Source organism: Pseudarthrobacter sp. AL07 (genome assembly GCF_029960665.1).
Taxonomy (GTDB): domain Bacteria; phylum Actinomycetota; class Actinomycetes; order Actinomycetales; family Micrococcaceae; genus Arthrobacter.
In genome coordinates, this window is record NZ_JASBRB010000007.1 from 55,960 (window position 1) to 141,734 (window position 85,775).

75 protein-coding genes, 2 pseudogenes and 1 riboswitch (1 of these 78 running past the window's edge) are annotated in these 85,775 nt (G+C 64.1%); of the genes and pseudogenes, 29 read left to right on the forward strand and 48 right to left on the reverse strand.

Translation table 11 applies throughout. From position 1 onward, the window contains the following. The 4 genes in view from QK290_RS08745 to QK290_RS08760 are tightly spaced (at most 10 nt apart) and all read left to right on the forward strand, a layout consistent with a single transcriptional unit that may run on beyond the window. A protein-coding gene (locus QK290_RS08745; protein ID WP_282330295.1) for a GntR family transcriptional regulator crosses the window boundary here: on the forward strand, positions 1–114 show its 3' portion. 570 nt of this gene lie to the left of the window's left edge; 114 of the gene's 684 nt are visible here — the last part of the coding sequence; its start codon lies beyond the left edge, outside the window; it ends in the stop codon at positions 112–114. Next, positions 111–926, forward strand: a complete 816-nt coding sequence (locus QK290_RS08750) for an aspartate/glutamate racemase family protein (RefSeq protein ID WP_282330296.1) — start codon at positions 111–113, stop codon at positions 924–926. The genes QK290_RS08745 and QK290_RS08750 overlap by 4 nt, the downstream gene beginning before the upstream one ends. 10 nt (positions 927–936) lie before the next feature. Next, complete coding sequence (locus tag QK290_RS08755; RefSeq protein ID WP_282330297.1) at positions 937–2,382, forward strand: amidohydrolase family protein; 1,446 nt, start codon at positions 937–939, stop codon at positions 2,380–2,382. Between the two features lie 8 nt (positions 2,383–2,390). Continuing rightward, a complete protein-coding gene (locus QK290_RS08760) occupies positions 2,391–3,119 on the forward strand; it encodes an aspartate/glutamate racemase family protein (protein WP_282330298.1) in 729 nt (242 codons plus the stop codon). A 48-nt stretch (positions 3,120–3,167) separates the two neighbouring features. On the opposite strand, the gene QK290_RS08765 is transcribed toward QK290_RS08760, so the two are convergent. The 4 genes from QK290_RS08765 to QK290_RS08780 are packed head-to-tail and all read right to left on the reverse strand — an operon-like array spanning position 3,168 to position 7,093. Further along, on the reverse strand, positions 3,168–4,085 hold the full coding sequence (locus QK290_RS08765) for a diacylglycerol kinase family protein (protein WP_282330299.1): 918 nt from the start codon (positions 4,083–4,085) through the stop codon (positions 3,168–3,170). Between the two features lie 49 nt (positions 4,086–4,134). Continuing rightward, positions 4,135–5,508: an NAD(P)(+) transhydrogenase (Re/Si-specific) subunit beta gene (locus tag QK290_RS08770; RefSeq protein WP_282330300.1), complete on the reverse strand. Its 1,374-nt coding sequence runs from the start codon at positions 5,506–5,508 to the stop codon at positions 4,135–4,137. Further along, positions 5,505–5,855, reverse strand: coding sequence for an NAD(P) transhydrogenase subunit alpha (locus tag QK290_RS08775; protein WP_282330301.1), 351 nt, complete (start codon positions 5,853–5,855; stop codon positions 5,505–5,507). Before QK290_RS08775 ends, QK290_RS08770 begins: the two co-directional genes overlap by 4 nt. After that, entirely contained in the window at positions 5,855–7,093 is a 1,239-nt protein-coding gene (locus QK290_RS08780) for a Re/Si-specific NAD(P)(+) transhydrogenase subunit alpha (protein ID WP_282330302.1), read from the reverse strand. The genes QK290_RS08775 and QK290_RS08780 overlap by 1 nt, the downstream gene beginning before the upstream one ends. Before the next feature lie 38 nt (positions 7,094–7,131). Here QK290_RS08780 and QK290_RS08785 point away from each other — a divergent pair, with 38 nt between their 5' ends. Continuing rightward, positions 7,132–7,413, forward strand: a complete 282-nt coding sequence (locus QK290_RS08785) for a hypothetical protein (RefSeq protein WP_282330367.1) — start codon at positions 7,132–7,134, stop codon at positions 7,411–7,413. 156 nt (positions 7,414–7,569) lie between these two features. Here QK290_RS08785 and QK290_RS08790 read toward each other — a convergent pair whose 3' ends face one another. Next, positions 7,570–8,646 (reverse strand): ATP-dependent DNA ligase, encoded by a 1,077-nt coding sequence (locus QK290_RS08790; RefSeq protein WP_282330303.1) that lies wholly within the window; start codon positions 8,644–8,646, stop codon positions 7,570–7,572. Between the two features lie 239 nt (positions 8,647–8,885). Here QK290_RS08790 and QK290_RS08795 point away from each other — a divergent pair, with 239 nt between their 5' ends. Then, a complete protein-coding gene (locus tag QK290_RS08795; protein ID WP_282330304.1) occupies positions 8,886–9,122 on the forward strand; it encodes a hypothetical protein in 237 nt (78 codons plus the stop codon). A gap of 87 nt (positions 9,123–9,209) precedes the next feature. Here QK290_RS08795 and QK290_RS08800 read toward each other — a convergent pair whose 3' ends face one another. The 3 genes from QK290_RS08800 to QK290_RS08810 all read right to left on the reverse strand — a co-directional run bounded on the left by QK290_RS08800 (position 9,210) and on the right by QK290_RS08810 (position 10,944). Next, complete coding sequence (locus QK290_RS08800) at positions 9,210–9,497, reverse strand: MoaD/ThiS family protein (protein WP_282330305.1); 288 nt, start codon at positions 9,495–9,497, stop codon at positions 9,210–9,212. Further along, complete coding sequence (locus tag QK290_RS08805) at positions 9,490–10,626, reverse strand: sialidase family protein (RefSeq protein WP_282330306.1); 1,137 nt, start codon at positions 10,624–10,626, stop codon at positions 9,490–9,492. The genes QK290_RS08800 and QK290_RS08805 overlap by 8 nt, the downstream gene beginning before the upstream one ends. A gap of 117 nt (positions 10,627–10,743) precedes the next feature. Then, the gene (locus QK290_RS08810; RefSeq protein WP_282330364.1) at positions 10,744–10,944 is read right to left on the reverse strand and encodes a hypothetical protein; all 201 of its coding nucleotides are present in this window, start codon (positions 10,942–10,944) and stop codon (positions 10,744–10,746) included. A 274-nt stretch (positions 10,945–11,218) separates the two neighbouring features. Between QK290_RS08810 and QK290_RS08815 the strand changes: the two genes are divergently transcribed. From QK290_RS08815 to QK290_RS08845, 7 genes are all read left to right on the forward strand, one after another. After that, complete coding sequence (locus QK290_RS08815; protein ID WP_282330307.1) at positions 11,219–11,950, forward strand: hypothetical protein; 732 nt, start codon at positions 11,219–11,221, stop codon at positions 11,948–11,950. A 103-nt stretch (positions 11,951–12,053) separates the two neighbouring features. Then, entirely contained in the window at positions 12,054–12,779 is a 726-nt protein-coding gene (locus tag QK290_RS08820) for a class F sortase (RefSeq protein WP_282330308.1), read from the forward strand. Positions 12,780–12,835: 56 nt separating this feature from the next. After that, positions 12,836–13,354 (forward strand): universal stress protein, encoded by a 519-nt coding sequence (locus QK290_RS08825; RefSeq protein ID WP_282330309.1) that lies wholly within the window; start codon positions 12,836–12,838, stop codon positions 13,352–13,354. Positions 13,355–13,477: 123 nt separating this feature from the next. After that, the gene (locus QK290_RS08830) at positions 13,478–14,872 is read left to right on the forward strand and encodes an IS1380 family transposase (protein WP_282330310.1); all 1,395 of its coding nucleotides are present in this window, start codon (positions 13,478–13,480) and stop codon (positions 14,870–14,872) included. A 485-nt stretch (positions 14,873–15,357) separates the two neighbouring features. Then, positions 15,358–15,705, forward strand: coding sequence for a metal-sensitive transcriptional regulator (locus tag QK290_RS08835; RefSeq protein WP_282330311.1), 348 nt, complete (start codon positions 15,358–15,360; stop codon positions 15,703–15,705). A gap of 62 nt (positions 15,706–15,767) precedes the next feature. Next, positions 15,768–16,001: a heavy-metal-associated domain-containing protein gene (locus tag QK290_RS08840; protein ID WP_282330312.1), complete on the forward strand. Its 234-nt coding sequence runs from the start codon at positions 15,768–15,770 to the stop codon at positions 15,999–16,001. A gap of 24 nt (positions 16,002–16,025) precedes the next feature. After that, complete coding sequence (locus QK290_RS08845) at positions 16,026–18,437, forward strand: heavy metal translocating P-type ATPase (RefSeq protein WP_282330313.1); 2,412 nt, start codon at positions 16,026–16,028, stop codon at positions 18,435–18,437. A 20-nt stretch (positions 18,438–18,457) separates the two neighbouring features. Here the strand turns inward: QK290_RS08845 and QK290_RS08850 are convergent, their stop codons facing one another. After that, complete coding sequence (locus tag QK290_RS08850) at positions 18,458–18,730, reverse strand: DUF2277 domain-containing protein (RefSeq protein ID WP_282330314.1); 273 nt, start codon at positions 18,728–18,730, stop codon at positions 18,458–18,460. Between the two features lie 177 nt (positions 18,731–18,907). Between QK290_RS08850 and QK290_RS08855 the strand changes: the two genes are divergently transcribed. Continuing rightward, the gene (locus QK290_RS08855; protein WP_111908407.1) at positions 18,908–19,171 is read left to right on the forward strand and encodes a WXG100 family type VII secretion target; all 264 of its coding nucleotides are present in this window, start codon (positions 18,908–18,910) and stop codon (positions 19,169–19,171) included. Positions 19,172–19,250: 79 nt separating this feature from the next. Here the strand turns inward: QK290_RS08855 and QK290_RS08860 are convergent, their stop codons facing one another. After that, positions 19,251–20,255, reverse strand: a complete 1,005-nt coding sequence (locus QK290_RS08860) for an EamA family transporter (RefSeq protein ID WP_282330315.1) — start codon at positions 20,253–20,255, stop codon at positions 19,251–19,253. Positions 20,256–20,326: 71 nt separating this feature from the next. On the opposite strand from QK290_RS08860, the gene QK290_RS08865 reads away from it, so the two are divergent. After that, positions 20,327–20,872, forward strand: a complete 546-nt coding sequence (locus QK290_RS08865; RefSeq protein ID WP_282330316.1) for a CGNR zinc finger domain-containing protein — start codon at positions 20,327–20,329, stop codon at positions 20,870–20,872. A gap of 84 nt (positions 20,873–20,956) precedes the next feature. Here the strand turns inward: QK290_RS08865 and QK290_RS08870 are convergent, their stop codons facing one another. The 3 genes from QK290_RS08870 to QK290_RS08880 all read right to left on the reverse strand — a co-directional run bounded on the left by QK290_RS08870 (position 20,957) and on the right by QK290_RS08880 (position 23,402). Further along, on the reverse strand, positions 20,957–21,328 hold the full coding sequence (locus QK290_RS08870; RefSeq protein WP_282330317.1) for a hypothetical protein: 372 nt from the start codon (positions 21,326–21,328) through the stop codon (positions 20,957–20,959). 105 nt (positions 21,329–21,433) lie between these two features. Beyond that, positions 21,434–22,024, reverse strand: a complete 591-nt coding sequence (locus QK290_RS08875) for a hypothetical protein (protein ID WP_282330318.1) — start codon at positions 22,022–22,024, stop codon at positions 21,434–21,436. 25 nt (positions 22,025–22,049) lie between these two features. After that, positions 22,050–23,402, reverse strand: a complete 1,353-nt coding sequence (locus QK290_RS08880) for an MATE family efflux transporter (RefSeq protein ID WP_282330319.1) — start codon at positions 23,400–23,402, stop codon at positions 22,050–22,052. A gap of 279 nt (positions 23,403–23,681) precedes the next feature. On the opposite strand from QK290_RS08880, the gene QK290_RS08885 reads away from it, so the two are divergent. Next, positions 23,682–24,650, forward strand: coding sequence for an acyl-CoA thioesterase (locus QK290_RS08885; protein ID WP_282330320.1), 969 nt, complete (start codon positions 23,682–23,684; stop codon positions 24,648–24,650). A 26-nt stretch (positions 24,651–24,676) separates the two neighbouring features. Here QK290_RS08885 and dnaB read toward each other — a convergent pair whose 3' ends face one another. Further along, complete coding sequence (gene dnaB / locus QK290_RS08890) at positions 24,677–26,059, reverse strand: replicative DNA helicase (RefSeq protein WP_058930676.1); 1,383 nt, start codon at positions 26,057–26,059, stop codon at positions 24,677–24,679. Between the two features lie 689 nt (positions 26,060–26,748). On the opposite strand from dnaB, the gene QK290_RS08895 reads away from it, so the two are divergent. Continuing rightward, positions 26,749–27,204, forward strand: a complete 456-nt coding sequence (locus QK290_RS08895) for a hypothetical protein (protein WP_282330321.1) — start codon at positions 26,749–26,751, stop codon at positions 27,202–27,204. A gap of 2 nt (positions 27,205–27,206) precedes the next feature. Continuing rightward, positions 27,207–27,776, forward strand: coding sequence for a hypothetical protein (locus QK290_RS08900; protein ID WP_282330322.1), 570 nt, complete (start codon positions 27,207–27,209; stop codon positions 27,774–27,776). Between the two features lie 144 nt (positions 27,777–27,920). On the opposite strand, the gene QK290_RS08905 is transcribed toward QK290_RS08900, so the two are convergent. From QK290_RS08905 to rpsF, 5 genes are all read right to left on the reverse strand, one after another. Continuing rightward, entirely contained in the window at positions 27,921–28,547 is a 627-nt protein-coding gene (locus QK290_RS08905) for an FMN reductase (RefSeq protein ID WP_282330323.1), read from the reverse strand. Positions 28,548–29,088: 541 nt separating this feature from the next. Continuing rightward, the gene (gene rplI / locus QK290_RS08910; protein ID WP_282330324.1) at positions 29,089–29,541 is read right to left on the reverse strand and encodes a 50S ribosomal protein L9; all 453 of its coding nucleotides are present in this window, start codon (positions 29,539–29,541) and stop codon (positions 29,089–29,091) included. Between the two features lie 17 nt (positions 29,542–29,558). Then, positions 29,559–29,798: a 30S ribosomal protein S18 gene (gene rpsR / locus QK290_RS08915; protein WP_003800144.1), complete on the reverse strand. Its 240-nt coding sequence runs from the start codon at positions 29,796–29,798 to the stop codon at positions 29,559–29,561. Between the two features lie 128 nt (positions 29,799–29,926). After that, a complete protein-coding gene (locus tag QK290_RS08920; RefSeq protein WP_282330325.1) occupies positions 29,927–30,520 on the reverse strand; it encodes a single-stranded DNA-binding protein in 594 nt (197 codons plus the stop codon). Between the two features lie 73 nt (positions 30,521–30,593). Further along, positions 30,594–30,899 (reverse strand): 30S ribosomal protein S6, encoded by a 306-nt coding sequence (gene rpsF, locus QK290_RS08925; RefSeq protein ID WP_011693941.1) that lies wholly within the window; start codon positions 30,897–30,899, stop codon positions 30,594–30,596. 444 nt (positions 30,900–31,343) lie between these two features. Between rpsF and QK290_RS08930 the strand changes: the two genes are divergently transcribed. The 5 genes from QK290_RS08930 (at position 31,344) to QK290_RS08950 (ending at position 39,729) form a co-directional block, all read left to right on the forward strand. Continuing rightward, the gene (locus QK290_RS08930; protein WP_282330326.1) at positions 31,344–34,034 is read left to right on the forward strand and encodes a LuxR family transcriptional regulator; all 2,691 of its coding nucleotides are present in this window, start codon (positions 31,344–31,346) and stop codon (positions 34,032–34,034) included. A gap of 197 nt (positions 34,035–34,231) precedes the next feature. Then, complete coding sequence (locus QK290_RS08935; RefSeq protein ID WP_282330327.1) at positions 34,232–35,395, forward strand: DegT/DnrJ/EryC1/StrS family aminotransferase; 1,164 nt, start codon at positions 34,232–34,234, stop codon at positions 35,393–35,395. Between the two features lie 286 nt (positions 35,396–35,681). After that, positions 35,682–35,846, forward strand: a riboswitch (cyclic di-AMP (ydaO/yuaA leader). A 5-nt stretch (positions 35,847–35,851) separates the two neighbouring features. Continuing rightward, positions 35,852–36,964, forward strand: coding sequence for a glycoside hydrolase family 16 protein (locus QK290_RS08940; protein WP_282330328.1), 1,113 nt, complete (start codon positions 35,852–35,854; stop codon positions 36,962–36,964). A 150-nt stretch (positions 36,965–37,114) separates the two neighbouring features. Further along, entirely contained in the window at positions 37,115–38,281 is a 1,167-nt protein-coding gene (locus tag QK290_RS08945) for a glycosyltransferase (protein WP_282330329.1), read from the forward strand. Next, positions 38,278–39,729: a lipopolysaccharide biosynthesis protein gene (locus tag QK290_RS08950; RefSeq protein ID WP_282330330.1), complete on the forward strand. Its 1,452-nt coding sequence runs from the start codon at positions 38,278–38,280 to the stop codon at positions 39,727–39,729. Before QK290_RS08945 ends, QK290_RS08950 begins: the two co-directional genes overlap by 4 nt. Positions 39,730–39,743: 14 nt before the next feature. Here QK290_RS08950 and QK290_RS08955 read toward each other — a convergent pair whose 3' ends face one another. The 7 genes from QK290_RS08955 to QK290_RS08985 all read right to left on the reverse strand — a co-directional run bounded on the left by QK290_RS08955 (position 39,744) and on the right by QK290_RS08985 (position 48,936). Continuing rightward, entirely contained in the window at positions 39,744–40,757 is a 1,014-nt protein-coding gene (locus QK290_RS08955) for an aminoglycoside phosphotransferase family protein (RefSeq protein WP_282330331.1), read from the reverse strand. Beyond that, on the reverse strand, positions 40,754–42,682 hold the full coding sequence (locus tag QK290_RS08960) for a hypothetical protein (RefSeq protein ID WP_282330332.1): 1,929 nt from the start codon (positions 42,680–42,682) through the stop codon (positions 40,754–40,756). Before QK290_RS08960 ends, QK290_RS08955 begins: the two co-directional genes overlap by 4 nt. After that, positions 42,666–43,376: a glycoside hydrolase family 16 protein gene (locus QK290_RS08965; RefSeq protein ID WP_282330333.1), complete on the reverse strand. Its 711-nt coding sequence runs from the start codon at positions 43,374–43,376 to the stop codon at positions 42,666–42,668. The genes QK290_RS08960 and QK290_RS08965 overlap by 17 nt, the downstream gene beginning before the upstream one ends. A 106-nt stretch (positions 43,377–43,482) precedes the next feature. Next, entirely contained in the window at positions 43,483–45,750 is a 2,268-nt protein-coding gene (locus tag QK290_RS08970; RefSeq protein ID WP_282330334.1) for a hypothetical protein, read from the reverse strand. A 66-nt stretch (positions 45,751–45,816) separates the two neighbouring features. Beyond that, positions 45,817–47,124 carry a glycosyltransferase gene (locus tag QK290_RS08975; RefSeq protein ID WP_282330335.1) on the reverse strand — a complete coding sequence of 436 codons (1,308 nt, stop codon included), beginning with the start codon at positions 47,122–47,124 and terminating at the stop codon, positions 45,817–45,819. Next, entirely contained in the window at positions 47,121–48,092 is a 972-nt protein-coding gene (locus tag QK290_RS08980; protein WP_282330336.1) for a glycosyltransferase family 2 protein, read from the reverse strand. Before QK290_RS08980 ends, QK290_RS08975 begins: the two co-directional genes overlap by 4 nt. Positions 48,093–48,120: 28 nt before the next feature. After that, entirely contained in the window at positions 48,121–48,936 is an 816-nt protein-coding gene (locus QK290_RS08985; RefSeq protein WP_282330337.1) for a glycosyltransferase family 2 protein, read from the reverse strand. Between the two features lie 459 nt (positions 48,937–49,395). Here QK290_RS08985 and QK290_RS08990 point away from each other — a divergent pair, with 459 nt between their 5' ends. Continuing rightward, positions 49,396–51,630: a PKD domain-containing protein gene (locus tag QK290_RS08990; protein WP_282330338.1), complete on the forward strand. Its 2,235-nt coding sequence runs from the start codon at positions 49,396–49,398 to the stop codon at positions 51,628–51,630. A gap of 37 nt (positions 51,631–51,667) precedes the next feature. Here the strand turns inward: QK290_RS08990 and QK290_RS08995 are convergent, their stop codons facing one another. The 14 genes and pseudogenes from QK290_RS08995 to QK290_RS09060 form a co-directional block, all read right to left on the reverse strand. Then, the gene (locus QK290_RS08995; protein ID WP_282330339.1) at positions 51,668–52,981 is read right to left on the reverse strand and encodes a M18 family aminopeptidase; all 1,314 of its coding nucleotides are present in this window, start codon (positions 52,979–52,981) and stop codon (positions 51,668–51,670) included. Positions 52,982–52,991: 10 nt separating this feature from the next. Next, positions 52,992–53,797, reverse strand: a pseudogene (locus QK290_RS09000) (3,4-dioxygenase subunit beta). An 81-nt stretch (positions 53,798–53,878) separates the two neighbouring features. After that, positions 53,879–53,953: pseudogene (locus tag QK290_RS09005) on the reverse strand (DNA-binding response regulator); the annotation flags it as partial. Positions 53,954–53,991: 38 nt separating this feature from the next. Continuing rightward, the gene (locus QK290_RS09010; protein WP_282330340.1) at positions 53,992–54,879 is read right to left on the reverse strand and encodes an ABC transporter permease; all 888 of its coding nucleotides are present in this window, start codon (positions 54,877–54,879) and stop codon (positions 53,992–53,994) included. Positions 54,880–54,884: 5 nt separating this feature from the next. After that, positions 54,885–55,856 carry an ABC transporter ATP-binding protein gene (locus QK290_RS09015; RefSeq protein WP_282330341.1) on the reverse strand — a complete coding sequence of 324 codons (972 nt, stop codon included), beginning with the start codon at positions 55,854–55,856 and terminating at the stop codon, positions 54,885–54,887. A gap of 173 nt (positions 55,857–56,029) precedes the next feature. Continuing rightward, positions 56,030–57,526 carry a bifunctional phosphatase PAP2/diacylglycerol kinase family protein gene (locus QK290_RS09020; RefSeq protein WP_282330343.1) on the reverse strand — a complete coding sequence of 499 codons (1,497 nt, stop codon included), beginning with the start codon at positions 57,524–57,526 and terminating at the stop codon, positions 56,030–56,032. Between the two features lie 43 nt (positions 57,527–57,569). Beyond that, the gene (locus QK290_RS09025; RefSeq protein WP_282330344.1) at positions 57,570–58,766 is read right to left on the reverse strand and encodes an MFS transporter; all 1,197 of its coding nucleotides are present in this window, start codon (positions 58,764–58,766) and stop codon (positions 57,570–57,572) included. After that, complete coding sequence (locus QK290_RS09030) at positions 58,763–59,536, reverse strand: DeoR/GlpR family DNA-binding transcription regulator (RefSeq protein ID WP_282330365.1); 774 nt, start codon at positions 59,534–59,536, stop codon at positions 58,763–58,765. The genes QK290_RS09025 and QK290_RS09030 overlap by 4 nt, the downstream gene beginning before the upstream one ends. A 45-nt stretch (positions 59,537–59,581) precedes the next feature. After that, positions 59,582–61,264: an ATP-binding cassette domain-containing protein gene (locus QK290_RS09035; RefSeq protein ID WP_282330345.1), complete on the reverse strand. Its 1,683-nt coding sequence runs from the start codon at positions 61,262–61,264 to the stop codon at positions 59,582–59,584. A 98-nt stretch (positions 61,265–61,362) separates the two neighbouring features. Then, positions 61,363–63,351: a penicillin-binding transpeptidase domain-containing protein gene (locus QK290_RS09040; protein ID WP_282330346.1), complete on the reverse strand. Its 1,989-nt coding sequence runs from the start codon at positions 63,349–63,351 to the stop codon at positions 61,363–61,365. A gap of 55 nt (positions 63,352–63,406) precedes the next feature. Continuing rightward, on the reverse strand, positions 63,407–64,846 hold the full coding sequence (locus tag QK290_RS09045) for an NAD(P)/FAD-dependent oxidoreductase (protein ID WP_282330347.1): 1,440 nt from the start codon (positions 64,844–64,846) through the stop codon (positions 63,407–63,409). Next, positions 64,839–66,305 carry a glycosyltransferase 87 family protein gene (locus tag QK290_RS09050; RefSeq protein ID WP_282330348.1) on the reverse strand — a complete coding sequence of 489 codons (1,467 nt, stop codon included), beginning with the start codon at positions 66,303–66,305 and terminating at the stop codon, positions 64,839–64,841. Before QK290_RS09050 ends, QK290_RS09045 begins: the two co-directional genes overlap by 8 nt. A gap of 104 nt (positions 66,306–66,409) precedes the next feature. Beyond that, entirely contained in the window at positions 66,410–66,994 is a 585-nt protein-coding gene (locus QK290_RS09055; RefSeq protein WP_185262037.1) for a histidine phosphatase family protein, read from the reverse strand. Then, positions 66,991–68,499 (reverse strand): CCA tRNA nucleotidyltransferase, encoded by a 1,509-nt coding sequence (locus tag QK290_RS09060; protein ID WP_282330350.1) that lies wholly within the window; start codon positions 68,497–68,499, stop codon positions 66,991–66,993. The genes QK290_RS09055 and QK290_RS09060 overlap by 4 nt, the downstream gene beginning before the upstream one ends. Positions 68,500–68,706: 207 nt before the next feature. On the opposite strand from QK290_RS09060, the gene QK290_RS09065 reads away from it, so the two are divergent. The 5 genes from QK290_RS09065 (at position 68,707) to trxA (ending at position 74,750) form a co-directional block, all read left to right on the forward strand. Continuing rightward, complete coding sequence (locus QK290_RS09065; protein ID WP_282330366.1) at positions 68,707–69,207, forward strand: NUDIX hydrolase; 501 nt, start codon at positions 68,707–68,709, stop codon at positions 69,205–69,207. Positions 69,208–69,299: 92 nt separating this feature from the next. Beyond that, entirely contained in the window at positions 69,300–71,435 is a 2,136-nt protein-coding gene (gene murJ / locus QK290_RS09070) for a murein biosynthesis integral membrane protein MurJ (protein WP_282330351.1), read from the forward strand. A 181-nt stretch (positions 71,436–71,616) separates the two neighbouring features. After that, the gene (locus QK290_RS09075) at positions 71,617–73,182 is read left to right on the forward strand and encodes an ABC transporter substrate-binding protein (protein WP_282330353.1); all 1,566 of its coding nucleotides are present in this window, start codon (positions 71,617–71,619) and stop codon (positions 73,180–73,182) included. 247 nt (positions 73,183–73,429) lie between these two features. Beyond that, entirely contained in the window at positions 73,430–74,386 is a 957-nt protein-coding gene (gene trxB, locus QK290_RS09080) for a thioredoxin-disulfide reductase (RefSeq protein WP_282330354.1), read from the forward strand. 37 nt (positions 74,387–74,423) lie between these two features. Next, the gene (gene trxA, locus QK290_RS09085; RefSeq protein ID WP_058930642.1) at positions 74,424–74,750 is read left to right on the forward strand and encodes a thioredoxin; all 327 of its coding nucleotides are present in this window, start codon (positions 74,424–74,426) and stop codon (positions 74,748–74,750) included. 4,998 nt (positions 74,751–79,748) lie between these two features. Here the strand turns inward: trxA and QK290_RS09090 are convergent. The 8 genes from QK290_RS09090 to rpmH all read right to left on the reverse strand — a co-directional run bounded on the left by QK290_RS09090 (position 79,749) and on the right by rpmH (position 85,486). After that, on the reverse strand, positions 79,749–81,062 hold the full coding sequence (locus QK290_RS09090; RefSeq protein ID WP_282330355.1) for a ParB/RepB/Spo0J family partition protein: 1,314 nt from the start codon (positions 81,060–81,062) through the stop codon (positions 79,749–79,751). Positions 81,063–81,127: 65 nt separating this feature from the next. Continuing rightward, the gene (locus QK290_RS09095; RefSeq protein WP_282330356.1) at positions 81,128–82,195 is read right to left on the reverse strand and encodes a ParA family protein; all 1,068 of its coding nucleotides are present in this window, start codon (positions 82,193–82,195) and stop codon (positions 81,128–81,130) included. A gap of 86 nt (positions 82,196–82,281) precedes the next feature. Continuing rightward, positions 82,282–82,932 carry a 16S rRNA (guanine(527)-N(7))-methyltransferase RsmG gene (gene rsmG, locus QK290_RS09100; RefSeq protein WP_282330357.1) on the reverse strand — a complete coding sequence of 217 codons (651 nt, stop codon included), beginning with the start codon at positions 82,930–82,932 and terminating at the stop codon, positions 82,282–82,284. Positions 82,933–82,952: 20 nt separating this feature from the next. Continuing rightward, on the reverse strand, positions 82,953–83,519 hold the full coding sequence (locus QK290_RS09105; RefSeq protein WP_282330358.1) for a R3H domain-containing nucleic acid-binding protein: 567 nt from the start codon (positions 83,517–83,519) through the stop codon (positions 82,953–82,955). Further along, entirely contained in the window at positions 83,519–84,493 is a 975-nt protein-coding gene (yidC, locus tag QK290_RS09110) for a membrane protein insertase YidC (RefSeq protein WP_282330359.1), read from the reverse strand. The genes QK290_RS09105 and yidC overlap by 1 nt, the downstream gene beginning before the upstream one ends. Positions 84,494–84,509: 16 nt before the next feature. Further along, positions 84,510–84,905: a membrane protein insertion efficiency factor YidD gene (gene yidD, locus QK290_RS09115; protein ID WP_282330360.1), complete on the reverse strand. Its 396-nt coding sequence runs from the start codon at positions 84,903–84,905 to the stop codon at positions 84,510–84,512. Then, positions 84,898–85,308 carry a ribonuclease P protein component gene (gene rnpA, locus QK290_RS09120; protein ID WP_282330361.1) on the reverse strand — a complete coding sequence of 137 codons (411 nt, stop codon included), beginning with the start codon at positions 85,306–85,308 and terminating at the stop codon, positions 84,898–84,900. The genes yidD and rnpA overlap by 8 nt, the downstream gene beginning before the upstream one ends. A 40-nt stretch (positions 85,309–85,348) precedes the next feature. Further along, positions 85,349–85,486, reverse strand: a complete 138-nt coding sequence (rpmH, locus tag QK290_RS09125; RefSeq protein WP_003800212.1) for a 50S ribosomal protein L34 — start codon at positions 85,484–85,486, stop codon at positions 85,349–85,351. Positions 85,487–85,775: the final 289 nt, after the last annotated feature.

Sequence of the window (85,775 nt, forward strand, 5' to 3'; positions counted from 1 at the left end):
GGCGATCCGGACCGTGCCGCGGCCCAGTCTGCGTCGCACATCGGCAAGTACCGCGAGCAGTTCCCCGACGACTTCCAGAAAACAGAACCCGCTCTTCACCGGAAGAAAATATGAAACTCCTTATCATCAACCCCAATATCAGCCACGACGTTACGGCCCTGATTGAATCCGAAGCCCTCCGCTCGGCCGCACCGGACACCGAACTCGTGGTCCGCACGGCAGGGCACGGCGTCGAATACATCGAAACCCGCTTTGAGTCCCTGATCGCCGCCGGCGCCGTAGCAGAAGTCATCGCCGAATACACCGCAGACGCTGCCAGCAGCACCATCTCTGACGGCGCCTCACGCGGGGACCGTATCGACGGTGTTGTCGTGGCGGCCTTCGGCGATCCGGGTATGCCTGCCCTGAAGGAGCTCACTGACGTGCCCGTCATCGGCATCACGGAAGCCGCCCTGTGCGCCGCTGCACTGCAGGGCCACCGTTTCTCCATCATCGCCATCTCGGACCGGATCAAACCCTGGTACCTGGACTGCGTGGAACGCTTCGGCCTCGGCGGCCGGTTGGCCTCCATCCGCTCCATCAACGAAAGCCTTAACGGCATCGGGTCCGTGCAGCACGACTTCAAGGAAACACTGCTGGCACTCAGCCGGCAGGCCGTGACCGAGGACGACGCCGACGTCGTGATCCTCGCAGGGGCGCCTCTTGCCGGGCTGGCCCGCGAACTTCGGGGCCAGATCCCGGTTCCGGTGGTGGACGGCATCTCAGCCGGCATCCGCATGGCGGAGGCCGTCGTCGGGCTTCAGTCCGGCCCGCACCGGGCCGGGGCCTTCGCGCCGCCGCCGGTGAAGGCCCGCAACGGCCTCTCCGAAAACCTCGACGCCGCCATGGCCGCCGCCCAGTCCGCACACGCCGCTTCACAGCTTTAGGAGGACCACGATGTCCCGCCAGCCCGACCTTGTCATCGCCAACGCCACAGTAGTTAACAGCTTCGGGCGCCAGAACGCCCACATCGTGATCCAGAACGGCCTGATCACCCAACTCGTGGAAGCCTCGGAAGCAATACCCGCAGCCGAACGCACCATCGACGCCGCCGGACGGCTGGTGATTCCCGGCGGCGTGGACGGCCACTGCCATGTGGCCCAGGTGACCGGACGCTTCCGCACCCTCGACGACTACCGCACCACTTCGACCGCGGCACTGTGGGGCGGCACCACCACGATCATCGACTTTGGCATCCCCCGGGACGCCCAGGAAACCCCACTGGCCGCCGTCCTGCACAAGAAGGAACTCGCCGTTGAGTCCCGCTGCGACGTTGCCCTACACGGTGCGGTAGTGAGCTGGGACGAAACCGTGCCGTGGCAGCTGGAGCAGCTCGCCGCCGAGGGCGTCCGGTCCGTCAAGATGTACACCACCAACCGCGGCAGCACCATGGCAGACGGGGACACCATCCTGAAGGTCATGCGCGAGATGGTCCGACTCGACGGCCTCACCTACATCCACGCCGAACACGACCCCATCATCAGCGACTGCACGCAGCAGCACGCCGACGACGGCAGGATCGGTATCGAACACCTGCACCGCACGCGGCCGGAACTCGCCGAGGAAATCTCGGTCAAGGAAACCCTGGCCATGGCCGAGTACACCCAGGCCCCCGTGTACTTCGTACACCAGTCCACGCCGGGCGCCGTGGATCTGGTCACCGAGGCACGTACCCGCGGACAGGAAGCCTATTCCGAGACGTGCCCGCACTACCTCACCCTCGATGACACGGTCTACGGGTCAGCGTTCCCGGAGTGGTACGCCTGCTGCCCGCCGATGCGCAGCCCCGAAACCGTGGCCGCACTCAAGGAACGGCTGGCCGGCGGCGCCATCCACACCGTCTCCTCGGACCACTCCTGCTACGACCTTTCCCAGAAGCGCGAGCGCACGGACGACGTCCGCGCCATGCCGCACGGTTTGCCCGGTGTGGAAACCCGGATGCCCGTCACCTTCACGGCCATGGCTTCCGCCGGCAGCTCGGTGGAAGAATTCGTAGAAGTCTTCGCCGCGGGTCCGGCCCGCATCAACGCGGTCCCCGGCAAGGGGACCATCGCCGAAGGTTTCGACGCCGACCTGGTGATCTTCGACCCCGCCAACGAACGGACGGTCGACGGCGGCGCGCTGCACATGGGCACCGATTTCTCGCCGTTCGACGGCCGGACGCTCACCGGCTGGCCCGCCGTCGTGGTGTCCGCCGGGCGGGTGGTGCTCGACGGTGCCGGCTTCCACGATCCCGGCGCCGTGGGGCGTTTCGTGGCCCGCAACGGCTTCCGCGAACACCTCGCGTCCGCCGCGGAGTCCGCCCGCGCCACCACACCCGCAACCCTCTCCGCAGCAAAGTAGGAGCAGCCATGCCTTCCGCAGCACGCAAGACCCGCATCGGCATGATCGTGCCGTCCTCCAACACCTGCCTGGAGCCGCAGAGCTACCGCATCCTGGGCGACCGGGACGACGTCACCATCCATTTCACCCGGATCCCCGTCATCCGGATCGCCCTGGATGACTCCTCGGACAAGCAGTTCGACCCCGCCGTTATGCGCACCGCCGCCGAGCTGCTGGCAACGGCCGATGTGGATGTCATCGCCTGGAACGGCACGTCCGGCTCCTGGCTTGGCGCGGACCACGACCGGGAGCTGGCCGGCGAAATCACGGACGCTACGGGCATCCCGGCCACCACGTCCACGCTGGCCTATCTGGAGGCTTTCGAGTCCTTCGGCACGGAGCGGATAGGGCTTTTCACGCCGTACACGGAGGACGTCAACCTCGCGGTCATGGACTCCTACCAGCGGCACGGGATCAAAACCATCGGCCACCGCGCCCTGGGGCTGAGCGACAACGAGTCGTTCGCCCGGGTCACCGACGACGAGATGCGGCCGGGGTCGCTGGAGCTGGCCGCAGCCCGTCCGGACGCCCTGGTCTACCTCTGCACCAACCTGTACGGCGCCAACATCGCGGCGGAAGTGGAGGCAGAAACCGGAGTTCCGGTGCTGGACTCCGTGGCCGTGACGCTGTGGCACTGCCTCAAACTTGCCGGGTCACCCTTGCTCGCACCGAGGTGGGGCAGGCTGCTGGCCGGCTAACGGCCAGGCAGCGGGTCAGTGGCCTGCTGTTCCAGCAGCCTGGTTGGGCTACATCCGGATGGTCAGCGCGCCGGGCTCAATGGTCATCAGGACGTGCTTTCCGTCGCCTTCGTGGTCGCCGTCGATCTGGTAGTCATCGTTGTGTTCGAGGGTGATCTCCACGGATTTGCCCTGGTAGTACTCCACGGATGTGTCCTTTCCGCGGCCCTTGCCGATCATGCCGGCGATCACGGAGAACCATCCGAGCTTCCCCCTCGGGGCCAGCACCGCCACGTCCAGCAGGCCGTCATCCATCTTGGCGTCCGGGAAGATCTCGAGTCCGCCCTGGACCTTGCCGCAGTTGCCCACCATCACGCTGCGGACCCCGCGGTGCACCACGTCCTTGCCGTCGATCACGATGGTTGCCTTCACCGGCTTGCCCGGCAGGTTCCGGATCCCGGCGTCAACGTAGGCCAGCCAGCCCACCTTGTCCTTGAGCTCCTCGTTGGTGTCGGCCATGATGGTCGCGTCATAGCCCACGCCCGCCATCACCAGGAAGACCTGCTCCTTGTCCGGGTCATTGCGGACGGCCCGGACAATGTCGATCTTCCGCTCGGTGCCCGCCAGCGCACCGGCCATGGCACCGTCAAAGTCCGTGACGTCCATGCCGAGGTTGCGGGCCAGCAGGTTTCCCGTGCCGAACGGAAGCAACCCCATGGGCACATCGCCACCGGCCAGGACCTCGGCCACACACCGCACAGTACCGTCGCCGCCGGCAGCAATAACGACGTCGGCCCCTTGCGTGAGTGCCTCCCTCGCCTGGCCGACGCCAGGGTCCTCCTTGGTGGTCTCCAGCCAGATGGGCTCGCCCCAGCCGTTCTCCGAGCAGTGCTTCGCCGCCAGGGCACGCACGTCGATGTCCACCGGTTTGGCAGGGTTGATGATGATGGCCGGGCGTTTGAGGGAAGTGGAGCTGTTGGCTGTCATGGTGTCCTTCGCTGACATGGGTATGTGGGCCTGGGGACAGCGTACTTCGTTACAGCGCCTTCACCGCGCCCAGCACCTTGGCGAGTGAATCCTTGGCGTCGCCAAAGAGCAGCGAGGTCTGCGGCTCGTACAGGAGCTCGTTCTCGATTCCGGCGAAACCGGGCCGCATGGAGCGTTTCAGGAAAATCACCTGGCGGGCGTCGGCCACTTCCAGGATGGGCATGCCGTAGATCGGCGAGCCTGAGGACGTCTTCGCTGCCGGGTTCACCACATCATTGGCGCCCACCACCAAAGCGACGTCGGCCATCCGGAATTCGGAGTTGATCTCGCCCATCTCCTTGAGTGATTCGTACGGCACGTTAGCCTCGGCCAGGAGCACGTTCATGTGCCCCGGCATCCGGCCGGCCACGGGGTGAATGGCGAAGTCCACCTCGATACCGCGGGCTTCGAGGGCCAGGGCCAGCTCGGCCGCGGTGTGCTGGCCCTGGGCCACGGCCAGGCCGTAGCCGGGGACGATGATCACCCGCTGCGCGTAGCCCAGAAGCACCGCGACGTCCTCCGCGCTGGAGGACCTGACGGGACGTTCGCTCACGGCGGTGGATCCCGCCGTCGAACCTCCCTTGAACGCACCGAACAGGATGCCGGCCACGCTGCGGCCCATCGCGGCCGCCATGGCCCGGGTGAGGATGCTACCGGAGGCGCCCACAAGCGTGCCGGCCACCACCAGCAGCACGTTGCCCAGCACCACGCCCGACGCCGCCACGGCCAGGCCGGTGAACGCGTTCAGGAGCGAGATGACAATGGGCACGTCCGCACCGCCCACCGGCAGCACCAGCAGCGCGCCGGCAGCCAGGCCCAGCACCATCAGCAGCACCGCAAGCGCCGGGGAACCGGTCAGGACGACTGCGCCGGCGGTGCCCACCGCTGCAAGCAGCACCGCGGCCATCACGACGGGGAGGCCCGGAAAAACGACGGGGCGGGTGGTCATCAGCTCCTGGAGTTTGGCGAAAGTGACCCCGGAGCCTGCAAAGGAAACGGCCCCCACCAGGAGGGTGAACACGATTGCGACGCGAACCCAGGGGTCGGCCGTATGGCTGAGTTCCAGCAGCGCCACCAGGGCTGCGGCGCCGCCGCCCACCCCGTTGAACAGCGCGACGAGCTGGGGCATCTGGGTCATCTGCACGCGCCGGGCCACCGGCGCGGCCACTGCGGTCCCCACCGCGATGGCACCGATGATCCAAGGGATGTTGTCCAGCCGGGCGGAAAGGAAGACCGTGACCACGGCGAGCAGCGCACCGAATGCACCGATGAGGTTGCCGCGGCGGGCTGTCCGGGGCGAGCTGAGCCCGCGAAGCGCCAAGATAAAGAACACCGCGGCGGCGAGGTAGAGAAGCGAGGTCCAGACCGGATCGAGGCGAGTCACTTCGGGTCCTCCTTACCGGTGGATTGGTTGAGCGGGGCGCCCTGGACCGGGGCGCCACCGCTGGCGACGTCCTTCCGGGCACGGAACATATGCAGCATCCGGTCCGTCACCACAAAGCCGCCCACCAGGTTGGCGGTGGCCAGCACCACGGCGAGCAGTGCCACGGCCAGGATCCACGGTTCCGCGGCCTGCCCGGCCACAATGATGGCGCCCACCAGGATGATGCCGTGGATGGCGTTGGCGCCGGACATCAGCGGGGTATGCAGGGTGCTGGAGACCTTGGAGACCACTTCGAAGCCCACAAACACCGCCAGCACGGTGACCGTCAGCAGGCTCATACCGTCCATCAGATTCCCCCGTCGTTCTGGACCCTGTCGCTATGGTCCCCGTCGTTCTGGATCCCGCCGTTCTGGACCCGGGGTGCGTGGTCCGGCAGGGTGGGGACAAGCGCCGCCAAAACCTCGGCCGTGGGCGGGTGTCGCACCGCGCCGTCGTGCGTCAGGCACGCGCCAGCTACCACCTCGTCCTCGAAATCGGGGGCAACGGTGCCGTCCCGGATCATCAGGGCGAGCAGGTTGGTAACATTCTTGGCATACAGCCGGGATGCGTCCTGCGCCATCGCGGACGGCGCATCCTTCAGCCCCACCAGCGTGACGTGGCCCTGACCGTCAGCGGTGGGGATCAGGATGTCCGCACCGGGAACGGCACCCTCAACGTTGCCGCCGGATTCAGCGGCGAGGTCGACCACGACGGAACCGGGGCGCATGCCCTGCACCATTTGGCGGCTGACGAGGAGCGGTGCGCGCCTGCCCGGGACGGCCGCCGTCGTGATCAGGACATCCGCCATGGCGACGTGCGGGGCGAGGAGTTCACGCTGCAGGGCGCCGCGGTCGGCGCTTAGTTCGCGGGCGTATCCGCCCGATGCCTCCGCCGTTTCCAGATCAAGTTTGATGAACGTACCGCCCATCGACGCGACCTCGTCGGCGGAGGCGGGCCGAATGTCGTTGGCAGAGACCCTGGCCCCCAGCCGTTTCGCTGTGCCGATGGCCTGCAGCCCGGCAACCCCGGCGCCGAGCACCAGCACCCGGGCCGGCGGGACGGTGCCGGCAGCGGTCATGTACAGCGGGAAGAAGCGCGGGAGCCGGATGGCGGCTTCCAAAACGCAGCGGTAGCCGGCCACCAGGGCCTGGGAGCTGAGCGCGTCCATGGACTGGGCGCGCGAGATGCGGGGCACCAGTTCCAGGGCGAAGGCGGTGACGCCGGCTTCCACGAGGGCCTGCACCGTGGCGAGCTCGGACGACGGCGACGCCAGGCCAACGGTGACGGCGCCCCTTTTCAGAGCTGCCGCCGTCGGGGGTTCCAGCGGGCGGACGTGGACCAGGACGTTCAGTTCGCCGGGATCCAGGTCCTGGACTATGCGGGCGCCGGCGTCCGCGTAATCGAGGTCTGAGTGGCCGGCGGCGGCCCCTGCTCCTGCCTCGATCAGGACGTCCAGGCCAAGCCCCGCCAGCTGCTTGACCGTTTCCGGCGTGGCGGCCACACGCCGCTCACCCTCATGCCGTTCCCGCGGTATGCCCAGTTTCAAACCGCCAACTCCCTTACGGACGTAGTTGGCTCGAGTCTATGACCCCTTGCGCGAACTGGCAGCTAATTCGCTCAGATTCGCGTTTTGGGGGCTTTTGCTGCCCGTTCGCGCGGCTGCCTGCCGCGGTCAGCCCCGGGCGTTTAGCGCCGCGCGGTCAGATCCGCCGAGACGAGCTTCGCGGTAGCCACGATTTCGCGGGCCACGGTGGCTGGGTCCAGATTAGCGTCTTCACCGCCATCATCTGCGGCATCTCGGCCATCTCCGCCCTGACAGCCAAGGCGACCTTCAACGTCCCCACCAGGCAGCTCGGCCTGAAGTAGGGCTCCTCGGCGAGCTGGCGTTCCTGCCCAGTTGCTTGCTGAAGAGCCCGGCGCGTCCCCAAGACACGCCGGTCTTTCCCGTGTCCTCGGGGAGGCAATCGGGCAGGAGCGTACGACGGCGGGCGGCGGCTTGGGTGCCTTCTGGGAACCGGGCGCCTACGGCCGGCCGGTGTCCAGGACCGAGGCAAGGTCGAAGCTGACTGGTTCCTCCAGCTGTCCGTAGGTGCATGACGCGGGATCCCGGTCCGGCCGCCAGCGGTTGAACTGGGCAGTGTGGCGGAAACGCTCACCTTCCATATGGTCGTACCGGACCTCCACCACCAGTTCAGGCCGGAGCGGCACAAAGGACAGGTCCTTGCCGGCGCTCCACCGGCTGCCTTCGGCGTTGCGTGGGGTCCGTTCGCCTTCCCCCTGCTTGGCCCACGCCCACGGGTGCCCGTCAAAGTCGGAGACCAGTTGCTGCAGTTCGGCAAAAAGCTCCTGGCGGCGCTTCATGGGGAAGGCGCCGATCACTCCCACGCTGGCCAGGCCGCCGTCGTCCTTGTACAGGCCCAGCAGCAGCGAGCCGATCACGTCCGGCCCGCTCTTGTGCACGCGGTAGCCGGCCACCACACAATCGGCCGTACGTTCGTGCTTGACCTTGAACATCACGCGTTTGTCCGGCTGATAGCTACCGTCCAGCGGCTTGGCCACAATCCCGTCCAGGCCTGCGCCTTCGAACTGATGGAACCATTGTTCAGCGACCGCTTTGTCCTGGGTTGCCGCCGTGAGGTGGACGGGAGCCTTGCTGCCCGCAAGCGCCTTTTCCAGCGCTGCCCGACGCTCGGCGAAGGGCCGGCCGGTGTAGTCGTCGCCGCCGAGGGCCAGCAGGTCAAAGGCCACGAACTTGGCCGGGGTCCGTTCGGCGAGAAGTTTCACGCGGCTGGCGGCGGGATGGATGCGCTGCTGCAGGGCGTCAAAATCCAGCCGGTCACCAGCTGCCCCCACCAGGACAATCTCGCCGTCCAGCACACAGCGGGGCGGCAGGTTCTCCTTCAGGGCCTCCACGAGTTCAGGAAAATACCTGGTCATGGGCTTTTCGTTGCGGCTGCCGATCTCCAGCTCATCGCCGTCACGGAAGATGATGGACCGGAACCCGTCCCACTTGGGCTCATAGCTGAGGGCCCCGTCCGGTATCCCGCTGACGGCTTTGGCGAGCATGGGCGGAACGGGAGGCATCACGGGAAGTTGCATAGTGCCCATTGTTGTCCGGGAGACCGGCCGGCGGTAGGCCTGAACTGGCACGATGTCCATCTGAAGGCCCCGGCAGGGTCTCGAGCGTGGCGTCCTCCGAATCCATTGGTGCCGGCGGAAACGAGCGGATCGCGGAGAACTAACCGGCTCCTAACGTTGAGGAAACGCGGGCGCAACATTGCGCGGCCACACTGGAAGTGCCGGCAAGCGCAGGCACCAGCTCCAGCCAGGAGGCCCCCATGTTGAAGGAAGCCAAAGCCCATGTAACAAGAGTCCGCGCCCTGGACCAGCTCCACCGCGGCGATGAAATCGAGGCACGCCTCTCTGTAGGCCCCAGCTATGACGACGTGGTGGTCCGCCGAGGCAGCGTCCAAGAGACCGCCCCGGGCATCGGCGTTGTCTGGATCATGGACCATCACACAGGCTCGCGGAAAGCGATCAATACGGACGAATGCAGCGTCTGGCGGATTGTCTGACCGGGCGCCGCCATTCCACACACCATCAGCACCACGACGCCGGGCCGTAGTCAGTTAGGACTGCCCGCCGTTAGGGAGCCGCCTGGCTTAACCTCCGGCCACCGACTGGATGACCAGCACCTCCTGGCCTGGCGACACCTCGGTTTCCAAGCCTTGGAGCCGGCGCACTTCGTCACCGGCAACGTAAATATTCACGCAGCGGCGAAGTGCGCCGGTTTCGTCCCGCAGCCGCCTGGCCAGCACCGGGTAACCCCCGGTCACCGAATCCAGCAGGCTTCGCACCGTCACCGTCCCTTCGGCGGGCGCAGTCAGGATGGACTGCCCGCCGGCGAGGGGCTGCAGAATGCTGGGAAGTACCACGCTGATGTCAGGCACCGCGGGCAGCCGCCGTTTCCGGAACCGGCAGTCCAGCCACGGCGAGCACGGCGGCGCGGACACACAGGACATCGGGGAGATGGCTGACCACTTCAGCAAACGTCTCCCCTTCATCCGCGCTGGCGTACACCGTGCCGCCGCGCGTTCCGAAGTAGACGCCGGCCGGCTCGGATGAATCCACGCCAGCGGCGTCACGAAGCACACTGTTGTACTCACCCTCGGGCAGGCCCGTGTCCAGGCGCTTCCAGCTGGCCCCGGCATCGTCCGTCCGGTGCACGGCAAGCTTCCCTTCGGGCGGGGTCCGCTCGCCGTCGGCCTTGAGCGGCACAACCCAGGCGGTTCCTTCCCGGCGCGGGTGCGTCAGCATCACAAAACCGAAGTCGGCCGGAAGTCCCTCGGCGATGGAGTTCCAGTTTTCGCCGTTGTCATCCGTGCGGTAGACGCCGTGATGATTCTGCGCGTACAGCCGCCCTACCACCGCAGCATCGGCCGCGATCTTGTGGATGCACTGGCCGAACTCAGGATTGGGGTCCGGCATGAAGTAGGCCGAAATACCCTTGTTGCGGGGCTCCCAGGACTCACCGCCGTCGAGCGAGCGGTACACACCGCCGGTGCTCATGGCGACGTGGACGTTGTCACCCTCCGGATTCACCACGATGGAGTGGGCGGCGGCGCCGCCGTAGCCCGCACCCCAGTCGCTGCGGTGAGGATGGTCCCATAACCCGCGGTTGAGTTCGAAATGCTCGCCGCCATCTGTGGATTTCCAGACCGAAATCGGTTCGGCACCTGCCCATACCACCCCTGGCCGCGACTCTGCGTCCGGGTAGATCTGCCAGATGCGCTCCACTGCCGCGCCGGTGTGTTCGGGAAACGTGATGGCACCCTGTTCAGGTTCGGTCCAGGTGGCGCCCAGGTCATCGGAATGGGCCACAGTGGGGCCCCAGTGCTCGGACCTGACGCCCACCATGATCCGGGTCCGGCCGTCCCGTGTGTCGATCCCGATGCTGGGGATTTCGCTCATCAGAAAATGCGGGCCGGAGAAGGACCAATGTTTCCGGTCCTGGCTGGTGGCCAGCCAGAGGCCTTTTTTGGTCCCGATTGCTAAGACAAAGTTCTCTGCGGTTGCCATGCACCCATGCAACCACCCCGACCGGAGGCCCGCAACGCTTTTCATCGCTATGTGGACTGGTCCGCGGGGACTGCTGCGGGTGTTAGGGCCCGGAGTGGCCGCGCCGGCGCCGGTGCGTCAGTCGACGAATTCGGACTGCGTCTCGATGAAATCCCAGTCGGCTTCGGTGAGCACAGCCACCGGGGTATCCGGGTGCGGTCCGCCGGCTTCGGCGATGCCCTGCAGCACCGGTAACGGCAGTTCCAGCGCACGGAGGTTTTCCCGCAGCCATTCCTTGGTTTGCAGATTCAGATCCAGCCACCACATGTAGATTTCCATGCCGGTCACGCACCTTTCGTATGCTCCAACGTTAGGCGCCGCCCTGTCCACGTTCAAGGGTGGCTGCACCCAGTAGCGGGCTCCCGTTTCCGCGTACCTACAGGTAACGCCGCAGGTCAAAGGAACAAAAAGACGAGTACCCGCTACCCGCGACCACACCCGTTCGCCGCCCTAGCCTGAATTTACAAGCAAGCTGACCGTGCTGCTGGGGCACTCAGAGTCACCGCTAGTCCCCCTCATCATGGTCCGTTTCAGACAACCTGGGGAGAAAACAATGAAACGTACCTTAGCAACACTGGGGGTTATGGGGCTGGGGCTGATCAGTCTGACAGCACCAGCCGTGGCTGCTCCTAATCTGGTCATCGTCTGCCACGACGGCGCACAAACCGGAACGGGCTGGGAAGCAATTCAATTCAATGTGAACGGCCTCAACGGCCACGGTGGGCATCCCTCCGACATCATTCCGCCGAACACGTCCATACCAGGGGGGCTGAACTGGACGAACGCGGGAAAGATAACCTACATCGCCAACTGTGCCCCGCTGCCTCCGGGTGAGGAACCGCCGGTCTATCCGCCCGTGGACCCGCCCGTCGTCGTGGTCGATCCACCCGTCGTCGTAGTCGATCCACCCGTCGTCGTAGTCGATCCACCCGTCGTCGTAGTCGACCCGCCCGTCGTCGTGGTCGACCCACCCGTGGTGGTCCCGCCTGCCGTGGTGGAGACGCCGGTGGTGGAGACGCCGGCGGAGCCGGCAGCCGTTGTCCAGACGCCGGTCACAACAGTCACCCCCACCGTGCAGACCCCAGCCGCAGCGGCGACCGTCCAGACGCCTGCCGGCACCGGGGCAGCAACTGTCAGCCAGGGCACCAACCAGGGCTTCAACGCGCAGACCTCAGTGGGCGGAGCTGAAAGTGTTCCTACCTGGCTCATGGGACTGGGCGTGATGCTCGGCGCCGGCGCACTGGTGGCCGTTCGCCGCAGGTCCCTGGAACCAAAGGCAGACTAGGCCGCAGCTCGGACTGGGCCGAGCTGACACGCAGGGCGCCCCGCCAACTCAAGGCGGGGCGCCCTTCCTGTAAGCACACTTTCCAAACGGCGTTAGGAGCATCGTGGCAAAGCAAACCGGACGGCACGAAGTGCCGAAACGGCCCCGCGGCTTGACCCGTGGAGACATCGCCATCCTCGCCTGCGGTGTCCTGGGCTTCCTGTCCTTCACGTTCGGTGGACCGCTGCAGGACCAGCATGGGGCCGCATCACCGGGAACCAGCACTGCCGGCTACTCTTCCGGAACCTCGTCGATCCAGCTGCCGTTGCCCTTGGCTGTTTCGGGCCCGGCCGCACCGACCGCATCCGTGCCGGCCGCAGCAACACCCGTGGCCAGCGGGCCGGTCCTCCCACAGGCGTCGGCCCCGCAGCGGATCGTCTATCCGAAGGCTGCGATGGACACGGCCGTGCATCCGCTGGCTCCGGACAGCACCGCCGTCGAAAGCCAGACGATCGTGCCGCCCACCACCATGGACGGGTATTGGCTGACACCGTTCGGGACTCCCGGCAACGGGTCGGGCAACACCACGTACATCATCGGGCACAGCTGGGAGGGCCGGGACGCCCCGTTCAACCACCTCAGCTCCGCTGCCGCCGTCGGCGACACGTTCGCCGTCGTCACCGAAACCGGCACCATCCCTTACCGCGTGGACAGCGTCACCACTTACGTGAAGGACAGCCTCAAAGACAGCCCCATCTGGGACATGGTGCCCAGCCGCGTGGTCCTGATCAGCTGTTACACGGAAGACCCGTGGGGCAAGAACGTGGTGGTCTCGGCGTCGCCCGCCTGAGGCGTCCGCTTCCGTCGGCCCTGTTCAAGCGCTCCGCGCAGGCACAGAATGGTCCTATGAGTCCCGAACGGTTCAGTGACCCGCCGCCGTTGCTGGTGGGCGTGCTGCCCCAACAGCATCCGGAGGTGCTGAAGGCGGCCGCATCCCTCGCGGCCAAACTGGCAGCGCCGTTGCTGTGTGCTTATGTTGACGAGGCCAGCTACCTGGTGGAATGGGATCCGACCAGATCCGCGCACCGGCTGTCGCTGCACCCGGACAAGGACGACGACGATATCCGCTCTGTTACTACGGAACTCAGGGGGGTGATTGCCAAAGCCGTGGCCGATGCCGCCGCGTCGGGCGGCCCCGTGGACTGGACATTGCGGACCCTCGCCGGGGATCCGGGCCGCGCCCTGGCCCGGCTCGCCGCTGAAAGCAACTCCCCTATGATCATCGTTGGAACGTCGGAGCGGGGCCTGACCCACCGCATCTCCGAACTGCTCAACGGATCAGTGGGTCTCTGGCTGACGCATCATCAAAGCCGGCCCGTACTGGTAGTTCCCTATCGGAGGCCGGCTCATCAGGACGACGCCTAAGCCTTGATCCACCGATGTTGCTCGGGGCGCCGACGGCGGTTTAAACCGAGAATGCCCGTCTTTTCAAGGAAAATGGAGCTTGTCTAGAACCCATTGACCACCGAAAAGAGAGGCATCTCGTAAGTGCAAGTTTCGCATAAGCCGTCCGCTGTGTCAGTTTCCTTTGATGAGCCGAACCTCGTGTCGGCTGCCGGGCTGCTCCCGGTGATGACGCTGGCCCGAGACGCCGGCCTGCATGGGCTCGCCGATGAGTGGCTGTCGGTCCCGACGGACAAGGGCGCGAACGCCGGGCTGAAGGTCGCGTCCCTGGTCGCCGGGATGGTCGCCGGCGCCGATTCGATCGAGGACATGGCCTTGCTGCGCCACGGCGGGATGAAGCGGCTCTTCAGCGCCTGTTACGCGCCCTCGACGCTGGGTTCGTTCCTGCGGTCCTTCACTTTCGGGCACGTGCGGCAGCTGGACGCGGTCGCGTCCCGCTTCCTGGCCAATCTGGGGACCCGGGCCCCGGTGCTGGGAGCACCTGCCACCAGTGACTTCGTGTTCGTGGATGTCGACGACACGATCATCGAGGTCCACGGCTATTCCAAGCAGGGCTCCGGCTACGGGTACTCCGGGGTCCGCGGCCTGAACGCGCTGCTGGCCATAGCCTCGACGAAGGACACCGCCCCGGTGATCGCCGCCCAGCGGCTGCGCAAGGGTGCGGCGAACTCGGCCCGCGGCGCCAACCGTCTGATCACCGACGCCCTGTCCACCCTCAAGCGCGTCCACGTCGGCGGGCGGGTGCTCTGCCGTTTCGATTCGGCCTTCTACGGCCATGCCGCGGTTTCCGCGGCCCTGGCCGGCGGGGCGGAGGTCTCGGTGACCGCGCGCATGGACCCGGCCGTCAAACGCGCCATCGCCGGGATCCCGGACACTGCGTGGGAAACGATCGAATACACCGACGCGGTCTTCGACGAGGCCGCCAGCACCTGGGTCTCGAAGGCCGAGGTCGCCGAGACCGTGTTCACCGCGTTCTCCTCCCGTAAAAAGGCCGAGCAGATCACCGGTCGGATGGTCGTGCGCCGCATCCCGGAACTGAACCCGAAAACCGCCGACGGGCAGGAAACCCTGTTCGACACGCACCGGCACCACGCGTTCTTCACCACCGTGGACGCCGAAGTTCTGGACACCGTCGCGGCCGACAAAACCCACCGGAAACACGCCATTATCGAACAGGTCAACGCCGACCTTAAGGACAGCTCCCTGGCGCACCTGCCTTCAGGTGTTTTCGCGGCGAACTCAGCCTGGCTCGTCGCCGCGGTCATGGCCTACAACCTCACCCGCGCCGCCGGGATCCTCGCGGCCGGGCCCTTCGGCAAGGCCCGCACCGGAACGATCCGCCGCAAACTCATCCACGTCCCGGCCAGGATCGCCACCAGCGCCCGACGGATCCGTCTTCACCTGCCCGAAGCCTGGCCCTGGAAAACACCATGGCAGGCCTTGTCCGACCACCTCTACCCGCCGCCGCGACCTGCCTGACCCCCGTCAACCCAGCCGCACGGCGCGACCAGAACAACCAGTGGAACACTCAAGGGGCAGCGAGGCCCGGCACCCCAGCACGCCCTTCGCCCGCACAACGAGCCGAAACCGAATTCAGCTCATCCGCCCAGGCGGATCGGTGGATCAAGGCTAAGCCGGGAGCCCGAACAGCCTCCTGAAGCCGTTGCCCGACCCTCCGGGGAAGATTTCGGGGGACCGCAATAATAAAGCGAAAGTAGTTATTCGAGGTGGTAGCGGACGCCGGTATTGGCACGTAAGCTAGTTGAAGCAGAGGGGTCTGGCCGCAGCGGCTGGTGCCTCTGCCCAAATGCTGCTCCGGAGTGCGTATCCCCCAATAACGCACTCCGGAGCTTTTTTGTGCCCTCACACGGCCACGGAGACCCCGCACTCGTGTCGCACGCCTCCGACGCTGATACCCCCAGGGGGTACTTGCAATATACCCCCACCGGGTATAAGTTGGCACTATGGAACCTTCGCAGGAAACCTTGAGCCCACCTTCCGGCACTGACCCGACGCCTCCGCATGGTTACACCGCGAACAAAGACGCCTACCTTCGCCGGCTCAAGCGGATCGAGGGCCAGATCCGCGGCATCGCCCGGATGGTGGATGAGGACAAGTACTGCATCGACATCCTGACCCAGGTCGCCGCGGTCACCAAGGCCCTGCACGCCGTGAGCCTTGGACTCGTGGAAGAGCACATCGGCCACTGCGTGGTGGGCGCCGCCGGGGAACCCGATCCTGCCCTTCGCGCTGAAGCCATCGACATCAAAGTCAAGGAGGCTGCAGAGGCTATCGGCCGCCTTCTCCGCTGAGCACCGCCACTGACCACCCACTCAGGGCCGGCCACCGCCGGCCCTCTTTCAAGGAGCCAGCCATGAGCACCACCTCCACCACCACCGTCAACGTGTCCGGAATGACCTGCGGCCATTGCGTTTCGTCCGTCAGCGAGGAGCTTGAATCGCTCGCCGGGGTTGAAACGGTCGACGTCGAACTCAACGCCGGCGGCATTTCCACCGTCACTATCACCTCAAGCCAGCAGCTGTCGCCGTCCGAGATCGGCGAAGCGGTTGCCGAAGCCGGCTACCTGGTTGTAGCCAACAACGCGTAACGCTGACCGATCGGGGGATCCATCATGAGTACAGACCATCTCCATCACCACCCACAAAGCCGGGTGGTTGAACTGGACATTGAGGGCATGACCTGCGCCTCCTGCGTGAACCGCGTGGAAAAGAAACTGGGCAAGCTCGACGGCGTCGAAGCCTCCGTCAACCTCCCACTGGAATCCGCCCACGTCACCGTCCCGGCCGGCATCACGGACCAGCAAATAGTGGACACCGTCAACGCCACAGGCTACAAGGCCACAGTCCGCCCCCCGCGCTACCCCAGCCAAAGTGCCGGCAACGAGCACCACGATCACGAAACGGAACACGACCACAGCGGCGACACGAGAGACATGCGGCAGCGTGCGTCTAAGCGAGGCACGAGCGAGCACGCCGAGCATGTGTCTCATGGCGCCGCGTCAGGCGACCACACAGACCACATGTCCCACGGCCCGGCCTCCTCGCAGCTACGGCCGCGCCTGATCCTCGCCGCGGTGCTCACAGTCCCCGTTCTCGCGATTTCGATGGTTCCGGCACTGCAGTTTCCCAACTGGGGCTGGGTAGCCGGGGCCCTGACGCTTCCGGTGGTCAGCTGGGCGGCCTGGCCCTTCCACCGCGCTGCGGCCATCAATGCGCGCCACCTGGCGTCCACCATGGACACGCTTGTCTCGATTGGCATCGCAGCCGCCTACCTGTTCAGCGTGTGGCAACTCGCTGTGGATCCCGCTATGACTGAACATCCAGCCATGGCCGGAATGGAGTCCGCAGGCCTCTACTTCGAAGTGGCCGCCGTGGTCACCACCTTCCTGCTCCTTGGCAGGTTCCTCGAAGCCAACGCCAAGCAGAAGGCCGGAGACGCCCTCAAGGCGTTGCTGAACCTCGGCGCCAAGGACGCCACCATCCTTCACGAGGGCTCCGAGCATAAAGTCCCCGCCGATCAGCTCCGTGTGGGAGACGTCGTGGTGGTCCGCCCCGGCGAAAAGATCGCCACGGACGGAGAGGTGATCGACGGCATTTCAGCTGTTGACGCGTCCCTGCTAACCGGCGAATCCGTCCCGGTGGAGGTGGAGCCAGGCAGCAAAGTCACGGGCGCCACCATCAACACTTCCGGCCGGCTGCTCGTCCGGGCCACCCGTGTGGGCTCCGAAACCACGCTGGCACAGATGGCCCGGTTGGTCTCGCAGGCACAAACCGGCAAGGCTCCCATTGCACGCCTCGCCGACCGGATCAGCGCCGTCTTTGTCCCCATAGTCCTTGCCCTCGCGGTGCTCACCTTTGCGCTGTGGCTCGCGTTCAACGGACCGGTGATTGAACCTGCCGAGCTCAGTGCAGCTTTTACCGCCGCAGTCACCGTGTTGGTCATCGCTTGCCCGTGCGCGCTGGGACTGGCCACTCCCGTGGGGCTGCTCACCGGAACCGGCCGGGCCGCCCAATTGGGCATCCTGATCAAAGGCCCGCAGGTCCTGGAAGACACCCGCACGGTGGACACCATCCTGCTCGACAAGACCGGCACCGTCACCACCGGAAAACTCGCCGGGGGCAATACCCTCGCCTTTGACGGCCACCAGGGCAGGGACGTGCTGCGGCTAGCCGGCGCCGTCGAAGCGGCATCCGAGCACCCGATCGCACACGCCATCGCGGCCGCGGCCCTTGAGGCGCAAACCGGGAACGACGACGGCGGGCGGCTCCCCGCCGTCGAACACTTCCGTTCTGCACCCGGCGGCGGAGTGGTGGGAACCGTGGATGGGCGCGTGATTCTGGCGGGCCGCACCGGCTGGCTTACCGAGAACGGCGTCCGCCCTTCCGGCGCGCAGCTGGACGCGCTGGCCGCAGCGGAAGCCACCGGGGCCACGGCCATCTGGGTAACGGTGGACGGTAGCCCTGCCGGCATCATCAGCCTCCGTGACACCGTGAAGCCGGGATCTGCGGAGGCTGTGGCACAGCTGAAGAGGCTCGGGCTGCGCCCCATCCTGCTGACCGGGGACAACGCCGCGGTGGCCGCGCAGGTCGCTGCCGCCGTCGGGATTTCCCCTGACGATGTTTATGCCGGCGTCCTGCCTGCCGGGAAGGTCGAGGCCGTCCGGCGGCTTCAGGCGGGCGGGGCCATCGTGGCGATGGCCGGCGACGGCGTGAATGACGCCGCCGCGCTGGCGCAGGCGGACCTGGGCATCGCCATGGGATCCGGTACCGATGTGGCCATCGAGGCGGCGGACCTCACCGTCATGGGCAATGACCTGGGACAGGTGGCACAGGCTATCGAATTGTCCCGGCGGACGCTGGCCATCATCAAGACCAACCTGTTCTGGGCGTTCTTCTATAACGCCATCGGCATTCCTGTGGCCGCCCTGGGCCTATTGAACCCGATGCTCGCCGGTGCAGCGATGGCGGCGAGTTCCGTCCTGGTGGTGGCCAACTCGCTCCGGTTGCGCAGCTTCGGCAGGTAGGTCCTCAGGATGATATGTCCTCAGACGGTGCCGAAACGCACGGCCGCACGGGCCCGCGCTTTGGCGGCCTCCTCGTCCCGGCGCTTGGCAGGCGCGTGGGTGACCAGCGAATCCAGCAAGTGTTGGGTGATGTGGGCGATCTCGTGTACCGCCGCTTCGAAGGCGTCTTCGTTGGCCTTGGATGGCTTGGTGCTGCCACTGACCTTGCGCACATACTGCAGCGCGGCGGCATTCACCTCCTCAGAGGTGGCGTGCGGTTCGTAGTTGTGGAGGGTTCGTATATTCCGGCACATATGCCCATGCTAGGCTCTGGAACGCCTCGGATCGACCCCCAGCCCTGCATGGGCAGCGGTGCCCATCGACAGTGTTTTGGGGCCGGGATAGGTTCTAGGTAATGGATCTTCCGGATCAGCCGGAGGCCACTGGGGATGCCGATCTGGATCGGATCCAAGACAACGAGGAGAAAACTGATGGCTATTTGGGGCGCAGATGTAGAACAGCTCAGGACCCTTGGCAGCAAGCTGCAGGCCGGTGCCGGCGAGATCGAGCAGCAGCGGTCCAACCTTTCCCGCGTGCTGGACAGCACCAACTGGGAAGGCCCGGACGCCACCCACTTCCGTGGCGAATGGTCAGGCACGCACACCGCGGCGCTGAACCAGGTCATCCAGGCGCTGAAGGATGCCGGCCAGAAAGCCACCAAGAACGCCAACGAGCAGGACCAGGCTTCACGCTAACCACAGAAGCTCTGACGAGGGGGCCCGGACACAACACAGTGTCCGGGCCCCACGGCATTTAACACCGGGGCACCAGCACTCAGGGCACAGGTTCGACGTCGTTCGCGTGGTCCAGCGGGGCGGGCGCCCCGGCGACAGCTGCCGCCGTTCCGGAGCGCAGCTCGTCCAGCCGGACCAGCACCACCCCGCCCACGATGAGGGCGCCCCCCAGGAGTTGGATGGCACCGGGAAGCTCGCCCAGGAGCAGCCAGGCCCAGACCACCGCGAACAGCACCTCCGTCAGCGAAACGAAGGACGCTACCTTGGAGCCAAGCGCGCGGGCAGCGACAATGCCGGACACGTACGCCAGGACTGTTGCCATGATGATCAGGCCGCCCAGGGAGACCCACCAGGGCGTGATCCAGGGGCCCAGCCTGGTATCGGCGGTGCTGAATGTCATGGGAAGCAGTCCCGTGGCGGCCGCCAGCCACATAACGGCCGCCCCCACCAGCAGCCCTGCGGACGCCAGAACGATGGGCGGCAGGGAATCATTTTCCTTGGCCGTGATGAAGAAGTAGATGGCAAGGCACACGGCAGCGGCCATCCCCCACAGGACTCCGACGATGTCGATCTTGACCGTTCCGGTGAAGTCCAGCACCAGGATCAGGCCGCCGAGCGAGAGCACTGTTCCGCCGAAGGTCAACGCCCGTGGACGCTTCTTGCTCGCTCCCCACAGCCAAAGCACGATGAGGACGGGAGCCAGGTATTCAAGCAACAGCGCTACGCCCACGGAGAGGCGGGCGACGGCATTGAAGTAAAACAGCTGGCACGCGGCCACACCTATCAGGCCGAAAAGACCGATGGTGACCCAGTTGTCACGCAGCTGGTACCACCGGCCACGCAAGGCCAGAATCGCAGGAATTGCGAGAATCAGCGCAGCACCGGTCAGGCGGGCTGCCACGGCAGCGCCCGGGGACCATCCGGTTTCCAGGAGCGCTTTGGCGAAGGAGCCAGAGAGCCCGAAGACGGCAGAAGAGAACAACGCGATTCCAAGACCGGAGCCAAGGAATCCGCCCGCGGGTGCGGGGTTAGGGGCGGCAGTCACCGACGCCTCCTGTCAGGAGTAAAGTGGGGTAATGGTCCTGACATTACGCCCGCTCCCAGTAAGGAGTCAAGATGGTCTTTGCCCCTGACACCGAGCTAGCCCTGCGCACCGTGGTCAACCTGATCAACACGGCCGCCAACGGACGCGAATTACTCGACACGGGAGCGGAGCTGGATGGCTTCCTACGCTCCGAAGGGTTTAGCGGATCCCGCGCCGGCGATGCGGCGGAGCTGTCGAGTGTCCACGAACTGCGCGGGCAGCTAGCCGCGCTCTGGACTGCAGACGAAGACTCGGCGGTGGCGGGCGTCAACCGCCTTCTCCGCGAGGCCAACGCACTCCCCCAGCTGATGAAGCACGATGAGTGGGACTGGCATCTGCACGCCACCGCCAGGGATGCACCGCTGGCAGAGCGAATGGGCACCGAAGCCGCCATGGCCCTGGCGGACGTCATCCGGAGCAAGGAAATGGACCGCATGCTGGTGTGCGAGGCCGAGGACTGCGATGCCGTGGTCCTGGACCTGAGCCGCAACCGGTCAAAACGGTATTGCGACACCGGGAACTGTGCCAACCGAGCGCACGTGGCAGCGTACCGGGCGCGGCAGGCGACGGTTCACTGAGCCAGCGGCGGGACCGGGACCTGGGGCAGGACTGGCGCGCGAGGAGCCCGTGCGCGGACAGCCAGCCTACGAGCGGACGGTGCGCTAGGAGTGGCTGGAGCCGGGGCTCTCGGCGTCCGGAGCCTCAGAGGCTCCGCCGGCCTGGCTTGAGTCGTGTCCCCCGAATCCATGCAACGGTTTCCGCGCTGAACTCAGGTTGATGCCCGATCCCTTGCCCAGGTGTTCGGAGTTCTCTTTGTGGCTCATGGCCAGCATGGCCGCGACCACCAGCGTGACGATGAACGCAATGCCGGCGCCGGTGAAGGCGAGGTCGAACCGCGGGGTCTTCGAGCTGCCGCCGGAGGCGAAGATCAGCACCGTAACGAAGGCGAGGACGGCCCAGAACGCAGAGAACATCAGCGGCCCCTTCACCGAGGTCCGCAGATTGCGCGGTTTTCCTGGTTTCTGGTCTGCCAAGGTAGTTCCTCTCCTACAGCCATGCCGAAGGGCTTGCTGGTTCGAATGTCTGCGGGGTTGTTCCGGGCGCGTTTTCTACGCCGGGTAGAACCTTTCACTTCTAGTTTACGGCTTCCCGGAGGCGTGCCGGGAATCGTGCCTTAGCGTCAGCCCGGACAGGACCCAGAGCACACCGGAGATGATGGCTCCGCCGCCGGTGACGCCAAGCAGGGCATGGGCTCCGAGACTGATGAAGAGAGGCAGGATCGCCGCGGTACCAAGCCCGACGATGCCCGAGGCCAGCCAGTCACGGGCCAGCACGTGCCGGCCGCGATATCGGAGGCCGCAGTACAGCTCCACCGCTCCGGCCAGGCCAAGTCCCGCCGCGGCGACAACGCCGAAGACGCGGTCCCCGGGCAGCAGCGCCAAGGCAACACCTGCGCCGGCCAGGGACGCCCCGGCGGCGGAGAGGATTTTGCCAGGCATGCCGTCCCGCGCGTAGCCGGTCTTCGGGATGGCCCAGAGGACCAGCAGTCCCGTGACCAGCAGATAGAACCCGCCTGACCAGCCCATGACCTGCACCGATGGTCCGGCCCAGAAAATAGTCACGGCCCCGAAGACAAGTGCGGCCAAGGCCCGGAGCAATACCGGCTTCCACAGGTCTGCCTGCTGCGCGGTGCCGGCGGGAGCATCTGTGGGTGTCAGTGGTTGGTTCACCGGTCCAGTTTAGTGGCCGCCGGCCCTATGGCGAACCCAGCACCATCCAGCGGTCCGAGCGGGCACGCAGGCCCAGCGTCAGCGCCCGGGCGGCCATGTAGCCCAGCGCAAAAGCGGCCCAGAGCCAACCCAGGGCTGCAGCGGCGGACATGCCGGAGACAGCAACGGCCACCAGCATAGGCACGTAGACGGCAAGGTTGGCCACGCCTGCCAGTGCCAGATACTTGGCGTCGCCGGCGCCGATCAGCACGCCATCCAGGACAAAGACAAAACCCGCAATCGGCTGGCCGGCGGCAAGGATCCACAGGGCGTACGTCAGGACGGCCTGGACGCCGGCGTCTGATGTGAACAGCGCCCCGGCCCATGGCGCAGCGACGGCCAGCAGGGCACCTGTGACCACGCCGAATCCGGCACCCCAGCGGATCATTGTCCGGGTCAGCTGCCGCGCCCTGACGGGATTGGACGCACCCAGTTCCTTGCCGATCAGGGCCTGGGCGGCGATAGCGAGGGCATCCAAGGCAAAAGCGAGGAAGGAGAAAATGGTCATGGCCAGCTGGTGCGCAGCAAGGTTGACGGCACCTTGCCCCGTGACCACAAAAACCGTGGCCAGGATGGCTACGCGCAGGCTCAGGGTGCGGAGCATGAGCCACGAACCGACGCGGGTCATCGCGCGGATACCGCTCCAGTCGGGCCACAGGCTGATGCCATGCCGGGCAGCATTTCGCTGGACCATCAGCAGATAGACGGCCGCCATGGCCCATTGCGCCACACTGGTGCCTGCCGCCGAGCCCGCAACGGACCAGTCCAGCCCGTAGACCAGCCATAGGTTAAGGACAATATTCAAGGCAAAGCCTGCGGTGGCCACGAGCAGCGGTGTCCTCGTGTCCTGCAATCCACGGAGGACACCGGTGCCCGCGAAGATGAGCAGCATGGCCACCAGGCCAGGCATCGACCAGCGGAGATAGTCAACAGCGAATGAGCGCACATCACCCTCTGCCCCCATCAGGGACACCAGCGGTTCAGCGGCCCAAAAGCCGGCCACCGCCAGGACTATGCCCAGCAGAAGAGCCAGCCAGACGCCGTCGCGCCCTGCCGCAAGCGCCTTGCCCAACTGGCCGTGTCCCATCGCGCGGGCCACCGCCGGGGTGGTGGAGTAAGCGAGGAATACCATCAGTCCGACGGCGGTGTGCAACACCGCGGAGGCAAGCCCCACGCCGGCCAGCTGGGCCACGCCGAGATGGCCCACAATGGCCGAATCCGCGAGAAGGAACAGCGGTTCGGCGATCAGTGCGCCGAACGCCGGCACGGCGAGCCGCAGGATTTCCCGGGCATGGCTGGCAGGACGCTGCACGGCGGCGGGGGCGGATTGATTGGGCACAGCTTCAGCCTAACGGCCGGCATCGACCACCTGGCGGCCCTGCTTCCGCGATGCCGGCTGTCATGACAAAGGACACAATGCGGCGGCGCTTCCGGTCCGGTTGCCCATGCGCCCATAGGGTCAGGGCTTGCAATCTTGGTGAAGGCCCCGTCGCAGTAGGCCAACATGCCGTCTTCACATCCCACCACCGCGGTTTCCTCACCGGCAACCGCCTCGCAATGCACGCCGGGGTGCTCCTCGCTGCGGATCCTGAACACTGCGGCTCAGTATGATCGCAGCATGACTGACACCGCAGCCAACACCGTAACCCTCCGCTTCCTGGCCGCCCCCACGGATGTGGGCCACAGCGGTTCGGTGGATGCGGGGACCGTCCTCGAATGGGTGGACAAGGCCGCGTACGCTGCCGCCGTGGGCTGGGCCAAGTCCTACTGCGTCACCGCTTACGTGGGCAACATCCACTTCGCGGACCCGGTGAACAGCGGCGACATGGTAGAGGTGGAAGCCACCATCGTCTACACCGGACGCTCCTCCATGCACATCCGGACCGTCGTCTCCTCAAGCGATCCCAAGGGCGGGCCGGCCACAATGCGCAGCCAGTGCATGGTGATCTTTGTGGCTGTCGGCGACGACGGCAAGCCGGTCCCGGTCAAGCAGTTCGAGCCGGCCAAGGCAGCGGAGATTGAACAGCGGGACCACGCCCTGGCGCGGATCAAAGTCCGTGAACGCATCGTCGAAGCCATGAACGCCCAGGAATATACCGACGCCGGGACCGCCGAACGCGTGACGCTGCGGTTCATGGCGGCCCCCACGGACGTGAACTGGGGCGGGAAGGTGCACGGCGGAATCGTAATGAAGTGGATCGACGAAGCCGCCTACGTCTGCGCGTCCCGCTACTGCGCTTTGGACACCGTGGCGGTCTTCTCCGGTGGCGTGCGCTTCTACCGGCCCCTGCTGATCGGCCACGTAGTAGAGGTCGAGGCCAGGCTGGTTTACACCGGGACCAAAGGCATGCACATCGCCGTACATGTGCGCTCCGGAGATCCGAAGGGCAAGGAACTGAACCTCACCACATATTGCCTTACGGTGATGGTGGCACGCGACGCGGCCGGCAACTCGGTCCCCGTCCCCAGCTGGGTGCCCGTCTCGGCAGAAGATACACGGCTGCATGCCCACGCCCGCGAACTGCTCGAAATCCGTGGTACTGCACCGGGGAACCGGCTGCCCAACCACCTGCTGGGGCAGGGCTGAGCCAGCCAGCCCTGCCAGGAAGGGTCCTAGAAGCCGCTGCCGCCGGCGTCGGCCGCCATGTTGGCAAAGCGCGAGTAGTGACCCTGGAATGCCACCACGATGTCCTTGGTGGGGCCGTTACGGTGCTTGGCAATCAGGATGTCCGCCTCGCCCGCACGCGGGGATTCCTTGTCATAGACGTCTTCACGGTGCAGCAGGATAACCATGTCCGCATCCTGCTCGATGGAGCCGGATTCACGGAGGTCAGAGACCATGGGCCGCTTATCCTGGCGCTGTTCGGAGCCACGGTTGAGCTGCGAGAGGGCGATGACGGGGACCTGGAGTTCCTTGGCCAGGAGCTTGAGCGCACGCGAGAACTCGGAGACTTCCTGCTGGCGTGACTCCACTTTCTTGCCGGAGCTCATGAGCTGCAGGTAGTCCAGGATCACGAGCTTCAGGTCATGCTGCTGCTTGAGGCGGCGGCACTTGGCCCTGATCTCCATCAGCGACATGTTCGGGCTGTCATCGATGAACAGCGGGGCATCATTCATCCGGCCCATGGTGGTGGCGATCTTGGACCACTGTTCGTCCTTGATAGTGCCCTTGCGAAGATCCTGCAGACCGATGGTTGCTTCGGCGGACAACAGGCGCATGGCAATTTCGTTCCGGCCCATTTCGAGCGAAAACATCACCGTGGCCAGGTTGTTCTTGATGGCCGCCGAGCGGGCGAAGTCCAGGGCGAACGTGGATTTGCCAACCGCCGGGCGTGCGGCGATGACGATCATCTGTCCGGGGTGCAACCCGTGGGTGAGTTCGTCGAGTTCGTAGAACCCGGTGGGCACGCCGGTCATGCCTTCCCCGCGGTGTCCGGACGCTTCGATCTCGTCCACCGTGGCTTCCATGACGTCCTTGAGGACCACGTAGTCCTCTGCCGTGCGCCGCTCTGCCACAGCGTAAACCTCGGCCTGTGCCTGGTTGACCAGGTCCTCCACCTCGCCGTCGGAGCCGTATCCGAGCTGGACGATCTTGGTGCCCGCGTTGACCAGCCGCCGCAGGATGGCGCGCTCTGCCACGATCTCGGCATAGTAGCCGGCATTGGCGGCCGTGGGGACGGTCTGGATGAGCTCATGCAGATAGGCGGGCCCGCCGATCCTGTTGATCTCCGCGCGCTTGGTCAGTTCGTCCGAGACGGTAACGGCATCTGCAGGCTCGCCGCGGCCGTAGAGGTCGATGATCGCCTCGTAGATGGTCTCGTGCGCAGGCCGGTAAAAGTCCTGGCCTCGGAGGATTTCCACAACATCCGCGATGGCATCCTTGGACAGCATCATGCCGCCGAGGACGGACTGCTCGGCGGGGATGTCTTGTGGCGGTTTACGGCTGCCTTCTGATCCGCGGGTACCCTCGATCGAGTCCAGGTGCGTTACTGACAAAGCTGCCGTCCTCCATAGTGTGCCGCGTCATAGTGCGGCGAGTAAGTCATTTACCTGCCGGGCGCCATCCTGCGGGACCCCCCACGGGACGGCATGCGTTCAGGTCTATCAGCGGCCACCGACAATGAATCCCGGCGGCCCCATAGAAGTCTGTACAAAGCGGAGTCTGCGCAGCGCGCGGGAGAGTTATCCCCATGTTCCGCAAGTTATCCACAGAATGTGCTGCAGCGGCCGGGCCGACGGCCTCCACTGCGACGACAGCATAGGTCCGCGACGGCGACACAGCGCCCCAAAAGCAGGTATCCCGCAACGGTAGCCGCCCCCGCCCCAGCGTCCAAGCCCACAAGCCCGGGGGCCTGTGGATAACCTGTGCACTAACAGGCATAGCTTGTGCACAGCCTGTGGGTGAACCTGTGGAAACAAAAGAATTTCCGCTGGATATATGCGTCTGACATGGGAAAACGTCTTTTGAGGATGTGGACGACATTCTTTTTTTCCCAACCTTCATCCACAGCTTTCAGCGCGGCGCTGTTGAAAGTTCCGCCCTTCCGGGCGCCTCGGCCGCCGATTCATGCCCTATTGGTGATGCTGCACACGCCTCCCGGCATATTTTGACGCCGTAGCGAATCGGCTGTATGCAACGGCAGGAATGTGCTGTGGATAACGGGCATCTGGCATAAGCTCTGACTATGGGCGACGTACTGATGGTTTTTCTGCCGGCCGGCGTGTTGGCGGCAGTAATCTGGGCATTTACGACGGCCCTCAGACCGCGTGATTCCGGGACCTCTGACGCCGAGAAGTACCAGCAGGACCTCGCGAGGCGCTCTGCGGAGCACTATGCCGAGCAGGTGCGCGTGGCAACAGCCGTGCGTGCCCGCCTCGAAGCCAACACCCGGCCCAGTCAAAACGAACAGCAGCAATCGCAGCAGGAAGACCACGCCCGGGCGGCCCGGAGCGGGCTCTCCGGCGCGGGCGCCGGACAGTATGGCTATGCGGCGCTGCCCGGCGGGATTCTGGACCCGCAGCTGGCAATGCAGTTGCAGACGATGGCGCACGACGGGCACAAGATCCAGGCCATCAAACTCCTTCGCCAGGCAACCCGCACCGACCTGGCGACAGCCAAAAAGTATGTAGATCGGCTTTAGAAATGGAATCCCTCGTGATCCCCGTTATCATCCTTGCGGTCGTAGCCGCCGGAGTCGCACTGGCAGCCCGGGCGGTCAGCGGGCGGCAGGCGGCCGTCAGGCCGGCCGAGACCGCCTCCGCACCGGATCCGGTTGACGTGGCCCGCCTGGCCGCCGCCAAGCTCTCTGAGGACCAGCACCGCAGGTTGTATGCGCTGATTGCCCAGGGACAGGCTATGGCGGCCATCAAGCTGTACTACGAGGCCACAGGAGAAGGCCTGCGGGCCTCCCGGGACGCGGTGGGGGCGTTGGCCGCCCATCCGCAGGCCTACCGCAGCCCCGTCGCTGAAGCGGCGGAGGCAGAGACCGAAGACGACTCGCCCCAGCGATTCCCTTACCGCTACCGCGCCATTGCCAGCAAGGGCGACGTGACGCGTGAGGTCAGCAGCAACATGCTCAACGACGAGATCTACGGCCGCATCCGCACGCTGGCTCGCAGTGGAGATACCGAAGGCGCCGCCACTGCCTTGACCAAACACTCGGACATCACCCTGAAGCAGGCACGCGAGTTCATCGCCCTCCTGGACGAGTAGGGCTCCAGGGCGGCTGCGCTTCAGGACGCCCAGGGCACCCAGCCGCTGCGTTCGCCCATGTTCAGGTCACTGACCGGGGAGACCGAACAGTTCGGCAGCCGTGATCGCCGGGGGACCGGCGCGGCGGTGGGGGACGGCCGCGCACTAGCGTCCGCCGGAAATACCCGCCAAGAGCTGCTTGAACGGCAGCGACTCCAGGGCCGCCGGCTTGCGGCCGGACTGATCCCCGGCCAGGAGGGCGGCAAACTCAGCCGCAGCACGGTCAATCCGCGAGGATAGGGGCGAGCCGCCGTCGTCCGTGTTTCCCCAGTCCTGGGGGCCTGCGAACACGGCCGTCGCGGCCATCCGGGTGCGCAGGTAGCTGAACAGCGGGCGCATTGCGTACTCAAGGACCATCTGGTGGCGGTCCGTACCGCCGGTGGCGCCCAGCAGGACAGCCTTCCCCTCCAGGGACTTGGGGTCCAGGACGTCGATGAAGGACTTGAACAGGCCGCTGTAGGAGGCGCTGAACACCGGACTGACGGCAATGATGCCGTCGGTTGCCTCCACGCCGGCGATGACATCCGCCAGGCGCGGGGCCGCATAGCCAGTAACGAAGTTGTTGGCGATGTCCACCGCGAGGTCGCGGAGCTCAACGATCTCAATAGTCACCTCAAAACCGGCATCGGCGAGGCGGTCCTCCGCCACAGCGGCGAGCTGGTCGGCGAGCAGCCTGCTTGAGGACGGCACACCCAGGCCGGCGGATAGTACGGTGATGCGGCGGGTTTCCACTTGGACTCCTGAGGTTCGTACGTCCTGTGTTGCATGTATTTGCATGTAATTGCATAACCGGCGACTGTCCGGGTTTATTCCACCGTCTCTTCAGCTCCACCGTGCACGGAACACATGCAGTGCTTCGCGAACCGGACGAACCTCTCGGAGACCACCCCCCTGCTGCCGCCGACGCGTCTCGATGCCGACTACCTGGTCCAGGAACGCACGGCCGGCCCCTGATCCACCACTGCGAGCGGATTGCCCGGTAGGGTTCGTCCGTGAATACGTCCACCGGGGTGAACGGACGACGGCGGTGCGCGGGGGTGAATTCCGACTCACCGCCGCAGGCTATCACCCTGGGCGGCCTGGCTGACAAGTGAGCCGTGCTCTGCGAGGGAAGCCTTCATATGGGTTCTGACGATGGTGGGCTTCGGCGGCTACGGCAGAATTGGGGCAGAGCTGCCCAAGCCCTGACCTCGGCGTAAGGCACAGAAAAACCCCGCTGCCGGTGACGGCAACGGGGTTTCTCGTGCAGTTTGAGGCTGCGTAGCCGGAAAGGCTACTTGCCTGCGACTACGTTGAGCTCGATCACAGCGGCAACGTCAGCGTGAAGGCGGACGTTGGCCTGGTAGGAACCAACCGACTTGATGTGAGTCGGCAGTTCAACCTTGCGCTTGTCGATTTTGCCAAGGCCAGCGGCCTCAACAGCGTCGGCGACGTCGGCCTGCTTGACGGTGCCGAACAGGCGTCCGGTCTCGCCAGCCTTGACGACGAGCTTGACCGGCTTGGCGGAGAGTGCAGCGGCCTGCTTCTGAGCGTCTTCCAGGGAAGCGTGCTCGCGGGCGGCGCGGGCAGTCTTGATGGACTCAACCTGCTTCTCGCCACCCTTGGACCAGGTCAGGGCGAAGTTGCGGGGCAGCAGGTAGTTACGTGCGTAACCGTCCTTGACCTCGACAACGTCGCCAGCGGCACCGAGACCGGTTACTTCGTGGGTCAGAATGAGCTTTGCCATGTTAGTCAGTCCCTTCCTTAGCCGCGGCCAGCGCCGGAGTAGGGCAGCAGTGCAACTTCGCGGGCGTTCTTGATTGCCTGGGCGATTTTGCGCTGTTCCTGCACCGTGACGCCAGTGACGCGACGGGCGCGGATCTTTCCGCGGTCGGAGATGAACTTGCGCAGCAATGCTACGTCCTTGTAGTCGATGACAGTGATGTCAGCGGCCTTCAAGGGGTTGGACTTTGGTTTGGGCTTACGGAGTTCAGCCTTAGCCATCGTGGAGCTCCTATTCTATGGAGCCCGTGGATATTGATCCACGGGATGGTGGTGGTCCAACGGCGGCAGTCACGTCCGGTGCCTTGCGGCACTTTCGGCGGTCCCGGCGTCGGGCCTAAATGATTGGTTTAGAAGGGAGGTTCGGAATCGGGGCCGTTGCCCCAGCCGCCGCCTGCGTTGGAGACACCGGGCGTTGCCCAGGGATCCTCCTGTGCAGCGGGCTGGTTGCCGCCACCGAAGCTTCCACCGGAGTTGCCGCCCTGGTTTCCACCAGAGTTGCCGCCTCCGAAGCCACCGCCGCTGTTGCCGCCGCCGAAGCCACCCTGCGCGCCGTTTCCGGCACCCCCACCGCCGGAGCGCTGGGTGCGGTTGACCTTGGCATTGGCGTAACGCAGGCTCGGGCCGATTTCATCGACTTCGAGCTCCATAACGGTGCGCTTTTCGCCTTCTTTTGTTTCGTAGGAACGGCTCTTCAAACGGCCGGAAACAATCACGCGCATGCCCTTGGTGAGGGACTCGGCAACGTTCTCGGCTGCTTCACGCCATACCGCTGCGCGGAGGAACAGGGTTTCCCCGTCCTTCCACTCATTGGACTGGCGGTCAAAGGTGCGCGGGGTGGAAGCGATGGTGAAGTTCGCTACTGCCGAACCTGACGGTGTGAACCGCAATTCCGGGTCATTGGTGAGATTACCGATGACCGTAATGGTGGTTTCGCCTGCCATCTACTGCCTCCTTGTTCGATCCTGGGTGAAGAATTCGATCCTGCGGGGTAAAGAATGAAAATTGGAGCTGAAGTTACTCAGCAACGACCTTCTGCTCTTCGGGGCGGGTGATCTTGGTGCGCATGATGGTCTCGTTAAGAGACAACTGGCGGTCAAGTTCCTTGGCGGTGTCAGGCTTGGCGGTGAAGTTCACCACGGCGTAGATACCTTCGGACTTCTTCTTGATCTCGTAAGCCAGTCGACGACGGCCCCAGATGTCAACCTTTTCGATGGTTCCACCATCGTTGGTGATGACGTTCAGGAATTTCTGAAGCGACGGCTCAACGGTACGCTCTTCGACCTCGGGGTCGATGATTACCATCAATTCGTAAGGACGCATATGTGAACCCACCTCCTTTGGGCTAAGCGGTTACGGCATTTCCGTAACAGGAGGTTCATTTGCGATGCCGTGCGATGCCCGGCCAACAAAACGGAGGCAGGGCGCAGCACAGACTTCAACATCTTAGTGCATTTGAACCGGATAGGCGATTCGCGCTTGACACAAGGCTAAGCGTCCTGGTGCGGGCGCGGAAGCCGGGATGCGCGTATGTGGATAACTTTCCAAGTAGGGCCGGGCCAAAAATGAGTACCTTAGCGCCGGGACTTCGCTGGTGCAGGAGCATCACTGAAGCTATATTGCTATCCAACGGCTGGGTACCGTGCTGGTCCCGATGACGGCGCCAGAAAGTCCGGTCCGAACGGTCACGAAATGACCGGACGGACCTCGTCAAATGTGAAATGCAAGCAGCAGTGGTCTCTCCTTCGATGAACAGATGGGGACCGCATGTCGTTAATAGGGCGAACCAAAGAGTTGAACCGGATCCTCTCGGTGATTCGCAGGCCTACCGAGTCCGCCCTGACGATTGTGGGCCGGCACGGCATGGGCAAGTCTGCGTTACTGTCCGAAATCCCGCGCCTGTCGGACTACCGGACTGTTGTTCTAAGAGCCTGCTCGTCCGAATCGGACTGGCCGCTGTCCGGCCTCACCGCACTGTTGAACGGCATCGATGATCCCGTCCTCAGCCGGTTCGCGGACGAACTGCTGCGGGATTCAACCGGCGCCATGAGCGTTCCCACCGTGTCCACGATGCTACTGAACGGACTTCACCAGCGCTCATCCTCACGGAACATCATTGTCATTGACGACGCAGACCAACTGGACCCCAGCAGCCAGGCTGTGATCGGATTCCTGGCCCGCCGCCTGTCCGGCACCGACATTGTCCTGTTCATCAGCGCGCGGGAAGAATCGCCGGACAGCCCGTTCGCATCCCTTCCGGCCCTCCAACTGGGGCCGTTGAGCTACAACGACACGGTCCTGATGCTGGAGGCCATCCCCTCGCGCCAGACCGCGACGGCGGCGGTCCACACAGTCGCTGCGGCCACCAAGGGGAACCCGCTTGCCGCCGTCGAGCTTTTCAGGTTGTTGCTGGAACGCGCGGCTGAAGGAAAATACGCACTGCCCGTACCACTGCCCGGCAAGGGTAGTTTCGAAGCGGAGTTCGCTGCCATCGTGGGGGGGCTTTCGCCGGTCGCGAGGCAGGTTCTCAACCTGCTTTCCCTGTCCTGCCGCAGTGACATCGCCACCTTGGGAGGTGCCTACGACCCGCTGTGGGGCGGAATCGACGAACTGCTAGCAAGTGGCATGGTGAGCAGGTCCGGGCCGCATCTGCGGATCCGGGATCAGTTGCTTCGGGGCTACGTCTATGCGGCAATGATGCCAGCGATGCGGACAGCCGGCCACCGTTCCATGGCGGAAGCGGCGGAACCCGCAGATCCATACGCCCACCGCTGGCACCTGAGCTTTACTGCCCTGGAGCGGCAGACCCCGTTTGGGCTGCTCCGCTTTGCCGTTGACCTGATCCGGAGCGGCGAGGTGCCGTTCGCCATTGAATACATCGAACGGGCACTGACCATCAACCCGTGGGAAGCGGAGACGGCCGCGAGACTCACCACGGCGGCCGAACTGCTGCTGAACCGAGGAGAATTCGTTTACGCCAAGCGCTACCTGGACTGGGCGCAACGCGTGACACGGAACCCAGCCCTGATCCTTCGCCTGACCGGCCTCGCCTTCGAAATCCAATTCATGCAGGGTGGAGCCGTGCGCTCCAGCATGGTGATCCGGCTGGTGAAGGAGCTCGGCCAGCATGATCCGGCCTTCGCAAACCGCCTGCTCGTGGCCGGCGCACTGTATTACGCGGACCGTTGGGAGCTTGCGGACGCCACCAGTCTGCTGGGGTGCGCCGGCGAGTTTAAGGACCACGCCTCCCCCGATGGCCTTGCCATGGCCGAGAGCGCCATGCAACTCATCGACGTGATCAGCGGGAAGCCGGAGCAGAGCCGCAGGCCCGACGGCGGGAACGAAACAGCTGCCGTCCTTCTGGTGCAGGGTCGTGCGCTGAGCTACTCCGAACACCACATAGCCGCCCAGGAGGCCTTCGCCCGGGTGCGGACCTTCCTGGAGGCAAACACAGTCAACTATCGCGAAACCGCAGACTTTCTCGCGGTGGACAACGAAATCCGTGCCGGCAACGTCCGGAAAGCGGTGAGAATGATCGAGGATCTTGAGCTCGCGCAACCGGAAACCAAATATCACCGGGGAATGCGGCACGTCTTCCGGATCTGGCGGGCCAACACGATCGGAGACGAGGAGCTTGCCCGCACCTACACAGCAGACTCCCAGCACTTCTCAGGCGGGGAAAGCCATCCCGCGGTCACGGCGCAGCTGGCCGCGTGCCAGGGCCATTTTGCCCTCATGCGCGGCAACCTGGCCGAGGCGTTCGCGCAGCTGTCCCGGGCAGCGGAAATAGGCCAGGCTTTCAGCAACCCAACACTGCTCCGATGCGCGGCCGATTTGGTGGAAGTCCTGGTCAGGCTTGGCCGGCACAGGGAAGCCGCCCAAGCACTGTGGCATCTGGAGAGCCAGGCAGTGGGCCTGCGTTCCCCGTGGCTCATGACGGCTGTTGCCCGGAGCCGGGCCATGCTGGCGGACGGTGAACAGTCACTGCAGCTTTTCAGTGACGCACTCGCTGGCAGGAACCCGCAGGAATCACTGCTGGAACGCGCCCGGACCGTGCTGTGCTACGCCGAACGGCTTGGCACCTTAGGCCGCCTCCGGAGCGCCCGGGACCTACTGCTCCGAGCGAAAGTGATGTTCGACGAAGCTGGTGCCCGCGCCTGGGCCAAGCATGTCGACTCGCTGCTGCTCTACGAACGAGTGGCACCAGCCGGTGCGCTCGTCAGCCCCGCGATCCTGACGCTTGCAGACCACGAACGCGTATTGGCCCAAATGGTGGCCCGCGGGATGCGGAACAAGGAAATCGCGGCCACCCTCTATGTCTCCGTCAGGACCGTGGAAGTGCGCCTCACCGCGATCTACCGGAAGCTCGGAGTGGAATCACGCGCGCAGCTGACGGCCCTCGCTGCCGGCATGGAAGCCACACAGGCCAAGGAACCACTAATCCTTTCCATCCTTTAGCCCTCCAACCGGGCACTACCGCCCTGCAGGTACCCGCAGTTCCCGCATTGTTCCGGGCCGATGCCCACACGGCAGCCGGCTTTCGGCACCGTAACGGCACCCAGCAGACTAATTTTGCGGTACGAACTGCGCACTCCCTGGGGCGAATGTGGGAAGGACTCGAACATGAGAACGGCCGCCGCGAAGGCCGGTGCCAGATGACGGCTGAAACCGTCCTGGCCCGCATCAACGTCATGGAATCCTGGCTCGGCGAGGACGAAGCCCGCGCCGTGGCGGAGGTCCTCGCCTCCGGCATGCTGACGCAGGGGCCGAAGGTCCAGGCGTTCGAGACGAAGTTCAGCGCCGTCCAGGAGGTGCGCCACGCGGTGGCGACCTCCAGCAGCACCACCGCGCTGCACCTGGCCCTGGTGGTGGCCGGTATCGGCCCCGGGGACGACGTGGTTGTTCCATCACTGGCCTTCATCGCCGCCGCGAATGCGGTGACGTATGTCGGGGCACGGCCCGTCTTCTGCGACGTGGACCCGGCCACAGGCACCGTGACCGCACCTGCGGTCCGGGCCGCACTGACCCTTGACACGCGGGCCGTGATCGTGGTGGACCAGGGCGGCGTTCCGGTTGACCTGGATCCCGTCCGCGAGCTGTGCGACCGTCACGAAATCACCGTGATCGAAGACGCCGGCTCGGCTGTTGGCTCAGAATACAAGGGCAGGCCCGTGGGCGCGGGGGCGGACATTGCCGTGTGGTCGTTCCACCGGGACAACGTGGTGACTACGGGCGAGGGCGGCATGCTCACAACCCACCGGGCGGACTGGGCGGCCCGGGCCAGGAGCCTGCGCGGCCACTCCCTGAGCGTGGCGGCGGCGAACCACCGCCGGTCCCGCATGGCCGCACCCGAGGTGTATGTCGAGGTCGGCTTCGACTACCAGATGACGGATCTGCAGGCCGCCGTCGGCATTGTGCAGCTGGGCCGGCTGGCCGGGATAGTGGCTCGCCGCCGGGAAATCGCCGCGAGGTATGAGGCAGGCCTTTCCGGCCTGGCCGGGCTCCGGTTTGTGGCCGACCCGCCGTACGGGACCACCAACTTCCAGTCCTTCTGGCTCGAAGTCCTCCCGGGCTTCGCGACGGACCGTGAAGGGCTCCTGGCCCGCCTGGCCGATGCCGGAATTTCGGCACGCCGCGGCGCCATGGCGGCACACCGGCAACCTGCCTACCGGTGGCGGGATACAGGCAACGCAGGTCTTCAGACCACCGAACGGCTGACCGACCGGACCCTGGTTCTCCCGATTTTCCACGGCCTGGACAACGTGGGCCTGAACCGCATCATGAACAGCGTTCGGGCGGCCGCCGGGGTCCACCGGTGAGCGCCCTGAGGGCTGCCGGATCGGCCGCGGCAGCATTCTCCTGAAGAACGTGACCCTGACAGCCTCTGTCACGCTCGGGTCCCATGTTCTGAGCAACGTGCCCGATGGCGAAACGTGGGTAGGCGTCCCGGCCCACCCCATCGATCACGCAAAGCCGAGGGTAAGGAACGCCGAGCGCAAGGGGACGCACCGCCGTCGTGACTTCCGTTACCTGATTGTGATTAATCACGTCCGGTCCTGTAGGGTCGATCAGTGGGCCGCCCCAGCCGGCCCCAATCCCGGATGACGTCTAACTCTGCCGCGTTCGGGATCCACTAGGTTTCAGGCAGAGGCGGGGGACCCAGAGTGTCCGGGCCACGGCTTTAAGCCGGCCCTGGGGTGAAGCCGCATTGCGCGGCCGGATGGCCTCATCCGAACCCGACAGCTAACTCCGCAGGCGTTGAGAGGTAATCACCCATGTCTGCACCCAATGATCAGCCGCGCCCTGACGCGCGCCCTTATTCCGAAGAAGCCGCCGCGCCCACCCAGCGGCGGTCTGTGCTGAAGAAGTCCGCCAGCCGTGCCAAGACCCAGCGCAACATGTCGCTGACCGCGGCCGCGCTCGTCGCGCTGCTGGGAGTCGTTGCCCTCGGCCAAGTCTCCGACCAGGCACCCCAAAGTGCCGAATTGAGCCGCGTCGCGGACACGTCCAGTCGCGCCCAGGCACCGGGACAGGTCAAGCGCAACACCAACCCTGTTCCGGCACCGCTGCCGGCCACAGACCCCTCCACCGAGCCGATCACAGCTCCGGCCCCGGCGCCTGCAACGACCACGGCTGCTCCCGCGCCGGCACCCGCCCCGACGACGGCAACGGCGACAGCGACGGCTGCTCCCGCGCCGGCACCCACCTTGGCGCCGCTGGCGGCAACGGGCGCCATGCCGGCTGGTGTGCCCGGTGCGTGGACCATGGCTTTTGCCGACGAATTCAACGGCACGGCCCTGGACGCGTCCAAATGGTCCAACTGCTGGTTCTCCTCCAACTGCGGCACCATGAACAAGGTCAGCACCAGCCCCAGCAACGTTTCCGTCAACGGCGGCAACCTTGTCCTCTCACTGAACTCGTCGTCGTCGGGCTCCCTGGTTTCAACGAACCCCAAGGGCGGCGCCACCACCGGCTACCAGTTCGGCACCGGCTACGTCGAGGCCCGGATCAAGTTCCCCGGTGACGGCACCAACCTCTACAACTGGCCCGCATTCTGGACCACCGGCCAGACCTGGCCCACCAACGGCGAGAACGACATCGCCGAGGTCCTCAGCGGCAAGATGACCGTGAACTACCACTCAACCTCCGGGGCCCACAACCAGGGAACCGTTCCCGGAAACTGGGGCAACAGCTTCCACACCTACGGCCTGCACCGCACGGCTACCTCCTCCGACGTCTACTTCGACGGAGTGAAGGTCAAGTCCTACCCCACGGACGACGGCGGCGCGCCCCAGTACATCGTGCTGAACGTTGGCGCGTCCAGCACCGCACCCGCCTATGGGGCTGCCTCGCAGGTTCAGGTCGACTACGTGCGCGCCTGGCAGTAAACAGCGTCACGCACGTAAGGTGAGCGGACGACGGCGGGACCTCCCGCCGTCGTCCGCTTTCTTTTATTCGCCGGCTTCCTTTACTGTGTAAACCCGCAGTTGTCGGCGCCGGACCGGTGGAATGTTCCGCTACTCCCGTAAACTCTTGCAATGAAGCTTCTGTACGTCACAGAAAGCGTGCCCAACCGGGACCCCATGCTGGGGGACGGCAGTTCCATGATTCCGTTCGAGGTGCTGCGGAACCTTCCCGGTGATGTCGCCGTGACGCTCCTGACCTTCGCCGGACCGGTGGACGTGCCAGCCGTAATCCGCGCCCGCTGCGACGCCGTGCATGTGATGCCCACCCGCAGCCGTGCCTGGGCCACCATCATGTCTGTCTTTGGCCTGACCGGCCTCGGCAAGCACCAGCGGTCCACTGCCAAAGCCATTGCCACCGCGGCACAACTCTCCGGCCAACACGATGCCACCCTGATCCATGGTCCGCACGCCCTCTTCCTGGCCAACTCGGTGCGCGGCCCGCTGGTTTTGCAGACTGTGGATCCCTGGTCGGTCCGCGCCGCGATGGACACGGCCACTGCCGGCATCCTCCGTCCTGCCTACCGTGCCCGTGAGATCCTGGCCCTGCTTGCCGAAAGGCGCCTTCCCGCGCGTGCCCAGCTCCTCACCGTTGGCGCCGCGGATGCGCTCACTTGGTCGGAACGGCTGGCGCGGTCCGTCAGGAGCGTTCCCAACGGGGCCGAGGAGTCGGTGCGCGACGCCTCCAGACGGAACGGTCCGGTGGCCTGTTTTGTCGGCAGCCTGAACTACGGTCCCAACATCGACAGCGCAACCGTCCTGATCAAGAAGATCGCCCCGCTGGTGTGGCAACAGGTTCCAGAGGCCCGGTTTGTGCTCGCGGGCCGGCGCCCCGAGGCCTCAGTACAAGCCTTGGCCGGCCCCCGGGTGGAGGTCCTCGCCAACGTGCCGTCGGTCCTGGAGGTCTTCCACGCCGCCGACGTCGCAGTCTTTCCCGATGAACACGGTGTGGGCATCCGGAACTCCGTGCGCGAGGCGCTGGCCGCCGGGCTCCCGGTGGTTGCGACGCCCATGGCCGCCCGCGAGCAGGATCCCCATCCCTTGCTGGCCGTCGAACCGGACACGGGGGCGTTCGTTGATCACGTTGTGCGGCGGCTGACCACGCCCGACCGGCACCAGCTGTCCTCCGGCGGCGGGGCCCTCCGGACGTGGCGGACTGTCGCGGAGGACTACCTGGATGAGGTGGGCGCCGCGATCCGCTCCGGCGGCACCGGCCTCCAGTCCGGAAAGTCACCAGCGTGACGTACGCACCCGGGGATCTGGCCCGGACCGCTGTCCGGGGCGCAGCGTGGCAAGGACTGGCATTCGTTGCCGGAAAGGTGATCATCCTGGTCACCACCATCGTCCTGGCCCGGCTTCTGTCCCCCGAGGAGTACGGCCTGGTGGCGCTGGCCCTGGTTCTCATGGCCTACGCCGAAACCGTTGCCGACGCCGGCGTGGCACAGGCACTGGTCTATTTGCCCCGCACGGGCGTCATCGCGCGTTCCGCCTTGTTCATCTCCGTGCTGCTCGGAACGGTCCTGGCCTCCGCCGCCGTCCTGACCGCGCCCTGGCTCGCAGGCCTCTTCAACCTTCCGGGCGCGGCGCCCCTCGTCCAGGTGCTGGGGGTTTCTGTGTTGGCCACATCCTTCGGGGCGGTCCCGGAAGCCCTGCTGCGACGGGACCTGAAGTTCAAGCCGCTGACCGCAGCACCCGTGATCCGGGCCGCCACCATGGGAACGGTGACCCTGGTGCTGGCCTTCACGGGCCACGGCGCGTTGTCACTGGCAGTCGGCACGGCCGCGGGGTCCGTTGCGTATGCGCTCACGTGCTGGTTCCTGGTCCGCAGGAATGCGCCGTGGCAGATCTGGCGGGTGGGCAGGGACGCTCTCCGGGCAAACATTGCCTACGGGGCCCCCGTGGCGGGAAGCAGCCTACTGGCCCGGCTGATCTTCGACGTCGACTACCTCATCATCGGGCTCTTGCTGGGGGCGCAGGCCCTGGGCTACTACACCCTGGCGTTCAGGCTTCCGGAGGCCCTGATCCTCAACATCTTCTTTGTACTGTCCACCGTCCTTTTCCCGCTCTACGCTCAGGTGCGCTCGGATCCGGACAGGCTCCGCGACGGCTACCTGAAGAGCGTCCAGATCCAGACCTTGTACGGCGTCACCGCCGGCGTGGGCCTGGCCGTCCTGGCACCGGTCCTGGTTCCCCTGCTTTTTGGCCAGAAGTGGACCGACGCCGTGCTGCCGCTGATCTTCCTGGCCCTGTACGCAGCCGTGCGGTCGCTGGGCGCGGGTGCCAACGACGTGTACAAGGCCCTTGGACGGCCGGGGCTCTCCATCGCGATTTCTGTGGTCCGGCTGGTGATTCTCGTACCGGTCCTGCTGGTCGCCGCCCAGTGGGGCATAGTTGGCGTGGCAGCCGCGCAACTTGCCGTGGCGTTTTTTTTCGCCTGCGGAATGCAGGTGGTCGCCGCCCGGGTAATCAAGATCAGGGCTCGGCGCCTGGTGCGCGCCGCCGCGCCAGGCCTGGTCTGTGGGGCTGCTGTGGCCGTGGCCGGGCTGGGCACGTTGGCCCTTCCGGTCCTTGGCCCGGTGGTGACGACCGCCGTCGTGGTGGTTGTGGCGGTCGGCCTGGTTTACGCGATTCTGCGTCTGGGTTTCCCGTCCCTGTACCGTGAGTTGCTGAAGTTCGTACGACGAGCCTGACACGCATGCCCAGGCTACGGGCGCTGGCCTTGCACCGCGTGGCGCCAGAGCCAGAAGTCCCTGTCGGACGCCACGGCCTGACGGAGCTTTTCTGTTCCGTGGGCAGCCTCGGCCTGGCCCTCAAGCCGATACGCCAGCGTGGCTGCCGATCTGGCCCAGGTTGCGATGACCAGCAAGGGAACCAACGCAGCATCCACCCCACGCATTCCCAGATGGCCGGCGAGGTGTGCCAGCGCCCACCCACCCGGGCCGAACGCATTGTCAAAGGCGGCGACCTGGCTGCCGCGGTCGAAAGCCTTGGCGCTTGATTCACTCAGGTACTGGAGGTAGAAGACCAGGTCATGCCCGGGAACGCCGTCGGTGCGGGCCCGTTCCCAGTCCACCACCTGCAACCCTCCATCGGGCTTAAGGAAGAGATTGGGGTGGCTCAAGTCGCCATGCTCGACGACGGCGGGAAGCTGCGCGTGGCGCAGCGGCGCCAGTATCTCGTGGGTCCGTTCCACCAGCGCAGCGATCTCGGGTTCCCGGGACACGAGTCCGGTGAGCGCCTCCAGGGGATGGCTGATGGTCCGGTTGTACCAGCCTTCATTCCGGGCGGCAGCCTGCGTGCAAGGCAGCGCGTCCACAAAGGCAGTGCCCGCACTGACGGCGCCGCGCAGGTCCGCAGCCACCAGCCGGGGGTCCAAGGGTGCTCCAGTCACCGCAGTTTCGACGAGTACCGTATGGGCGCCGACGTCGCAGACGGTGACCACCTGCGGGATGCCGCTGGCGGACCCTTCAGCACCCGTGTTGAGCTGCCGCAGGACGTCGGCTTCATGGCGCACACTGTCGTTCTCGCCCGGCTGCCGCGGCACCTTGACCACGAGGCTGGGTTCGGTGGCTCCGGCCGCAAAAACCAGAGCCACCACATGCCTGGATGTGACAAACCTGGGCGTCAGCAGGACACTTTCCCAGCGCCTGCCGATACCGTATCTATCCAGCTCAAGCTCCTGGTAATGCTCCGCCAGGAATCGGTCGATGAAAGTCACTGCGGCTCCTCGGGTGGGCGCCGGCCTGTGACGGTACCTTCCGGCACAGCCAGGTCAAACAGGCCGAGTATCAGGGCCAGCCGTGCGGCGAGGGACTTGGCTCGACCGAAACGGACATCCTTGTGCAGTGCCAGCGTGTCCCTGATCCCTACTGCTGACGCCACCGGAACAATGCGGGCGGTATGGTCCAGCGACGGTGCATTCCAGAAGACGCTGACGTCCTGGAACCCGCTGCGGACAAGCGCGTTCTTCCATCCTTTCAGGGTGCGGGGCCCAGACCGTTGGAACAGTGAACGCCGTGCCTCGACGCACATCCAGCCGCCGGGTTCCACCGCGGCCAAGGCAGACCTGAATGCTGCCCGATCGGGGGCGGTGAGGAGCACGACGCCGTAGGTACCGCCCGGGTGTTGGTCCGGTGGAAGGGCAGTCACTGAGGGATCCAGCAAATGAAGGGCGGCCGCCATATCCGGGGCCGTTGCGCCGCCGTACGCGACGCTTCGGGCCTGCAGGTCAGGGAGCAGGAACCGCCAGTCCAGCAGCCTCCAAAGGTGCAATGACAGGGCGTCTGCTGTTTCCTCGCCGGCCCCGGCGCCGGGGCCCTGTCCTGCCCGCGGTGCCGGTGCCGGTACCGGTGCCGGTGCGATTCGCCGCCACACCAGCCCGGTCGACTCGCCGAGAACGCGCTCCTGGGCCTGTGCGGCGTCAATGACGTAGCTACCCGGCAGCTGGGCGGCAATGTTCCGATAAGCCAGGCGCCAGCCCTCCAGGATTTCAGGCGAGTGCTCACCCTTCCTGTCGAACATGACCTGGCCGGGGACATCGAGGACCAGGAGCAGGTCAGGAGGCCCGACCACCATCAAGGCAACGGCGCTGGTGACTTTCGCCAGGATGCCGTTCAGGGCGCTGTCCACGGCCCGGCCCGGGCAGTCCGGGACAGCCCCGGGCAAAAGGGCGTCGTAAGGCACCCGGTCCATCAGCACGAGCCGGCCGAGCAGGCTCCAGGACCTGGCCAGCAGCCCGCCGCGGACCACCCGGTAGACCTTCTTGGCGCTGCGTCCGCCGGGAACCCTGCCGAGCCAGGAATCCCAGGGACCCGCCCCCCACATGCCCATGTACACATATTTGGTCGGCAGCGGTACGGCGGCCTGGAGTCCGCGGAGCAGCGTGGTCTTGCCGGCGCCGTCGGGAGCCATCACCCCCACCACGGGCCCACGGTCCTGGAGCCGGGCGCCGAGCAGCCGAAGGCCCCGGTGCCTTGCGGCGATCAGCCGCGGTACGGCCGGGCCGCCGGACCACCTGGACGTCATCGCGGCCGCGGCGGCGGGCACGCCGTCGAACCTGACTGTCCGGACCAGCTCCAGGACGTTCGCGGCTGTGCCGGGTCCCATGCGGCGGTCAACAAACCGGGCAATGAAATCGTCGGCCGAAGCCGCGGCGGCCGCATTGCCGACAGCCTCCATTCGGGGTGGCGCGATCTGCCCTTTGTCCAGGAACAGGTGGAGCAGTTGCAGCCAGGCCTGATCCGGCGGCGCCGGGAGCCACAACGGGCCGCTCCGCACGCGCCGGCCCAAACAGGGCAGCGCGAGTGAGGTCCGCCATTGTTGATACGGCCCGAACGCTATGTCCGAAACAATGTCCAGCTTCACCCAGGCTTCAGCGGTGGCCGAATAACAGAAGTAGAACCGGTGGCTGCCATGGCCCGGGGCAAGGACACGGCGGAAGCCGGCCGCTTCAAGCAAGCCGTCCAGAACCGGCAGCAACCCGCTGGCGACGAGAATGTCCACGTCGCCCGAGGGCTGCGCCAGGTCATCTTCCCCCCGCAGGAGGAGCCAGGGCAGCCCGGACCCATCAAGGGCGTGCAGGGCCGCGGTGACGTTGGGCTCCATGACCGGCACCTGTTCCGTTGTTTCAGGGCGCGTAGGCATACTGCACCGCCCAATCGATCTGCAGATGCCCGGATGTTGTTGCGGCGGGATAGGTTCCAGTGGCGCGATCCGACGTCTCAGCCTGCAACGTCCACCGCATCGGAGTGTCAGGAACCCCTGACGGCAGCGTCGTCTGATCGATGAGGCGGCCGTCGAAGAACCACTGCACCTTCCCCGGTGTCCACTCCGTCGTCGCCACATGCCAACGGCCCGGTCCCGTGGGCGTAAAACTGCGCTCTGGCGGATCGAACTTCACGGCGCCGTTGGCCAGGGAGTCCTTTATCGCTGATCCGCCATAAAGCGGCCCATCAAGGCCCCCCTCGGGCCAGTCAATCTCACCTTCATGCCAGTTGTCGCTGACAGGCCACAGCAGAAAGGCAATTTTATAGCCAGGCATGGAATCGTATCTGAATCTGATGGAGTATCTGCCGTAGGTCTGACCGGCATAACCGAACGGAATGACGCTGGCCACCTGGGGGGAACCTGCTGCGGAATGGAGAAAATAGTCAAGCTTTCCGTCCTTCACGGAGAGAACTTGGTCCGGCGCGTAGGCCCCTCTGCCCGAACTGTCGGCAAAGCCGGCGTATCCCCTCATCTCGGCGCCGTAGGCGTCGCCCACTTTCCCCGCGCCCGCCGACGTCGTAAAACCCTGCGCACCCGTTTGTTTCCATCCGGGAAGATCCCCGACAGGCATTTCTGTTGACCTTTCCGTGATTGCGGCCGGAATCCAAACTGCTCCCGAAATTAGTGCCGCTGACGCAACAATGGTCGCCCCCAGAAGTTTTCGGAGCAGGGGGTTTCTAACCGACCGACTTGAATTTATAGATTCTGACCGTATCGTTGCTGAAGACATTCTCGACCCCGACCCCCTTCTCAAGCAGTCCCTCCAGCTTCGGTAAGTATTCGGCCTCAAAGCGCTTCTTTTCTACCGCGTCACGTTTCTGTTCATCGGTAACAATCACGTAGTTGTTTTCTGCACCGCGAAGATGATCAGCATATGCACGCAAACCTGCAACACTGATATTTCCATCAGCCTCTTTGAAGTAGTCAACCAGCGAGGACACACTTCCCCATTTGAGATAGTGCGGATAATTTGGTCCCACCAGAAGCGGGAAGAAGTACTTCGTATCAAAAACGAGGTCCCCGGGGTTGGTATTCACATCAAGCCATTGGCTTGCGGCGACGTCGTCCTTCGAAACGCGGTAATCCGCCTCAGGCTGGAAGTGCACCAAGGTAAACAGCATGGCCATGGCGAGAAGAGTTGCACTGGCCCCAACGACGGTCCGGCGGGTCCGCACGGGCCCGGACCAGAACAGCCAGGCCACGCCGATGGACAGCCAGGGCAAGGCGAAGAGGAAGACCCTGAAGCGCGCCTCTCCGCCGTACGACTGCGCCAGCAGTCCGAGCGTTGGCGCGAAGGCCAGCCAGGCAACCACCAAGGTGGTTCGCACGTGGCCGTGCAGCAGGCGGCGGACAAATCCCGCAACGGCCAGCACTCCGGTGGCGAGCGTGAGCACCACGGCAAGATGCGCCAGGGTCTGCCCCGACAGCACCCAGGTGCCGAGGGTCAGCGGCTCGGTGGGCGGCGGGCGGTAGCCAGTGTTGGCGAAGATGTTGAAGCCGCTGAAGAGCCCGTATTTTCCGCTGACATAGGCAAGATTAGGAATAAAATATGCCAACGGTATTGCCAGTATCGCTGGTCCCATCCAGCGCGGCCTGAAATGGCCCGACATAAAGAGCGGGAAGAGCCCCAGTACGGCGAGGTAGGGCGTCAACTGGTGGCTGACGACAATCACGGCCTGAATTATCAGAATGGCCACACATGCCATTAGTTGCCCCGGCGAAGCGGGCTGTTCCCAGATGCCGGGCATTGCCACCGGACGCTGTCGCTTCACCCGCTGGACCAGCCGCGATTTCCTGATCCGCATTTCGAAGCCGGTCATCCATTTAAACGGAACGCCCCTCAGGAATGACAGCGCAATGAGGCACATGGCCAGGTACAGGGAATAGGAATAGGACTGCGGCGCGTAGTAATTCTGGTTCACCCAATTGGCAAGGGTGAATACAAGCGTTGCAGTCCAGTAGACGCGCACCCTGTCGGAGATCGTGCGCACGATCGCGAGGACAAGAACCGCATCAACCAGGGCAAATCCGGTTTCGGCCCACCCAGCGTAGTCAAGGGCGTTCCGATATCCCATCACTTCGCCCAGGTAGGCACTGAGCGCAAAAAACCCGGGCCAACGGTTGTAGATATCGATCGAGGGATCCACATGCCCGGTGGCCGTGATGAAGTTCGTGACGGCGATGTGTTTGTAGGTCCAGGGAAACCTGGGGACCGCGGCGAGCAGGCCCGCTGTCGAATATAGGACAACCACGAGGCTGGAGACGGAGACGCTCATCAGCAGAGTGGAGAACGTATTTCGAGCCACCACTCCGTAGACACACATGCCCACGACGAGCCCTACGGCGACATACCAGGCAAGCGGAAGCTCGGGCAGCAGCCCGAAATCGTCCAGCCTGCCACGACCGGCAGTGGCCAGCCCAAAAACCCAAAGGGCAGCTGCAGCCGCGAGGGTTAACCAGGGCAGCGCCGCCTTGGCCCGGGAGCGCACCTGGGGTTTCCATCCCCCGGCGACGCGTGGCCGGGAGCCACCGCTTGCAGTGCCCCGAACGAAGGCGCCCGGTGAGTAAGGGCCCGGCTTCAGGACAATGAAGCCCACGGCTGCGAGGACGACGGCGGCCGCGACCTGCCGTGGAAACCACAACCCCGTCCACGCCATAGCCAAAGCCAAAGTGGTGTAAACCGCGGAGCTGGCCGCCACCGTCCAGACCAGCCGCGACGCCCGGTCCGCGGCGGGAAGCCGGGACAGCACCACCCACCCCGGCAAGGCCAGGCAGACCACCAACTTGAAGGCAGCCCAAGGTGCTCCGCCGATGTCAAGGAGGATGAGGATGGCTGCAGCGAGTCCGAATAGCGCCAGCACCGCATCGAAGTACCGCGGCCGCCTGGCCGCTGCACGTGCGGGGGACAGTGGCGGGGAAGCTTCGTTCCGGATCAGCAGAGCCATGTGCGTAACCTCCTGGGTCGGTGTGAGTGGATATCCATCCTGATTCCAGTGAACAGCCAAGGTTGTTCACTGCGTCTTGGCAGCTCCTGCCCGGCGTTCGAGCAGATAGTTGAGCGGTCCCCGTGCCAGCGAGTACCGCTCGAGCCGCAATACCTGGGCGAGTTGTTGATCCCAGGAATCATGGCCCTGGCTGTGCCCGCCTATCAGCCGGCGCGGTGCGCCCGCGCCTTGCAGGACATTCCAGGCGACGCGCGGAGCGCGGGCCAGTGCCAGCCGCGCCGTATTGGGGTCCAGCAGAATTTTTGTGAGCCATGCACCGAGTCCGCTGCCGTAGCCGCGCGCCTGGGCGCTCAATTCGTCCAGGCCATCACGGTGACGGTGCCAGACAATCGCGGACGGCTGAACCACCAGGCTGTACCCCTCGAGAATCACGCGGGTGAACATGTCAATGTCTTCGCCGCCTCCGGTACGGGTCCCAACGCCCAAAGCGTTGTCGAAACCGCCCATGCTTAGTGCCGTTTTCCGATCCAGCGCGAAATTTGCTCCGGTTCCGAAGGCGCCAGGGCAGAAGGGGAACTTCGGAAGCCCCGGGGGCGGATCAGCGAAGGAGTAGACCTTGGACTCCGTGCACTTGGACCAGTTAACCCGGTTATTGAAGTATTCCTGGGCCGGCGAACGCAGCTCGCCGGCCGGCACGAGCCCTGTGACGCAGGCCGTCCCCGGCATGCGTTCGAACCCTGCGGCAATTTCGCGCAACCACGCCCCGTCAACCACGACGTCGTCATCGGTGAAGGCAACGATGTCACCCGGCGCATGGCGCAGGCCCGCATTCCGCGCCTGCGACAGTCCGGGGGCGGGCTCGGTGACAAGCCTGATCCGCGGATCACCAAACTCGTCACGCACCATCTTGCGGGTCTCGTCCGTCCGTGGCGCATTGTCCACCACCAGGACATCGAAATTGGGGTAGTCCAGCTTCAAGATGGCAGTCAGTGAACCTCGAAGCAGTGCGGCGCGGTCCCGAGTGCAGACCACAACCGTGACCGACGGCGTTGCGGTTCCTGCGGTCATCGGCTCAACGACTGGAAGTGCCACGGCAGCCTCCTCCAGGGCGTCCCGCTGGACCATTCCCCCTGGCGCCTCCACATCGACGAAGCCACGAACCGCTGTCCCTTGGCGCACCAACAACCGTGCTCGGCGGTAGCCCGCGTGATTGAGCAGCTGCAATTGGGTGTGACCGGTAAGCCATTCCATATCAACGGCACCGATCCAGCGGGCTCCCGGCCACTCCGACGGGAGGGAACTCTCCATGGCCGGTGCCAGCTCAAAGGCAGCCCGCTCCTCTACAGGCAGGATCTCACCGACACGTTCGCTCACTGGACTTCCCTCCATGGTGCGCCCGCCAGGGCAGTCCCGGACAGCGAGCGGCCTTCGGCGTGGGCGGTCTGCCGGCCGCGCACGTACCCTGCGGCCGTGCACGCGAGAACGGCAATAACAGCTCCAGCACGTCCCAGGCCCTGGGGGTTGTCGCCTCGGCTCCAGTCGCGGATTCCGGAAAATACAGCGCGGGGCAGCGTGCTGCGGACGTACCTCCGTTCCGGGCCGAGGGCCCGCTTCTGGCCCACGATCCGGCTGACCTGCGCTTTGGAGATCCCCTCGGACCAGGACCTCGACATCATGTAGCGAAAGGTGCCTCTGTCCGCCGGCACGTGGTGGCGTACCAGGGCCGCCGGTTCGTAGACGATCCGCGATCCGGGGGCGCCCATTTTGGAGCGGATGCAGATCTCGGTCTCCTCGCAGCCAAGCGGCAAGGTGCCCTGTCGGCCCAGCGAGAGGTTGAAGCCGCCAACCTGACGGAGGACTTCAAGCCGGAAGGACATGTTTGCGCCGATAACATTCCGGACTTCGGAAGCCACCTTGGGCATTCCGCGGTGGCTGCATCCGACGATCCAGTCGAGCTCTTCACCGAAAAAGCCCGGACGGCCCTTTTCCCACACGGGTTCGACGCGTCCGCCAACGGCCAGCACGTCAGGATCGTCATAAAGGACAAGCAATCGTTCCAGCCAATCCGGCGCCGCCTCGGCGTCGTCGTCGAGGAAGGCAACAATGTCTGAATCCGCCAGCCCGACGCCTGTATTGCGTGCACCGGAAAGCCCTCGGGGGCCGCTGCTCTCCACCACCGTTACGTCGTCGACAATTTCGATGAGCCGCTCGTAGAGGTCCTCGTTATGGTCAATCACCACCAGGACCTCCTGCGGTGCAACTGTTTGGCCTCGGACGGACTCGATAACGTCCAGCAAAAGGTCCCAACGCCTCTCGGTGTAGGCACAAATGACGATCGACACGCTCGGACGTCCAATGCGATCCAGCATGCTAGCTTCCCCGAACAAGGGAGAGAACTGCCTGGGGATCGGTTGGCGTTCGCGAAACGCTGACATTTGCGTACGCGTACTTCACCCGCCGGAGGGACTCAGGCCTGGCGCCGGCGGTGGGAGCCTCCCACATGGTGCATTCGCGTGCCAGCGTGCACAGTACCCGCCACCCGTCGCGGAAAGTTTGCAGATTCGACGCGCCAGAGATTCGATCCAGCTCCAGGCTAGGGACTTCTGCAATACGCAGACCGGCCTTGGCCGCCCGGACAATCAGCTCGGTCTCAATTTCAAAGCCGTCAGATTCCAGTTGCAAGATCTCCAGGCATTCCCGTCGAAACGCTATGTATCCATAGCAAAGGTCGGAGTAGTTGCTGTGCAGGACAGTGTTGGCCAGCCCGGTCAGCGCGCGGTTGCCGGCCTTCCTGAGGCGGGTGAGGTCTTCGGACCCTCCTCCCGTGACATGGCGTGAGCCTTTAACGAAGTCGTAATCGTGCTGGAGCGGGGAAACGAACCAGCCAATCTCTTGGGGATCCATGCTCCCATCCGCGTCCAGCATGACGATGATGTCTCCTGAGGCTGCGGCAAACCCGGAGCGAAGGGCCACACCCTTTCCCTTGCGCTGCTCATTGACGATGACGAGGTTGTCGCGGATTGCTTGTGCTACGCCCACTGTGTTGTCCGTGGAACGGCCATCGACGATCACAACCTCGTCCACATACGAGGGAATCCGACGAAGAACCCACGGAATATTTTTCGCTTCGTTCAGGGTTGGGATGACGACGCTGACTGTGGCCCTGGCAGTTTCTATAGCCGGCATCGAGAATGTAATTGGGAGCTGGGTGGAAATGGACAAATACCTCACCACTTCATGACGTTTGCGGATTTAGTCAACGCCGCGTCCGACCAAGGAGTCGGGCGCGGCGTTAGCGCTGTATCCGGTCATGGGTCTGGTCTCTGGCCCCAGCTCTCATTAGCCATCGACTCTGGCCGTGATGAAGAGCCTACGGCCGGCCTGACGCAGAGTCACCAGTAGCCGGTACTCGCTTTTGCGCGGTGGGTCAACGCGTTTCCTCACCCAGTACGGGGGTTATCCGCGGGTCCAGATATTAGGTATAGGGGGTTCTCATTCCGCCCACAATTTAGGTATAGGGGAATTCATTGCGAAGCCTCCCTGCCCGGGCTTAGGCTTGTCGCCTAACTGGGGTTTGACCGCTGTTTCTGGGCCAGCGCGCATAACGGACTTCAGCTGACGATTTTCAAGCGCCCAGGAGCCCCGATGAAGATTGATCGTACCGTCAGGTGGCTGAGCCAAACGCTCATCACGGCCCTGATCGTGGCGGGATCCCTCCTGGCTACGTCCCCCCTCGCATCGGCTGATCCGACCTACGGTACGCCGAGCCTAAGCTATTCGGGCGTCAGTAATCCGCCGACGTCGGACAAGCCGCAAAGCAAGCTGTGGTGGAATGACGGCTCGTGGTGGGCTGACATGTGGAAAACCGGAAGCGGCTGGTCCATTTTCCGACTGGACCGCGCCACGGCGACCTGGGTGGACACGGGCGTACGCAATGACACCCGAGGCAGCACCCTCTCGGATACTTTGTGGGACGGCAGCCACCTCTACATTGCCTCGCATGTAGTCACGGTGTCCTCGGATGCGACACCCAAGGTGTCGGTCTCCGGGCAGCCTGCCTACCTGTACAGATACACCTATGCCGGTGGCACCTACACCCTGGACAGCGGTTTTCCCACGGTGATCACAAACAACTCCAGCGAATCAATGACCATCGATATCGACTCGACCGGGATGCTCTGGGCAACGTGGACACAGGTCACGGGCAACGCGACATCCGGCTTCACCAACAGCGTCTACGTCAATTACGCCGCGAACGGAGACCCTGGCTGGGCCACCCCGTTCGTTGTTCCGGTCTCTAATCCGAACCCCGCCCCTGACGATATTTCAGCTGTGGTGGCATACGGGAAAAAGAAAATCGGCGTGATGTGGAGCGACCAGCTCACTGGTTCTGTCTGGTGGGCAACGCGCACCGATGGAACAGCTCCAACGGCGACGGCATCGTGGAAAGTCCAGCCAGCGATCCAGGGAAAAGGACAGGCAGATGACCACCTGAACCTAAAGACCCTTCAGGCGGACACCTCCGGCCGGGTCTTCGCAGCGGTCAAGACGAGCCTGAACGACACTTCATCCAACAAGACGCTCCCCCAACTGCTGCTGCTGGTTTTCAAGCCGGGAACCGGGTCTTTCTCCACGTCGACAATTTCCGTAGCCGGCGACTGCGTCTCACGTCCCCAGATCATGCTGGACACCCAGAACAACCTCGTCCGGGCCTTCCAGACCGCGCCGCCAACATCCGTGAGTGGCTGTGCCTACTCCGGCGTGGCGGGCAGCATCTATGAGAAGACCGCGTCCATGGACAACCCGGTATTCGGATCCGGACGAGGCACGCCCGTCATCCAAAGCGCGTCGTCGTCGAACATGAATGACGTGACCACAACCAAGCAGAGTGTGGACAACTCCACCGGCATTGTGGTGATGGCCAGCGACCACGTGGCAAAGCGCTACTGGTTCTCGGACCGGCCCCTGGGACCGGTAACACCGCCGCCCGCACCAGCAGCAGCTTTCACAGCCGAACCCACCACCGGAACCGCACCGCTAAACGTCAACTTCACCGACACCTCCACCGGCACACCCACTTCCTGGGCCTGGACCTTCGGCGACGGCGGAACCTCCACCGCCCAGAACCCAGCCCACACCTACGCAGCCGCAGGCACCTACACAGCCACACTGACCGCCACCAACGGCGGCGGCACAAGTTCCGCCACCACAACCATCAACGTCAACCCGGCTCCCCTGGCCGGCGGCGTAACGGTGGTCGGCTCAGCAACCACGTTCGCGGGAACGGCGGCCTCCGCTGTGTCGTTGCAGGCACCGGCCGGAACGTCCCCCGGAGATGTGCTGGTCGCGGCCATCACGGCGGACCTGAATCCGTCCATGGCCTCGGTGCCTGCTGGGTGGATCCCCCTGGTGAATGCCCTTTCGATCAACAGCGGGTCAACATCCGGTGCCCGGGCCTTCGCCTATTACCATGTGGTGGGCGCCGCCGATCCGGCAAGCTACAACTGGACGTTGAACACTTCCGTGCGGTGGGGCGGCGGCGTTACCGCCTACCGCGGCGTCGATAACGCCAACCCGCTGGACGGCCCGCTGACCACAGCAGTTGACACCACATACTCGGCGACCAGCATCACGGTTCCCGGCAGCACGACCGCCACCAACGGCGCAATGCTGATCGGCGGAGTTGCCTGTGATTGCGCTTCTCCGGTGGTGACGGCGCCCGCTGGCTGGACGGAGCGGTGGGAGGCCGCCGGTGGCCAGATCGCGGAACTGGCAGACCGGGTCCAAACCACCGCTGGCTCCACTGGAGCGTCAACCTGGACCCTGAGTGCGGCGCGGGCTGTTGCTGCGTGGCGGACGGCGCTCAGGCCGGCCAGCTGACCGGGGCGCGTGACAACCTGCCGTCTGATCGAACCGCCTAAACCACGGTTCGGAAAAATAGCTCCGTGACCGTGGCCAGCCGGTGCGGGTCCGCCACGCCGCAGAGCTCGCGTGCCGAGTGCATCGAGAGCAGGGGAACGCCGACGTCGACAGTCCGGATCCCCAGTCGGGTGGCGGTCAGGGGGCCAATGGTGGAGCCGCAGGGCATCACGTTGTTGGACACAAATTCCTGGTAAGGCACCTTCGCTTCGCCGCACAGCCTGGCCCAGAACGCCGCGCCGGCGGCGTCCGTTGCGTACCGCTGGTTGGCGTTGATCTTCAGCAGCAGGCCGCCGTTCAGGACCGGATGGTTGGCCGGATCGTGCCGCTCCGGGTAGTTGGGGTGGACGGCGTGGCCCGCGTCCGCGGAAACGCAGAACGACGCCGCCAGTGCTTGCCGCCGCTGGCTCACCGATGCACCCAGGCCGTCGGAGACCCGCACCAGCACGTCCTCAAGAAGGGGTCCGCACGCTCCCGACCGTGAATTCGAGCCGATCTCCTCGTGGTCGAACGCTGCGAGGACGGCGATCGGCGCACCGGACACAGCAGAAGAACCATGCGCGATCAGCGCAGCGAGCCCGGCGTGCGTCGCGGACAGGTTATCAAGGCGCCCGGAGGCGAAGAACTCACCGTTGGCCCCGAAAACCGCAGGCGCCTGTGTGTCTGCAATAACGACGTCGTACCCGCCGATCCGGGCCGGATCAACCGGAACGCCAGGCACGTGCGAAGCGAGCACGGCGAGGAGGTCGACGTCGGCGGGATTCCCCAGGCCCCACACAGGGTTCATGTGCCGCTGCTTGTCCAGGGTCAGGCCGTCGTTCACCGCACGGTCAAGGTGGATGGCCAGCTGCGGGAACCGGAGCATCGGGCCGGTGGCGGTGAGATGTTCGGTGCCGTCCAGCATGACCAGCCGGCCCGCCAGCTGAAGTTCGCGGTCCAGCCAGGAGTTCAGCAGCGGCCCGCCGTAGACCTCCACCCCGGCCTGCAGCCAGCCGAACGCTCCGGTGGTGGGCTTGGGCTTGAGCTTGAACGACGGGGAGTCAGTGTGGGAACCGAGGATGTTGAACCCGGTGGTGGGTCCGGCGTCTTCCGGGACCACCCAGGCGATCAGCGCGCCGTCGCGGACCAGGTAGAACGATCCGGCCCCGCCGGCCCAAGGCTCACGCTCGTCCAGGCCCGTGAACCCGGCCTCATCCAGCCGCCGGGCGGCCTCGTGGACGGCGTGGAAACTCGACGGCGATGCGCTGACGTACGCGCCAAGGTCCTGGATGTGGTCAACGGCACTGGAAGCGGCGGCGGAAGGTGAAGGCATGCTTCCGAGTCTAAATGGTCACATTGAGCCCGGCGGTGTAGCCGGCGCCGGCGGATCCGGTCATGGTGGCCAGCTGGTAAATGCCGCCGTCGTCCCCGAAGACGTTGTCCGACTGCAGAGTGGTGCGGGCCATGTTGCGGACACTGGCCTCGTAGCCGGGAGTTGCGTAGACGTCGTCGCAGGCGGCCTTAGTCAGGGCGATCTGTGATACCGCCAGCACCTGACCGTCGGCCGTCGCGTTGCTCATGGACTCGAACACCTCGAAGTGGATGTGCGGACAGCGCCCGGAATAGGCACCGGGGAAGATGGACGTAAAGGTGACCTGGCCGTTGGAGTCGGCTTCCTGGACGCCGCGGAGGTAGTTTTCGTTGGCCAGTCCGGAATCGTACATGGAGTACTTGCCGTCCTGGTCGCATTGGCGGACCCAGTCCCGAAGCTCGAGGTGATGTCCTGCCGCACCAGGCCGGAGGCTGCCAGGACGTTGGGGCCGTTGGAACCGTCACCGGGGTAAGGACCTGCTGTTTCCTGCGGGATCTCGATGCCGCACTCCGCGATCGCCCGGGTGAGCGTGGGGCCGGCGGTGGGAGTCGCCGTCGGGGTGGCGGCGCTTGCGGTGGCTGAGGCACTCTCGGTGGCGGCCGACGTCGACGTGCTGGCTGTGGTGCCTGACCCGCCGGGGGTGCACGCTGCCAGCGCCGCAGCCGCGCCGCCGGCGCCGGCACCGAAGAACATACCGAGGGAACGGCGGCTGATCATGGTGGACAGATCGAACTCGAGGCCTCGGTCGTGGTTGTGGTGGGGAAGGTGGTTGCTCATGGCTCCATCCAACGCGTCCCGTCTATCCCCTGCATAGGCGGTTCCTGTGCGGAACCTGTGCGTCACCAGGCCGCGCCAGTGTCAGTAGTCGGGATTGCTCGGGACCATCAGGCCTGTCTCGTAGGCGTACACCACTGCCTGGACCCGGTCCCGCACGGGTGCCGCTTCGTTCATGCTCTTAGCCTGGTGTCCGCCTAGACGTCGCGTTTCTTGAGCACAATCATGGCCGGAACCAGAAACAGCAGAACGTAGCCCAGGAAAATCAGGCCGCCCTGCCAGGGATCGATGACGCCGTCGGTGTGGCCAATGGACAGGACCCGTCCGCCGGCTTCGCTGGGGAGGTACTGGGGCACGTATTTCCAGAAGTCACCCGGGATGAAGGTCATAAAGCTTGCCGCGATGGACACCACGAAGAACAGGCCCACCAGCACGGTGATGCCGCCGGCGGAGTTGCGGAGCAGCGCGCCAAGTGACAGGCCGATCAAGGCCACGCCGGCAACGTAGAGTCCGCCCGTGAAGATGCTGTACAGCACGCCGTCCGTAGACCAGTCCAAGTCCAGGCCGATTCCCTGGAAGACCGGCATGGCAATCAGGAACGTGGCCACTGCGGCGATGGTGGTGATGACGTAGGAGATCACGGCGAGCAGGATTGCCTTTGCCACAAAGGCCGGCGTACGGCGCGGGACGGCGTTCATGGTGGAACGGATCATGCCCGTGGCGTATTCGGACGAGATGAACAGGACGGCCAGCGAGCCCAGGACCAGGATGCCGATCTGCAGGCCTGCATTGGGCAGGTTGTACAGGTCAAAACCAGATCCCGGCGGGAAGGACTGCGCCATCATTTCGGGCGTCAGGGCCTGGCCCTGGTCCCGCGCCCGCCGGGCCATTTCGTCCAGGAAGGAGAACCGGATCAGTACGGCAAGGGCTCCGACACCGACAATCGCCACCAGGGTCAGGAACAGCAGGATGCGGGTGGACATCAGGGAGAACAGCTTGATCCATTCGGACCGCAGCACACCGCCGAACGTCACTCCCTTGGTGCCAGCGGTGGTGCGGACACGGTAAGTTTGGGTATCAGTCATGGTGGTCATCGTCCTTGCTTTCCTGCCGTTGCCGGGGCGGGTTCCGGGGCGAACTCGCCGGCGGGTCCACCGGTCAGGTGTGAGTGGTATTCCACTTCGTCCTTGGTGAGATCGAAGTAGGCGTCTTCCAGAGACGATTGCTGCGGGGTGAGTTCGTAGACGAGGACCCGGTTGTCCAGTGCCACCTGGGCGATCTGGCGCGCGTCCAGGCCCGTCACTTCCAGGGTTTCGGGCTGGCCCTGGTCCACCGTCACGCCATCGCCGGACAGCAGGGCTGAGAGCTGGGTGGCTGCGGACGTGCGGACCAGAGTCTTGACCTGACGGGTGCCCGCAATGATGTCCTGCACGGGGGCGTCCGCAATGATCTTGCCGCGGCCGATCACGATCAGGTGGTCTGCCGTCTGGGCCATTTCGCTCATGAGGTGTGAGGACAGGAAGACGGTCTTGCCCTGCCCGGCGAGGTAGCGGACCAGGTTGCGGACCCACAACACACCTTCCGGATCGAGGCCGTTGACCGGCTCATCCAGGATCAGGGTCTGAGGATCGCCCAGGAGCGCGTTGGCAATGCCCAGGCGCTGGCCCATGCCCAGCGAGAAGCCGCCTGCCTTCTTTCGGGCCACGGCCTCCAAACCGGTCATCTCGATGACTTCATTCACCCGGGATGGGGGGATGTTGTGCGTCGCCGCCATCGCCCGCAGGTGGTTGTAGGCGCTGCGGCTGGTGTGGACCGCTTTGGCGTCCAGCAGCGCTCCGACCTCGTGCAGGGGGGCCTTGTGGTCGGCGTAGTGCAGGCCGTTGACTGTCACCGTGCCCGACGTCGGGCGGTCCAGTCCCATGATCATGCGCATGGTGGTGGATTTGCCGGCACCGTTCGGGCCAAGGAAGCCCGTTACTTGCCCTGCCTTGACGGTGAAGCTGACGCCGTCAACCGCCGTCTTGCTGCCGTAGACCTTGGACAGGCCGGTTGCCTCAATCATGGAAATGTTCCTTAGAACAGCAGCCGCGTGGCTGCGGGATGCGTGGAAGTTTCGTTTGTACGCTCCACGCTACCGACGGCACGGCCGGATTTCGCCTGCCTCAGGGATGATTCAGGGTCGAATCAGGGTAGTCCGCACGGATGATTAGGGGTCCCCTCCGGGTCTCAGCCGCCTTAGGTGCGGGGCGAGTAGTACGTCAGGGCGCGCGGTTCCACCCGGATCCGGACGCTGCGCACGCCGGCCAACGCTTCGCCGTCAACCGCCAGCGCCATGGGGGAGCCCTCCGACTCAATCCGGACCGCGCTGGCTTCCCGCAGGTGGGTGATCCGGGACGTCGCTACCGTGCCCGTCAGCACCGACCACAGGAGCCGGAGCCGGGCAAAGGATTCGTCGGCAGTGATCATCCGGACATCCAGGACGCCATCGTCCAGCACCGGCCGCGACAAGGGCGCGTGGTCCCGGGGGTAATAGCGGCCGCGGCCGATGTACGCGATCCAGAGTTTATGCCGGACACCGTCCACGATCAGGGTGGTGGGTGTTCCTACGGCGAACGTCCGGAACATCGCCACCACGCCGGCCAGCGGTTTGCCGAGGGCTGGCTGCAGCTGTTCCCTGCGCCGGACGAGATTGGGGTACAGGCCGACGCTGGCCGTGTTCAGCATGACCAGGTCAGCCGTTTCCGGATTGCCCGCCAGCCCGCGCTCCACGGTCACAATGCCGACGTCGGCGCGTGCGGCGTCACCCGCTGCCGCGGCCGCTACAGCGTCCTTAAGGTTGGCAGTTCCCGTGTCCCGAGCGAAGTGGTTGAGGGTCCCGCCCGGGAGCACCAGCAAGGGAAGGGAATGTTCGACGGCGGCCGCGGCCGCCGTGCCTACGGTTCCGTCCCCGCCCCAGACACCAAGGGCCTGGGTGTCCGGGTGGGAAGCGGTGGCCTGGATAGCCTCGTCCAGACTCTTACCCCGCTCAATCGTTTTTATATACGCGTTGGGGAATATTTCCTGGAGGGCGTCCGCTGTCTGTTCCGTGAACGAGCCGCCCAGGGTATTCACCACGATGCTGAGGCCTTCACCGCCTGGCAGCGAGGGGGCTTCGGTTACGGTGCGGGACACACCGGGAAACGGTGGCCGGACTGGCCACCACTTGCGCGTCACCAATGCTGCCCCTGCGCCGATCGCCGAACCGAAGACCACATCCGATGGCCAATGGGCGCCGGTATGGACACGCGAGTAGGCCACCCCCAATGCCACCGGCGCAAGTGCCGCACCGACAACCGGCTTGATCATCCCGGCGCCGAGCGCGAAGGCGATGGCCGAGGCCGAATGCCCCGATGGCATGGATGAACTGGTGGGCTGCGGTTGGACGAACCGGAAAACCGGCAGATGCTCCGGGAGCGGCCGTGCCCGCGGAAGCAGCGTCTTGAACACCACATTGGTCACAGCTGATGCCACCGCTTGGGCGATCAGCCCGTGCATCGCGGCCCGGCGGGGCTTGCCGGGAAACGCGGCCATGACCGCCGCTGCCGCCACCCACAGTTTGCCGTGCGTGGCGGACGCCGAGAGGCGGCGGAAAAACGTATCGTGGTTTCCACCCGGGAATGACGACACACCGCGGACCAGATACCGGTCAACTCGGCTGATCAACCCGGGTCCTTTGCGCAGCACTCTGTACATCACCCCACCCTATTACCGGTGGTCCCATCCTCCTTGGAGGTCCCTACTTGGAGGCCAGGGGTTTCGCGGCTCCGGCGAGGAGGAATGCCACCACGATCGGGGCGAGAATCGCCAGGAGTGCCAGATGGATTCCCGTGAGGTCACCCAGGTAGCCCAGCAACGGCGGGCCGGCGAGGAAGGAAACATACCCCAGGGTGGATACAACCGAGACCCTCGCCGCAGCGTGCTTCGGATCATCGGCAGCAGCGGACATCCCCATGGGGAACGCCATCGCGGCGCCCACACCCCACAGGGCAGCACCAACGCCGGCCAGCCAGAAGTTCCCCGCGAGCACAAACAGACACAGGCCTCCAGCCGCGGCGGCCATGCTCGCCCGGAGCACCACAACACGTCCGTGGATGTCGATCGCACGGCCGCCGAAAAGCCGCATGGCTGTCATCGCCAGCACAAACAAGGCGAACATCAGAGCGCCGGTCGATTCCGAGGCACCCAGTCCGTCTACGGTGGCCTTGGCGATCCAGTCGTTTCCGGCCCCTTCAGTAAGTGTTGCACCCAGGACCACAACACCTATCAGCAGGGTGCGGCTGTCGCGCCAGGCAGAAGGCCCTTTCACGGTCTTCTGCTCACCTTCCACCGGAAGGGCGTGAGCTATGTGCGGGAGGAAGTAGCGGGGCGCCACGAGGGCCACTACCACCACCACGCCGGCGATGGCCAGCAGGTGCAACGGCAGGCCAACACCGATCGTTGACAGGCCCGCCCCGATCAGCGCCCCCAGAAAGGCCCCGCCGCTGAAGGCCGCATGGAACTGCGGCATGATGGTGCGCCGAAGCTTGTGCTCGACGTCTGCCCCTTCAATATTCTGGGAAACGTCCCACAGCCCGACGCCGATGCCGAAGATGAACAGCGCAACTGCAGTGCCCTGCACCGATTCCGCAGCCAAGGACAGTGCAATGCCCACCCCGGCCAGGGCTGACAGCAAACCGCCTGCTCGCACCGCATTGGCGGTGCCGATCTTCCCCACCACAAGTCCCGCCGTCGGAAGGGCCAGTAATGAGCCGACGGCAATACACAGTAGAAGCGTGCCCATCTGGCCGGAGGTCAGATGCAGCGTCTCGGTGACGGCGGGGATCCTGGCGGCCCAGCTGGCAAAAACAAAGCCGTTGATACCGAAGACCACAAAAGTGGCGGCTGCGGCTGCCTTAAGGGACGGCCCGGCAGTCGTGCTGGTGTTGATGCTCATGCTTTGACTACTTCCACCGAGAGCTTGTTGAGGTGTGCGAGTTCGTCCGCACTCAGGTCTTTGTCTGTGACGATCACGTGTACTGCGTCCAAGGGGGCAACCAAGGCCATCGCGGTGGCATTCCACTTGGCACCGGCGCAGGCAACAATCACCCGCGCCGCCGATTCGAGGCCGGCCCGTTTCACTGCGGCGTCCTCCAGATCATGGGCCAGGAGGCCGTCCTTGAGGTTCAAGGCGCAGGGCGTGACCACTGCCGTGTCGAAGCGCAGGGACCGGATGTTGGCTTCCGCGAGCGGTCCGCGGAACGACAACTCGCCGGGTACCAGGCTTCCGCCGGGGAGCAGCAGGGCAGGACGCTGGCCCGCATGCGGGTCGCCGTCTGTGACCGTTGCCAGGGAGCGCATGGACATGGGCATTAGCGTGAGTTCGCGCCCGCGGAGGACGCGGGCAATTTCCGTGGCTGTGGTGCCGCTGTCCAGCCACACATGTTCGCGCTCCCCCAGCAGTCCGGCCACAGCGACGGCGATCCTGACCTTCACAGCCTGATCTTCGAGTTCGCGCTGGCCGTAGCCGGGGTTTTCGCCGCGGGCAATAAGGCTCCTGGCACCGCCGTGGACCCGGCGAAGCACGCCATGCGATGCGAGCAGCTCAAGGTCCCGCCGGATGGTGGCGCCCGATGCGTCGCACGCCAGGGTCAGCTCCTCCACCGAGACCTCGGTTTTGCGGCGCAGCATCTCCCCGATCAGGCGGTGCCGCTCTTCTGTCTTCATGCTCATATGATAGCAATTCTTGATCATATGAACATTACCTGACGCTTAGCGGGCGCGCTCGACCCGCTTTTCGTCCCACACAGGCTCGGGGGACTCGTAGACGCGGCCGTCGGAACCAAACACCAGGAACCGGTCGAAGGTGCGGGCGAACCAGCGGTCGTGGGTGACAGCCAGGACGGTTCCCTCGAAGTGGTCGATGGCCCTTTCCAGTGCCTCGGCCGAATGGAGGTCCAGGTTGTCCGTGGGCTCATCCAACAGCAGGAGCGTGGCGCCGGAGAGCTGCAGCAGCAGGATCTGGAACCGCGCCTGCTGGCCGCCGGAGAGGGACTCGTACTTCTGCTCCGACTGCGATGCCAGTCCGTAGCCGTCCAGGGCGCCGGCGGCGGCCTCACGTCCCAGACCGGACCGGTGCTCGTCGCCGCGGTGCAGGATCTCCAGCAGGGTCTTGCCCAGGAGGTCGGGCCGGACGTGGGTCTGGGCGAAGAAGCCAGGCCGGATGCGGGCGCCAAGTTTCACGGTGCCGTCGTGCGGCACTTCGGCAATATCGACTTCGGACACGGGGAGGTGCTCGCGTTCGGGGTCCGTCCCGCCCGTGGCCAGCAGCCGCAGGAAATGGCTCTTGCCGGAGCCGTTGGAGCCGAGCACACCAACGCGGTCCCCAAACCACACCTCGGTGGAGAACGGTTTCATCAGCCCGGACAGTTCCAGTTTCTCAGCCACGACAGCTCGCTTGGCGGTCCGGCCGCCCTTCAGTCGCATGCGCACGTTCTGTTCGATCGGCAGTGCCTCGGGCGGCCCGGCCTCGAGGAACTTGGCCAGGCGCGTCTGGGCGGCCTGGTAACGGTTGGCCATGTCGGAGCGGAAGGCCGCCTTGTTCTTGTACATGTTGACAAGTTCCTTGAGCTTCACGTGCTCCTCGTCCCAACGCTTGCGGAGCTCCTCGAAGCGGGCGTTCCGGTCGGCGCGGGCGTCAACGTAGGAGCCAAAGCCGCCGCCGTGCACCCAGGCACCTGCGCCATTGATACCCGGTTCGAGGGTCACGATGCGCCCGGCCGCATTGTTCAGCAGCTCGCGGTCGTGGCTGATGAAGAAGACAGTTTTTTTGGACTCATTGAGCTTGTCCTCAAGCCAGCGCTTGCCCGGCACGTCCAGGTAGTTGTCCGGCTCATCGAGAAGGAGCAGCTGGTCGGGGCCGGCAAACAGGGCCTCCAGTACCAGGCGCTTTTGCTCGCCGCCGGAAAGGCTCGACGCCGGGCGGTGCTGCGCACGGTCGAAGGGCAGTCCGAGGGCGGCCATGCAGACCTCATCCCAGACGGTTTCGACGTCGTAGCCTCCTGCGTCTCCCCAGTCCGCGATCGCCTGGGCGTACCGCATCTGGGAGGGCTCGTCGTCGTGCTCCACCATCGCGAGCTCAGCTGCGTCCACTTCCTTGGCAGCGGCGGCCAAGGCCGGCGGGGCGGCGGAAACAAGGAGATCGCGGACCGTGGATTCGTCCCTGACCTGACCGACGAACTGGCGCATGATGCCCATGTTTCCGGAGCGCCCGATCACACCTTCATCCGGAACAAGGTCGCCGGAAATGATCCGGAAGAGGGTGGTCTTGCCGGTGCCGTTGGGGCCGATCAGGGCTGTTTTGGTGCCGTCCGGGACTTTGAAGGTCACGCCGTTGAGCAGTTGGGTGCCATCGGAAAGGAAGTAGTCAATACCGGAAATGTCTATGTGTGCCACGCCAACAATCTTCCCACGCCCGCCCCACACGAGTTTTTGTCCAGATAATGTGCCGTTGCCGCCACTCTGCGCCGATTATCTGGACAAAAACCCGAGGGTTAACCGGCGGCGGTAAGGAACTGCTTGAGCAGAGGCCCGGACGTGGTGGCTACAAGGCCGCCGTCCTCAACAAAGACGGCCACGGCCAGGTCACCGTGGACAGCCACGATCCAGGCGTGCGTCTTGGGCGGGTTCTCGTTGCCGAACTCCGCCGTGCCGGTTTTAGCGCCCACCGGCGCGCCCGGAACGGTCGACAGGAAGCCGGCATGGCCGGACGTCACCACTGCCCGCATCATGTCGGACAGCGCCGCCGCCTCGGCGGCAGTGATCGGCTGACCGGACGCCTTGGACGGCGCCTCGGGTGTAACGGTCGACGACGGCGCACCCGCGTCCGCCGTCGCCGCGCCGGAGGTGTCTGCCGCGGCTGCGCCGGCGTCGGGGTTCAGGACCAGCTGCGGGGAAACGTGGGATCCCTTGCCCACGGAGCCGGCCATGATGGCCGCCGCCAACGGGGACAGGAGCACCTTGCCCTGGCCGATCATCGAGGCGGCGTGTTCGGTGCCGGCAGCCTCGCCCGGAACGGACCCGAGGAACGCCGCGGCGCCCAGCGAGGGGGCCTCCACGGCCACGCCCATAGCCACGGCGGCAGCCTCAAGCTGGGCCTGCGTGACTGTGTCACGCGCGGCGATGAACGCCGTGTTGCACGAGTGGGCAAAGGCATCGCGGAGTGCCACCGACCCCAGGGAGGTTTCCGGGTAGCCTTCCGCGTTCTTGAACGTGCGGCCGTCCACGGTCAGGGTGGGGGTGCATTCCACCTTCGAATCTGGCGTCAGTCCGTTGCGGAGCATGGCGAGGGAGTCGATGATTTTGAACGTTGACCCGGGCGCGTACTGGCCCAGCATTGCGGTGTTGTAGCCGTTGCTTCCCGGGCCTGAGGCCGCTGCGAGAACCGCGCCGGTTGAAGGACGGAGCGCCACAATGGCCGACGCCGGGCCCACACCGGCAAGCGTGCTCTCTGCGAGTGTCTGGAGGTTTGGATCCAGCGTGGTTTTCAGGGGAGTGCCGGGGGTTGGGGCCATCTCGAAAACCACCTTGCGGGGATCTGTTCCCGCGGCCTGGATCTGTTCGCGGGTGAGGTCGGCCCGCTGCGCACGGATCACCACGGCATCGGTGCCGCGGAGCTGTGCGTCGTACTGCTGCTGGAGCCCGCCGATGCCGGTCACGTCTCCGGCGGTCAGCACGCCGCCAGACGCCTCAACCTGTTCCGCCGTAGCCTCGCCGACGGTACCGAGGACTGGCCTTGCAAACGTTCGGCTGGGTGCCAGCGGCTGGCTTTCCGGGATGGCGCGGGCACCAGGAATGGCCGTGATCTGCGCGTCCGTGATGGTGCGGCCCTCGTCACGGAGGGTGATGGCCCGGACGAACGCCTCGGGACCGGAGGCCGCAACCTGTTGGGCATAGGTGGCGGAATCCACGCCCAACAGTTCGGCCAGTTTGGTGGCTGACGCGGCGGCGTCCGCGGATCCCAGCAGCAGCCTGTCAATCCCCACGTTCACCACGGGCCGGTATGTGACAAGCTTCGCGTCACCGGCGCCCAGGATGTCGGCGCGCGGCGGCGACTGCGTGCCCTTGCTGAGGATTTCGTTATCGGCGAGCCCCGGGACCAATGTGGCCGGGTTCCAAACGGCCAGCCATTTGTCCCCGGACTTCGTGAAATGTGCTGAGACCGTGTATTTCCACTCGCCGGCGCCGATTTTCCAGGTGTAGTTCAGCGGAACGGCCGCAGTGTCACCGTCCACCGTGAGTTCACCGGCCGCCACAGTAGGCTTCTCCGGATCCAGCGCCTTGAAGATGTCCTGGACCTGTTGTTTGGCCACCCCGGAATCCTTGCCGTCAAAGGCGACCGAGCCGACGTCAAGCGTGGAAAGCGCGGACGCAAACTCCTTGGCGACGCTTTCAGCACCTCCTCTGCCGTCGTCGCAGGCAACCAGCGAGGCGCCGAGAATGAGTCCAACTATGGCAAGTGACAGTTTTTTTGAGTTCCCCACCGCGCTATTATGCCCCGATTTGAACCGAGGTTGCTGTCACCGGTCCGTGCCCGGCTTAGAGACCGAGTGAGGGGACTTCAAGGCCAAACATGTCCCTTAGGGCATATTTCGCGGCGAAGTACCCTGGCATCCCCGTCACTCCGGGGCCAGGCGGCGTGGAGGAAGAACACAGGTACACGCCGGGCACGGGCGTCCGCCACGGAACGCGGGAAACCACCGGGCGCTGGACAAGTCCGCGCACGTCCATGATGCCGGCACTGAAGTCCCCGCCCACGTAGTTCCGGTTGTAGCTCGCCAGCTCCGCCGCCGTGGTCACGTGTCTCTGCACCACCACGTCCCGGAACCCGGGCGCAAAGCGTTCCAGCTGTGCGGTCACGGCCTCGCCCATGTCGCGGGTTGATCCGGCGGGTACGTGGCAGTACGTCCAGAGGATCTGACGACCCGCCGGCGCCCGGCCGGTGTCGAAGCGCGATGGCTGGGCCACCAGAACGTACGGGCGTTCCGGGTGCCTCCCAGCGGACACGTCATTCTCGGCAAGTGCCAGCTCCGCGCGCGTGCCGCCAACGTGCACCGTGCCGGCGTCGCCCAGCTCCTCAGCCGCCCACGGAACGGGACCGGACAGGATGAAGTCCACCTTGCAGGAACCATTCCCATAGCGGAACGTCTCCAAGGCTTGCCGATACCTGGCCGGGAGCCTGTCGCCTGTAATGGCCAGAAGCCCCTTGGGGGCCACATCCAGCAGGATGGCCCGCGCGCCGCGGAGTTGGTGGAGGCCCTCAATCGGCGCCCCCGTATGGATTACCCCGCCGTGGGCACGGATGTCTGCTTCCAGCGCGGCCGCAATGGAGGCTGATCCGCCCAGCGGAACCGGCCAGCCTTGGGCGTGGGCCAGTGCGGTGAGCATTAGACCGGCACCGGCAGAGGCCAGGGAGGGCAGGTGTGAGACCGCATGGGCGGCAACGCCGCTGAGCAGAGCAGGCGCAAGCTCCTCCTTAAACCGGGTGTTCCACAGCCGAGATCCCTGCTCCAGTGTCCGCAGCCCGAAGAGCACCGCCGCCAGGGGATCCCGGGGAATTCTGAGCAGCTGGTGCTGCGTCAGATCCATCACGCCGCCAATGCGGTCAACGAGCGGGCCAAGAAGCCTGCGGTAGGCGTCGCCGTCCCTGCCCAGGCCTTGGACCGTCCGGTCGATGCTGTGGTAGCCGAGGGCCGCCCGTCCGCCGTCGAGCGGTGATCCGAACGAAAGCTCCGGCACCACCAGGTCTATCCGGCGTGCCAGCTCGAAGTCGCGGAAGAAGGGGGACGCCAGTGCCATGGGGTGCACGGCCGAGCAGATGTCATGGAAGTGCCCCGGCTGCATCAGTTCGGCGGTGCGGGTGCCGCCGCCGATGGTGGCCGCCGCCTCGTGGACTTCAACGGAGAGGCCAGCGCGCGCCATCATGGCGGCGGCAGCCAACCCATTGGGCCCGGACCCGACGATGGCGACGTCAGGCATGGTATTTCGCCCGCCAGGGGAGCACCGCGCGGGAGGGATGGCGGGGGCTGAACCGCAACCAATCCGGCAGTCCGGCGAACGGTCCTCCCTGCGGATCATCAAGGCGATGGCGGCGGATGGGATCGTAGTCCGGGTCATGGATGTCCCAGACAACCCGGAACATCAAATATGCCGTTGCAAACATATGTGCTGCTACGGCCAGGACGTAGTAGGGCATGTCAATATTGTGCTGCGTCGGGCCCTGGCTGGTCACTTGCCCCAGGTACATCCAGACAGCTGCCCAGTGCAGGCCTTCAACGCCCTGCCAAACAAGAAAATCCCGCCACCGCGGCCGGGCCAGGGCCACCAGAGGGATGAGCCACAGGACATGCTGCGGCGAATAGACCCTACTTGTCAGGATAAATGCACCCACGATGAGGAATGCCAACTGGGCCAGCCGCGGGCGGCGCGTTGCTGTCAGCGCCACCGCGGCGATCATGGCGCAGGCCAGCAGGAACATGGCCAGGGCCAGCCAGTTGATGGTGGCGGGATCCAGCACCGGCCAGCGCAGGCGCCGGGCCACCAGGTTGTAGGCGAACCATACAGACCCATAGCCGGCTTCCCTCGTTTCGGTAAACCTGAAGAAGTACCCCCAGCCGGAGGGGTTGGAGACGGCCACAGGCACGTAAATGGCCAGCCATGCCGCTGCGCCGGCGCCGGCCGTGACCAGGAACCCGCGGATCCGCCCTGTCCGCAGGGCCAGGAGGAGGATGGCACCGAGAACCAAGGCGGCATAGGGCTTGGTCGCTGCGGCCAGACCGATCAGGATGCCTGCCAGGACCAGCTTTTCACGCGAAAAGCACAGCATTCCGAGCGCCAACAAGGCGACGGCCCACATGTCCCAGTTGATGGTTCCGGCCAGCACAATGCCGGGAGCCAACGCCACCATGGCCGCATCCCAAGGGCGCCGCTGCGCCATTCTGGCCGTAGCCAGCACCGTGACAATCCAGACGGCTGCAACCAGCGTGGCATTGACGTCGAAGTAACCGAGGATCCGCGCGTCACTGACGCCCTCGCCCGGGACCAGCCAGGCAGTCACGCCGGCAATGAGTCCCACCAGGACGGGATCTTCAAAAAGAGATTCCGTCCTCAGGATCGGGAACGTGCCGTCTCCGAGGCCGCGGTTGCGGAAGAATTCGGGGAAGTCGGAGTAACACGTGGAATAGAACTGACCAGGGCTCGCCCAGCCGTTGGCCCGGCAGTAGCCCTTGATTGCAAAGCCGGCCAACGCCGCCGCTACGGTAAGGATGATGAGGACGCGTTCCACGGTAAATACGCCGGGGGAGATGAGGCCGGGCGCCGACCGGGCACCCATCGGCCCGCCGATCAGTTCCGTGAAGTTCTTCAGCAGCAGGTCACTGCGGCTGGGAACTACCAGGCGGGTGCGCTGTTCGTGCCCCGGTGGCTTCGTCTCCTGCATGCCTTTGAGCTTACCGGGACGTGCCCCGCCGGGCCGCGGACTTCATATCCGGCCCCTCGCCTCAGTTCAGGCCGCCGTAGGAAAAAGAATTCCGTCTAAATTCTTTAGAGTCCCCAGCGGACAATGGCCGGGGTCCGCTTATCCCAGCCGAGCGTGCAGACCTTCGCGGTTCCCAGAATGAAATGACGGCCCTCGGCAGGCGCTAGTTCCAGCCACCGCGCGGTGAGGATCCGGGAGAAGTGCCCGTGCGCCACGATCAGCACGTTGTCCAGACCGGATTCCAGCACACTGGCCACAATCTTGTCGGCGCGGGCTGCCACTTCGTCCAGGGTCTCGCCATTGGGCACACCATGGGTCCAGATCAGGTAATCCGGGTTGTCCTTGCGGATCAGGTCCGAACTGATGCCCTCATAGTCGCCGTAGTTCCATTCCACCGCCAGCGGCTCGTGCTGGGCGTCAGGGTAACCTGCCAGCTCCGCGGTACGCCTGGCGCGGCGCAGTGGGGACGTCAGGACCAAATCGAAGTCCACCTGGTCCAGCACCTTCCGGGCCTCCACGGCCTGTTGCTCGCCTTCCACGGTCAGGGGCAGGTCGGTGAGCCCGGTGTATTGCCCGCTCTTGGACCACTCGGTCTCGCCGTGGCGCAGGATCCAGAGCTGGGGGCGGGGCGCGGTCATCGGGTTAATCATTTGGACTCCTCGTTCGGGGAAAGTTCGACGGCGGCGGGAGGCTCTGCTGCTTCCGGAACCGCGGGTGCTGCCTCGGGCTGCTCCGCCCACCAGGCGCGCAGCCGCGCTTCGGCGTCGTCCGGTTGCAGGGGTCCGTTTTCCATCCGTTCCTCCAACAGGAACTTGTAGGCCCGGCCCACCACAGGACCAGGCTTGAGGTTCAGGATGGCCATGATTTTGGCGCCGTCCAGATCGGGCCGGACCGCGTCCAGCGACTCCTGCGCGCGCAAAACAGCGATCCTTTCTTCCAGGTCGTCGTAGGCAAAGGCGAGGCGCTCAGCCTTCCGCTGGTTGCGGGTGGTGACGTCCGAGCGGGTCAGCCGGTGCAGCCGGTCCAACAGCGGGCCGGCGTCCGTGACGTAGCGGCGCACGGCCGAGTCACTCCACCCGGCGTCACCGTAGCCGTAGAAACGCATGTGCAGCTCTACAAGCCGGGCCACGGCCTTGATGGTGTCGTTGTCGAAGCGGAGAGTCTTCATCCGCTTCGCAGTGAGCTTGGAACCCACCATGTCATGGTGGCGGAAGCTGACCGCGCCGCCCGGTTCGAAACGCCGCGTAGCCGGCTTGCCGACGTCGTGCATCAACGCTGCGAACCGCAGCACAAAGTCGGGGGCCGGCACCGCGCCGTCCGCATCCGTTTCCAGGGCGGCGGCCTGTTCCAGGACCTGAAGGGAGTGCTGGTAGACGTCCTTGTGGCGGTGGTGCTCGTCAGATTCCAGCCTCAGGGCCGACACCTCAGGCAGCACGAACTCGGCGAGGCCGGTTTCCACGAGGAGGTCCACGCCGACCCGGGGATGGGCACCGCAGATGAGTTTGACCAACTCATCACGGACCCGTTCGGCCGAGATGATTTTGATCCGCTCGGCCATCTGGGTCATGGCCAGCCGCACGTCGTCGTGCACGGAAATGCCCAGCTGCGAGGCGAACCGGGCGGCGCGCATCATACGGAGCGGATCATCTGAGAAGGAGGCCTCGGGTGAAGCGGGCGTCGCCAGGACGGCGGCGTTGAGATCCCGGACGCCGCCGAATGGATCAATGAGTTCAAGCGACGGGAGCCGCAGGGCCATGGCGTTGATGGTGAAATCGCGGCGCAGGAGATCGTCGGTCAGGGAGGTGCCGAAGGCCACCACGGGCTTGCGCGACTCCGGATCGTAAGCCTCGGCCCGGTATGTGGTGATCTCGATCTGGAAGCCGGCTTTCCGCATTCCGATTGTCCCGAAGGCCCGGCCGATTTCCCAGAAGTTGTCCGCCCACTTCTTGATCAGGGCAACTGTCTGGCCCGGGGTGGCGTCCGTAGTGAAGTCCAGGTCCGGTGAGACGCGTCCCAGGAAGAGATCCCGTACCGGGCCGCCCACCAGGGACAGCTCGTGGCCGGCGTCGACAAAGCGCTGCCCGAGCTCCAGGACCACCGGGTCAACCTGAAAATCGACGGTGTTGGAATCAATCTTGTGATGTGCGTGCGCCATAGTTACTTAAGCTTGTCAGAAACCAGCGGCTTGGCAGGCCAAAATCTCCTCAAGATCGCTCCTATTCGCCTGCAGCCCCTCAAAGTGCGTCATACGCAGTCCACTTTGATGTCATGTTCCGGTCATCATGATCGGACAAGAGTCGTTAGAGTGGACTCCATGGCCCATCCCGTACCGAGCGCTCCCGGCAGGAGGACAAACGCACCGTTGCCGTCGGCAATTGGTGCCCACGTCGCGCCTGCCCTGCACCCGGCCCCGGCCTCGCTCCCCACGGTGGAGGAAATTTCCGCCGGCGGCGTCGTGGTGGACACATCCGACGGCGAACTAAGGGTTGCGATCATTGCCCGCCTTAATAGGGGCGGACGGCTGGAGTGGTGCCTTCCGAAGGGCCATCCGGAAGGCAAGGAAGACAACGAGCAGGCAGCAGTGCGTGAGATTGCCGAGGAAACCGGCATCGAGGGCGACATCCTGGCCCCGCTTGGCAGCATTGACTACTGGTTCACTGTCAGCGGGCACCGTGTCCACAAAACCGTCCACCACTACCTGCTACGCGCCAGCGGCGGCGAACTCACCATCGAAAACGATCCGGACCACGAAGCCGTGGACGTCGCATGGGTCCCCATCAAGGAACTGGCACGGAAGCTCTCGTTCCCCAACGAGCGGCGCATCGCGGACCTGGCCAGGGAAGTCCTGCCAGAACACCTCTAAGGCCGTCTCCGCCGGAGATGCGTGTATGCATACTCGGGCATATAGACTGCCCGTTGCGGTGCAAACACCGTCCGGGTGAGACGATGAAGGCGATGTCAGCTACCAATCCCCCCTCCGATAAAGCCGGCCCTGCCGCCCCGAGCGGAACCGCCAGTGAAACGCGGTCCAGCGCCATCATGGCTGCCGGCACGTTGGTGTCCCGGTTCCTGGGCTTCGGCAAGACCTGGATGCTGGGTGCCGCGCTGGGCCTCGGCTCCACGGTTAACGACACGTTCATCAACGCCAACAACCTGCCCAACCTGATCTTCCTGCTGGTGGCCGGTGGTGTGTTCAACGCCGTCCTGGTGCCTCAGATCATCAAGGCGAGCAAAGCCCCTGACAGGGGAGCGGACTACATCAGCCGGCTGCTGACGCTGGCCGTGCTCCTGCTGCTAGGTCTCACCGCGCTGGTCACGCTCGCTGCTCCGTGGGTCATTGAGCTGACCACACAGGGCTATTCACCGCAGCAGAAGGCCCTGGCAGTTGCGTTCGCCTTCTGGTGCCTGCCCCAGATCTTCTTCTACGGCCTCTACGCCCTGCTGACACAGGTCCTCAACGCCAACGGCGCGTTCGGGCCGGCCATGTGGGCCCCCATCATGAATAACCTGGTGGCCATTGGCGGACTGGGCATGTTCATCTGGATCTTCGGCGAGAACGCCATGAATCCGCACACGCTGGACAACTGGGGCCCTTCCCAGACCCTGCTCGTGGCCGGCTTCTCAACCATAGGCGTGGTGGCCCAGACAGCGATCCTGCTGATCCCGGTGATCCGCCTGAGGCTGGGTCTCCGGCCCCGGTTTGGCTGGCGAGGAGTGGGCCTGGGCCAGGCTGCGAAGCTGAGCGTATGGACGCTCCTGACCGCCGCCGTCGGGCAGTTCGCGTTCCTGTACGTCATGCGTATCGCCACTATTCCCGGTGCCGAGCGGCTCCGGCTGACGGAAGCGGGGGATCCAGCGGCAGAGATGCTGCCCGGCAACGCCGTCCTGGAAGTCGCCAGCCAGTTGTACCTGCTGCCGCACTCGATCATTGCGCTGTCCCTTGCCACAGTCCTCTTTAACCGCATGACCCGTGCATCGCAGGACGGCAACCGTGCAGAACTCCGCGACGCCCTCTCGCACGGTCTCCGCACCATGGCGGTGGCCACGGTCTTTGGAGCGCTGGCACTCTTTGCGCTGGCCGGGCCGCTGGGCATGTTCTTCTCCGGTGGCCCGCGCCAGGACGGCGTGATGCTGGCCCAGACGCTCACCATCCTCGCGCTGAGTACCCCGTTTATGAGCGCCAACTTCATGATGTCGCGGGTTTTCTACGCCAACGAAGACGCCCGCACACCCTTTAATATTCAACTGCTTCTTGCCGTGGTTTACGTCGCCGGTGCGTTTGGGATCCAGTTCCTGCCGGTGGGCCAGATCATTTACGCCATCGCCCTGTTGTACATGGTGGGCAACATCCTCTCGGTGATCATCAGCGCCTTCTTCCTGCGCCGACTGCTGGGCCACCTCGACGGGCCGCGGATCGCCAACTCGTACATCCGAATGGGCTATGCGGCGCTCGGTTCCGCGATCGCGGGCGCCGGGGCTTTATGGCTGATGGGCAGCTACAGCGCGGACGGGTTCGCCTGGAGCGGCCGGCCCGCTGCGCTGGTGACCGTCATCGTGGTGGGTCCGATCATGTTGGTTGTCTATCTCTTCCTCCTCAAGATCTTCCACGTCGCAGAACTCGGCGATCTCATACGCCCTCTGCTGGGACGCCTGGGGCGCGGTACCCTACCTGCGGGCGGCACCGGGGGAACGCCTGCGTCGGCCGCCGACGTTGCTTCAACGGAACGTCCGACGCCGGAACGCGCCACGGTCTCAGTGGACACCGGCCTGATTCCCCGGATATCCGGCGAATTCGACGCCGTGTCGTTCCGCGCAGGTCCCGTACCGGAACGCCAGGCGGCGCTTTTGGTCCCGGAAACTCTTCGGGGGAAACCCGGAATGCGTGCCGCTTCGGGTCCAGGAGAGGGTGCCCACGGGGGAACTACCGGGGGCACTGAACCCGCTGCGGAATACCTTCCCGTCGAAGACGTTCCCGGCACGGCACGGGGCGGGCTGCTGCGCGACGAGATTCCCCTTCCCGGCCGGCGCACGTTCCAGGGCCAGGCCGGACAGAACCCCCATTTCAAGCCACGACGGCCTCGAAAAAAGTGATCTTCCCGAGGTTTTTGGTTGCCTGTCGACCACGGCGGCCATGCCCGATCGGCTAGGATCGACAGTGAACAGGGGTAGTTGCAGGCAAGCGCAGACCGGCTCGCCGGCTGGATTTTGACCGGTTTCTGACCGGCGGTGGCATCATCTACGCCGGCATACCCGGACAGTCTAGGAGGAACACGTGTCCCACCCGATCGACGTTGGATCAGTACTTGGCGGCCGGTACAAGGTCACTGCCACGGTATTGACCTCACACGACCAGGATCTGGTGCTGGACGGGGTGGACCAGGTTCTCAACCGACCGGTCAGCATTCTGGTCGCCGGCCCGGATAACACCGAACAGGTGGCCCAGAGCGCCCGCGAGGTGGCTACCGGTGAGCGCCCGGGCAATGTCCAGGTCCTGGACCTCGGCGTCACTGAAGCCGCCACCTACCTCATCACCAACCACACGTCCGCGGCAGATCTACTGGACCTCGTGGTTGCCTCCGATGCCCCTTACGTCGAGCCGTTCTTCACGGATACGCTGGGCAGCGAAATTTTCGGCCAAGCGCGTTCCCACGAACCGGAACCGTATGACGACGAAGAGAACGTCGACGCCGGTTACATCAACTACGCGGACAATCACCCCAGCCAGGTTGACGCCTACCGCTCTGCGGCGCCGGTGGTTCCGCCGCGTATACCTCCGGTTGTTCCTGCGCGTCCGCCGCTCCGCCCGGCAGTCCGTCCGGCGTCGGGGTCTGCCAAGACCGGAGCCACAGCAACAGGGGTCTCCGTGGGCACCGCTGCTGGCGCCACCGCCGCGCACCAGCACGTCACAGCGCCGCAACCAGTGCAGTCTGCAGAAAACCAGCCAGTTTCCGGTTCCGCTGAGCCCAGGACCGGTGCGGGCTCCGATACGCCCAAGGTTTCCTTGTGGTCTGAGGACGACTATTCCACCGGCTCTCAGGACTCAGGCTACGAGGAACCCGTGGACTCCCGAGCGCCCCAGCGCTCCGATCGTGCAGCGGGGTCCTTTCCGTCTCTTGCCCGAAACGTATCTCCTGGGGCGGCAGTACCACCTTCCGGCGGGACGGATGACTATTACGACGACGAGCCCGAGCGTGAGCCCCGCTCCATGCGCTGGCTGGTGGGTGGCCTGCTTGCCGTGGTTCTGATTGCAGGACTTGTTTTCGCGGTCACCAACTTGGGCAGTCTCTTTAAGGCGGGTCCTCAAGCCGCCCCATCCTCCAACTCTACGGGCGCCACACAGCCAACCACCGGGTCAGCCTCCGCCACCCCGAGCTCTGCACCACCGGCAGCACCGCCCGTCATTGACAGCATCACCCGCCAGGGGGATTTTGACTTCGCAGCGACCTACGATGTCGATCTTGTGAAGGCGTTTGATGGCAATGTGGCCAGCTACTGGTCGGACATGGAATTTGCCACCGAAGGCTGGGGTGGTCTCGCAAGCGATGGCGTCCCATTGTTCATCAAGCTGAAGAATCCGGCGAAGGTTTCCTCCATCACCTTGACTCAGCTCGGAGCCTCGGGTGGCAACCTCAGTGTCTTCACCAATGACCGTCCGTCACTGGACGGCGCCAAGCTGGTAGGTACCAACAGCTTCACTTCTTCTGATCTGACCATGCCGCTGGCCGAACCGGTGGAGGCACAGTACGTCATCGTGTCCATCAAGACACTTCCCAAGCTGGCAGCCCCGAAGACCCGCTACGGCTTTGGCATACGCCTTGCGGAGATCAAGATCCAATAAGGACACATGCGTCGTTCCTGTTGAGCCGCGGCTGTTATGTCCGGAGCATTGCTCCGCAGTAACAGACGCGGCTCAGCTGTCGTCAGACGGTAATCTGGTAGGGCATCCCGTCCAGTGGGCGGGATCACGACCGCTGATGGTTCCTCCGTTGGCGCGGCGCCCGGAATATTCACCACCAAGATTCAGTTGTGCCATGTGGCTGGCCGCAAAAGCCGGCGCATCGACTAAGGAAGAGGTTCACCGTTCAGTGAGCAACGCAGAAAACACCGCGTCCGAAGTACGTGATGTCATCATCGTCGGCTCGGGCCCGGCCGGGTACACAGCCGCTGTCTATACGGCGCGTGCCAATCTGAAGCCCTTGCTTCTGGCAGGATCAGTCACCGCAGGCGGCGAACTGATGAACACCACCGACGTCGAGAATTACCCGGGCTTCCCCGAGGGCATCATGGGGCCGGACCTGATGGAGAACTTCGAGAAGCAGGCAGCCCGGTTCGGAACGGAAATCCAGTTCGAGGACGTCACAGCCCTGGACCTCGATGGTGACATCAAAACTGTCACCATCGGCACCGGCGAGACCTTCCAAGCGCGGGCGATCATCCTCTCCACCGGATCCGCTTATCGTGAGCTCGGCCTCCCGAACGAAAAGCGCCTTTCCGGCCACGGCGTCAGCTGGTGTGCAACCTGCGATGGTTTCTTTTTCAAGGACCAGGACATTGCGGTCATCGGCGGAGGAGACTCGGCGATGGAAGAAGCCCTCTTCCTGACCAAGTTCGCCAAGTCCGTCACCGTTGTGCACCGCCGCGACACACTCAAAGCTTCCAAAATCATGGCAGACCGTGCCCTGGCCCACGACAAGATTTCATTCATCTGGAACAGCTCCGTTGAGGACGTCATCGGAGCGGACAAAGTCACCGGGCTCAAGATCAAGAACCTGCAGGACGGCACCGTATCCGACCTCGTCGTCACCGGCGTCTTCGTCGCCATCGGAAACGACCCCCGCACTGACCTGGTTAAGGACTCCTTGGAGATCACGGCGGCCGGTACCATCGCCGTCGAGGGCCGGAGTTCCAAGACCAGCATCTCTGGCGTCTTTGCCGCCGGCGATGTTGTGGATCCTACCTACCGTCAGGCCATCACGGCCTCCGGTTCCGGGTGTGTTGCCGCGATCGACGTGGAACACTACCTCGCAGACCTTCACGCGTAATTTCGCGTTCCCGCCGTTCGAAGAGAGAGACAAGGTTATGAGCAACGCTAAAGACGTAACAGATGCAAGTTTTGCTGCGGACGTGCTGTCCGCTGACAAGCCAGTGATTGTGGATTTCTGGGCTGAATGGTGCGGCCCCTGCCGCAAGCTGGGACCTATCCTCGACGAGATCTCGGTCGAATACAGCGAGAAGGTTAATGTCGTCAAGCTCAACGTCGACGACAACCCCGCCATCGCCGCCGAGTACGGAATCACGTCCATCCCGGCCGTTTACCTCTTCCAGGACGGCCAGGTGAAAAGCACCGTTATCGGTGCGAGGCCGAAGCAGTTCTTCGAAAAGGAATTCGCGGACGTCCTGTCCTAGTCTGCTCTGGTCTCCGGTCCAGCCTGACGGAGACACCGATCTGTGGCCACTGCTTTCATGAAGCGGTGGCCACAGGCATTTAGGTATGAATCAATTAGTGACTTATTATGGTTGCATTCGATCTTGCTTCGTTCCCAGAATTCACCAATTGAGCTAGGGTCCTATGTAGACCATCCCGGCGGCCTGGTTTGTGGACCGAACGTCCGAAACTACCATTAGACAAACTTACGATGACCCAAGGTCCGGTCCACTGGATTGACTGTTCGTTTCACGTGAAACATTGCAGCGGGGATACAAACAATCAACCTCTGTTTACTTTTCGAAGCAAAGGGCGAAAGCGGGGGTATGGAATCCTGCTAGCCGTCAATTCGGAACATCGTTTCGATTGCAGGGGCAAGAGGAGACCGATGCCGTCTAGCCGGACTGTTTCACGTGAAACATGGACGATCGCTGCAAAAGGGGCATCGCATGCGTTTCTGTGTTTCGGAAAGGAACAGCAATTCATAGAATACGCCAAAAATCACAAATAGTGCGTAGCCCTGGGTCCCAAACACACCTGACTCACATGCAACGTTTCACGTGAAACATCGTCCGATTCCGCAGCAGCCAGCGTCCCTTCCCTGTTGGCAACCAGACTGCGCGCGGCTCCCACAACCATTGGTCACATGGATCAGGATTCGTGGAGTGCCGAACAACTTGTCCCTTAACTCAAAATCTGAATCTGCGGCCTCCAAATTGATGTCCAGAAATCTTTTGGCAATCTAATTCGGATGAAAGCAAAAAAACTGACGGGCCCGGTCTTCCAATGGTCGGGCAACGATAGTGGCATGGAACATCGAGCCAATCGACTGCACCCTGGCCGCATTCTGAACTCTCCATCAGTGTTGGTCTCGCTTTGATTGAATCAAACGCCAATACTCCCAGCCGCCCTGTACGCAAGCGACGGTTCATAATGATGGTCCACCTGGGCTATCTGGTCAGGGAGTCGAACTCAGGATGCTGGCGGACAGCACTGACGGATAGGAAGAAGCCGACAAATTGGAAAAGGCCCTAGATACGAGTGGCAGTGATGCCTACAAGGGCGCGTTCTACGCCAATCTCGCCAGACCTTCAGCGCGGGCGTAAGCATGGTGGCTGTTGCTATCTGGCCAGACTGTAGACAACTCACACACGGTCGAAACCGCTCCAACCAGAGTTGTTGTCCGCCTCACTCGATCCCAGCCAGCCACATGCAACCAATAGTTCAGCAAACCAGGCCTGACCCAGGGGGGAGGGTCTGCCACGCGATAAGGAAACAGACGGAATGGATGCGGCACCTTAGACCTGGGGATTCGCGCCGCCCCGCCTAAGATGCCTCCAGCCAAGAATCAGAATCCGTACGGGGGTGAACGCCACCTCCTGGCCTGCCTATCGACTGAACCTACACGGCTGAGGGCCTATCCCTTACCCAACGCCGTGACCGCATCCATGACCCCTTACCCGACATCTTTTGTGCGCCCTAGGCTAAAGGTCAGCACAGCAGGCAGCGAAACCAACGCCTCTCTGCGGCGACTGTTTCACGTGAAACACATTCAACGCTGGTCATAGTTTCACAATTTCCCGTGTCATCACAAGATGTTTCACGTGAAACGAATTCAGCGAATTTATGCCGTGCCTCACCGGATGGGACACCCCATCTCAGGCATCACGTAGGTTACCAGACGGCCACACCAATGAACCGCCGAGTTGCCCATAGCAATGTTAAAACTCGTGCGACCGATGAGAAGCCAATACATGCAAACCACGAAGAACCCAAGTACATCCGGGAGGCCGGCCGGGGGAGAGCCCCAGCCGCCACCTACGGGAGCACTCTGCAGCCCACCGAACTACACAGTCTTGGTGGCCATTTGTATGCCTACCAGCGGCTGAGCCTTCGCACATGTGTCGCAATGTGCTGAGCAGCGGGGAACGCCCAGCATAAGCCAACGTACGACGCAGTCCGCTCACCAGACGTGGGGATCCTCAGCGCAAACCAACGGAGACACGATCTACGCGGCCGCCCTTAGTCGATCGTTGTTTAGTCTCTAGTCTCTAGTCTCTAGTCTCTAGGCACTAGGCACTAGGCACTAGGCTCTCGGCAAATCCCTGCTTCCCAAGCGTCAACGACTATAGTCCGGTGGAAAGATTGATCTGTGGAGGCGACTTACTGCCGGGAGCAACACAGTGTCCCGGCTACAGCTCCCGGTCAGATGGCCGCCATTGATGAATGCCTGGCAGGGTAGGGGACCGAACAGGGAACCAGCCGCAGGCCCTGAACACAGGCTGTGTCGCACCTCCGAGCTCAAGGACTCGGCCGATCCTCTCGGGCGCATATCGGTTTCACTACCTGCCGCTCGCCTTCCGCGCGCGGGCACCTGCGCAAGGTGCCACTGAAGCCAGTACAAGGCCCCATCTGCTTCATCCGAAGTATGGCTAAAAGATCTGCCTCTCGGCTATCCGTCGTGTGCGTCTTCCACTGATACCGAAGTTATCCCCAAACGTTATCCACATCGATATCCACAGGCATACCCACCGGTCCGTAAACTTGGACGAAGCCTAGCCCAGTCAGCATTTCTGTTCATCGGCCAACGCTCGAATCGGAATCTAGTCAGTGGATGGCAACACGGAAGCGAAGGTCACCCATACGCGTATAGACATACAGGTCCAAAATCCATCAATTGGCGTCTCTTTCAGAGTAGATCGAGCGTTTTGGCGCGGACTTAGCGGTGTTTCACGTGAAACGGAATCGCAGACGGTCTACGACACGTAGGCTGTCCGGCCGTTCCTTGAAGCACGGATATGCGGCGAATCTCCCAGTGATCCTGGCCACTGAACAATCTATCCACAAAGTTATCCACAGCGATATCCACCGTGCAATTTAGACCGTGCCGCCCCCGAAGTGGTACGGCGTTACCTCTTGGTGCGATGAAACTTTCTCGCCCGACGATACACGGCGTGCTCACAACGCACATTCCTTCTGTTCGTCTTCTTGGCCCATGGCCATTGTGGCTCCAGTTTTGGGGGCCATGCCCATGCAGGTTCGGACCGCCAATCGCCTGAATTGGTGGCATTGGTGAATGGGTGCCGCTAAAGTCACGCTCCGTTGAGTCCCCGCGACCGGACCGTCCAACCAACCACAATCTTGCATCAGGCCAGACGACTATGCCTAGCCTCAGGTTCATACCTCTGCCATCCAATCCGAAAGCGGGCGTTTACCGTCCACCTCGGGGTTGCGTCGTGTGGGGGAGAGTCAGTCAAGCAACGGATACCGGGACCCCGCTGTGCCGAGATGCCCCGACGAAGCGAAGACCGCTAAGAATGTAGCAGCGATATTCGTCGATAGACTTTTCGGATGCGGAAGCCGGTGACCCCATCGGTAGCGCAAAGCACTGACATACATTCCACGCGTGCCTCACCACCACTCAGCCGGTTCTTTATGATCTGCCCCACGATCAGGGCAAGTCACTGGCCGCACTTCCATCAGCGCCCTGGCAGCGATTGGATTCAATCTATTCAGCATCTCCACCGGCGATGGAATACAGACATCGGACAAGAGCCCCGGGCTACGTGTCCATGCTGGCCTTCTGTAGCGCCATGCCGCGCGCCTACAGGGCCCCAGACAGTCTCGAGCCGGTCCCCAACGCATGTACTCCTCCGTGGGCACGCGTCACCGCCAAGGCCGCCGCTGGATGAGCTTCTGGAGTCAGAGTCTAAGTTCTTTGTCGGCATAGCACCATGAACCCCAAGTCGTCCGACGCGCTGGTATCCTACCGAAGTGCTAAGGGACCACTACGTTTGAAAACTAGTGGACAGAATGCAACAATCTCGGTCGCTAACGCCCTCATAGTCGGGCATCAGGATGGGGATGGGCAAAGTCAGTCACGGAACGTGCGTGGTCTTCACGTTTCACGTGAAACCACGTGGACCACTATCGTCACAGGCCAGGTCCGTCCAGGAATCATTGTTGGGGTATCCCTTCTCGGCTCTCCGGAGAAACGAAGACGAGGGTGTCCGGGTCGGCGGAGACTGACGATTCAGCTTTGCCCGGCGCTAATATGCTGACAAGAGAGGGGCCACCGTATGCACAGATTTGGATCAGGTGACACTCCGGAAAGATCAGTCGTCGAGATCTTGGGCGGCACCTCCAGGGTTACCGTAGCCGGATTCACTGACGCGATCTCTCACGAGCTCCGCTGGTGTTTCACGTGAAACACCGGGACATCCATCCTCTAAAGCCGCACCTGCGCCGCCATATAACCTTTAAGGAAGGATCATCGAACCAAATAGCAGATCCAAGGAACCCCGTTTTGGCACAAAGGTCATACAGGATCAGCGAGCCAAGGAACCTACCGTGCAGCCAACGAGACAGGCATAGCGTCTCAGACCACCAAAAGCCTGGATAGCCGGGGAGCCCTCCTGCCTCGCGGGAAGGGACTGGCAATATTGATATGGATGAGGCCTTATCGCCGATGAACCGGTTGGGAACCTAGTCGCACCGCGACAGAAACCAACAGCATCGACGCATCTTTCAACTATTCCACGCCACAAGACGTCTGCAGAGGAACGCTCGGGCCTGTATCAGGTCCCCTGCGTCCGGACACACACCGCCCGGCGCTGCTATTTTGTGAACCGGCTGCCCAGACCAGCTGAATTTCGGCCGGCGCACACTTCTAGTGGGCCAACACAATCCTCACGCCGCCGGACTCCGGCACTGCCGGTGCGGCGGAAACACAACGCCTGACACCAGCCGGGTTAGTCCATGGCCACTGACGGTGCCGAACCCAAGTCATACCACCAACAGTATTCCAGCAATATCTGGTGATACTCCATGTGACCGTGTGGCTCAGGAAGAACAGCCCTGCACTTTCCCCCGATATGCTCGTAACCAGAATCTACTCGGAGAATGTACGCAGGGAAACGTTCCAGACGCGAAGAAGGGCCTGTTTCACGTGAAACAGGCCCTTCTTTGAGTGGACAACGCTAATTTTCAGATCCTGGAGCAAGGACGTCCATGATGCGGTTCAGGTCTTCAACACTGGCAAATTCGATGCTGACACGCCCCTTGCGGACACCCAGGGAGATCTTGACGTTGGTGTCCAGGCGGTCCGACAGCGAGGATGCCAGGTAGTCCAGGCGCTCATGGCGGGCTCCCGGACGAGGAATGTTGTTCTTCGCAGGCTTCGCAGGATCCTGGTAAAGGGTGACGGCCTCTTCGGTTGCCCGAACAGACATGCCCTCAGCCACGATCTTCTGGGCCAGGCGTTCCATGGCTGCCGCATCCGGCAGAGCCAGCAATGCACGGGCATGGCCGGCAGAGAGAACGCTTGCCGCCACACGACGCTGAACCAGTGGTGGAAGCTTCAGCAGTCGCAGTGTGTTCGTGACCTGAGGACGTGAACGCCCAATGCGATCCGCAAGCTGCTCGTGAGTGGTTCCGAAGTCTTCGAGCAACTGCTGGTAGGCCGCCGCCTCTTCGAGCGGGTTCAGCTGGCTGCGGTGCAGGTTCTCCAGCAGAGCGTCCCTGAGGAGGTCGTCATCGGTGGTGTCCCGGACGATAGCAGGGATGGTTTCCATCCCGGCCGCCTGTACTGCCCTCCAGCGTCGCTCACCCATCACCAGCTCATAGGGTTCTCCACCTTCTTCGGTTGAGGTACGAACCACAATTGGCTGGAGGACGCCGATTTCGCGCACAGAGTGGATTAGCTCCGCCATGTCATCTTCATCGAAGACGGAGCGTGGCTGTTTCCGGTTCGGATGGATGTCGGTGACCAAAATTTCGGCAAAACGCACACCGGGGACTTCCACAAGATCTACACCGTTATCCGCCTTGCTCTCTGTTTCAGTAGCTTCACGAACGGGCACAGCAGACACAGGGACCCCGGATAACGACACATCAGTCACGTCTTCAACCGGCGTGGTCCCAGCTTCGACCGCCGAGACAGCGACAGGTCTCTTGGCAGGAACTTTTGCAGGAGCCTTGGCCGCAACTCTCGCGGCCGGCGGTTTGTCGGCTGACTTGACGGACGGTTTAGCGGAGGAGGCCGTTTTTAGCGCAGCTGCCTTTTTCGGTACCGATACGTCTTTGGCCCCAACCGGCGCATTCGACGCGGAAGCATCCGAAACTGCCCCACTATTCCCGGAGGTGTCGTCGGAGGAAGCGACTTTCTTACGTCCTTCCGGAAAGAAGAGATCCACGGGCCGCGACACAGCGCTGCCGTTGCCCGACGCACTACCGGCGGAACTTGGAATGAGTGCGCCAAGACCGCGGCCCAGGCCACGTCGCTTTTCGCTCATGGATAAATCCCTCCGATGGAAGAGTCAGAACTTGCGGACTCCGGTTGTTGCACTTCTTGAAGATTCTAGCGTTCAGCGATTTCTGCTGCGGCTTCCAGGTAAGACAGGGCTCCACTGGAGGAAGGATCGTAGGTCATGACTGTTTGCTGGTAGCTCGGGGCTTCTGAAATCCGCACCGAGCGGGGGACTACAGCACCCAAGACCTGTTCCGGGAAGTGCAGGCGAACCTCCGCTGCCACCTGGGCGGCAAGGTTGGTTCGGCCGTCATACATCGTGAGGAGAATTGTGGAGACCACCAGATCCGCATTCAGGTGCTTCTGGATCATCTCGATGTTCTTAAGGAGCTGGCTCAGTCCTTCCAGGGCGTAGTACTCGCACTGGATGGGGATAAGGACCTCACCAGCAGCGCAGAAGGCATTAACCGTGAGCAACCCAAGGCTCGGCGGGCAATCAATAAAAATGTAGTCGAGGCGTTCTTCGCCATTCTTCGCCCGGGACTTGGCATACACATCGATCGCCCTGCGAAGGCGCTGTTCACGGGCCACCAGCGAGACGAGCTCAATCTCCGCACCGGCCAGGTGAATGGTGGCAGGAGCACAGATCAGGTTACTAATGTCCGGGCAGGGGGCCACCACGTCGGCAAGAGGGAAATCGTTGATCAGGACATCGTAGATGCTGTCCACGTCGGCATGGTGCTCGACTCCTAGGGCGGTGGATGCGTTGCCCTGGGGATCGATATCAATGACCAGGACGTTCAGGCCAGCTGCGGCCAAGGCGGCGGCAATGTTCACCGTGGTGGTGGTTTTGCCGACCCCACCCTTTTGGTTGGACACCGTGAAGATGCGTGTTTTTTCGGGTTTCGGAAGGTTACGGCCAACCAGCCGTTCGCGGCGCCTGGTCTCGTGCGCGAGCTCCCTGGCGATAGGACTGGAATCATCTATGGTGTCCATGACGTTGGTCCTGCCACCCGTTGTTGTTTCACGTGAAACAGAGGCAATAGATGCAAGTTCTGCAACCGGATTAGGGTGGCTTTGCCCCCGTCCCGGCGCGGAACCCATGCCAGCAACTGATCGTGCTGACCCCAAAGACACAAACGGGGGTATCCGCTGTGTGGAGGCTTCGCTACTGGTCACTGGGACACACTCTCTCTCATTCGGCTTTTACTGCCGTTGTCTAGCCTAACCGCTTCGCCCCGCAGACCAAGGCTACCGGGCCCGGACTAGGAGATCTTTCGGGACTTGTTGACGACGATCCGTACCACCGTGGTGGGTTGCTCCAAGAGGCTTTCACCGACAGTCACTACAGAGGTCTTGACGCCACCGAGCTTCCGGATAACCTTTGCTGCTTTTTCGATTTCCTCGGCTGCGCTGCGTCCCTTAATGGCTACAACCTCACCCTTACCGGCGAGAAGGGGGATGGTCAGGCCGGCCAGGTTGCTCAGTGCGGAAACAGCCCGGGCAGTCACAACGTCAGCGGTAACCATGCCGACCGCCAGTTCAGCGCGGGTCCGCATCACCGAGACGTTTGTCAGACCCAGATCGTCCACCACTTCCTGAAGCCAGATCACCCGGCGTTCCAACGGCTCGATCAGCGTCAGTTCGAGGTCCGGCCGCGCGATGGCGAGGCAGAGTCCGGGAAGTCCGGCTCCGCTTCCGACGTCGGCAACATGGCTACCGTGCGCGATCTCGCTTTCGATGACGGCACAGTTGAGGACGTGCCGGCTCCACAACCGCGGGATCTCCCGCGGCCCGATCAGCCCGCGTTCCGTTCCGGACGTGGCCAGGTGCTCCACGTAGCGTTTGGCCAGGTCGAGGCGGTCACCGAAAATCTTCTCTGCCGCCAGCAATTCTGCTGCCGTGATGTCAACCATGATTAGCGGTTCAGCATTCTCTAGTCTGCGGATACAACGATGTGACGCCCGGCGCCTTCGCCCTCAGACTCGCTGACGAGTCCCAGGTCAGCGACGGCGTCGTGAACAATTTTGCGTTCGTAAGCGCTCATCGGCTCCAGTGCCACGGCTTTGCCGGACTCCTTGACCAATGCCGCCGCGTCTTCAGCGATCTTCTGAAGATGGCCGGCGCGCTGCTGACGGTAGCCGTTGATATCCAGCACCAGGCGTGAGCGGTTCTCCGTTGCGGAGAGAACGGCAAGCCGGGTCAGTTCCTGCAGAGCTTCCAGTACTTCGCCGTCTTCGCCTACGAGGCCGTCGAGACTGTCGGTTTCTTCTTCAGCAACGATGGAAATGTAGGTGCGGCCGTTCCGGACTTCGATGTCAATGTCGCCGTCGATGTCCGAGATATCCAGAAGCTCCTCCAAATAATCGGCAGCAACGTCGCCTTCCTCTTCGAGTCGGCTGGCAGCGGATCCCTTAGGGGAAGCATCGGTGTCGGTCGCTGGTTCGTCCTGATCGTCAATGATCTCGTCGGAAAGGGCGTGTTCGGTGCTCTCGGCTGACATTACTTCTTCTTCCTGTTCTTGCGCTGTGGCTGGACGCGCTGTCCCTTTAGCTCGATGGCCGCGGCTGCGGCTGCTGCCTCGGCTTCGGCGTCGACCTTTTTCCCGCCCAGAATGGGCAATACCGGCAGGCCCTTGGCCGCCCGGCGTTCGGCGAGAGCCTTCGCAGCAGGGGATCCCGGCGTCGGCATGCGGCGAATGACGAAGAACTGCTGCGCCATGGTCCAGAGGTTGGTGGTGGTCCAGTAAATGAGCACACCGATGGGGAAGTTGATGCCGCCAACGCCGAATACGACGGGGAGGATGTAAAGCATCATCTTCTGCTGGCGCATGAACGGGCTGGCCATGGCCTCTTCGGACATGTTCTTCGCCATGATCTGCTTCTGCGTGATGAACTGCGAGGCCGTCATGGCCAGGATCATCAGAATCGAGAGGACATACACGGCAACCGCATTGCCCTCAGGGTTATGCAGCAGCGTTGCAGACAGCGGCGCCCCGAAGATGGTGGACTCATCGAACTGCACCACCTGGTCGTGGCTCATCGCCCCGATTCCAAGGCCCTTGTCACGGGCCGTGCTGATGCCGGACAGAACCTGAAAGAGCGCGAAGAAGAACGGCATCTGGATCAGCATGGGCAAGCAGGCAGAGAACGGGTTGGTTCCGTGCTTCTTGTACATGGCCATCTGTTCCTGCGCCATTGCCTGGCGGGAGAGCTGGTCAGTCTTGCCCTTGTACTTGTCCTGGAGTTTCTTCAGGTCGGGCTGGAGCAGCTGCATGCCACGCTGCGCCTTGATCTGCTTGACGAATACGGGAATCAGGGCGGCACGGATCACCAGCACCAGCCCGATGATGGACAGCGTCCACGTCCAGCCTGAAGCCTCAGGCAGCCCGATGCTGCTCAGGCCCTCATGGAAGCCCACCATGATGATGGAAACCAGCCACTTGAACGGAAACATGATTGTTTCAAAGAAGTCCATACGATATCCCTATTCGTCAGGCCGCACGGCGGCCTTCTCCATCAGTCTGAGCAGCCAGGTACTTGTCCGGGTTGTTCAGCACAACAATTGTGGGGGTCCGGTGTTCGGGCCAGTGGCGGTGGCCGGCGGGGACATGGTCCACACCACCGGCATTCCACGGATGGCAGCGCGCAAGGCGGCGGGCCGCAAGCCAGCTGCCCTTCACTGCCCCATGGACAGTGATCGCCTCGAGGGCGTACGCCGAGCAGGAAGGAAAGAAGCGGCAAACCTGGCCATACAAGGGAGAAATAACTTTGCGGTAGGCCATAAGCAGCAGAATAAGAATGTTTCTGGGCAGGTTCCAAAGGAAGGTGCCCACGACGGCAGCAACAGGCTGTAGGTAGTGGACGACGGCGGCAGTTACCTTACCCACGCGGTGTCCCCTCCTGTGTTGTACCGGTTGAACCGTTTACAGCAGCCCGCGGAAGGCGGCTGCCCAACCGGCTCATGGTTGATTCCAGTGCGGCGTTGTAGTCCGCCAGCAGTTGATCCCAGCTGGCGGCAGCGGACGCAGGCAAAGCCCGGACCACTATGGCAAACCCGGTACCGTACTCGCACAGCGAGGCAGCACCGGCTTCTCTCAGTCTTCTCTTAACGAGATTCCTGACCACAGCGTTCCCGACACCCTTGGAAACGATGAACCCGATCCGGCTGGGTTCGTCGGCAGCAATAGCTACCGCATATAACACTACGTTCCGGCGTCCATTGCGGACACCGGAACGTACGGTTGTTGAAAAATCGGTTGCAGTCCTCACACGGTTACGGGTGGCCAGCACCTTAAACTCGCAAAGAAAAGATTACCGACGAGTCAGTTATCTAGGCCGACAGTTCGGTGCGGCCCTTGCCACGACGGGCTGCCAGGATGGCACGGCCGGCACGGGTACGCATACGAAGGCGGAAGCCATGCTTCTTGGCTCGACGGCGGTTATTCGGCTGAAAAGTCCGCTTGCTCACGTTAGTTACTCCAGTGGATCAAAGGTGCGCCCACCCGATCAGTAAAAGGGGAAGAACTGGCCGACGCTAAGTTTTGTATGTGCACACTTCCCCCGGCTGCTCAAACGCGGTGCGTTAGAGAGATTCAGAAGAGGTCAAAAAGCGTACACAAAGGACTTCACAACGTTAGGGCAAAATGCCTGCCAGAGTCAAACCCGGGTACCCCTGGGCACCTGGTCCAGGCTGTGGTTAACCGGCTCTTCAGAATGCAGAGTGTAGTTTCGGTCTGAAGCCTCCAGATTCCAGCAGT

What these genes read in the sequence shown, in the direction of transcription:
- QK290_RS08885 (WP_282330320.1), top strand. Translation starts at nt 23,682, where the DNA reads ATGACTGACACCGCAGCCAACACCGTAACCCTCCGCTTCCTGGCCGCC.
- QK290_RS08835 (WP_282330311.1), top strand. Translation starts at nt 15,358, where the DNA reads ATGGAACCTTCGCAGGAAACCTTGAGCCCACCTTCCGGCACTGACCCG.
- QK290_RS08970 (WP_282330334.1), bottom strand. Translation starts at nt 45,750, where the DNA reads ATGGCTCTGCTGATCCGGAACGAAGCTTCCCCGCCACTGTCCCCCGCA.
- trxA (WP_058930642.1), top strand. Translation starts at nt 74,424, where the DNA reads ATGAGCAACGCTAAAGACGTAACAGATGCAAGTTTTGCTGCGGACGTG.
- QK290_RS09030 (WP_282330365.1), bottom strand. Translation starts at nt 59,536, where the DNA reads ATGAAGACAGAAGAGCGGCACCGCCTGATCGGGGAGATGCTGCGCCGC.
- QK290_RS08755 (WP_282330297.1), top strand. Translation starts at nt 937, where the DNA reads ATGTCCCGCCAGCCCGACCTTGTCATCGCCAACGCCACAGTAGTTAAC.
- QK290_RS08765 (WP_282330299.1), bottom strand. Translation starts at nt 4,085, where the DNA reads ATGACAGCCAACAGCTCCACTTCCCTCAAACGCCCGGCCATCATCATC.
- QK290_RS08805 (WP_282330306.1), bottom strand. Translation starts at nt 10,626, where the DNA reads ATGGCAACCGCAGAGAACTTTGTCTTAGCAATCGGGACCAAAAAAGGC.
- QK290_RS08900 (WP_282330322.1), top strand. Translation starts at nt 27,207, where the DNA reads ATGGAATCCCTCGTGATCCCCGTTATCATCCTTGCGGTCGTAGCCGCC.
- QK290_RS09060 (WP_282330350.1), bottom strand. Translation starts at nt 68,499, where the DNA reads ATGGCGCACGCACATCACAAGATTGATTCCAACACCGTCGATTTTCAG.
- rsmG (WP_282330357.1), bottom strand. Translation starts at nt 82,932, where the DNA reads ATGGTTGACATCACGGCAGCAGAATTGCTGGCGGCAGAGAAGATTTTC.
- rplI (WP_282330324.1), bottom strand. Translation starts at nt 29,541, where the DNA reads ATGGCAAAGCTCATTCTGACCCACGAAGTAACCGGTCTCGGTGCCGCT.
- QK290_RS08990 (WP_282330338.1), top strand. Translation starts at nt 49,396, where the DNA reads ATGAAGATTGATCGTACCGTCAGGTGGCTGAGCCAAACGCTCATCACG.
- QK290_RS08940 (WP_282330328.1), top strand. Translation starts at nt 35,852, where the DNA reads ATGTCTGCACCCAATGATCAGCCGCGCCCTGACGCGCGCCCTTATTCC.
- QK290_RS09045 (WP_282330347.1), bottom strand. Translation starts at nt 64,846, where the DNA reads ATGCCTGACGTCGCCATCGTCGGGTCCGGGCCCAATGGGTTGGCTGCC.
- QK290_RS08895 (WP_282330321.1), top strand. Translation starts at nt 26,749, where the DNA reads ATGGGCGACGTACTGATGGTTTTTCTGCCGGCCGGCGTGTTGGCGGCA.
- QK290_RS09025 (WP_282330344.1), bottom strand. Translation starts at nt 58,766, where the DNA reads ATGAGCATCAACACCAGCACGACTGCCGGGCCGTCCCTTAAGGCAGCC.
- QK290_RS08960 (WP_282330332.1), bottom strand. Translation starts at nt 42,682, where the DNA reads ATGCCTACGCGCCCTGAAACAACGGAACAGGTGCCGGTCATGGAGCCC.
- QK290_RS08845 (WP_282330313.1), top strand. Translation starts at nt 16,026, where the DNA reads ATGAGTACAGACCATCTCCATCACCACCCACAAAGCCGGGTGGTTGAA.
- QK290_RS08855 (WP_111908407.1), top strand. Translation starts at nt 18,908, where the DNA reads ATGGCTATTTGGGGCGCAGATGTAGAACAGCTCAGGACCCTTGGCAGC.
- QK290_RS08810 (WP_282330364.1), bottom strand. Translation starts at nt 10,944, where the DNA reads ATGGAAATCTACATGTGGTGGCTGGATCTGAATCTGCAAACCAAGGAA.
- QK290_RS08840 (WP_282330312.1), top strand. Translation starts at nt 15,768, where the DNA reads ATGAGCACCACCTCCACCACCACCGTCAACGTGTCCGGAATGACCTGC.
- QK290_RS08785 (WP_282330367.1), top strand. Translation starts at nt 7,132, where the DNA reads ATGACCCCTTGCGCGAACTGGCAGCTAATTCGCTCAGATTCGCGTTTT.
- QK290_RS08850 (WP_282330314.1), bottom strand. Translation starts at nt 18,730, where the DNA reads ATGTGCCGGAATATACGAACCCTCCACAACTACGAACCGCACGCCACC.
- QK290_RS08775 (WP_282330301.1), bottom strand. Translation starts at nt 5,855, where the DNA reads ATGGACGGTATGAGCCTGCTGACGGTCACCGTGCTGGCGGTGTTTGTG.
- QK290_RS08815 (WP_282330307.1), top strand. Translation starts at nt 11,219, where the DNA reads ATGAAACGTACCTTAGCAACACTGGGGGTTATGGGGCTGGGGCTGATC.
- QK290_RS08750 (WP_282330296.1), top strand. Translation starts at nt 111, where the DNA reads ATGAAACTCCTTATCATCAACCCCAATATCAGCCACGACGTTACGGCC.
- QK290_RS08935 (WP_282330327.1), top strand. Translation starts at nt 34,232, where the DNA reads ATGACGGCTGAAACCGTCCTGGCCCGCATCAACGTCATGGAATCCTGG.
- QK290_RS09105 (WP_282330358.1), bottom strand. Translation starts at nt 83,519, where the DNA reads ATGTCAGCCGAGAGCACCGAACACGCCCTTTCCGACGAGATCATTGAC.
- QK290_RS08825 (WP_282330309.1), top strand. Translation starts at nt 12,836, where the DNA reads ATGAGTCCCGAACGGTTCAGTGACCCGCCGCCGTTGCTGGTGGGCGTG.
- rpsR (WP_003800144.1), bottom strand. Translation starts at nt 29,798, where the DNA reads ATGGCTAAGGCTGAACTCCGTAAGCCCAAACCAAAGTCCAACCCCTTG.
- QK290_RS08795 (WP_282330304.1), top strand. Translation starts at nt 8,886, where the DNA reads ATGTTGAAGGAAGCCAAAGCCCATGTAACAAGAGTCCGCGCCCTGGAC.
- rpsF (WP_011693941.1), bottom strand. Translation starts at nt 30,899, where the DNA reads ATGCGTCCTTACGAATTGATGGTAATCATCGACCCCGAGGTCGAAGAG.
- QK290_RS08865 (WP_282330316.1), top strand. Translation starts at nt 20,327, where the DNA reads ATGGTCTTTGCCCCTGACACCGAGCTAGCCCTGCGCACCGTGGTCAAC.
- QK290_RS08790 (WP_282330303.1), bottom strand. Translation starts at nt 8,646, where the DNA reads ATGCAACTTCCCGTGATGCCTCCCGTTCCGCCCATGCTCGCCAAAGCC.
- QK290_RS08760 (WP_282330298.1), top strand. Translation starts at nt 2,391, where the DNA reads ATGCCTTCCGCAGCACGCAAGACCCGCATCGGCATGATCGTGCCGTCC.
- QK290_RS09020 (WP_282330343.1), bottom strand. Translation starts at nt 57,526, where the DNA reads ATGTACAGAGTGCTGCGCAAAGGACCCGGGTTGATCAGCCGAGTTGAC.
- QK290_RS09090 (WP_282330355.1), bottom strand. Translation starts at nt 81,062, where the DNA reads ATGAGCGAAAAGCGACGTGGCCTGGGCCGCGGTCTTGGCGCACTCATT.
- QK290_RS08945 (WP_282330329.1), top strand. Translation starts at nt 37,115, where the DNA reads ATGAAGCTTCTGTACGTCACAGAAAGCGTGCCCAACCGGGACCCCATG.
- murJ (WP_282330351.1), top strand. Translation starts at nt 69,300, where the DNA reads ATGTCAGCTACCAATCCCCCCTCCGATAAAGCCGGCCCTGCCGCCCCG.
- QK290_RS08930 (WP_282330326.1), top strand. Translation starts at nt 31,344, where the DNA reads ATGTCGTTAATAGGGCGAACCAAAGAGTTGAACCGGATCCTCTCGGTG.
- QK290_RS08965 (WP_282330333.1), bottom strand. Translation starts at nt 43,376, where the DNA reads ATGCCTGTCGGGGATCTTCCCGGATGGAAACAAACGGGTGCGCAGGGT.
- QK290_RS09010 (WP_282330340.1), bottom strand. Translation starts at nt 54,879, where the DNA reads ATGACTGATACCCAAACTTACCGTGTCCGCACCACCGCTGGCACCAAG.
- QK290_RS09055 (WP_185262037.1), bottom strand. Translation starts at nt 66,994, where the DNA reads ATGATTAACCCGATGACCGCGCCCCGCCCCCAGCTCTGGATCCTGCGC.
- QK290_RS08920 (WP_282330325.1), bottom strand. Translation starts at nt 30,520, where the DNA reads ATGGCAGGCGAAACCACCATTACGGTCATCGGTAATCTCACCAATGAC.
- yidC (WP_282330359.1), bottom strand. Translation starts at nt 84,493, where the DNA reads ATGGACTTCTTTGAAACAATCATGTTTCCGTTCAAGTGGCTGGTTTCC.
- QK290_RS08995 (WP_282330339.1), bottom strand. Translation starts at nt 52,981, where the DNA reads ATGCCTTCACCTTCCGCCGCCGCTTCCAGTGCCGTTGACCACATCCAG.
- QK290_RS08985 (WP_282330337.1), bottom strand. Translation starts at nt 48,936, where the DNA reads ATGCCGGCTATAGAAACTGCCAGGGCCACAGTCAGCGTCGTCATCCCA.
- QK290_RS09050 (WP_282330348.1), bottom strand. Translation starts at nt 66,305, where the DNA reads ATGCAGGAGACGAAGCCACCGGGGCACGAACAGCGCACCCGCCTGGTA.
- QK290_RS09015 (WP_282330341.1), bottom strand. Translation starts at nt 55,856, where the DNA reads ATGATTGAGGCAACCGGCCTGTCCAAGGTCTACGGCAGCAAGACGGCG.